General features: G+C 67.2%; 101 protein-coding genes and 2 pseudogenes (2 of these 103 cut by a window edge). 56 read left to right on the plus strand and 47 right to left on the minus strand.

Features of this window, described 5'->3' with window-relative positions; genetic code table 11:
- The 4 genes in view from L1081_RS29980 to L1081_RS29995 are tightly spaced (at most 37 nt apart) and all read left to right on the plus strand, a layout consistent with a single transcriptional unit that may run on beyond the window.
- Window positions 1–816: the 3' portion of a tripartite tricarboxylate transporter substrate-binding protein gene (locus L1081_RS29980; RefSeq protein WP_489417121.1), read on the plus strand. 183 nt of this gene lie to the left of the window's left edge; only the last 816 of its 999 coding nucleotides appear in the window; its start codon lies off the left edge, out of view; its stop codon occupies window positions 814–816.
- Between the two features lie 13 nt (window positions 817–829).
- Window positions 830–1636, plus strand: coding sequence for an enoyl-CoA hydratase-related protein (locus tag L1081_RS29985; protein WP_489417122.1), 807 nt, complete (start codon window positions 830–832; stop codon window positions 1634–1636).
- Window positions 1633–3729: an acetate--CoA ligase family protein gene (locus tag L1081_RS29990; RefSeq protein WP_489417123.1), complete on the plus strand. Its 2097-nt coding sequence runs from the start codon at window positions 1633–1635 to the stop codon at window positions 3727–3729. The genes L1081_RS29985 and L1081_RS29990 overlap by 4 nt, the downstream gene beginning before the upstream one ends.
- 37 nt (window positions 3730–3766) lie before the next feature.
- Window positions 3767–5095, plus strand: coding sequence for an MmgE/PrpD family protein (locus L1081_RS29995; RefSeq protein WP_489417124.1), 1329 nt, complete (start codon window positions 3767–3769; stop codon window positions 5093–5095).
- A gap of 39 nt (window positions 5096–5134) precedes the next feature.
- Here L1081_RS29995 and L1081_RS30000 read toward each other — a convergent pair whose 3' ends face one another.
- The 6 genes and pseudogenes from L1081_RS30000 to L1081_RS30025 all read right to left on the minus strand — a co-directional run bounded on the left by L1081_RS30000 (window position 5135) and on the right by L1081_RS30025 (window position 10471).
- Window positions 5135–6775: a tannase/feruloyl esterase family alpha/beta hydrolase gene (locus tag L1081_RS30000; RefSeq protein WP_489417125.1), complete on the minus strand. Its 1641-nt coding sequence runs from the start codon at window positions 6773–6775 to the stop codon at window positions 5135–5137.
- A 165-nt stretch (window positions 6776–6940) separates the two neighbouring features.
- The gene (locus L1081_RS30005) at window positions 6941–7621 is read right to left on the minus strand and encodes a helix-turn-helix domain-containing protein (protein WP_489417126.1); all 681 of its coding nucleotides are present in this window, start codon (window positions 7619–7621) and stop codon (window positions 6941–6943) included.
- Window positions 7622–7817: 196 nt separating this feature from the next.
- A pseudogene (locus L1081_RS30010) lies at window positions 7818–8056 on the minus strand (acyl-CoA dehydrogenase family protein); the annotation flags it as partial.
- 38 nt (window positions 8057–8094) lie between these two features.
- Window positions 8095–8175, minus strand: a pseudogene (locus L1081_RS30015) (alpha/beta fold hydrolase); the annotation flags it as partial.
- Between the two features lie 51 nt (window positions 8176–8226).
- The gene (locus tag L1081_RS30020; RefSeq protein ID WP_489417127.1) at window positions 8227–9567 is read right to left on the minus strand and encodes an alpha/beta fold hydrolase; all 1341 of its coding nucleotides are present in this window, start codon (window positions 9565–9567) and stop codon (window positions 8227–8229) included.
- A gap of 88 nt (window positions 9568–9655) precedes the next feature.
- Complete coding sequence (locus tag L1081_RS30025) at window positions 9656–10471, minus strand: alpha/beta fold hydrolase (protein WP_489417128.1); 816 nt, start codon at window positions 10469–10471, stop codon at window positions 9656–9658.
- Window positions 10472–10806: 335 nt separating this feature from the next.
- On the opposite strand from L1081_RS30025, the gene L1081_RS30030 reads away from it, so the two are divergent.
- Window positions 10807–11400, plus strand: coding sequence for a cytochrome P460 family protein (locus tag L1081_RS30030; RefSeq protein WP_489417129.1), 594 nt, complete (start codon window positions 10807–10809; stop codon window positions 11398–11400).
- Between the two features lie 24 nt (window positions 11401–11424).
- Here L1081_RS30030 and ggt read toward each other — a convergent pair whose 3' ends face one another.
- Both ggt and L1081_RS30040 read right to left on the minus strand, forming a co-directional pair.
- Complete coding sequence (ggt, locus tag L1081_RS30035; RefSeq protein WP_489417130.1) at window positions 11425–13062, minus strand: gamma-glutamyltransferase; 1638 nt, start codon at window positions 13060–13062, stop codon at window positions 11425–11427.
- A 93-nt stretch (window positions 13063–13155) separates the two neighbouring features.
- Entirely contained in the window at window positions 13156–14142 is a 987-nt protein-coding gene (locus L1081_RS30040) for a tripartite tricarboxylate transporter substrate-binding protein (protein ID WP_489417131.1), read from the minus strand.
- A gap of 102 nt (window positions 14143–14244) precedes the next feature.
- On the opposite strand from L1081_RS30040, the gene L1081_RS30045 reads away from it, so the two are divergent.
- Window positions 14245–15213, plus strand: a complete 969-nt coding sequence (locus L1081_RS30045) for a LysR substrate-binding domain-containing protein (RefSeq protein ID WP_489417132.1) — start codon at window positions 14245–14247, stop codon at window positions 15211–15213.
- Between the two features lie 19 nt (window positions 15214–15232).
- Here L1081_RS30045 and L1081_RS30050 read toward each other — a convergent pair whose 3' ends face one another.
- From L1081_RS30050 to L1081_RS30090, 9 genes are all read right to left on the minus strand, one after another.
- Entirely contained in the window at window positions 15233–16714 is a 1482-nt protein-coding gene (locus L1081_RS30050; RefSeq protein WP_489417133.1) for a catalase, read from the minus strand.
- 140 nt (window positions 16715–16854) lie between these two features.
- Window positions 16855–17232 carry a response regulator gene (locus L1081_RS30055; protein WP_489417134.1) on the minus strand — a complete coding sequence of 126 codons (378 nt, stop codon included), beginning with the start codon at window positions 17230–17232 and terminating at the stop codon, window positions 16855–16857.
- A gap of 118 nt (window positions 17233–17350) precedes the next feature.
- A complete protein-coding gene (locus tag L1081_RS30060) occupies window positions 17351–20221 on the minus strand; it encodes a winged helix-turn-helix domain-containing protein (protein ID WP_489417135.1) in 2871 nt (956 codons plus the stop codon).
- 160 nt (window positions 20222–20381) lie between these two features.
- Window positions 20382–21710, minus strand: coding sequence for an MFS transporter (locus tag L1081_RS30065; protein ID WP_489417136.1), 1329 nt, complete (start codon window positions 21708–21710; stop codon window positions 20382–20384).
- 124 nt (window positions 21711–21834) lie between these two features.
- The gene (locus L1081_RS30070; RefSeq protein WP_489417137.1) at window positions 21835–22848 is read right to left on the minus strand and encodes an ATP-binding protein; all 1014 of its coding nucleotides are present in this window, start codon (window positions 22846–22848) and stop codon (window positions 21835–21837) included.
- A 159-nt stretch (window positions 22849–23007) separates the two neighbouring features.
- Window positions 23008–23673, minus strand: coding sequence for a response regulator (locus L1081_RS30075; RefSeq protein ID WP_489417138.1), 666 nt, complete (start codon window positions 23671–23673; stop codon window positions 23008–23010).
- 20 nt (window positions 23674–23693) lie between these two features.
- Window positions 23694–28937, minus strand: coding sequence for an AAA family ATPase (locus L1081_RS30080; protein ID WP_489417139.1), 5244 nt, complete (start codon window positions 28935–28937; stop codon window positions 23694–23696).
- A 238-nt stretch (window positions 28938–29175) separates the two neighbouring features.
- Window positions 29176–29904 (minus strand): SDR family oxidoreductase, encoded by a 729-nt coding sequence (locus tag L1081_RS30085; protein ID WP_489417140.1) that lies wholly within the window; start codon window positions 29902–29904, stop codon window positions 29176–29178.
- 71 nt (window positions 29905–29975) lie between these two features.
- Window positions 29976–30509, minus strand: coding sequence for a TetR family transcriptional regulator (locus tag L1081_RS30090; RefSeq protein ID WP_489417141.1), 534 nt, complete (start codon window positions 30507–30509; stop codon window positions 29976–29978).
- A gap of 151 nt (window positions 30510–30660) precedes the next feature.
- Here L1081_RS30090 and L1081_RS30095 point away from each other — a divergent pair, with 151 nt between their 5' ends.
- The 6 genes from L1081_RS30095 to L1081_RS30120 all read left to right on the plus strand — a co-directional run bounded on the left by L1081_RS30095 (window position 30661) and on the right by L1081_RS30120 (window position 35630).
- Complete coding sequence (locus tag L1081_RS30095; RefSeq protein WP_489417142.1) at window positions 30661–31533, plus strand: LysR substrate-binding domain-containing protein; 873 nt, start codon at window positions 30661–30663, stop codon at window positions 31531–31533.
- A gap of 189 nt (window positions 31534–31722) precedes the next feature.
- The gene (locus L1081_RS30100) at window positions 31723–32502 is read left to right on the plus strand and encodes an aldolase (RefSeq protein ID WP_489417143.1); all 780 of its coding nucleotides are present in this window, start codon (window positions 31723–31725) and stop codon (window positions 32500–32502) included.
- Between the two features lie 34 nt (window positions 32503–32536).
- On the plus strand, window positions 32537–33877 hold the full coding sequence (locus L1081_RS30105) for an MFS transporter (RefSeq protein ID WP_489417144.1): 1341 nt from the start codon (window positions 32537–32539) through the stop codon (window positions 33875–33877).
- Window positions 33878–33894: 17 nt separating this feature from the next.
- Window positions 33895–34497, plus strand: coding sequence for a DsbA family protein (locus tag L1081_RS30110; protein ID WP_489417145.1), 603 nt, complete (start codon window positions 33895–33897; stop codon window positions 34495–34497).
- A 170-nt stretch (window positions 34498–34667) separates the two neighbouring features.
- Window positions 34668–35051, plus strand: a complete 384-nt coding sequence (locus L1081_RS30115) for a hypothetical protein (protein ID WP_489417146.1) — start codon at window positions 34668–34670, stop codon at window positions 35049–35051.
- A 15-nt stretch (window positions 35052–35066) separates the two neighbouring features.
- A complete protein-coding gene (locus L1081_RS30120) occupies window positions 35067–35630 on the plus strand; it encodes a thioredoxin family protein (RefSeq protein WP_489417147.1) in 564 nt (187 codons plus the stop codon).
- 98 nt (window positions 35631–35728) lie between these two features.
- Here L1081_RS30120 and L1081_RS30125 read toward each other — a convergent pair whose 3' ends face one another.
- On the minus strand, window positions 35729–36655 hold the full coding sequence (locus L1081_RS30125) for a LysR substrate-binding domain-containing protein (RefSeq protein ID WP_489417148.1): 927 nt from the start codon (window positions 36653–36655) through the stop codon (window positions 35729–35731).
- A 72-nt stretch (window positions 36656–36727) separates the two neighbouring features.
- Between L1081_RS30125 and L1081_RS30130 the strand changes: the two genes are divergently transcribed.
- From L1081_RS30130 to L1081_RS30145, 4 genes are read left to right on the plus strand one after another with little or no spacing between them, the layout of a single operon-like run.
- On the plus strand, window positions 36728–37402 hold the full coding sequence (locus L1081_RS30130) for an HAD family hydrolase (protein WP_478079318.1): 675 nt from the start codon (window positions 36728–36730) through the stop codon (window positions 37400–37402).
- Window positions 37403–37428: 26 nt separating this feature from the next.
- Window positions 37429–38415, plus strand: a complete 987-nt coding sequence (locus tag L1081_RS30135; RefSeq protein ID WP_489417149.1) for a tripartite tricarboxylate transporter substrate-binding protein — start codon at window positions 37429–37431, stop codon at window positions 38413–38415.
- 14 nt (window positions 38416–38429) lie between these two features.
- A complete protein-coding gene (locus tag L1081_RS30140) occupies window positions 38430–39575 on the plus strand; it encodes an alanine racemase (protein ID WP_489417150.1) in 1146 nt (381 codons plus the stop codon).
- On the plus strand, window positions 39565–39981 hold the full coding sequence (locus L1081_RS30145) for a Rid family hydrolase (RefSeq protein WP_489417151.1): 417 nt from the start codon (window positions 39565–39567) through the stop codon (window positions 39979–39981). The genes L1081_RS30140 and L1081_RS30145 overlap by 11 nt, the downstream gene beginning before the upstream one ends.
- A 15-nt stretch (window positions 39982–39996) precedes the next feature.
- Here the strand turns inward: L1081_RS30145 and L1081_RS30150 are convergent, their stop codons facing one another.
- The gene (locus tag L1081_RS30150) at window positions 39997–40653 is read right to left on the minus strand and encodes a dihydrofolate reductase family protein (RefSeq protein ID WP_489417152.1); all 657 of its coding nucleotides are present in this window, start codon (window positions 40651–40653) and stop codon (window positions 39997–39999) included.
- A gap of 100 nt (window positions 40654–40753) precedes the next feature.
- Between L1081_RS30150 and L1081_RS30155 the strand changes: the two genes are divergently transcribed.
- Window positions 40754–41524 (plus strand): glutathione S-transferase family protein, encoded by a 771-nt coding sequence (locus L1081_RS30155; RefSeq protein WP_489417153.1) that lies wholly within the window; start codon window positions 40754–40756, stop codon window positions 41522–41524.
- Window positions 41525–41591: 67 nt separating this feature from the next.
- Here L1081_RS30155 and L1081_RS30160 read toward each other — a convergent pair whose 3' ends face one another.
- A complete protein-coding gene (locus tag L1081_RS30160) occupies window positions 41592–42518 on the minus strand; it encodes a LysR substrate-binding domain-containing protein (RefSeq protein WP_489418010.1) in 927 nt (308 codons plus the stop codon).
- A 105-nt stretch (window positions 42519–42623) separates the two neighbouring features.
- Between L1081_RS30160 and L1081_RS30165 the strand changes: the two genes are divergently transcribed.
- Window positions 42624–44069, plus strand: a complete 1446-nt coding sequence (locus L1081_RS30165; RefSeq protein ID WP_489417154.1) for an MFS transporter — start codon at window positions 42624–42626, stop codon at window positions 44067–44069.
- 32 nt (window positions 44070–44101) lie between these two features.
- Here the strand turns inward: L1081_RS30165 and L1081_RS30170 are convergent, their stop codons facing one another.
- Window positions 44102–44980: an alpha/beta fold hydrolase gene (locus L1081_RS30170; protein ID WP_489417155.1), complete on the minus strand. Its 879-nt coding sequence runs from the start codon at window positions 44978–44980 to the stop codon at window positions 44102–44104.
- Between the two features lie 53 nt (window positions 44981–45033).
- Between L1081_RS30170 and L1081_RS30175 the strand changes: the two genes are divergently transcribed.
- The 6 genes from L1081_RS30175 to L1081_RS30200 all read left to right on the plus strand — a co-directional run bounded on the left by L1081_RS30175 (window position 45034) and on the right by L1081_RS30200 (window position 50821).
- Entirely contained in the window at window positions 45034–45747 is a 714-nt protein-coding gene (locus L1081_RS30175; protein WP_489417156.1) for a hypothetical protein, read from the plus strand.
- 107 nt (window positions 45748–45854) lie between these two features.
- Window positions 45855–46316, plus strand: a complete 462-nt coding sequence (locus L1081_RS30180) for a hypothetical protein (protein WP_489417157.1) — start codon at window positions 45855–45857, stop codon at window positions 46314–46316.
- Between the two features lie 94 nt (window positions 46317–46410).
- A complete protein-coding gene (locus L1081_RS30185) occupies window positions 46411–46833 on the plus strand; it encodes a hypothetical protein (RefSeq protein ID WP_489417158.1) in 423 nt (140 codons plus the stop codon).
- A 396-nt stretch (window positions 46834–47229) separates the two neighbouring features.
- Window positions 47230–48714: an aldehyde dehydrogenase family protein gene (locus tag L1081_RS30190; protein ID WP_489417159.1), complete on the plus strand. Its 1485-nt coding sequence runs from the start codon at window positions 47230–47232 to the stop codon at window positions 48712–48714.
- Window positions 48715–48755: 41 nt separating this feature from the next.
- A complete protein-coding gene (locus L1081_RS30195; protein ID WP_489417160.1) occupies window positions 48756–49475 on the plus strand; it encodes a cupin domain-containing protein in 720 nt (239 codons plus the stop codon).
- A 20-nt stretch (window positions 49476–49495) separates the two neighbouring features.
- Window positions 49496–50821, plus strand: coding sequence for an FAD-dependent oxidoreductase (locus L1081_RS30200; protein ID WP_489418011.1), 1326 nt, complete (start codon window positions 49496–49498; stop codon window positions 50819–50821).
- Between the two features lie 39 nt (window positions 50822–50860).
- Here L1081_RS30200 and L1081_RS30205 read toward each other — a convergent pair whose 3' ends face one another.
- The 3 genes from L1081_RS30205 to L1081_RS30215 all read right to left on the minus strand — a co-directional run bounded on the left by L1081_RS30205 (window position 50861) and on the right by L1081_RS30215 (window position 53747).
- Window positions 50861–52114, minus strand: coding sequence for a CoA transferase (locus tag L1081_RS30205; protein WP_489417161.1), 1254 nt, complete (start codon window positions 52112–52114; stop codon window positions 50861–50863).
- A gap of 74 nt (window positions 52115–52188) precedes the next feature.
- A complete protein-coding gene (locus L1081_RS30210) occupies window positions 52189–52968 on the minus strand; it encodes an IclR family transcriptional regulator domain-containing protein (RefSeq protein ID WP_489417162.1) in 780 nt (259 codons plus the stop codon).
- Window positions 52965–53747 (minus strand): IclR family transcriptional regulator domain-containing protein, encoded by a 783-nt coding sequence (locus tag L1081_RS30215; protein ID WP_489417163.1) that lies wholly within the window; start codon window positions 53745–53747, stop codon window positions 52965–52967. The genes L1081_RS30210 and L1081_RS30215 overlap by 4 nt, the downstream gene beginning before the upstream one ends.
- A 146-nt stretch (window positions 53748–53893) precedes the next feature.
- On the opposite strand from L1081_RS30215, the gene L1081_RS30220 reads away from it, so the two are divergent.
- Genes L1081_RS30220 through L1081_RS30230 form a run of 3 tightly spaced genes read left to right on the plus strand, consistent with a single transcriptional unit; the run spans window position 53894 to window position 57237 of the window.
- A complete protein-coding gene (locus L1081_RS30220) occupies window positions 53894–54862 on the plus strand; it encodes a tripartite tricarboxylate transporter substrate-binding protein (protein WP_489417164.1) in 969 nt (322 codons plus the stop codon).
- 42 nt (window positions 54863–54904) lie between these two features.
- A complete protein-coding gene (locus L1081_RS30225) occupies window positions 54905–56074 on the plus strand; it encodes an acyl-CoA dehydrogenase family protein (protein ID WP_489417165.1) in 1170 nt (389 codons plus the stop codon).
- The gene (locus L1081_RS30230; RefSeq protein WP_489417166.1) at window positions 56074–57237 is read left to right on the plus strand and encodes an acyl-CoA dehydrogenase family protein; all 1164 of its coding nucleotides are present in this window, start codon (window positions 56074–56076) and stop codon (window positions 57235–57237) included. Before L1081_RS30225 ends, L1081_RS30230 begins: the two co-directional genes overlap by 1 nt.
- 5 nt (window positions 57238–57242) lie before the next feature.
- On the opposite strand, the gene L1081_RS30235 is transcribed toward L1081_RS30230, so the two are convergent.
- The 6 genes from L1081_RS30235 to L1081_RS30260 form a co-directional block, all read right to left on the minus strand.
- Window positions 57243–57686: a MaoC/PaaZ C-terminal domain-containing protein gene (locus tag L1081_RS30235; protein WP_489417167.1), complete on the minus strand. Its 444-nt coding sequence runs from the start codon at window positions 57684–57686 to the stop codon at window positions 57243–57245.
- Window positions 57679–59331 carry an AMP-binding protein gene (locus L1081_RS30240; RefSeq protein WP_489417168.1) on the minus strand — a complete coding sequence of 551 codons (1653 nt, stop codon included), beginning with the start codon at window positions 59329–59331 and terminating at the stop codon, window positions 57679–57681. Before L1081_RS30240 ends, L1081_RS30235 begins: the two co-directional genes overlap by 8 nt.
- A complete protein-coding gene (locus tag L1081_RS30245; protein WP_489417169.1) occupies window positions 59328–60068 on the minus strand; it encodes a nitroreductase family protein in 741 nt (246 codons plus the stop codon). Before L1081_RS30245 ends, L1081_RS30240 begins: the two co-directional genes overlap by 4 nt.
- Before the next feature lie 136 nt (window positions 60069–60204).
- Entirely contained in the window at window positions 60205–61224 is a 1020-nt protein-coding gene (locus L1081_RS30250; protein WP_489417170.1) for an AraC family transcriptional regulator ligand-binding domain-containing protein, read from the minus strand.
- Window positions 61225–61293: 69 nt separating this feature from the next.
- Window positions 61294–62511, minus strand: coding sequence for a serine hydrolase (locus L1081_RS30255; RefSeq protein WP_489417171.1), 1218 nt, complete (start codon window positions 62509–62511; stop codon window positions 61294–61296).
- Between the two features lie 179 nt (window positions 62512–62690).
- Window positions 62691–63602: a LuxR C-terminal-related transcriptional regulator gene (locus tag L1081_RS30260; RefSeq protein ID WP_489417172.1), complete on the minus strand. Its 912-nt coding sequence runs from the start codon at window positions 63600–63602 to the stop codon at window positions 62691–62693.
- Window positions 63603–63861: 259 nt separating this feature from the next.
- Here L1081_RS30260 and L1081_RS30265 point away from each other — a divergent pair, with 259 nt between their 5' ends.
- Complete coding sequence (locus tag L1081_RS30265; RefSeq protein ID WP_489417173.1) at window positions 63862–64368, plus strand: GNAT family N-acetyltransferase; 507 nt, start codon at window positions 63862–63864, stop codon at window positions 64366–64368.
- Between the two features lie 145 nt (window positions 64369–64513).
- On the opposite strand, the gene kdsA is transcribed toward L1081_RS30265, so the two are convergent.
- Window positions 64514–65365 (minus strand): 3-deoxy-8-phosphooctulonate synthase, encoded by an 852-nt coding sequence (gene kdsA, locus L1081_RS30270; protein WP_489417174.1) that lies wholly within the window; start codon window positions 65363–65365, stop codon window positions 64514–64516.
- A 120-nt stretch (window positions 65366–65485) separates the two neighbouring features.
- Here kdsA and L1081_RS30275 point away from each other — a divergent pair, with 120 nt between their 5' ends.
- Window positions 65486–65890: a VOC family protein gene (locus L1081_RS30275; RefSeq protein WP_489417175.1), complete on the plus strand. Its 405-nt coding sequence runs from the start codon at window positions 65486–65488 to the stop codon at window positions 65888–65890.
- 99 nt (window positions 65891–65989) lie between these two features.
- Here L1081_RS30275 and L1081_RS30280 read toward each other — a convergent pair whose 3' ends face one another.
- The gene (locus L1081_RS30280) at window positions 65990–66874 is read right to left on the minus strand and encodes a LysR substrate-binding domain-containing protein (RefSeq protein WP_489417176.1); all 885 of its coding nucleotides are present in this window, start codon (window positions 66872–66874) and stop codon (window positions 65990–65992) included.
- 120 nt (window positions 66875–66994) lie between these two features.
- On the opposite strand from L1081_RS30280, the gene argC reads away from it, so the two are divergent.
- Window positions 66995–67972: an N-acetyl-gamma-glutamyl-phosphate reductase gene (argC, locus tag L1081_RS30285; RefSeq protein ID WP_489417177.1), complete on the plus strand. Its 978-nt coding sequence runs from the start codon at window positions 66995–66997 to the stop codon at window positions 67970–67972.
- Window positions 67973–68120: 148 nt separating this feature from the next.
- Complete coding sequence (locus tag L1081_RS30290; protein WP_489417178.1) at window positions 68121–68528, plus strand: hypothetical protein; 408 nt, start codon at window positions 68121–68123, stop codon at window positions 68526–68528.
- A gap of 188 nt (window positions 68529–68716) precedes the next feature.
- Here the strand turns inward: L1081_RS30290 and L1081_RS30295 are convergent, their stop codons facing one another.
- The 6 genes from L1081_RS30295 to L1081_RS30320 form a co-directional block, all read right to left on the minus strand.
- On the minus strand, window positions 68717–70084 hold the full coding sequence (locus tag L1081_RS30295; RefSeq protein WP_489417179.1) for a hypothetical protein: 1368 nt from the start codon (window positions 70082–70084) through the stop codon (window positions 68717–68719).
- Between the two features lie 357 nt (window positions 70085–70441).
- A complete protein-coding gene (locus L1081_RS30300) occupies window positions 70442–71305 on the minus strand; it encodes an NmrA family NAD(P)-binding protein (RefSeq protein WP_489417180.1) in 864 nt (287 codons plus the stop codon).
- A 120-nt stretch (window positions 71306–71425) separates the two neighbouring features.
- Window positions 71426–72334: a LysR substrate-binding domain-containing protein gene (locus L1081_RS30305; RefSeq protein WP_489417181.1), complete on the minus strand. Its 909-nt coding sequence runs from the start codon at window positions 72332–72334 to the stop codon at window positions 71426–71428.
- 315 nt (window positions 72335–72649) lie between these two features.
- Window positions 72650–73342, minus strand: coding sequence for an alpha/beta hydrolase (locus tag L1081_RS30310; RefSeq protein ID WP_489417182.1), 693 nt, complete (start codon window positions 73340–73342; stop codon window positions 72650–72652).
- Between the two features lie 145 nt (window positions 73343–73487).
- Window positions 73488–74198: a hypothetical protein gene (locus tag L1081_RS30315; RefSeq protein ID WP_489417183.1), complete on the minus strand. Its 711-nt coding sequence runs from the start codon at window positions 74196–74198 to the stop codon at window positions 73488–73490.
- A 209-nt stretch (window positions 74199–74407) separates the two neighbouring features.
- Window positions 74408–74716: a hypothetical protein gene (locus L1081_RS30320; RefSeq protein ID WP_489417184.1), complete on the minus strand. Its 309-nt coding sequence runs from the start codon at window positions 74714–74716 to the stop codon at window positions 74408–74410.
- A 161-nt stretch (window positions 74717–74877) separates the two neighbouring features.
- On the opposite strand from L1081_RS30320, the gene L1081_RS30325 reads away from it, so the two are divergent.
- The 7 genes from L1081_RS30325 (at window position 74878) to L1081_RS30355 (ending at window position 83194) form a co-directional block, all read left to right on the plus strand.
- A complete protein-coding gene (locus tag L1081_RS30325) occupies window positions 74878–75381 on the plus strand; it encodes a sigma-70 family RNA polymerase sigma factor (protein ID WP_489417185.1) in 504 nt (167 codons plus the stop codon).
- 13 nt (window positions 75382–75394) lie between these two features.
- A complete protein-coding gene (locus L1081_RS30330; RefSeq protein WP_489417186.1) occupies window positions 75395–76375 on the plus strand; it encodes a FecR domain-containing protein in 981 nt (326 codons plus the stop codon).
- A 125-nt stretch (window positions 76376–76500) separates the two neighbouring features.
- Window positions 76501–78960 carry a TonB-dependent siderophore receptor gene (locus tag L1081_RS30335; RefSeq protein WP_489417187.1) on the plus strand — a complete coding sequence of 820 codons (2460 nt, stop codon included), beginning with the start codon at window positions 76501–76503 and terminating at the stop codon, window positions 78958–78960.
- Complete coding sequence (locus L1081_RS30340; protein ID WP_489417188.1) at window positions 78960–79259, plus strand: DUF3649 domain-containing protein; 300 nt, start codon at window positions 78960–78962, stop codon at window positions 79257–79259. The genes L1081_RS30335 and L1081_RS30340 overlap by 1 nt, the downstream gene beginning before the upstream one ends.
- A gap of 29 nt (window positions 79260–79288) precedes the next feature.
- The gene (locus L1081_RS30345; RefSeq protein WP_489417189.1) at window positions 79289–80788 is read left to right on the plus strand and encodes a PepSY domain-containing protein; all 1500 of its coding nucleotides are present in this window, start codon (window positions 79289–79291) and stop codon (window positions 80786–80788) included.
- A 257-nt stretch (window positions 80789–81045) separates the two neighbouring features.
- Window positions 81046–82839: a PQQ-dependent dehydrogenase, methanol/ethanol family gene (locus L1081_RS30350; protein WP_489417190.1), complete on the plus strand. Its 1794-nt coding sequence runs from the start codon at window positions 81046–81048 to the stop codon at window positions 82837–82839.
- Window positions 82840–82849: 10 nt separating this feature from the next.
- Complete coding sequence (locus L1081_RS30355) at window positions 82850–83194, plus strand: high-potential iron-sulfur protein (RefSeq protein WP_489417191.1); 345 nt, start codon at window positions 82850–82852, stop codon at window positions 83192–83194.
- A 25-nt stretch (window positions 83195–83219) separates the two neighbouring features.
- On the opposite strand, the gene L1081_RS30360 is transcribed toward L1081_RS30355, so the two are convergent.
- The 4 genes from L1081_RS30360 to L1081_RS30375 all read right to left on the minus strand — a co-directional run bounded on the left by L1081_RS30360 (window position 83220) and on the right by L1081_RS30375 (window position 89578).
- On the minus strand, window positions 83220–84212 hold the full coding sequence (locus tag L1081_RS30360; protein WP_489417192.1) for an FAD:protein FMN transferase: 993 nt from the start codon (window positions 84210–84212) through the stop codon (window positions 83220–83222).
- Window positions 84209–86305, minus strand: a complete 2097-nt coding sequence (locus L1081_RS30365) for a 4Fe-4S binding protein (RefSeq protein WP_489417193.1) — start codon at window positions 86303–86305, stop codon at window positions 84209–84211. The genes L1081_RS30360 and L1081_RS30365 overlap by 4 nt, the downstream gene beginning before the upstream one ends.
- Entirely contained in the window at window positions 86305–87237 is a 933-nt protein-coding gene (gene pqqB / locus L1081_RS30370) for a pyrroloquinoline quinone biosynthesis protein PqqB (RefSeq protein WP_489417194.1), read from the minus strand. The genes L1081_RS30365 and pqqB overlap by 1 nt, the downstream gene beginning before the upstream one ends.
- Window positions 87238–87469: 232 nt before the next feature.
- Entirely contained in the window at window positions 87470–89578 is a 2109-nt protein-coding gene (locus L1081_RS30375) for a sigma 54-interacting transcriptional regulator (RefSeq protein ID WP_489417195.1), read from the minus strand.
- Between the two features lie 279 nt (window positions 89579–89857).
- Here L1081_RS30375 and pedF point away from each other — a divergent pair, with 279 nt between their 5' ends.
- The 4 genes from pedF to L1081_RS30395 all read left to right on the plus strand — a co-directional run bounded on the left by pedF (window position 89858) and on the right by L1081_RS30395 (window position 93845).
- Window positions 89858–90352 (plus strand): cytochrome c-550 PedF, encoded by a 495-nt coding sequence (gene pedF / locus L1081_RS30380; protein WP_489417196.1) that lies wholly within the window; start codon window positions 89858–89860, stop codon window positions 90350–90352.
- A gap of 10 nt (window positions 90353–90362) precedes the next feature.
- Window positions 90363–91217: a substrate-binding periplasmic protein gene (locus tag L1081_RS30385; RefSeq protein WP_489417197.1), complete on the plus strand. Its 855-nt coding sequence runs from the start codon at window positions 90363–90365 to the stop codon at window positions 91215–91217.
- Between the two features lie 91 nt (window positions 91218–91308).
- Window positions 91309–93303: an acetate--CoA ligase gene (acs, locus tag L1081_RS30390; RefSeq protein WP_489417198.1), complete on the plus strand. Its 1995-nt coding sequence runs from the start codon at window positions 91309–91311 to the stop codon at window positions 93301–93303.
- A gap of 89 nt (window positions 93304–93392) precedes the next feature.
- The gene (locus L1081_RS30395; protein WP_489417199.1) at window positions 93393–93845 is read left to right on the plus strand and encodes a hypothetical protein; all 453 of its coding nucleotides are present in this window, start codon (window positions 93393–93395) and stop codon (window positions 93843–93845) included.
- Between the two features lie 19 nt (window positions 93846–93864).
- Here the strand turns inward: L1081_RS30395 and L1081_RS30400 are convergent, their stop codons facing one another.
- Window positions 93865–94953: a helix-turn-helix transcriptional regulator gene (locus L1081_RS30400; RefSeq protein ID WP_489417200.1), complete on the minus strand. Its 1089-nt coding sequence runs from the start codon at window positions 94951–94953 to the stop codon at window positions 93865–93867.
- A gap of 245 nt (window positions 94954–95198) precedes the next feature.
- Here L1081_RS30400 and L1081_RS30405 point away from each other — a divergent pair, with 245 nt between their 5' ends.
- Window positions 95199–96035, plus strand: a complete 837-nt coding sequence (locus tag L1081_RS30405) for an alpha/beta fold hydrolase (RefSeq protein WP_489417201.1) — start codon at window positions 95199–95201, stop codon at window positions 96033–96035.
- A 12-nt stretch (window positions 96036–96047) separates the two neighbouring features.
- On the opposite strand, the gene L1081_RS30410 is transcribed toward L1081_RS30405, so the two are convergent.
- The 3 genes from L1081_RS30410 to L1081_RS30420 all read right to left on the minus strand — a co-directional run bounded on the left by L1081_RS30410 (window position 96048) and on the right by L1081_RS30420 (window position 98449).
- Window positions 96048–96323 (minus strand): hypothetical protein, encoded by a 276-nt coding sequence (locus L1081_RS30410; protein ID WP_489417202.1) that lies wholly within the window; start codon window positions 96321–96323, stop codon window positions 96048–96050.
- Between the two features lie 123 nt (window positions 96324–96446).
- Window positions 96447–97442, minus strand: a complete 996-nt coding sequence (locus L1081_RS30415; protein ID WP_489417203.1) for an NAD(P)-dependent oxidoreductase — start codon at window positions 97440–97442, stop codon at window positions 96447–96449.
- Window positions 97443–97456: 14 nt separating this feature from the next.
- Window positions 97457–98449, minus strand: a complete 993-nt coding sequence (locus L1081_RS30420) for a tripartite tricarboxylate transporter substrate-binding protein (RefSeq protein WP_489417204.1) — start codon at window positions 98447–98449, stop codon at window positions 97457–97459.
- Between the two features lie 183 nt (window positions 98450–98632).
- Between L1081_RS30420 and L1081_RS30425 the strand changes: the two genes are divergently transcribed.
- From L1081_RS30425 to L1081_RS30445, 5 genes are all read left to right on the plus strand, one after another.
- Window positions 98633–99397, plus strand: a complete 765-nt coding sequence (locus L1081_RS30425; RefSeq protein ID WP_489417205.1) for a helix-turn-helix domain-containing protein — start codon at window positions 98633–98635, stop codon at window positions 99395–99397.
- Between the two features lie 102 nt (window positions 99398–99499).
- A complete protein-coding gene (locus L1081_RS30430; protein WP_489417206.1) occupies window positions 99500–100312 on the plus strand; it encodes a methyltransferase domain-containing protein in 813 nt (270 codons plus the stop codon).
- 155 nt (window positions 100313–100467) lie between these two features.
- A complete protein-coding gene (locus L1081_RS30435) occupies window positions 100468–101466 on the plus strand; it encodes a tripartite tricarboxylate transporter substrate-binding protein (protein WP_489417207.1) in 999 nt (332 codons plus the stop codon).
- A gap of 40 nt (window positions 101467–101506) precedes the next feature.
- Window positions 101507–103261 (plus strand): dihydroxy-acid dehydratase, encoded by a 1755-nt coding sequence (locus L1081_RS30440; protein ID WP_489417208.1) that lies wholly within the window; start codon window positions 101507–101509, stop codon window positions 103259–103261.
- 1 nt (window position 103262) lies between these two features.
- Window positions 103263–104135 carry an amidohydrolase family protein gene (locus tag L1081_RS30445; protein WP_489417209.1) on the plus strand — a complete coding sequence of 291 codons (873 nt, stop codon included), beginning with the start codon at window positions 103263–103265 and terminating at the stop codon, window positions 104133–104135.
- On the opposite strand, the gene L1081_RS30450 is transcribed toward L1081_RS30445, so the two are convergent.
- Entirely contained in the window at window positions 104123–105001 is an 879-nt protein-coding gene (locus tag L1081_RS30450; RefSeq protein WP_489417210.1) for a LysR substrate-binding domain-containing protein, read from the minus strand. The two genes, L1081_RS30445 and L1081_RS30450, sit on opposite strands and share 13 nt — an antisense overlap.
- Before the next feature lie 170 nt (window positions 105002–105171).
- Here L1081_RS30450 and L1081_RS30455 point away from each other — a divergent pair, with 170 nt between their 5' ends.
- The 8 genes from L1081_RS30455 to L1081_RS30490 all read left to right on the plus strand — a co-directional run.
- The gene (locus tag L1081_RS30455; RefSeq protein ID WP_489417211.1) at window positions 105172–106092 is read left to right on the plus strand and encodes a dihydrodipicolinate synthase family protein; all 921 of its coding nucleotides are present in this window, start codon (window positions 105172–105174) and stop codon (window positions 106090–106092) included.
- A gap of 65 nt (window positions 106093–106157) precedes the next feature.
- Window positions 106158–107489, plus strand: coding sequence for an extracellular solute-binding protein (locus L1081_RS30460; protein ID WP_489417212.1), 1332 nt, complete (start codon window positions 106158–106160; stop codon window positions 107487–107489).
- Between the two features lie 25 nt (window positions 107490–107514).
- On the plus strand, window positions 107515–108477 hold the full coding sequence (locus L1081_RS30465; protein ID WP_489417213.1) for an ABC transporter permease subunit: 963 nt from the start codon (window positions 107515–107517) through the stop codon (window positions 108475–108477).
- 4 nt (window positions 108478–108481) lie between these two features.
- Entirely contained in the window at window positions 108482–109372 is an 891-nt protein-coding gene (locus L1081_RS30470; protein WP_489417214.1) for an ABC transporter permease subunit, read from the plus strand.
- Between the two features lie 49 nt (window positions 109373–109421).
- Entirely contained in the window at window positions 109422–110537 is a 1116-nt protein-coding gene (locus tag L1081_RS30475) for a sn-glycerol-3-phosphate ABC transporter ATP-binding protein UgpC (protein ID WP_489417215.1), read from the plus strand.
- Window positions 110534–111571, plus strand: a complete 1038-nt coding sequence (locus L1081_RS30480) for a Gfo/Idh/MocA family oxidoreductase (protein WP_489417216.1) — start codon at window positions 110534–110536, stop codon at window positions 111569–111571. The genes L1081_RS30475 and L1081_RS30480 overlap by 4 nt, the downstream gene beginning before the upstream one ends.
- Window positions 111572–111753: 182 nt before the next feature.
- Window positions 111754–112776 (plus strand): alpha/beta fold hydrolase, encoded by a 1023-nt coding sequence (locus tag L1081_RS30485; RefSeq protein ID WP_489417217.1) that lies wholly within the window; start codon window positions 111754–111756, stop codon window positions 112774–112776.
- A 13-nt stretch (window positions 112777–112789) separates the two neighbouring features.
- Window positions 112790–113891, plus strand: partial view of an aldehyde dehydrogenase family protein gene (locus tag L1081_RS30490; RefSeq protein ID WP_489417218.1) — the 5' portion only. The gene runs 329 nt beyond the window's last position; only the first 1102 of its 1431 coding nucleotides appear in the window; it begins with the start codon at window positions 112790–112792; its stop codon lies beyond the right edge, outside the window.

Raw genomic sequence — 113891 nt, forward strand, 5'->3', positions numbered from 1 at the left:
ATGGGGCAGGAACTGGGGCAGCCCGTGATCATCGACAACAAGCCCGGCGCGGGCACGATCATCGGCACGGACGCCGTGGCCAAGAGCGCACCCGATGGCTACACGATGGTGATGGCAACCGTGGCGCATGTCGTCAACCCGAGCCTCCAGCCCAAGCTCCCGTACAACCACGAGAAAGCCTTTGCGCCGGTCATGCTGGTGGGCATTTCGCCGAACGTGCTGGTGGTTCGCGCCGACAGCCCGCTCAAGTCGGTGAAGGACGTGATCGATGCGGCCAGGGCCCATCCGGGCAAGCTGTCCTTCGCGTCGCAGGGCGCCGGCACCTCGGCCCACCTGGCCGGCGAGCTCTTCAAGAACCTGACCAGGACCGACATCACCCACATCCCTTACCGCGGTGCCGGCCCCGCCATCACCGACCTGCTGGGTGGACAGGTCGACGTGATGTTCGCGACCGCCGCAGCGGTGGGCAGCTTCGTCGAAGGCGGCAAGCTGCGCGCGCTGGCCGTGACGACCGCCACGCGGTCCGCGGCCCATTCGCTGGCGAAGGTGCCGACGATCGCGGAGAGCGGCGTGCCGGGCTATGTCGCAGACAGCTGGTATGGCCTGTACGCGCCCGCCGGCACCCCGGCCGACGTGATCGCACGCCTGAATGCCGCGGCGAAGAAGGCGGTGCAGACGGATGCCTTCCGCAAGCGGGTGGAGTCCGAGGGCCTCGTCATCAACAGCGGCTCGCCGCAGGACTTCGACAGGTACGCCAAGGGCGAGGAAGCGCGCTGGCGCAAGGTGGTCAAGGAAAACAACATCACGGCCGAATGAACGGAGATATCGAATGAACAGCAGCAGCCTGATCGAACTGGAAGTCGCGGACGGCATCGCCACCTTGTGGCTGAACCGCCCCGAAAAGCGCAACGCGATGAGCGACGACATGCGCACTGAATTCATCGCCGCGCTGGAGCATGTGGCCAACGACAAGGCGATCCGCGCCTTGGTGCTCACCGGACGCGGCAAGGGCTTCTGCGCCGGCGGGGATGTCGCCGGCATGGAACGGCGGATGCAGGCGCCCGCGGGGGAGGTCGGCTTCAACGGCTGGAGCCGCCAGCAGCGCGTGCACCACACCCAATCGCTGCTGCACACCATGCCCAAGCCGACGATCGCTGCCGTCAACGGGGCCGCCTCGGGCCTGGGGGCCGACACGGCGCTGGCCTGCGACTTCATCATCGCTTCGGATACCGCGAGCTTCACCTGGTCCTACATCCATCGCGGCATCGTTCCCGATGGCGGCGGCATGTACTTCCTGCCGCGCCGGGTCGGGCTCTCCAGGGCCAAGGAGCTGATCTTCAGCGGCCGGAAGGTCGAGCTCGAAGAGGCCCTGCGCCTGGGCATCGCCGATCGCCAGTCGGATGCCGAGAGCCTGGTTGCCGATGCGCAGCGCTGGGCGGCCGAGATGAGCAAGGGTTCGGCCACCGCATTGGCCCTTGGCAAGACGATCCTCAACCAGAGCTTCGAGCTGTCCGCGCACCAGGTGTTTGCCCAGGGCAGCCAGGCGCAGGGCATTTGCTACACCAGCACCGAGCATCGCGAGTCGGTGATGGCCTTCCTGGCCAAGAGCAGCACGAAAAACGGGACAACGAAATGACCGAACTGAACTCCATTGGCAGGCTCCTCAAGCCGCGCAGCGTCGCAGTGATTGGCGCTTCGGCGGATGCGGCCAAGACGGCCGGCCGGCCCGTGGCCTACTTGCGCAAGCACGGATTCACGGGTGAGATCTACCCGGTCAATCCGCGTGTCGATGCCATCGGTGGCCTCGCCTGCTATCCGGACATCGCCTCGATTCCCGGCACGCCCGATGTGGGCATCGTGCTGCTGGGCGCCGAGCGCGCGCACCAGGCCGTGCGCGAACTCGCGGCCAAGGGAACCGCTGCGGCGATCGTGCTCGCCAGCGGTTACACGGAAACCGGGGAGGAGGGCGCACGCCGCCAGCAGCAGCTCGTCGAGGCGGCCGGCCGCATGCGGATCCTCGGCCCCAACACGATCGGGCTGGTCAACCTGAGCGACAACATCGTGCTCTCCGCCAGCGGCGCGCTCGAGATGGAGCACTTCCCGGTCGGCGGGATCGGCGTGGTTTCGCAGAGCGGAGGCATTCTCGGCGCGCTGCTGTCGCGCGCGGCGGCGCGCGGCATCGGCCTGTCGAAGCTGATCTCGACCAGCAACGAAGTGGACCTGGACCTGGCGGATTTTGTCGACCATCTGGCTGACGACGCCGACACCAAGGTCATTGCGCTCTATGTGGAGAGCGTCCGCAATCCCGAGAAGTTTCGTGCCGCTGCGCTGAAGGCGGCGCGCGCGGGCAAGCCGGTTGTCGCGTTCAAGATCGGCCGCTCCGAAGCGGGCGCGAAAGCCGCCGTGTCGCACACCGGTGCACTGGCGGGCGCCGACCGCATGTACGACGCGCTGTTCAGGCAGGTCGGTGTGATCCGCGCCCAGACCTTTGCCGACCTGCTCGACATTCCCGTCGCATTGGCCACGGGCCGCAAGCTCCGCGGCAAGCGCGTGGCCATCCTGACCTCGACCGGCGGCGCTGGAACGCTGGTGTCGGACGACCTGGGCATGCAAGGATTCGAGACACCGGCGCCAGATGCTGCAACGGCGCAGGCCTTGCGCGCGCTGCAGAGCGGCGATCACGCGGTGCTCGACCGCAACCCCATCGACGTGACCCTGGCCGGCCTGCAGCCGGACCTGCTGCGCGGCGCCATCGACATCCTGCTCGAGAGCCCCAGCTACGACGCGCTGGCGATCATCGTCGGCTCCTCCAGCCTGGCCATGCCGGAACTGATGGCAGGCGCCATCCAGGACTGCCTGCCGCATTCGGACAAGCCCGTGATCGCCTACGTGAGCCCGCATGCGCCCGAAGTCGCGGCCTTGCTCACGCAGCGCGGTGTGCCTGCCTTTGCCGCTGCCGAAAGCTGCACCAGCGCGCTCGGCGCCATGCTGAATGCCGGCAGCTGGCGCGAGCCGGATCCATCCCGTGCGCCTGCCACCGCGGTGCCCATCGACGACCTGCCCACCGGCTCCCTCGATGAAGCCCAGGCCAAGCAGCTGTTCACCCGCTTCGGCGTGCCGTGCGCGCGCGAGGTGGTGGTGACCACGCCGGCCGAGGCCGAAGCCGCGGCGCGCGAACTGGGCGGGCGCGTCGTGCTCAAGATCCTGTCGACCGAGATCACGCACAAGAGCGATGTCGGCGGCGTCGCGGTGAACCTGACGCCCGAGACGGTGGGCGCGCGCCTGCAGGCGATGGCCGCCGAAGTCGAGAGCAAGGCCGGCGTGCGGCCCCGGCGCTTCCTGGTGCAGGAAATGGTGGACGGCGGCACCGAGCTGATCCTGGGCATGCACCGCGACCCGCTGGGCACCGCCATCCTGCTGGGCATGGGCGGCGTCACCGCCGAACTGTTCAAGGACACCACGATGCGGCTGCTGCCGCTCCAGGGCGGCCTGAGCCGCGAGGATGCGCTCTCCATGGCGCGCGAGCTCAAGACCTGGCCACTGCTGGACGGCTTCCGTGGCCGGCCCAAGGCCGACGTCGAGGCGCTGGTCGATGCCATCGTCGCCTTCTCGGACATGGCGGCGCGACTCGGCGAGCGTTTGGTCGAAGCCGAGATCAATCCGGTTTTCGTGTTGCCGCAAGGGCAGGGCGTGCGCGCCGCCGATGGCGTGGTCGTGCTGGCCGGCTGAACGAGGCAAAGCAAGCCATCCTCAAGGAGCCATCGAGATGCACGTCACACAAGTACTCGCGCGCTACGCAACCGACTTCCGGCGGCAGGATCTGCCGGCCGAGGTCCTCCACCACACCAAGCGAGCCGTGATCGACTGGTACGCCTCGCTGTTCCCCGGCCTCGGCGCGGCGCCGGTGAGCCAACTCGAAGCCGCCCTGAACGAGGACCTGGACCGCGGACGCGCTTTTCTCGTCGGCGGTCGCCCAGCCACCGCGCGCGCCGCTGCGCTGATCAACGGCACGGCAGCCCATGCGGCGGAGGTGGACGACAGCTTTCGCGAAGCCATGTACCACCCGGGCGCAGCCACCATTGCCGCCGCGCTGGCCGCAAGCCATGACGCCGGCGCCAGCGGACTGCAATTCCTGCGCGGCGTGGTGCTGGGCTATGAGGTGTCGACGCGCATCGGCGTCGTGATGGGCCGCGCGCACTACCGGTTCTGGCACAGCACGGGCACGGTGGGCAGCTTCGGCGCCGCTGCCGCCGCAGGCATTCTCATGGACCTGGACGAAGCCGCCTTCGCGCATGCGCTGGCCACGGCCGCCACCTTCACGGCCGGCCTGCAGCAGGCCTTCCGCATGGACTCCATGTCCAAGCCGCTGCATGCGGGCCGCGCGGCCGAGGCCGGTGTGCTCGCCGCCCAGCTTGCGCGCAACGGTGTCACGGGCTCGCTCGACGTGCTCGAAGGAGAGGCGGGGCTGGGCCGGGCCATGAGCGACGGGCCGGACTGGTCTCAGATCGGTGCGACGCTGGGGCAGGACTTCCACATCACCCGCCTGAGCTTCAAGAACCACATCGGATGCGGACATGCCTTCGCGGCCATCGACGGCGCGTTGGCGCTGAAGCGGCGGCATGGCATCGAGCCCGGCGAGATCGCGCATGTGCACGTGGCAACCTACCGCCCGGCACTCGACATCGCCTGCTACACGCAGCCGGCCACCGCCAACGAAGCGCGCTTCAGCCTGGGCTACGTGGTGGCGACCGCTCTGGCGCATGGCAGCGTGCGCCTGGCGGCGTATGAACCGGCGCGGCTGCAGGATCGGGCCACGCGTTCGTTGATGGAGCGCACCAGCGTTGCGGTGGACCCCGAGCTCGATGCCGCCTTTCCGGGCCGGCGCGCCGCGCGCGTGGTGATCACGATGCACGACGGCCGCCGCTTCGAACACCTGCAGCCCAACCGCAAGGGCGATCCGGAAGAGCCGCTGAGCGATGCCGAGCTCGAGGACAAGTTCATGGAACTGTCCTCGCCCGTGATCGGCGGCGCACCTGCGCGGGCGCTCTTGGACCGGCTCTGGACGCTGGAGCGCAGCGCGGCGGCGCCGAACTGAACTTCGGCGTTCGGGGCGGCCAGCTGCCGAAGCCCCGGCTCAGGAACTGCAGCTGTAGTTCGCAGCCAGCTTCGAAGCCTCCGCATCGTTGGCCGGGCCCGTGTAGCGCGGATATTGCGGATACTGGCACAGCGGCCGGCTCAGCAGGACCGCCCCTTGTGCATCGCGCTTCTCGGCGACCAGCGTGGAGGGGGCCGCGCTCTTGGTCACCCACTGGTCCAGGGCCGTCAGCAGATCCGATGAATCGGCGCCCGGTCCTCCGGCGCAGTGGTTCACGCCCGGTGCGACATAGAAGCGTGTCGATGCGTCCGCGGTTGCGGCACCGATGGCGCTTCGCATGTTCGAGTAGTACTCGACGGTCGATCTCGCGCTGAGCGCGGAATCATTTCCGCCGTGCCACAGGATCAGCTTGCCGCCGCTGTTGATGAACGGCCGGATGTCGGCATTGGTCGCGTCATTGAGCGCGGCCATGGCATAGAGGGCATTCTGGTTCTGGTCCCAGGGCGTGTAGGCCAGCGAGTCCGCGGTCCTGTCGCGGGCCAGGTAGTTCTTGACCGTCGTGTCCTGGAACAGGAACTGCAGCGCCGTCGTGACATTGCCGTCGCCCGTGACCCAGGTCCTCCAGGCGCCGGGATCGTCCTCGTTGCCTGTCAGGTTCCAGCCCGCGTTGCGGAAGGTGGGGCTGCCCGTGAAGGCGGCCTCCGTGGTCCAGGATGCGACCACGTCGAGCTGCGCGTCTGACAGGCAGGTGTCGCCAGTGTCGGTTCCGCCGGCGCAGCGCAGCGCGGCCACATTGGCGAGCGCCGGCGTGCAGGCGGCCTGGTTCGACACCACGCTGTCGACAACGCCGTCGAGCCCGTCGCAGGCGTCTCGCACGTGCTTGCTCAGGAGGGCCGTCTTCGCGGCGCTGAAAGCACCGCCAGGCACGGCAAGCGCCCTGGAATTCCGGTTGAAGGCGCCCATGAACCCGACCCAGTTGTAGGCGGGTGCGCGCGAGATCACGCCGTCGAAGAGATTGGGTGCGCGCTGCACTGCCATCAATGCTTCGCGGCCGCCATTGGAGCAGCCTTCGAAGTACGACTTGGCCGGCAGGGCCCCATAGGCCGCCGCCAGGGTTTCGGTCGCCGTCGACATCACGGTGGGTACCGAGAGGCTGCCGAACAGCTGCGCGGCAAAGGTATCGGTCAACGCGAAGTCCGCGCTCAGGACATTGCCCTGGTGCCCCGAGTCGCTCGCGACCACGGCGTAGCCCTGGCCCAGGGCCGGCACCGAGGGCGGCGAGATCGCGCCGTTATAGCCGCCGCCGCCTTGGTAGTAGAGCTTGCCGTTCCACGCCTCCGGCAGGGATATCTGGAAGTTCAGCGCCGGCGCAATCGTGCCTGTGACCTTGCAGTAAGCGGGCACGCTTGCGGCCGCGTCCTGCATGGCGGCCGTCAGCGCAGCGCCAGCCACGGTTTTTCCGTTCAGCTCGCCGCAGGCCTTCTGGGCCGTCACGGCCGGTGCGGGTGGTGGGCTTGCGGGTTGCGCAGCAGACGGGACAGGAAACAGAACGGGGACCGCGCCGCGGTCATCGGAGCCGCCGCCGCAGGCCGCCAGCATCGCTGCGCCGGCAGCAGCCGCGGCAACGGCGTGGAGCTTCGTGCGGGCCCGTGATTCCTTGGAGGAGGAGAAGAAGTGCATGTCTCGATTCCTTTGTCGGTTGTCAGCCTCTGCACCGCAACGAGATGGAGCGATGCCTGCGTGATTCTGAAAGGCGAGACCCCCGGCAACTGTTCCGGGACGGACATTCGGGGCACTGATTTCTAAGGAGAAACCCTTCGGTTTCTTCAATGCACGGCAGGCGGGTCAGGGGTATCTGGCAAGTGCCTGCCGGTCCATCACCGTGATGTAGCCGTAGCCCCGCCGGATGAGCCCGGCGCTTTCCAGTTCGGTCAATGCGGCGTTGACGCGCTGGCGCGAGATGCCGACGAGCGAACCGATTTCCTCCTGGTTGATCCGCAGCGTGGAGTCGGTGTTCGGATAGAGCACCGGATGGAAGAGGCTGGAGATCCCCCGCGCCACGCGCGCCGTCGGTTCGAGCAGCCGGTCGAACTTCACCATTGCGATGAACTGCCCGAGGCGCTCGTTCAGATGGGAGAGCATGAAGTGGTTGAACGGAATGCTTCGATCGAGCAGCCAGGAGAACGTGGCCCTCGGCAGATGCACGGTGACGGTCGGCCGCGTCGCCATGACTTCGTACTTGCGCTGCTCCGGCTTCAGCAGCGAGCCCTCGCCGATCCATCCGCTGGACGCAACCCCGGTGAACATGATCAGGCGGCCATCTACCGTGGTGTCCTGCACGCGCAGAAAACCTTCCAGCACGCCGATCCAGCTGTCGGCGGTCTCGTCGCGCCGGCACACATAGGAGTGCGCTTCATGGTGGCGAACGTACAGCGCCTCGAACGCTTTCGTTCGCTCGGCCTGCGTCAGGGCACGCGGCCAGATGCAGCGCTCGAAGAAGGCGTTGAGATCCTTGAGAGGCAGCATGCGTTACCACCGGGCGGGGCGGGGACCCTCGGCGCGGGCGAAGAACAAACCGGATCGAGCGCGCATAGCGAATTTCCTTGGGCTGGCGAATCCTATGGCACACCGGCTTGTGGAGTTTGTAGCGCGGACGACATTTGCGTTCTTGCATCGTCGGGACAAACCCGGATTCGCAGAGCCGGAACGTCGGGGCTTGCTGGATCTTGGCGCGCGCTTCCTTGTTGCCCATGGTGTCCATCTTGTAGGCCGCATTGAGCGTGAGCAGGCGGGCCTGGTCGCGATGAGGCAGCGCGACTCGGCGATGCGCTCGTGCCAGATCGACTGCTCCGCGAGCGGGCGGCCGAAGGCCGCGCGGCTGCGGAGGCGATCGCACATGAGTTCGAGCGCGCGCTCGGCGGCACCGACGGAGCGCATGCAATGGTGGATGCGCCCCGGGCCCCACGGGATGGTCGGGCGTCTTCACGAACAGCGGCGTCGCTCAGCGGCCAGCCGTGGCTGAAGAGAATGGGCTGGCCCGAGCCCCAGTCCTTGTAGTAGAGCTCGGTGCCGTCGCGCAGTGTGAGTGTGGTCGTGGTTTGCTTTTCCTTGAAGGTTGAGGGCCGGTGCGCTCAGGCGGGCTGGCGCAGCGGCCGGAACGCTGCGCGCAGTTCCTCGCTGAACAGCTGCGGCTGTTCCCAGGCGGCAAAGTGGCCGCCCTTGCCGACTTCGTTGAAGTAGTAGAGCGTTCGATAGGCGCGCTCGGCCCAGCTTCTTGGCGCGCGGTAGATCTCGCCCGGGAACACGGTGATGGCCACCGGAATCGAGATGTCCTGCGTCTTCTGCGCCGCCGCGCTGAAGTTGTTGTTGTTGTTCTCCCAATAGAACCGCGAGGAAGAAGCGGCCGTGTCGGTGAGCCAGTAGAGGGTGATGTCGTCGAGCATCTCGTCCCGGCCGAGCACGCGCTCGGGTTCGCCGCCGCTGTCGGTCCACTGCGCGAACTTCTCGTAGATCCAACCGGCCAGGCCCGCTGGAGAGTCGGCCAACGGGTAGCCGATCGTCTGCGGGCGCGTCACCATCATGGCGCCGTAGGCAGCGCCCGTCTTGAAGAAGGCGCTGAGCGTGTTGAACGCCGCGCGCTCGGGCGCCGACAGCCCGGCCGGCGCGGGATCGCCATTGTTGATGGGCTTGACCAGTTCCGCGGGCACGGTGGCGGGCATGTTCAGGTGGATGCCCCGCAGGCCTTGCGGTGCCTGGCGTGCCATTGCATCCGAAATGACCGAACCATGGTCTCCACCTTGGGACACGTAATGCGTGTAGCCCAGCCGCTTCATCAGCGTGTCCCATGCGCGGCCCACGCGCTCGGGGCCCCAGCCCGTCTCCCTGGGCTTGCCGGAGAAGCCGTGGCCGGGGATGGACGGGATCACGACGTGGAAGGCATCGGCAGCATTGCCTGCGAAGGCGGTCGGGTCGGTCAGCGGACCGATTGTTTTCAGGAACTCCAGCATCGAGCCGGGCCAGCCATGCGTCAGGACCAACGGCAACGCGTTCGGATGGCGCGAACGTACGTGGATGAACTGGATGTCGATGCCGTCGATCGTGGTGATGAACTGCGGGAGCGCATTGAGCCTTGCCTCGACCTTGCGCCAGTCATAGCCCGTTTCCCAGTAGCGAACCAGCGCCTGCAGCCTGGCCAGCTGAACGCCTTGCGAGGTGTCGCCGACCGTCTCGCGGTCGGGCCATCGCGTGGCCCTGAGGCGCCGGCGCAGATCGGTGATCGCTTCCTCGGGAACGTCGATGCGGAAGGGCCTTATCGCGTCGCCTTGCGCTGCGGCGCTCCTGTCCGCGGGTGTGGCCGCGAAGGTCGCGGCTGCCGAACCTGCGAGAAGGCCCGCAGTTGCCACCAGCGCACCGCGGCGCGTCAGGGTGGGATGGAACGCCGCGCGGCGGCTGGATGCGTCGGAATCTGTCATGGTCATTTGCCTTGTGCTGGTGAATGGAAATCCGTGCGACGCGGCGCCTGGCCGCGTGGTGTCGAAGGACCGTGCGTGGAAGCAAGTCCTATCGGCTGGCCGCTTCGTCGATGAGCTTCGCGACCACCTCGGGCCTGGACGTCATCACGACGTGCGAGGCGCCCTTGACGACCACCGTCTTCACCGACCTGGCACGTTCTGCCATGAAGGCCTGCGCCGCGGGCGGAATGTTCTTGTCGGCGTCGCCGTAGACGAACCAGGAGGGCACCGTCTTCCAGGCGGGTGCGCCCGCGGGCTCGCCGAGCGCCGACTCGGCGATGGGGCGCTGGGTCGCGGCCATCAGGCGCGCAGCCGCGGCCGGAACGTCGGCGGCGAACTGGTCGTGGAACCTGTTCTTCAGGATGTACAGGTCCTTGCCGCCGTCGGCGAGTGCGACCGGCGGTGCCAGCGCGGGCCCGAGCGTGCTGCCGGGGAACTTGCCGGCGAGATCGGCTGCCGACTCCCCGGCTTCAGGCGCAAAGGCCGCGACGAAGACAAGCGCCTTCACGTTGCTCTTGCCAGTGGCGGCGCTGGAGATCACGGAGCCGCCATAGGAATGGCCCACCAGCACCACTGGTCCCTTGACCGCATCGACGATGCTCGCGACATCTGCCGCGTCGGACTTGACGCCGCGCAACGGGTTGGCGGCGGCGATCACCGGATAGTGCTTCGCTTCGAGCTTGCGGATGACGCCATCCCAGCTCGACGATTCTGCGAAGGCTCCGTGCACGAGCACGATGGTGGGCTTGGCTTGCTGCGCAGTGCTTGCAGATTGCGCCGAAGCATTGAACGTGAAGGCGCCAGCCAATGCCATGAGGCCCACGGCGGCCATGGTGCGGGCGAAGCGGCGGCTGAGATTTTTCATTTGGTTTTTCCTGCGGTTGAAGTGAAGGGCAATGAAGAGTGATTGCCTTCTGCAGCTCATGACGAGCGCGGCGGGGCAAGGCACGGCCGCGTTTATAGGATGCGTCTCAACGTGCACCGCAGATGTCTGTATGCCACTGTGTCGGCCGGACAGGGCGACATGAAGAATTACACGAAGGCCTCGCCGGTGAAACGTAGTGTTGGCGTCCGGCCGTGCAGATACACAGGAATACGGAACGCCGTTTGGAAGCGGCAGGGGCGCTGAACAATCCACGCGTTCAGGCGCCGCGGAGCCTTCGCGCTCGGCGGCAATTTCCAACACACAAGGTCCGTCCCATGAATCGAAACAACACACAGAAGGTTTCTGCCTCGGACGCCACAACGCGTCATGCATGCCTGGCTTCATGCCAAGGCACGCTGGCGAAGCTCACCGGCCTCGGCCTGCTTGCGCTCGCGGCGGCGGCCGGCGTCTTTGTCGCGACCTCCAGCGCCGCGGGGGATGCGAAGACTTCGGATGCCTCGCCCCTGTACGGCGTCACTATTCCCAAGGGCTATCGGCAGTGGCAGCTGATCGCGCCGGCGATCGAGGCGGAGCCGTTGAACGAACTGCGCGTGGTGCTCGGCAATGCCAAGGCGATCCAGGCCTACGACCAGGGCACGCTGCCGTTCCCGGACGGAACCATCCTCACCAAGCTGGCATGGAAACATGTGCAGTCGCCGGAATTCGCGCCCGCGTCAATCCCTGGCGCAGCGACCACCGTGCAGGTGATGGTGAAGGACTCGAAGAAATACGCGGCCACGGGCGGATGGGGATTCGGCCGCTTCGTCGATGGCAAGCCCGTCGACCTGGCGCAGCACCAGACCTGCTTTGCCTGCCACCAGGCGCTGGTGAAGAACCACGACTACGTGTTCACGCGGCTCGCGCGTTGACGCGCGAGTGCGGACAGGGCTGCCTCACGTGAGTTGAGTGCTGACGCCGAGCCGATACGTCACGCCGTCGCGGCCGGGGTCGGCGCCGCCGTGCAGGCCATCGGCCTGTACCTGCACGCCGTGCACCCAGCCGATGGTGTAGTTGTACGGGTTGCGGCCAATGGCATAGCCCTGTGCTTCCAGTGTGCGCGTGATGGAACGCGGAATGCGGTTGCACACGTCGATGGAGTTGCCGGTGGACGAGAAGCGCGGCGCCGACACGGCAGCCTGCATCTCCATGTCGTGGTCGATCACGTTGAGCAGCACCTGCAGCACGCCCATCGCGATCTGTGTGCCACCCGGGGCGCCGAGCACCACCTCTAGCTCGCCGTTCTTGAAGGTCATGGTGGGACACGACGAGGTGAAACGGCTCTTGCCAGGCTGGATGCTGCCGGCGCGGCCCGGGCGCGGGTCGAACACGCCCATGCAGCCGTTGTACATGAAGCCCATGCCCGGGGTGATGATGCCCGAGGGCATGGCCAGCGAGTGGGTGAGGGATACGGCGTTGCCGTCGGCGTCCACCACGCTCAGGTGGGTGGTGTCGCGCGGCACGGGCGCGCCGGGGTTCACGCGCTCCACGTTGAAGCGATGACCCGCGCGGATCTGTTCGGCCACTTCGCGGGCCATGTCCTTGGACAGCAACTGATCCAGCGGCACGTCGAAGAACTTCGGGTCGCCGATGCAGCGGTCCTTGTCGATCGTGGCCTTTTTCATGGCCTCGCACACCCTCTGCAGGTAGGCGGGGCTGTTGTGCTCCAGGCTCGCCAGATCGAAGTGCTCGAGGATGTTGAGCATCTCCAGCAGCATGGCGCCGCCGCCCGGAGGCTGGTTCGTCGCGATGGTGCGGTCACGGTAGCGGCCCACGAGCGGCGGGTTGCGCTGCACTTGGTACCGGGCCAGGTCGTCGAGCGTGATCAGCGCGCCCAGAGACTGCAGGTGCGCCACCATCTTTTGCGCCAGGTCGCCCTGGTAGAACGGGCGCGCGCCTTCCTCGGCAATCTGGCGCAGCACGGCGGCCATGCCTTCGTTGCGCAGCGGCGCACCGATGGGCTTGGGGCGGCCGTCGGGGCGGCAGTACAGCTGGCGGCTGTCCTCGCAGTACTGCAGGCGCTCCAGATTACCGACGCGCCCCATGCCGGGCTCGTCGATCCAGAAGGCGTGCATGCCGGGGCGCACGAAGTAGCCGTCCACCGCCCAGCGGACGGCGGGCTCCACCACCTGCTGCCACGGCAGGCGGCCGTGCGCCTGGTGCATGGCCTCCAGGCCCTTGAGCGTGGCGGGCGTACCGATGGACTGGGGGCCGATGTCGTTGACGCGGCCCTTGAGGATGAAGCCGAAGCCGTCCTTGGTCTCGCCCTCCAACAGGTGCTCCCACATGTCTTCCCTGGCCGCCAGCGGCGCGGGCGAGTGGAAGTCGAAATATTCGTGCACCTGGGCGCCGGGCAGGTACACGGCGGCGGTGCCGAAACCTGCGATGCCGCACATCAGCGGGTCGACCACCGTCTGGGCCAGCGCGGTGGCCACGGCGGCATCCACCGCGTTGCCGCCTGCGCGCAGGATGTCAATGCCGGATTCGGCGGCCTCGGGCTGCGGACAGACCACCATTGCTTCTTTTTTTTTCATGACTTGTGCTGACGAGCCCCTTGCTACCTCGGCGATACGGCAAGGAGTGGAGATGGGAGGAAAAAGAGGGCGGCGCTTGCGCGGGTCGCCGGCTTACTTGGCGCTGAGGTTCAGCGCCCCGAGCGTGGGCCCCCAGGCCTTGGCGTCACGCGCCGCCGTTTCCATGACCAGCGCGGAAGGGCCGGACATGGGAATCACGCCCATGCTCTTGAGCTTGGCCTGCACGTCGGGACTCTTGTGGAAGGCTGCCGTTGCCTTGTTGAGCTTTTCCACGATGTCGGGCGGCGTGCCGGTGCGTGCCACCACGGCACTCCAGCCCATGTTGTCAAAGCCCTTCACGCCCAGCTCGCCAAGGGTCGGCACATCGGGCAGCTCGGGGGTGCGCTGTGGCGACAGCACGGCCAGTGGATTGAGCTTGTGGTTCTTGATGTGGGGCAGGGCCGTGCCATACACCGGTGCCATCACTTCGGTCTGCCCGCCGATGGTGGCCAGAATGCCGTCGGCCTCGCCCTTGTAAGGGATGTGGGTCATCGAGATGCCCAGGGCATTGGCTACCAGTTCGACGGCCAGATGGGTGGAATTGCCCAGGCCGGCAGACGCGAAGTTCAGCTTGCCGGGCGCCGCCTTGGCTTTTTCCGTCAGATCCTTGAGCGTCTTGATGCCCGTGGCGGGGTTGGCCGACAGCACGAACGGCACCGTGGTCAGCATCGTCACGCCCACAAAATCCTTCTCGGGGTTGTAGGGCAGCGGCTTGTAGGTGAACTGGTTGAGCACCATCAGAGACACGCTGCCCAACAGCAGGGTGTAGCCGTCGGCGGGCGCATTCAGCGCGCTCTGCGCGGCAATGAGGCCGCCCGCACCGGGCTTGTTCTCCACCACGATGGTGGCGCCAATGGCCTTGCCTGCGTGTTCGGCCCACATGCGTGCGATCGTGTCGCTGCTGCCACCCGGGGCCTGCGATACGAGCAGGCGCACGGGCCGGCTGGGGTAGGAGGCTTGCGCGTACACGGTGGTGGCCGTGGCGGCCGCGACCGCGACGCCCATCAGGATCTTGTAGATGTTCGTGGTTGCTTTAGGCACAGGGATTCCTCTGAGGGTCTGACGTAAAAGATGAAGTAATTTTCATGACAACCCCGCCATCGGCCTAGTGAAAATGCAAAATGGATATATGAAGATTTACTCATGATCGAGCGTTCAGAGGGCCTCTCCTGGGCGCGGGGCATCAAGGTCCGGCATCTGGAATCCTTTCTGGTGCTGGACGAGGCGGGCACGCTGACCGGGGCTGCGGCGCGGCTGCACATGACGCAATCTGCCATGTCGCACTGGCTGGCAGAGCTGGAACGCGTGGCGGGCACGCCGCTGGTGGTGCGCGGGCGCAAGGTGCAGCTGACGCCTGCGGGGCATCTGCTCAAGCGGCTGGCCATCACCGTGCTGGGCGATATCGACCGCACCGGCCGGGAGATGCATGCGGTGGCCGCGGGACGCGTGCCGCGTCTGAACGTGGGCAGCGTCTGGGCGGGCATTGCCGGCGGTCTGCCCGAAGCGGTGACTACGTTCCAGCAGCGCCATGCCGATGTGGCCGTGTCGATTCACGACGGGCTGTTCGACGACCTGCTCAAGGGCCTGGACACGCGTGCCATGGATGCCGTGATCGGCGTTCTGGATGCAAGGGCGCACCAGCCGCAGCTGGCGCACCACGTGCTCTTCGACGACCAGGTGAGCATCGTCATCGGCCAAGGCAGCAAGCACTGGGACAGCGACCAGCCGCTGGGCTTTGCCGACGTACTGCGCGAGCAATGGGTGATGCCGCCCCTTGGTACGCTCACTCGCATCCAGATGGATGCCTATCTCATCGAGCAACAAGCATCGTGGCTGGTGCCTAAAGCAGAAACCGCCTCGCTGACCATGATGCAGGCACTGCTGCAAAAGGGCGACTATGTCGGTGTGTGTGCGGAATCCATGGCGGACTACATGGCCTCGCTGGGGCTGTTCCGGAAGGTCGCAATTGATTCGAACATCCGCTTCGGCCCCATCACCGTGGTGTGGAACCGCGAGCACGTTTCAGCCACTCTCATGGATTTCATTGCCTGCCTGAAGGCGCATGCGCGGAGCTTGCCTGCCGCGCCAGTGCAGGCGCCGCCCAGCGCTTAGCCTCCGGGCCAGCGTCCGATCAGTTGGCGTATCCCATGCCGGCCTCAAGGCGCAGCGCCTTCGCCACGCCCGCCCCGTAGGCCGGATCGGCCCGGGTGCAGTTGTCGATGTGGCGGCGCTTGATGAACTCCGGCGCATCGCCCATGGCGCGCGCCGTGTTGTCGAACAGCACCTGCTGCTGCGCGGGCTTCATCAAGCGGAACAGGTCTCCGGGTTGCTTGTAATAGTCGGCATCGTCTTCACGGAAGTTCCAGAAGTCCGCATCGCCGCGCAGTTGGAGCGGCGGCTCGCGGTAATCGGGTTGTTCCTGCCACTGGCCGAAGCTGTTGGGCTCGTAGTGCAGCGTGCCGCCGTAGTTGCCGTCCACGCGCATCGCGCCGTCGCGTTGGTTGCTGTGCACCGGGCAGCGCGCAGCGTTCACCGGGATCTGGTGATGGTTCACGCCGAGCCGGTAGCGCTGCGCATCCGAATACGCGAACAGGCGCGCCTGCAGCATCTTGTCGGGCGACACGCCGATGCCCGGCACCAGGTTGTTGGGCGCGAACGCGCTCTGCTCCACGTCGGCGAAGAAGTTCTCCGGATTGCGGTTCAGCTCCATCACGCCCACCTCGATCAGCGGGTAGTCCTTCTTGGGCCAGACCTTGGTCAGGTCGAAGGGGTGGTAGGGCACCTTCTGTGCATCGGCTTCGGGCATCACCTGCACGTACAGCGTCCACTTGGGGAAGTCGCCGCGCTCGATCGCCTCGAACAGGTCGCGCTGGTGGCTCTCGCGGTCGCCGCCCACGAGGGCCGAGGCTTCGGCATCTGTGAGGTTCCTGATGCCCTGCTGCGTCCTGAAGTGGAACTTGACCCAGAACCGTTCGTTCTGCGCGTTGATGAAGCTGTAGGTGTGCGAGCCGAAGCCGTGCATGTGGCGGTAGCTGGCCGGAATGCCGCGCTCGCTCATCACGATGGTGACCTGGTGCAGCGCCTCGGGCAGCAGCGTCCAGAAGTCCCAGTTGTTGGTGGCGCTGCGCAGGTTGGTCTTCGGGTCGCGCTTCACGGCCTTGTTCAAGTCCGGAAACTTGCGCGGATCGCGCAGGAAGAACACGGGCGTGTTGTTGCCGACCAGGTCCCAGTTGCCTTCTTCGGTATAGAACTTGAGCGCGAAGCCGCGGATGTCGCGCTCGGCATCGGCCGCACCGCGTTCGCCGGCCACCGTGGTGAAGCGCGCGAACATCTCGGTCTTCTTGCCCACGGCGCTGAAGAGCTTGGCGCGCGTGAACCTCGTGATGTCGTGCGTGACGGTAAAGGTGCCGAAGGCGCCCGAGCCCTTGGCGTGCATGCGGCGCTCGGGAATGATCTCGCGGTTGAAGTTGGCGAGCTTCTCCAGCAGCCACACGTCCTGCATCAGCAGGGGGCCGCGCGGGCCGGCCGTGAGGCTGTTCTGGTTGTCGACCACGGGGGCGCCGAAGGCGGTGGTCAGCGAGGTGTTCTTCGAAGGTTCGGGCGGTTTGCTCATGGGGTTGTCCTCTGATCGGTATTGAAAGCACGCCACTCTACGAACCATCAGCCGGCATTCCCATCAGCTGTTCGTAGGGGGGCGACACATACGAAGGAATGACGCTTGGCGCTTCGCCAAGGCCGCAACGAAGACGGTGGTCAGCCGTGCTTGAGTGCGAGGTCTATCCAGGCCTGCAGCTCGCGAGCATCGATCGGCTTCTCGATCAGGCACAGCGCCGTGCTGGCCTGCACGCGCTCGCGCACGCGGGTCGATGCGAACGCGGTGATGAACAGCGTGGGAACATGGATGCCCTGGCCCCGGACCCGGTCCAGCAACTCGATGCCGTCCATGGCCGGCATTCGCACGTCGCACACCAGGCAGCGCGTGCGGGCCGCCATGCCGGAGGCAAGGAATGCCGGGCCCGACGCGAACTCGCGCGCTTCCCATCCGAGCGAACGCACGAGGCTGCTGGTCGCGGCGCGCACGAAAGGATCGTCGTCGACGATGGACACGAGTTCGATGCTGAGGGGTTGCAAGGGAAAATTCCGGGCTCTTTGACCTGGCAGGCGGCCGGGACTATCCCGCCGCTGCCCGGTGCCCCAGATTAGCGCTGCCGGCGGGCGGCGCCCATCATATGTAGGTATGGCTGGTTGCTCATCGGACGGCCGCGTCCTTCGCCTTGCCCAGGAGCTGCTGCGCCTGTTGGAGATCCGCCGTCTCGAAGCCCTCGGTGTAGTGGGCCAGGGTGCCTTCCAGCAGGGCCCGCGCCTCGCGTTCGCGTCCGGCTGCATGCCACAGCCGTGCGAGGTCCGTTGCCGTTCGCAGCTCCCACGCACGGGCGCCTTGATGCCTGCTGCTGGCCAGCGACTCCACGAGGCATTCCTCGGCCTGCGCCGTGTCCGGGGGCGACAGGCGCGACAACGCGCGGGCCTTGACGCGAAGGAGTTCCGGAAGGTTGTACAGGTCGCCCTTGGCATGCACCAGCGCCAGGGTGTCATCCAGCAGCTTCAGCGCGACGGTTGTCTGCCCCAGGGCGGTCAGGCCCTCGGCCAGCGTCAGGTTGAATGCCGTGGTGAGCAGCTCGTAGCGGGATTCGCGAAGCTCCACCAGGCAGTCCTGGATCGCTTGGACACCGCGCTCGGCATCGCCCCGCCTGACGGCCAGTTCGCCCTTGACCCCCCGGCCCACGGCCAGGTACGGCGTGAGCGAATGCGCCTCCGCATAGGCGATGAATCGGTTGATGTCCCGTTCGGCGCGCTCCAGGTCGCCGACCCACATGTACACCGACACGGCCCAGATCAGTGCGATGCACAGCGTGACGGGATGGTCCAGCTGCCGCGCTTCGTCGACGGCGCGCTGCGCGAGCACGACGGCCTGCGACGGGTAGCCCTGAAGCCACAAGGTCCGGGCCAGCGCGATGCAGGCGCGGTTGCGCAGGTCGAATCCCGAGTAGATGCTGCTGTCCTGCAGCGAGTCGGGCGACCCGGCGAGCGCAGCTTCGAGCAGGCGCCTGGCCTCGGGCTGATCGCCCAGCAGATGGTTGCAGAGCCCGACCAGCGAGTTGGCCGCGGCCACCGCGGTCGCGTCGCCGATGGTGCTGGCCACGCGGGCGCAGCGATGCGCGTATTTCAATGATTCGACGAAGTCGCCGATGCGCTCGTGAAAGATCTGGAGCCGGCCAAGCAGCTGGACCTGGCTGGCGGCATCGTCCAGCGCCTCGGCGACCTCGAGGCTGCGCTCCAGAGCCGCCCGCACCTCGTCGCTGTTGCCGCGGGTGAACATCTGCGACACACCGATGGCCGCCTGCAGGTGCATTTCGGTCGAGCTGCCGCGCAGTGCGGGCGTGAGCTGCGCAAGCGCTCGCCTCGACCAGCTGTGGCACTCGGCCAGCAGCGACTTCGCCAGGAACGCAGGCACCGCGGCCGATGCGAGCGAAGCACCCAGGTCCGTCGCGCGGCCCCGGCCGAAACACCAGCTGAGGGCGGCCCGGATGTTGCCCAGGTCGGCCATCTCCGATGCACCACCGGGCGCATGCCCGGCACCGCGGGACGCCGCCATCTGCTGCAGCCGGTCCCGGAAGTAGCGCGCGTGGTGCAGCGACGCGTCGTCCACGGTCGCTTCGTCGGCCTTCGAAAGCGCGTACGTGCGCGTGCTTTCGAGAAGGCGGTACTGGGTGAAGGCGCCCGACTGGCGGATGGCCAGCAAGGACTTCTCCGCCAGGCTGGCGATCGCGGCGACGATCTGTTCCCTGGACAGGTTGTCCGCATCGGCCACGTGACGCGCGGCATCGAGCGAAAAGTACCCGACGAAGACGCACAGGCGGCACAGCACGCGCCGCTCGTGGACATCGAGAAGCTCGTAGCTCCAGTCCAGCGTGGCCTGCAGCGTGGCGTGCCGCGGCTGCGCACCGCGCTGGCCGAGCCATGAAAGCGCCAGCCGTTCGTCCAGCAGCGTGGCGGTCTGGTGCAGCCCATAGGTCGACACGCGGCGTGCCGCGAGCTCGATCGCCAGCGCCACGCCATCGAGCTTCCTGCAGATGTTCGCGATGATCGGGGCGTCGGTGCCGTCGAGGTCCAGCGTGCTTCCGCTGGCCTCGGCCCTGTCCACGAACAGGCGCGTGGCGGGATAGGCGAGGATCTCGCGGGCGCCGAGGCCGGGGCGGTCCGGCGGACTGGCAAACGGATCCAGCAGGTGGACATACTCGCCCTGGACCCGCAGCGCCTCCCGGCTCGTGGCCAGGATATGGATGCTGGGCGCAGCCTGAAAGATCCTCTCGGCCAGGGAAGCTGCCGCTGCGATCACGTGCTCGCAGTTGTCCAGGATGAGGAGCATCCGGCGCTCGCGCAAATACGAGATCAGGCTGGGAACCGGATCGGCGGAACGCACCGAGAGCCGCAGCATCGAGGCGATGGCGGTGGGTACCAGGGAAGGGTCGGTGAGTGTCGCCAGGTCCACGAAGACGACGGCGCCGGCGAAATCGGCCAGCAGATCGTGGCCGGTGCGAACCGCGACTGTCGTCTTGCCGACGCCCCCGGTACCCACCAGCGTGACGAAACGTCCCTTGGCAAGCTGCGCCGCGACCGCGGCCAGGTCGCCGTCACGGCCGACCAGCAAGCCCGGCGGTGCAGGCAAGCCAGGCTCGACCGGGGACTCGTCCCGGTGCGCCTGGACCTCCGGCTCGGCAAAGGTTCTGGAGATCTTGGCGACGAAGCAGTATCCGCGGCCGACGATGTTCGACACATAACGGGCGCCATCCTGCCCATCGCCGAGCGCCTGCCGCAGCATCGTGATCTGGTAGCGCAGGCTCCCGTCTGAAATGACCACGCCCGGCCAGGCCTCTGCCAGCAGCTCCTCCTTGCTCACCACGACATTCGCCTTGGCAATGAGCGCGAGGAGCACATCCATGGCCCGGCCACCCAGGTCCAGCGGCTTGCCATTGCGCGCCAGCAGCCGCTCGCTCACGCGCAGGGTGAAAGGGCCGAACGAAACGATTTCGCCTGCCTGGGCGAGCGCTTCTTTCCTCATCGAACGAGTGGGCCGCCGATCGCAGGCCTGCATCGATGGCACGCGGTCAACTTGGGCACCGGTTCTGCTCCTGAATGGGTTGAAAGTTCCTGGATGCTTCGCTCACGAATGACAGCAGATTCGTGCTTCGCCGAGGCCGCCGGAGTTTACAGCCAGACGTTCAGCGGTCCTGGTGCGAAAACGCGATCGCATTTCTGGTATTCGTCAGCGTGATGAGAGATGCCGCCAAGACGAAGAAAGTGCCGAACAGCAGAAACAAATGGCTGGGGCGCCAATTCGCACCGATCAGCACGCCCGTGAGCGTGGGGGCAAGAATTGCACCGATTCGCCCGAATCCGATCGCCCAGCCAAGCCCCGTGACGCGCTGGGTGGATGGGTAGAGCGAGGGCGTCAATGCAAAAAGACCGGCGATACAGCCATTCGAGAAAAAGCCGATCAGAAAAATGACGGCGAAGGCGAGGGCCAGATTGGCGAGCAGATGGGAATATGCCGCCATCAGCGTCGCATTGACCAGCATGCAGACCGTCAAGACTTTATCGAGCGGAAAGCGCGCCGCCAGCAGGCCCACCGATGCCGCGCCCAGGATCCCGCCCACGTTCAGCAGCACGCCGCTCGAAATTGCCTGCGAGCCCGACAGGCCAGCCGTCGCGAGCAGCCTGGGCGTCCAGCTGAAGACAAAATAAAAACCGAGAAAGGCAAGAAAAAAGGCGCCCCAGATCGACAGGGTCACTGCCTTCATGTCGCGCCCGAACAAATCCCTCAGATAGGCCTGAGCAGCTGTTTCCTTTCTGCCGGAATCGGGCAGGCTCTCGAGCTTCAGCAATCCCAATTTGGGCAGGATGCGGTTGATTCGGTGCAGCGAAGCCGCCGATTTCCGGGAGGCCAGGAAATCGATGGATTCCGGAAGCCAGGCCAGCATCACTGGCAGGGCGGCCAGAGTCATCAGGCCTCCGCACAGAAAAACCGCTCGCCAGCCCGCGTCGGGAATCAATTGCACGGCGATCAATCCACCAACGGCTGCACCCGTGGAGAATGCGGCGGACTGGAGCCCTATTGCCAGGCCCCGCCATCGCCTCGACGCAAACTCACCGGCAATGACATAGCTGCTGGCCATGATGCCGCCAATGCCGACGCCGGTGCTGAACCGCAGCCCACCCAATTCGATCGGAGAAGCCACGTAGGCCGAGCCGGTCATCGCCGCACCCACGATGGCGAGACAGCCGATGATCAATGGCCGGCGCCCCCGACGGTCGGCCCACGGCGCGAGAAAAAGCGAGCCCAATGCCATGCCGATCGGGGCCGCACTGAGCAAGTAGCCCAATTGCACGCCGCTGAGCGACCAATCGTCGGCGACGGCCGATGCGGTGAAGGCCATCACGAGGACGTCGAATCCGTCGATCATGCTGACGATGAAGCAAAGCAGGACCACGGACCATTGAAATCCATTCATGGATTTCTCGTTGATCTCCTGAATGATTGATCTTTCCATTTCTTTTTGATTGCTTGTTCTTCAATGGAAAGAACTGATTCATGGCCCGGGAGGGCCCGTAATCTAACACCGCATAACGCAGTGGGCGGCGCCTTGCCCGCCGGGGCCCGCATCCGTTTCCGCGTCATGCCACCACGAGCGGCAGCGTCAACCGTGCCTCGAACCCGCCGCTGCGGCGGTTCTCCAGATGCAGCTCACCCTGCATGGCCTGCGCCAGGCGCCGGGCGATCGCCAGGCCGAGGCCGGACCCGGGCTTGCCCTCTTGAGGCTGCTGCCCCCGCACCCAGGGCGAAAGGACGGCGTCGAGCTGCGCCGGCCGGATGCCCGGACCGGAGTCAACCACTGCCAGCACGAGGCTCTTCGTATCGACGCGGGCGCAGACACGCACGTCCGTGCCGTAGCGCAGCGCGTTGTCGATCAGGTTGGCGAGCACGCGCCGCAGCGCGAGGGGGCACGCAACCACCGGTTGGCCGATGGATCCGTCGAGCGCAATCGCACGGCCCGCGTCGCGGTAGTCGCGCACCAGGTTGCCGATCAGGCCATCGGCATCGACCCGCTGCAGCGGCTCGGCCAGGCTGTGCTGCATCCGCGCACAGGCGATGCTGCCCTCGACCAGCTCGCGCATCTCGGCGAGATCCCGCTCCATGGCCTCGCGCGCCTCGGAGTCTTCGAGCATCTCGCAGCGCAGACCCATGCGGGTGAGCGGCGTGCGCAGGTCGTGTGCATAGCCGGCCTGCACGTCCAGGTGCTGGGCCTCGCGCTCGGCCTGCCGGCGGCGCAGCGTGTCGATCGCGCGCGCCAGCCGGGCGATGCCGGCCGAACCGTTCTCGTCCAGCGCAGGCAGGCGGGCGTCGCTGCCGACGTGCTCCAGCGTGCTGGCCAGGCGCGCCGCAGCCGCATGGTGGGCCCGCAGCTTGAGCCCGAGGAACCCCGCAGCCAGCGCGAGGCCGGCGAGCAGCGACATGCACAGGAGCCACGGCGCGCTGTCGCTGATCGTGCGGGCCGTGGACGCAAGCGCCGAAGCATGCGTGTCCTGCCCCAGCGCGAGGACGGCGAGCGCGCGCGCCGCGGCCAGTGCCATGCCGCTGGCGGTGTTCGGATGGGTGGTGCCGATGGACTTCAAGGGGCTGCAGGTCATCTCGTTCTCCGTTCGCCGGCGCAACGGCCGGTACGGAAGAGATGACATCACGGGGAAGGGCGTGCGCACCATTGCACCAGCGTTCGGCCAACCCCTACGAAGGTTTGCCGTCGCCATGCGTCCGTGTGGACGGCGAGGACGCCATGCCGAGCAGCGTGCTCAGTGCGTGCCTTGCAGGAGGCCGAGCGCTTCCATCTTGCGCACGAGCTCCGCGACCGAGCGCGAGTTCATCTTGCGCATCGCCTGGCCCCGATGGATCTTGGCGGTGATCTCGGCAATGCCCATGCGGGCGGCGATCTGCTTGTTCATCAGCCCCGCGGCCACATGCTGCACCACCTCGCGCTCGCGCGGCGTGAGCGAGTCCCAGCACAGCTGCAAGGCATGCAGCGAGTGCCCGAGCGCCAGGCGCCTGGCGTCCTTGTCCAGCGCGGCGGTGACGGCATCGATCATGTCCTGGTCGCGAAAGGGCTTGCTCAGGAAGTCCATGGCGCCGGCCTTCATCGCCCGCACGGTCATGGCGATGTCGCCGTGGCCGGTCATGAAGATGATGGGGATCGGCGCGCGGCCGGACTGCAGCAGGGTTTGCTGCAGGGCAAGGCCGCTCTGGCCGCGCAGGCGCACGTCCAGCACCAGGCAGGAAGGGCCGCCGGCCCGCGGTGCGGCAAGGAATTCCTCGGTGGCAGCGAAGGTGCGGACCTCCAGGTCGATCGAGCGCAGCAGGCTGCCGAGCGCATTGCGCACGAGTTCGTCGTCGTCGACGATGTAGACCACGCGCGTGTCTTGGTCCGTCTGCAAGGGTGTGGAGATATCGATGGCAGGATGCATGGGCGTCGCTCGCATTCGGTTCAGGCCGATTTCGCCGGATCCGGGCGCGGCAGCGTGAATACGGCACGCGTACCCGCGGTCTCGCGCGGCAGCAGGGCCAGCGTCCCGTCGTGCGCATCGAGGATCGACTTGCAGATCGCCAGGCCCATGCCCATGCCGTTGGCCTTGGTGCTGAAGAGGGGCTGCAGCAGCTGGTCGGCGTCCTCGGCACCGATGCCGGTGCCGACGTCGTCCACCGCGACGCGCACGCGGCCTTCCTGGTCGCTCGCGCACGCCAGCAGCAGCCGCCGCGCGCCGTGCTCGAGCCCCGTCATCGATTCGGCGCCGTTCATCAGCAGGTTCACGGCAACCTGCTGCAGCTGGACGCGATCTCCGTAGACCGGCTCCGGCGAGTCCAGGCCCTGCAGCTCGAGCATGATGCCCAGCGATTCGAGCGGACCTGCGACCAGCGTCACCGCTTCGCGCAGTGCTTCGTTGAGGTCGAACACCGCAAACTGCGGCTCGGCCTTGCGCGCCTTGGCTCGCAGGCCCTGGATGATGGTGCGGGCCCGCAGTGCGCTCCTGCTGATGTGAACGAGCATCTCGCGCGCTTCGGAAATGTCCGGCGTGCTGCGATCGAGCCAACGCAGCGCGGCACTGGCGGAGGTGTCGACGGCCGCGATCGGTTGCCCGATCTCGTGGACGATGGACGCCACCAGCTCGCCCATGGCCTTCAGGCGGCTCGCGCGCTCGAGTTCCGCGAGCGCCCCCCGCAGTTCTTCTTCGGCAAGGGCGCGCTGGTGGTTCTGTTCGAGCAGCTCCTCGTACAGGCGGGCGTTCTCCAGCGCGAAGGCCGCATGCGAGGCGATCACTTCCAGCACCTCGGCCTTGGACTGCGTGAAGACGTGGGCTGCGAGGCTGTTCTCGAGGTACAGCACGCCGATGAGGGTCGCATGGCGCATCAACGGCACGCAAAGCACCGAGCGCGGCCGCCGGCGGCGCACGTAGTCGTCCTGGGCAAGGGACGGCTCCTCGCGCGCATCGCCCACCACGATGCGCTGCTGGGTGCGCGCGACGGACTGCACGATCGATACCGGGCAGGTATCGGTGCCGAGCGCGACCGGCTCCTGCGTCACCGAGATGGCGCCATCCAGCACCTGCGCCTGCGCGCGCACCTGCCAGGCGCCCTGGCGCAGCAGCGTCAGCGTGCCGTAACCCGCTCCGGCACTCTCGAGTGCGGTGCGCAGCAGCGTTTCCACCAGGCGTGCGGGAACGATGTCGCTCGCGAGCGCTGTCGAGATGCGCAGCACGGCCTGCGCGTCGAGCGCCTGCAGGCGGCTCGTCGCGGGCGCCCATGCGTCCTGCTCGAACACCGCGGGATGGGCGGCCTGCAGCTGCCGCACCTTGGCCGTGGCGCCCCAGCGCTGCCACGCGCCGCGTGCGTAGCGCAGGTTGCCGTGCGCGGACAGTTCATCCCCGCGGCTGGCGTGGAATGCGGCGGCCAATTCGGCGGCCAGCGCCTCGACTTGCGTGAAGCCGTTGCGGCGGGCCTGCGACACCGCGTGCGCATAGGCCTGGCTCGCTTCGAGCGGCTTGCCGGCGACCCGGGCCAGCTCGGCGCGCACCAGCTCGAAGCGGGCCGAGAAGTTGTCGGGGCAGGCCAGGGCCCAGGTGGCAAGCTGGTCCACGTCGCGCTGCAGCGCCGCCTGCTGCGCGGCATCGCGCGCGGGCAGCGCGAGCAGCGCCAGCGCGCCGTAGTACGGCAGCTCGCCGCTTTCGGCAAAGGTGCGTCCTGCCGACGCACAGGCCTCGGCGCGGCCGCGGGCCTCGAGCGCCTCCGCGAGCTCGCCGCACAGCAGTGCGCCCTCGAGCCGGTACACCCAGTATTCGAAGTCCACCAGCGTGGGCGGCGCGCTTTCCTGGGGCAGGCGCGGCTCTTCGCGGGGGTCGCCGCGGGTGCCGTCCTGCAGCCGTGCCAGCAGCAGCTTGTGGGACAGCAGCGCATCGACCACGAACTGGAAATTCGCGTCGCGCGCGATGCCGAGACCGCGCTCGACCGTGTCGCGCACCTCGCCCAGGAATTCGCCCGCGAACAACATGCCGGAGGCCTCGTTGGGGGCGCAGTAGATCGCGAAGGTATGGTCCGCGGTCTCCACCAGGACCTTGTAGGCACGGCGGATGTAGTCGCGTGCCGCGCGGGCGGGCTGCGTCCACGGCACGATCATGGTGCCGAAGGCCATGTAGACGCGGCCGCGGTAGCGGGCGAGGCCGCGCTCGTCGACCAGGTGCAGTGCCAGCGCGCCGAACTCGCGCGCGGCGGCGTAGTTGCCGTAGCGCACGCCGAAGACCTGTGTCATGCACACGTACCCGTCCGCCGAGGCATCCGTGTGGCCGTGCACGATCCCGAGATTGGTCATGCGCAGCAGGATCAGGTCGACCAGGTTCTGGTCGGTGTACAGCGCCGGCGGAATGAGGTCGGCAAAGATGTTGGTGATGGCGCGGCGCAGCGGATCGGTCGCGACCGGCAGCTGCCGCAGCGCGTCCATGCCGTGGCGGTCGAGCCAGGCCTGGAGCTGCGCGTATTCGCGATCGACCGCGGCGTCGTCGGGCTGCATCGGCACGTAGATGCCCGACTTGCGCAGGAACGCCAGCCCGACGCCCAGCGCCAGGTCGAAGCGGCCGAGCGTGGTGTAGAGCGCGGCGCGCAGGCGCGCCAGGTCTGCGCCGAAGATGCCGTCGCCGGCCACCTGCTCCAGTGCCGCCAGGCGCGCCTCGGCGGCTTCGAGCGCACCGGTCATGAATTCGGCCTCGCCGCACGATGCGCGCGCGGCCAGGCCATCCTCGCTGGCATCGTCTTCGCCGAGGAAGTCGAGCGCGGCGCGGAAGAAGCCCAGGGCCGAATGGTGCGCCGTTGCGGCCTTGGCCTGGCGTCCGGCCTCGAGGTTGAGCCTGGCGAAGCGGCGCCGCTCGTGGGGAACGTCGACCACCGGCCGCGCGAGATTGGCCTGCCCGGCAATCGCGAAGACCTGCGCGGCGGTGGCCGGGTGCGCGAGCTGGCGGCGCGCGATCTGCAGGTGCAGCGGTGCACGCCCCTCGAGCGGAATCGAGGCGTAGGCCGCTTCGCGGAAGCGATCGTGGCAGAACACCCAGTCGCCGTCCTCGCGGCAGGCGCTGCCGGCCTGCACTGCCGCCTCGAGCACCGCCTCGAGGCTGCGCAGTGCATCGGCGCCGGGAACCAGGCCCGTAGCGATGGCAAGCGCTTCGCCCGAAGCGCGGTGGCCGAGGCAGGAAAACAGCTGCAGCACGGACTGCGTCGGGCCCGGCAGTTGTTCGAAGCGGCGCGCCAGCAGGTCGACGACGTTGTCGATGCCCGGATGGGCCGCGATGCGCTCCAGGCTCCAGCGCCAGGCCGCGGCCTGCGCGTCGTAGGCGAGCAGCCCGTCATCGGCGAGCAGCCCGAGCAGGTGCTGGGTGAAGAACGGGTTGCGCCGGGTCTTGCGGCCGATCACTTCGGCGAGCGGCCCGAGGGCATCGGCGTCCTGCTGCAACGCCAGCGCAATCAGTTCGCGCAGGGCGCCCTCGTCGAGCGGGCCGAGTTCCACGGCCACCGAGTCGGGCACTTCGGCGAGCCGGCCCGCGCGCAGCGGATGATTCGCGTCCACCTCCTGGGTGCGGAACGCGCCGACCAGCAGCAGCGCCTTGTCGGGGTACTGGTGAAGCAGGCGCTCGAGAACCTGCAATGTTCCCGCATCCGCCCATTGCAGGTCGTCCAGCCACAGCAGCAGGGGGCGCGCGGTCGTTGCAAAGCAGGCCAGCAGGCGTGCCATGCCGTGGAGCACGCGTTCCCGTTCGAGTGCCGGTGCGGTGTCCGGTGCTTCAGGCGTCTCGGCCTGCGGGCCGAGCACCACGGCCAGGGAGGGAAGAAAGCCGGCCAGGGTGCGATCGACCGCAGTCGTCGCCTCGCGGATCCGGTCCTGCCAGATCGCGAATTCGTCCTCGGGGCAGCCGAGCACGAACTGCAGCAGCTGCTCGAGCGCCTGCACCAGCACCGCGTAGGGCCTGCCGAGGCTGCCTTCCTCGCTCTTGACCGCCGCCAGCAGCGGCGTGCCCGATTGCTGGATGCGCGCCACCGCCTCGCGCAGCAGTATCGATTTGCCGATGCCCGATGGGCCCGAGACCCAGGCCACGCGCGATCGCGCACTACCGGCGACTTCGCGGTAGAGCGCGTCCAGCGCCTGCAGCTCGGCATCGCGGCCCAGCAGCTGCTGCGTGCGCAGCATCCTGTGCAGCGTGGCGTGGGCGTCGAGCGCGAAAGGCGGGATGCACCCCTGCTGGCGCTGCAGCGTCTCGCAGCGGCGCAGGTCCGCGAGCACGCTCGCAGCGTTGCCATAGCGGTGGTCGGGCGCTTTCTCGAGAAGCTTCAGGACCAGCAGCGACAGTTGCGCGGGGACGCCCTCCTGCAGCTCGCTGGGCGGGCGGGGCTTCTGCGTCGCATGCGCGTGGATCCGTTCCGCAACGTCTTCGCCCTGGAAGGGGGGCCTGCCGGCCAGCAGTTCGTAGAGGATGCAGCCGAGCGAATAAAGATCGGCGCGTGCATCGACGCGAATGTTCATGCGCCCGCCGAGTTCGGGCGCCATGTAGTCGAAGCTTTCCTCGTCCCATGCCAGGCTGCCGTCGGCCGGCACGCCGTTGTGCGCATCGAGCCGCGCTGCGTAGCCGAACCCCGTCAGGTACGCATTTGCGCCGGGCGTGCACAGCAGGCGATCGGGCGTCAGCGCGCGGTGCATCACGCCTGCCGCGTGCATGGCCTGCACGGCGGCGGTGAGCTGGAGTGCCAGCGCAATGAACGCATCCGTGTCGCACACGGGGCGGGCGGTCCGGCGCAGCAGTTCGCCGCCCGGGTCCTTGAGAACCAGCAGGGCCCCTTCGCCGTGCGGCACCAGCGCCATCGGCACCGCCGCCCAGTCTTCGTGCAAGGCGCCACGGAACGCATATTCGCGCTGGAGCGTGGCCAGTGTGGCCGGGGCGACCTGGCCGCGCCCTGCAACGAGCCAGGATGCGCAGCCGTCGGCGTCGGCGCGTTCCAGCCGTGGCGTGCCCGTGCCCAGGTCGTGGAATTCCCGTGAAAACAGGCCTGCGCCGGAGAACTTCTGTTCGGCGGTCTCCCGTGCCGCAGGAAAAATCTGCGGGCTTCCGTGAGCGGGCTCGGTTTCCGCGCGATCGACGTAAAGGGTACTGTCCAGGATCTCTGCCTGGCGGCGCTCACTGAGTTCTTCTTGTCGCATGGGGGTAGCTTCCGAAGGAGGTTCGGTTCTGGACGCGCCTCTGTGCGATCCGGACGCCCCGGTCCGCTGCTCGGCATGGTCTTGAGACGGTGTCCTTTCGCTCCGTGTATCTATTGGAGCGCAAATACCCGCGTGAAGGCGGTCGGGCGCGTTGGCGTGTGTTAGGCGTTGTTAGGCATGGTGGTCGATGCGAGACCCCGATTGCCGCAGCCGGCCTCCAGCGGCGTTTCAGCCCTGGTCAGAGCGTGAGGCCTCCGTCGATGGTGATGCTGGAGCCTGTGACGTAGCGGGCCTCGTCGCGCGCCAGGTACGAGACGAGCCCCGCGATCTCCTCGGGCTCGGCGACCCGCCCGAGCGGGCTGCGTTCCACCAGCATGTCGATCGCACCCGCCGTCATGTCGGTGCGTGTGGGCCCCGGCTGGATGTTGTTGACGGTGATTCCGCGTGGGGCCAGGTCGAGCGCCACCCCCTTGACCAGCCCTGCAACGGCGGTCTTCGTGAGTTGGTAGACGCTCGTGCCGGCCATGCCGGTGCGAACGGCCACGTTGCTGCCGATCGTGACCACGCGGGCCCCATCCTGCAGATGGGGAACCGCGGCCTGGATCGCGAGGTAGACCCCGCGCACATTCACGTCCAGCATGAGGTCGAGGTCCTCCAGGCTGACCGCGTCGATGGTGCCCATGCGCAGCAACCCGGCGTTGACCACCAGGACGCCGATGCTGCCGAAGCAATCCACCGCCTGGCTCACGGCCTGGCGAATCGCTTCGGGGTTTGCGCTGTCTGCCTGGATGGCAAGTGCCTTGCCGCCGGAGGTCTCGATCGACGCCACAAGCCCATTGGCCTTGCCGGCCTGGGAGACGTAGGTGAATGCGACGGCGTAGCCGTCGGCGGCCAGCCGCTGAACCGCCGCTGCGCCAATGCCGCGGGAGCCGCCAAAGACGAGTGCAGTCTTGCCTGCGCTTTTCATGAAAGTCCTTTTATTGACTGATCGATCAATAACAAACCAAAAAAAACCGCATTCCTGCGGATCCAAAAAAACTATGCCTTCAGGCGCTCCACGGCGAAAGCTGCAAGCCGCTGCATGTCTTTCACGCCGGCCCCGGCCCTTGCCGTGACCTGCAATCCCATCATGGACATCAGCACGAATGCGGCGCCTTCTTCCGCCTCGAAACCCGGGTCGATCTCGCCCAGCGCCTGGCCTTCCCGGATGCGCTCGGCAATCCGGCCACGCAGCAGCGCGCCGGCGGCTTCGCCAAGGCGCCGCAACTCCGGGTCCGAGGTACCGAACTCGCCGATCGAACTCACGCCGAAGCAGCCCAGCGCCCGGATCTTGCGATCCTTGGCCGCGAGGCCGCTCAGGAGCTCGAGGATTCCTTCCAAAGGCGATGCCGGTTCATTGAGCCGCTTCAAGTGGCCGCCGACCGACATCTGTTGATACGAACGCAGCACCTCCAGGTACAACTGGCGCTTGTCGCCGAAGGCGTTGTAGAGGCTCTGCCGGCCGATTCCCATCTCTGCGAGAAGGCTGTCCGTCGAAGTGGCGGCGAAGCCCTTCTCCCAGAACAGCTTCATCGCCCTGTCAAGGGCCGCATCCCGGTCGAATTCGCGAGGTCTTGGCATGGCCGGAATCTAGGTGTTTTTGATGGATTGGTCAACAACTGCAGATCGCGGAACCTTCGGGTCCGGCCGCGGTGGTACTGTCGGGCTCTGCCACCGGACCCGCATGGACAGCTTCGACCGCCAACTTCGCTATTTCCTGAGGATCGCCGAGCTCGGGTCGCTCTCCCGTGCGGCGGAAGACCTCGATCAGACGCAATCCGGCCTGAGCCGGCAGCTGGCCGCGCTCGAGGCCCACCTGGGCAAGCCGCTGTTCCTGCGGACCGGACGCGGCGTCGAATTGACGCTCGCAGGCCGCAAGCTGCGCGACCTGACGCAGGGCAGCTATCGCACCATCGACGCCGCGCTCGACCTGGTGCGAACCCGCGAGGGCATCACCCAGGGCACGGTCCGGCTCGCCACGGTGCACACGCTGAGCTACTACTTCATGGGTGACGTGGTGGCGCGATTCGTGAGCCGCCACGAGGGCGCCAACCTCTCCCTCATGGGGCGCAGCTCGCCGGAAGTGGTCGAACTGGTGGAGAGCGGCAAGGCGGATGCCGGCTTTGTCTACGACACCGCCGTGGCTTCGCCGGCGTTGAGTTCCGCGGCGCTGTTCGACGACGACATGTGCCTGGTCGTGCAGGAAGCGGACGCCATCGGCAGCACCATCGACCTGACGCGCGAGCTGCCGCGGCTGGTGGGCTTCCCGGCGCATTACGTGCTGCGCCGGATGATCCACAGCAGCGGCCTCGAGCCGAGCTTCGTGGCCGAAGCGGAAACGGTCGATGCGCTCCTGGAACTCGTCGCCTCGGGTGTCGGTGCCTGCATTCTCCCGCTGCGCATTCCCGACAAGCTGCTGGGCGATCACCGCCTGCGCAAGGTGGCCATCCTGCAGCCCGTGCTGCGGCGCAGGGTGGTGGCGATCGTGCGCTGCGACAGGCCCGTGCCACCGCTGGTCCAGGAACTGATCGCCACCGCGGTGGAGATGGCTGGATAGCCACGCGCAGGCAGTGGCCGGCATGCGGCGCGCGGCGGTGCGCCCCTGCCGGTCCAGGCCGCATAGCAGCTATGCAGGCTGCTGCATGGCTTGCAGGCAACCCCCTCTCCCATACTCGCCCGCAGCGGTCGCGCAGCGGGCAAACCTGCCCTCGCCGCCGGCCGCCCGACCACCACGAAAGCACAGGACATGAGAGACGATCTGCGGACAAAGGAATACTTCGACGACCGTGCCACGCGCGAGATGGCACGACACCTCAAGGATGCGCCTCGCACGGCGAGGGAAACGCTGGCCGACGCCTGCCGCATCCTTGCCATGACCGGGCAGGAGGCCGGCCTGGCTGGCCAGATCAGCGCACGGTCGCAGCGGCCCGACGCCTACTGGACGCTGCGCTTCGGGCTGGGTTTCGATGAAGCCACGCCGGACGACTTCATCGAGGTGGACCAGGACCTGAATACGCTCACCGGCGACGGCATGGCCAACCCGGCCACGCGCTTTCATCTGTGGGTCTATCGCGCGCGGCAGGACGTGCACTCGATCGTGCACACCCACTCGCCATGGGCATCGGCGCTGGCGGCGGCGCGGCAACCGCTGGTGATCTGCCAGATGGACATGACGCCCCTGCACGACGACTGCGCATTCCTGGGCGAATGGCCGGGCGTCCCGATCGCCGACCACGAAGGCGTCCTGATCTCCGAGGCACTGGGCAGAAAGCGGGCCATCATCCTCGCGCACCATGGCTACCTCACGGCCGGCCAGACGATCGAAGAGGCGACCTACCTGTCGGTCTACCTGGAGCGCGCCGCGCGCCTGCAACTGCGCGCCCAGGCTGCATACGGTGCGCTCACGCAAGTGGACGATGCCCTGGCCCGCGAGGCGCACGACTACCTGCTCAAGCCGCCGATCGTGAACGCCACGTTCAACTACTGGTGCCGGCAGGCGAAGTCGCTGCCCCAGCCGGTGCGCTGATCGCCTTTCATCCATCTCACCCAAGGCCAGAACGATGAACACACAGCACGAGCCCGCGGGCAGCGAGACCACCGGCGCCCGCAAGGGCTACGTGACGGCCGGCCTCGCCAGCATGATGGGCACCACCATCGAGTGGTACGACTTCTTCCTCTACGGCACCGCCGCGGCGCTGATCTTCAACAGGATCTTCTTCCCGTCGTTCGATCCGATCACCGGCACCATGGCGGCGTTCGCAACCTACTCCGTCGGGTTCTTCGCGCGGCCGCTCGGCGGCATCGTCTTCGGCCATTTCGGCGACAGGGTGGGGCGCAAGTCGATGCTGCTCATCACGCTGCTGATGATGGGCATTCCGACGATCCTGATCGGGCTGATTCCCTCGTACGACCGCATCGGCTACTGGGCTGCGGTGCTGCTGGTGATCATGCGGTTCCTGCAGGGCATCGCCGTGGGCGGTGAATGGGGCGGCGCGGTGCTGATGGCGGTCGAGCACGCACCGCCGGGAAAGAAGGGCTTTTTCGGCAGCTTGCCGCAGGCCGGCGTTGCGCCGGGGCTCATCCTCTCCTCGCTCGCGATGGGCGCGGTCGCCAAGCTCCCGGAGGCCGACATGCTGTCCTGGGGCTGGCGCATTCCGTTTCTGGCCAGCGTCATCCTGCTGCTGGTGGGCTGGTTCATCCGCGTGAAGGTAGCCGAATCGCCGGACTTCGAGCGGATGGAAAACCGCGGCAGGAAGGTCGGGATTCCCGTGGTCGAGGTGCTGCGGAAATACCCTCGGGAAACGCTGGTGGTCGTCGGCGCCCGGCTGGCCGAGGTGACATGGTTCTACACCACGGTGACCTTCGCGCTCGCCTATGCCACCGGAACGCTCGGCATCCCGCGCACCGTGATGCTGGACGCCACCATATGGGGGGCGATGGCGGCACTGGTCATGATGCCCGTGTGCGGCATGCTCGGCGACAGGATCGGCCACAAGTGGGTTTTCATGATCGGAACCGCCGGCATCGTGGCATGCGCGCCGCTGTTCTTCGACTTCCTGCACACCCGTGAAGTCTTCTGGATCAACGCGGCGGCGGTGATGGCCATCGGCCTGGTCTACGCCTGCCTGTACGGGCCCGAGGGCAGCCTTTTTTCGAGCCAGTTCCCGCCGGAGGTGCGCTACACGGGCATTTCGCTGGCCGTGCAGGTTTCAGGCGCCATTGGCGGCGGGCTCGCGCCGATCGTGGCGACATGGTTGCTGTCCAAGGGCAACGGATCGCCGGCCTATGTGACGTGGTACCTGGGTGCGCTTGGCGTGGTGGCGTGCATCAGTGCATTCAAGATGCACGGCAGCGATCGCTTTGCAGGCTTTGCAAAACCGCTGGTGAAGCCCACCGTGTGATGCAGGGAAACTCCACCATGAAGAAGTCCATCGATTGCTACCTCTGGATGAACTCGGACTGGGCCTATCTGGGTGCCGACCGGCTGGCTGCCATGGCGCAGCGGCACGGCGCCACGGTCCGCTACATGCCTGTGGACCTGCCGGCGGTGTACGCGCGCACGGGTGGCGTGCTGCTGCCGCTGCGCGCACCCGAGCGGCAGGCCTACCGGGTGGCGGAACTGCGGCGCTGGTGCCGGCGCCTTGGCATTCATGTGAACCCGCATCCGAAGTTCATGTGCCCCGATGCCACGCTGGCCTCATGCATCGTCATCGCGGCAGGCGCCGCGGGCCACGACGTCGTGCCGCTCTACAAGGCCATCCTGCACGCCCAATGGTGTGCCGACCTGGACATCTCGAGTCCGCAGACACTCGCCGATATCCTGCAAGCCTGCGGCCTCGACGCCCAGGCTCTGATCAGCCAGGCGCGCACCGACGAGGTGGCCCGCTCCTACGCCGCACTGACCGACCGCGCGGTTTCCGCAGGGGTGTTCGGCTCGCCGAGCTACGTCTTCCGCGATGAGCTCTTCTGGGGACAAGACCGCCTGGACTTTCTCGAAGAAGCGTTGGCGAAGTCCGATTGAGCGCGCGTCGGCCGGCTGAATGCCCGGCCCTTTTTCGGCGACTTGGAAACGTAGTGTGTGCAATTCCAGGGCTGACACATAGGCATACGCAATGTGCGCCGGAAGGGGAGAGCGCAGCGAACAATTCATTCGCTCCCTACCCAAGCTCACTTCACTACCAAGGAATCACCATGAAGTTCTCCCGCATTGCCAGTGCTGCCTCGTTCTCGGTCCTTGCCGCTCTCGTTGGAGCGCAAGCCCATGCCGAGGAATATCAAGGCGTGTTGCAGACGCACTCGACGCTCAGCCGCAGCGACGTTCGCGCCCAGGCTGTCGCCGCTGCGCACGCCGCCGATCCCTATTCCGATGGCGCCTCCTCAGGTGTGGTTGCGGCGCTGGCCTCCCCGCTCGACCGCTCCGCAGTGCAGTCCGAAGCCCGCGCACTCGCTCACGCGCCAGGCCAGAACCTCTATGTCGAGGCCTTCGTCAACAGCCGGGTGCCTGCCCAATACGGTATCCACGGGGTGCTCCCCACGCGCCAGGCGGGCATCGCCGACGGCGTCACCTTGCGCTGAACGCCGGAGCTCACCATGACCATGAGATCCAACGTGCTCATCGGCGTGGCGGCTGTTGCGGCCTCGGTCGGCATACTCACCGCTGCGGCACCGACATCTGGAGGCGACATTCCCTCCAGCGCTGCGCAGATCGCGCCCGAGTTCCAGAACATCGACAAGTGGCTCAACTCGCAGCCCCTGAAGCTGCAAGACTTGCGCGGCAAGGTCGTGCTCGTCGACTTCTGGACCTACACCTGCATCAACTGCCTCAACCACCTGCCCTACGTCAAGGCGTGGAACGAGAAGTACAAGGACCAGGGCCTCGTTGTCGTGGGCGTGCACACGCCGGAGTTCGCGTACGAGAAGTCCACCAGGAACGTGCAGGACGCGATCAGCCGGCTGCAGATCAAGCATGCCGTCGCGCAAGACAACCACTACGCCACCTGGAAGGCCTTCAACAACCAGTACTGGCCTGCGGTCTACCTGATCGACAAGCAGGGAAAGATCGTCTATTCGCACTTTGGCGAAGGCAGCTACGGCACCACCGAGAAAAAGATCCAGTCACTGCTGGCCGAACCGGCGCCGGCAGCGGGAAGCTGAGATGAAGAAGCTCTGGTTCGCGCTCCTCTTCCTTGCGGGCGGCTTCGCGCATGAAGTGCGCAATCCGGTGAGCTGCCAATGCATCACCGCCCGCGGATTCACGGGTGCGACCCGGCGCCGCGCCCGTCCGATCGACCCGCCGCTTCCAAAAGAAAACTGACCAGCGCCTGCACCCGCGCGCTGCGTCCCTTGCGCGTGGGCACGAGCACCACCACGGGGGCGGCGCCAAATTCCCAGTCCGCCATCACGCGCTCGAGGCGGCCGGCGGCCAGCGCTTCGGCGGCATCCCATTGGGAGCGCAGCACGATGCCCAGGCCATCCTCGGCCCACTGCCGCGCCACGCTGCCGTCGTTGCTGACGAACGCCGGGTTGATGCGCAGCGTCTCGCTCTTGCGGGCGCCGCTGCCCGCGGGCCGCATGTGCCACAGCGTCACGTCCTCGTCGTTCTCGCGGATGCAGATGCAGGCGTGGTAGGCCAGGTCCGCCGGATTGCGGGGCGTGCCGTGCTCGCGCAGGTAGCCGGGGCTCGCGCACAGCCAGCGTTCGTTGGAAGCGAGCGTATGCGCCACCCAGGACGAGTCGCGCACCGCGCCCACGTGCACCACCGCGTCGGAATCGTGCTTGTCGGGCCACGGCGTTTCGCGCAGGTCCAGTTGCAGCCGCAGGGCCGGATGCAGGCGGGAGAAACGGGACAGCCATGGCGCGACATGCGTGCGGCCATAGCCGAAGGACGCGGCCACCCGCAGCGTTCCGCTCAGGCGCCGGTCGTCGCGCTGCAGGGATTCTCGCAAGCCGTCGAACTTCAGCAGGAGTTCATAGGCCTCGCGCCCGAACCGTTCGCCTTCCGAGGTCAGGTGCAGCTTGCGCGACGTGCGGTTGGCCAGCACCAGGCCCAGCGAGGCCTCGAGCTTGCGCAAGCGCATCGACAGCGCGGGCGGCGTGACACCGAGCGAGCGCGCAGCCGCGCTGAGCGAGCTCTCGCGCAGCAGCGCGGCAGCCAGGCGAAGGTCTTCGATCTGCATCATTCAGCAGAGCTTAACTATTGATGACGAAAGAGTGAAGCTCGAAGACGCCTTGGCGCACCTAAAGTGAGCGCCATGCAAAACACTTCGACCCCCAATGCCGCGGCCGGACGCTATCCCCGGGCCGTGCTGTTCGACCTGCTCACTGCGCTGCTCGACTCGTGGACCGTCTGGAACGCGGCGGCCGGCTCCGAACAGATGGGCCGCAGCTGGCGCGCCGAATACCTGCGGCTCACCTATGGCTGCGGCGCCTACGTGCCCTACGAAGACCTGGTGCGGCAGGCCGCCGCCACCGTGGGATTGCCCGCGAGCGCCCCGCAGTCGCTGGACGACCATTGGGACGAGCTGCCCGCATGGAGCGGCGCCACCGAACTGCTGCGGGCGCTCCAGCCCCACTGCAAGCTGGCCGTGGTGACCAACTGCTCGCGGCGCCTGGGCCAGCGCGCCGCCGAACGCCTGGGAATCGACTGGGACGTGGTCGTGACCTCCGAGGAGGCAGGCTTCTACAAGCCGGATCCCAGGCCCTACCGGCTGGCCCTGGAGCGGCTGGACGTGCAGCCGGCCGAGGCAGCCTTCGTTGCCGGATCAGGCTACGACATGTTCGGCACCGCCAGCGTCGGCCTGCGCACCTACTGGCACAACCGTGTCGGGCTCGCCCGGCCCGAAGGCGCGCCGTTGGCGGAAGTCGAATCGCCCACGCTCGATGGTGCGCTGCCATGGCTGCGCGGCTTTCGACCGGCCGCTTCCTGATCCAACCCACCACTCCAGGACTGCCCATGATCCGCTCTCTTCGCTTGGCCGGCAGCCTTGCTTCCCTCTGTGCCGGCTTGCTGGCCGCGTCCGGCGCCTTCGCACAGGCGTTTCCGAACCGCCCGGTCACCCTGATCGTTCCTTTCCCCGCCGGCGGCCCCAGCGATGCACTGGCCCGCGCCGTCGCGCAGAAGATGGCTGCGCCGCTGGGCCAGCCCATCGTCATCGAGAACCTCGGCGGCGCGAATGGCGTCATCGGCCTGACGAAGGCGACCAAGGCCGCCGCCGACGGCTACACCATCTCGTTCGGAGGCATTGGCACGCACGTGGCCAACCTCGCGCTGTACAAGAAACTGGCCTATGACCCCGTCGCCGATTTCGCGCCCATCGGCCCCGCAGGCGCGGCACCGATGCTGCTGCTGGCCCGGGCCGACCTGCCGGCCAACGACCTGCGCGAGTTCAGCGCCTGGCTGGCGAAGCACAAGGACAAGGCCTCCTACGGCAGCGCGGGCGTGGGGTCGATCTCGCACTATGGCTGCGTGCTGTTGCTGTCTTCCCTCGGCCACAACGCCACGCACGTGCCCTACAAGGGCGTCGCGCCGGCGGTCAACGACCTCATGGGCGGGCAGACCGATTTCATGTGCGACCAGACCACCACCGCACTGCCGCAGATCGCCGGTGGGCGCATCAAGGCCATCGCCGTGCTGTCAGGCACGCGCCTCGCGCAGCTGCCGCGAGCAGCCACCGCGGCGGAAGGCGGCCATGCGCTGGATGTGCGCTCCTGGAATGCCTTCTTCGCCCCGCGCGGCACGCCGCAGCCCGTGCTCGCCAAGCTGACCGGCGCGTTGCAGCAGGCGGTCGCCGATCCGGCGCTGCGCAAGCAGATGGAAGGACTGGGCGTCGACTTGCCCGCACCCGCCGATGCAACGCCCGCGGCCGTCACCGCGCTCATCGCGCGCGGCATCCGCGACGACGTGCCGGCCCTCAAGGCCAAGGGCCAATACCTGGACTGATCCGAAAGAACAACATGCAGAACAACCCTTCAAATCTTGCCGAGATCGACACCCCCGCCGCCATCGTGTCGCTTCCGCGCATGCAGCGGAACATCGCGCGCATGCAGCAGCAGGCCGATGCGCTGGGCGTGCGCTTTCGCCCGCACGTGAAGACCAGCAAATGCGCCGATGTGGTCGCGGCCCAGCTTGCCGCCGGCGCGGCGGGCATCACGGTGTCGACGCTGAAGGAGGCCGACCAGTTCTTCGCCCGCGGCGTGACCGACATCCTCTATGCCGTCGGCATGGCGCGGCACCGGCTCGCGCATGCGCTGGACCTGCGCCAGCGCGGCTGCGCGCTGCAGATCCTGACCGACAGCGTCGAAGGCGCGCGGGCCATCGCCGAATACGGCCGCGCGCACGGCCACGCCTTCGAGGTGCTCATCGAGATCGACACCGACGGCCACCGCTCCGGTATCAAGCCGGGCGAGGACCTCCTGCTCGAGGTCGGCCGCGTGCTGCACGAGGGCGGCATGCGCCTGGCCGGCGTGCTCACGCATGCGGGCTCCAGCTACGAACTGCACACGCCCGAGGCCCTGGCCGGCCTGGCCGAGCAGGAACGCGCCGGCTGCGTGCAGGCTGCGGAACGCCTGCGCGCCGCGGGCCTGCCGTGCCCCATCGTGTCGGTCGGCTCCACCCCAACTGCGCTGGAAGTTGCGTCGCTAGAGGGCGTGACCGAACTGCGCGCCGGGGTCTATGTCTTCTTCGACCTGGTGATGCGCAACGTGGGCGTCTGCAGCACCGAAGACATCGCGCTGAGCGTGCTCACCACCGTCATCGGGCACCAGGCCGACAAGGGCTGGGCCATCGTCGATGCCGGCTGGATGGCCATGAGCCGCGACCGGGGCACGGGCAAGCAGCAGCGCGACTACGGCTATGGCCAGGTGTGCACCGTGGACGGGATGCCGATCGAGGGCTACCTGCTGTCGGCCGCCAACCAGGAGCACGGCATCCTGTCGCGCGAGGGCGCTGCGGACCCGGACATCGTGGCGCGCTTCCCGGCCGGAACCCGGCTGCGGATCCTGCCCAACCATGCCTGTGCCACCGGCGCGCAGTTTCCCGCGTACCAGGCGCTGGCCGAGGACGGGACGGTGCAAACCTGGGAGCGTTTCCATGGCTGGTGAGAACGCCGCTGAACCCCGCAATATGTCGGGCCCGGTCTATGTCGCGGTGCCCGCACTGGCCAGGCCGGGCGGCCACTACAGCCATGCCGCCGTGGGCGGCGGCATGGTCTTCATCGCCGGGCAACTGCCGATCACGCCGGCCGGCGAGCGCCTGGCCGATGCGGCGTTCGAAGCCCAGGTGGCGCAGACGCTGGCGAACGTGCAGGCCGCTTTGCTTGCGGCCGGTTCGGGCATCGACAGGCTGCTGCATGTAAGGGTCTACCTCGACGACATCGCCAACTGGCCGGCGTTCGACAGAATCTACGCGCAGTGGGCCGGACCATCGCGCCCGGCCAGGGCTATCGTGCCGACCGGGCCGCTGCACTTCGGGTTCAAGGTCGAGGTGGAGGCGATGGCGCTTGCGTGAATGGGCGGCCTGCTCTCAAGGCGCGCTACGTCGCAGGAACACATGCGTGGCGCGCTCGCCTGCCACCTGCCGTTCGCAGCGGTAGCCCAGTGCCGGCAGGTCCAGGCCTGCGAACAGCGCCTCGCCCTTGCCCAGCAGCACCGGGCGCACGGCGAGGTGCAGTTCGTCGATCAGCCCGGCCTTCAGGTATTCGCGCACGGTCGCCACGCCGCCGCCCACGCGCACGTCGCGCGCGCCTGCAGCGGCCTGTGCCAGCGCGAGCGCTTCGTGAATGCCGCCGGTGACGAAGTGGAAGGTGGTGCCGCCGCGCATCGTCAGCGGCGCGCGGGCATGGTGGGTCAGCACGAAGACCGGCACGTGGTACGGGGGCTCGTCGCCCCACCAGCCTTTCCAGCTTTCGTCGGGCCAAGGACCGCGCACCGGCCCGAACATGTTGCGCCCGAGGATCCAGGCGCCCATCTCGGCGAAGCCCTGTTCGGCCATCTCGTTGTCGATGCCGGTTTCGCCGTTGGCCTCGCCCGTCTTTTGCATCTGCTGCCAGACGCGCGTGGGAATGAACCAGTCCATGAGTTCGGGACCGCGAACACCCAGCGGGTGCTCCAGGCTCTGGTCCGGGCCGGCGGCGAAGCCGTCGAGCGAAACGCCGAAGCTGCGCACGAGCAATCGGGCCATGAAATCGTCTCCTGCAAGAAGAAGGGGAGCTTCAGTTTAGCGCTGGCGGTGCCCCAACGAACCATCGTTCGGGGCCATGGGCGTCGCGCAGAATGCGCGCATGAGCATCGAATACATCGGCGTTGAGGAAGCCATTGCCGGCACCGGACTGCGCATGGTGGTCGTGGGCCACATTCCCAGTCCCTGGTCCGAGGCGGCCAAGGGCATCCTGCATGTGAAAGGCATGCCGTGGAAGGCGGTGCGCCTGGCCTACGACAGCCCGCAACTCAAGGACTGGGCCGGCCAGCGCAACGCGCCCGTGGCCATCTACAACAACGAGGCGCCGCGCTCGGGCTGGGAAGACATCCTGCTCCTGTGCGAGCGCCTCGCGCCGCAGCCGTCGCTCCTGCCGGCCGATGCCGCCGACCGGGCGTTGATGTTCGGCTTGGCCCACGAGATCTGCGGCGAACAGGGGCTGGCCTGGTCGCGCCGCCTGCAACTGGTGCAGGCCGGACTGGCAGGAGAGGGCGGTTTCGCTGCGCAGGCCGCCGCATACATCGGCAAGAAGTACGGCTTCAGTCCGCAGGCGGGCGCGAGTGCCCCCGAGCGCGTGGTGGCTGTGCTGAAGATGCTGGCGGCGCGCCTGAAGGCACAGCAGGCGGCCGGCAGCGATTACTACATCGGCAAAAGCCTTACCGCCGTGGACATCTACAGCGCGACCGCGCTCGCGCTGATGCGTCCGCTGCCGCACGCCATCTGCGAGATGGATCCGGCTACGCGCCAGGCTTTCGAGTTCCGCGAGCCGGTGACTGACGCGGCGCTGGACGCTGTGCTGCTGCGGCACCGGGACCTGATGTACGAGCGGCACCTGGGGCTGCCGCTGTCGCTGTGACGGTCCCGCGGAGCCCCGAATTCGGCGGCGGTGATGCCGACCTTAAAAGTCGAAGCACTGAATGCAATCATGGCGCTCTTGTCCGCTCGTTCAGCGGCCGGCAAACCTCCAGCACCATCCCGCGCAGCCACTGATGCGCAGGATCCCGATCCAGGCGCGGATGCCACATCTGCGACACGGTGATCTGCTCCGTGGGCATCGGCAGCGGGAACGAGCGCAGCGTGCCCCGTGCCCTCAGGTGTTCGAAGTAGGAGGACGGTATCAATGCAACCAGCTCGGTCGCGGCCGCTATCGACAAGGCGGTGCTGAAGCTGGGCACCACGACCGCGGTATTGCGCACCAGGCCCATCGCCGCGAGCGCATCGTCCACCGGTCCCACAGTGCGGCCGTGGCGTGAAGTCACCACGTGGCCGCAGGCCGCGTAGCGCTCGGCCGTGATCTCGGCTCCTGCGAGCAGGGGATGGCCCTCGTGCACTACTGCAATGAATCGGTCGCGATAGAGCGCCTGAACGCGGACCTCCGGGCCCGACTCGCCGAGAACACCGACATCCAGATCGAGCAATCCCTCGCGCAGAGGGCGAACGTCCTTGTCGGGCTTGGGCGCAAAGCGCAGGCGAACGCCGGGCGCCTCGTGCGCCGCGCGGGCCACCAGCTGATGTGCGAAGGCCTCGATGAAGCCGTCGTTGGCCCGTATGGTGAACAGGTGCCGGAGCGTGCGGGGGTCCATGCTCGCGCCCGCGGGCTGAAGCACCGCGCGCGACTCCTGCACCAGCTCCCTGACGCGGTCGCGCAGTGCCAGCGCATGCGGCGTGAGCACCATGGCGCGGCCCGCGCGCACGAGGAGCTGGTCCCCGGTGGATTCCCGCAACCGCGCGAGCGCCCGGCTCATCGCCGACTCGCTCAGGCCCAGGCGCTCGGCAGCTTTTGCGACGCTGCCCTCGGAGAGAAGTGCGTTCAACGCAAACAGCAGGTTCAGGTCGGCTTCTGTCGGCATGCCCGAACCCAGCACGGCCGCGAGGATTCCGGCAGGCGCCGCATGCAGGGACAAGCTGCGCGCCACGCGCTGTGCAAGCCGTGCACGCAGTCCTAAGCTGGACTCATGTCGACATCCACCCTTCAACCGAACAACTCTTCTTCCGCCGCTCCTCGCACCGTCGAGACCCGAGAGGTGAACGATGCGGACGCGGTGCATGACGCCGACGGCCTGCCACTGCCGCGGCGTTGCCTGGCCGTCGCCGCGATCCTGGGCGCGGGCGTGCTGGTGGTGCTCGATGGCGCCATCGCCAACATCGCGCTGCCAGGCATTGCCCAGCAATTAGGGGCGACACCTGCCGATGCCGTCTGGGTCATCACGGCCTACCAATTGGCCGTGGTCATGTTCCTGTTGCCGGCTTCTGCAGTCGGGGAGCGCTTCGGGTATCGGCGGGTCTTCGCGGGCGGCGTTGCGCTGTTCACCGCGGCGTCGGTGTTGTGCGCGTTGGCGCCATCGTTGCCATGGCTCGTGGCCGCAAGGTGCCTTCAGGGCCTGGGCAGCGCGGCCGTGATGCCGCTGGGGCTGGCGTTGTTGCGCTTCACCTATCCGCGTCGGCTGCTGGCGCGCTCGATCGGGTGGAATGCACTCGCGGTCGCAGCGGCTTCAGCGTCGGGACCCACCCTTGGGGCTTTCATACTTTCTGCGGCAAGTTGGCCGTGGCTCTTTGCGGTGAACCTGCCGATCGGCCTCCTGGTGCTCGCCGCCTGCGCGGGGTTGCCGAGGCCGGCGCGCTCGGTGCGCCGCATCGACGTCTGGAGCATCGTGCTCAACGCGGTCATGTTCGCGTCCTTCGTGCTGGGGAGTGACCGACTGGTGGCACAGCCGTTGCACGGCGGCGCGTTGCTCGCGCTGTCGGCCGTTTGCATGGTCCTGCTGGTGAGGCGCGAAATGCCAAAGGCGGCACCGTTGATCCCGCTCGACCTGCTGCGCGTGCATTCCTTTCGGATCTCGATCATTGCCTCCGTGTGCTGCTTCACCGGCCAGATGGCCGGCCTCGTGGCGCTGCCGTTCTACATCCAGCACGAACTCGGCCAGAGCGCGGTGACGGCCGGCCTCTTGATGACCCCCTGGCCCCTGGCGGTGATGCTGGCCGCGCCGCTGTCGGCGCGCCTGGCCCAGCGCGTGCCAAGCGCCTGGCTGTGCGCGGCCGGCAGTGCGTGTTTCGCGAGCGGTCTGGCCCTGTGTGCCCTGTGGCCGCTGCACGGCAACCCGGCCGTGCCCATCGCTGCATTCACGAGCCTCGCAGGCCTGGGCTTCGGCTTCTTCCAGACACCGAACAACCAGAACATGCTGCTCTCGGCACCCAAGGAACGCAGCGGCGCGGCCGGTGGCGCGCAAGGCACCGCCCGGCTCACGGGGTTGACGCTCGGCAGCCTGTTGATGAGCTTGATGTTCGAGCTGCTGCCGTCCCACAGCGCAGTGCACTGGGGCCTGGCAATGGCGGCTCTGGCTGCGTTGGCGGGGAGTGTGGCGAGTTTGCTCAGAAGCTCAGCGAGGGCTCGCGCCGCGTGATCGGGATCGGGAGGCGAGGGGGCTCTTGGACCTCATGCACCCGCGGCAGGCGCCTGGGCACGCCTGATGAAATCGAGCATCAGCGCAACGGCCGCATCCGCATGGGTTTCGAGCAGCAGGTGGCCTGCGTCCAGGACGTGGGCTTCCATCCTGGGCAGCACATGCATCCAGGACAGAACCTCGGCAAGGTCGAAATAGATATCATGCCTTCCCCACACCATGAGGGCAGGGGGCTGCCAACGCTCGAGATACTTGGCGATGGCGCCAAAGTGGGCGGCATAGTTCGCGTAGTCCGCGATCAACGCTCGCTGAGTGTCCATATGGCCCGGCAGGTTCATCACCCGCCAATCCTCTTCCCAGTGTTCAGCGGGGATGCGCTTCGCCACTTCCGGCGGGACGCCGGCGATGTAGGTGTCGCGTGTGCCTGCGAGGGTCAGGTGCGCGGTCGCCGCCGCCTGGTTTTCTGCGTTGGGCTGCGCCCAGTAGGCCTGCGTTGCGGCCCATCCCGGTCCCCACCCCGTTCGATGCGCGTTGGCGTTCTGCACGATGAGGCCCAGGACTTTCTCGGGCGCCTGCATCGCGATCTGCAGGCCCACGGGCGCTCCCCAGTCATGCAGGTAGATAAACCGCCGCCCGATCCTGAGCGAGTCCAGCAGTTCGGAAATCGCTTGGCCGATGGCGGGAAACGAGGGGGCCCGCAGCGGGTCGGACTCGCCGTGGCCGGGCAGATCCGGTGCGATCACGAAAGCCGCCTGCGACAACGCGGGCACGACCGCCCGGAACAGGCACGCCGAGTTCGGGGTTCCGTGCAGCAGCAGCAGGGCGGGCCTGGACGCTTCGCCTGCGGTGGTGAACGACAACTCGGTGCCGCCGGAGAGGCGAAGCCGTTCCGTCTTCATGCCATCGCCCATGCTGCTCCGAAGGGACTTTCGTTCCAAGGGGGATGACTTCCTGGTTTCCATGCATGAATTCTGGCTTGAAGAAATCCGGGTCATGTCAGCGCAGGTCGCTACCGTGTGTCCCCGAACTGCCGAGGCGTGGAATCCCTCCTGCACCGGTTCGGGAACAGCAGGCATGCCTTGACCTTGGTGTCCGCTACGGGGCACGGTGCCTGCATTCGCAAAAAGGGCCAAAGCTGTACCAGCCGATCGACGCCCTCATCGGTCAGGTCGACCCGTTCGGCTATAACCTTGATTTCCGCGGTGCCGCCCAGGCGAAGGAGTTCTTGATGAGTTTGGATTTCACTTTCGGCCGCATGGCACTCGCCCTCTGCGCCGGTTCGCTCTTCAGCGTGACTTCCGCGATCGCCGGCGAGGTCGCCAGCCACGCGGCCAACGAGAGTCTTGTCATCCAAAAAATGGCTGCTCGCACCGGACCGGAGAGCGTTGTCGTCGAGGGCGCAGGGCCCTACGGCGTCGACACGGAAAGCGTCAGGCGCCATCTTGCCAACACCTTGGCAGAGGGTTCGGCGCTGACGCCTCTACCGCGCAACAATGAGCGGTACAGCTTCGATGGAAAGCTTCGCACCTATGCCGTACCGGTGCGCCCGGCCATCGACAACCCCATCAACAGCTATTCGCCCTACGACAGCAGTTCGTTCCGCCGAGATGCCGTGGCCGCGGATGCGTCGAATCTCGGCTTGCTTCAGGCGGTGTTCAAGCGCCTCGCTGCGGATTGAACGAAGCGCCGGCAACGGCGCATCACCCACCTCACGCGGCGGCCGAGCTGATTTCTGCGCTGCACCAGCAGTTCGAAGAACCCAGCCCGGCCACTACCCTATTGACCATGCGCACTCAGCCCCTATGCGCCGCCGCGCTATTCGCTTGTCATCTGTTCCTGCTGGGTAGCGTCACACAATCCCCGGACCCGTGTGCTGCCACTCAAGACTTCGTTTATCCCCTGGCCACTCCTCTATTGATCCTGGGGTCGATCGGATGGCTGGGGGTGTCCTCTTGGTGCCTTCCCTTTTGCGGGCGCTGGCCTAGCCGCCTTGCCTACACCGTCCTGTATGCGATCACTTCGATATTGCTGGCAATCGGCCTCTTGATTGGGATGCTACGTATCGTTCTGAGATATGAACACCTGATGCCGTTTCTGCTGGAACAAGATTGCTATGGTGATGCCACGCCCTCAATGCTGAGCATGACCGTGGCGAGCGCGATCGCGATGTTTCTTGGATTGCTGAGCATCGACCGTGCGGTGTCGACTCTGCAAATCCGTCGTCGCAAGTCTGTCGGAGCGGATTGATACTACGGCGTGTCCAAGCGTCGCGACAGCCTGCAGTCGGCCAGGACCAGACCTGCTTGCAGCATCTCCCAGTTTGCTCCCAAAGCCAGCCCCTATGACCAGCTGCGTGAGTCTTAGAGACCGGAAATTCGACGTCGTATCCGCCGTCGTCCAGCATTTCGGCGGGCTATGGAGTGTGGAAATCGAGACAGCGCCGAAGGAGTTCGACGGCGAGACTTGGGCGCCCAGGCTGTATCACCAAGGCCTGCGGCTGCTGGCACATACAGGAAGCGGGCTGGAAGGCACAAGCACCTCGTGGCGGAGAAAGTCGGACGCTGCATATCCTCATCCCGAACTCGGCTTGATGTACGTGTTCGGCCACCACGACGTGTATGACACGACCCTGGCGTTCGGTCGCGTCAACGCCGGGCACATTGAACTCGTGTGGGATGGGCTTTGTGACGTATTCTGGTCTGGTGACTTCACTGAGGCAGTGCCTTTTCGGTGTCGCTGCGTTGCAGCGTTGCGCCAAGGCTGATAGCGGATGCTGCCAGAACCGGCGTTCATATGTGCGGCAGAATTCCGCCGAGAGCGAGAACGTGGTGCATGCGGCACATGACTTGCTGCAGGCCGCGTCCAAGTTCGGGTCCACCGCGAGCGTAGTCGGTTCTGGTTCCGTATCGACGGTCATGGTCAGCGTCCGCTGCACTGGGGCTTCCTAAGTGTTTGCAGGACTCTCCTGCAGACCGGCCTGAATCTCCTCGGCGTCCGCAAAAAAAACCGGGGATGAAAGGCCGGCGCGGAACTGAGGCCACGGCAGGATCTGCTGCCAGCGGCTCGTACAACCGCAGCCTGCTTTGTACGAGGCCCTCATTGCAGCACCGGCGCGGGGGGCACGCAGCCTAAACTTTTGGGCATCCAAAGGACCGACGCCGTGAACTCCTCCATCATCATCGAACCCCTCCGGAGCGCCGGCCGCCTGCACCGTGTGTTCATCGATGGCGAATGGGTGGTGCCGCAGGGCCAAGCCCGTGCCAGTGTCATCGACCCGTCGACCGAGGAACCCATCGCGGATATCGCGCTGGGCAACGCGCAAGACGTGGATGCGGCCGTGGCCGCAGCGCGCCGCGCCTTCACGACATGGTCCGTGAGTTCCGCCGAAAGCAGGGCCGTGCTTCTTGACCGAGTGCACACGCTCATCCTCGAACGCGCAGAACTGTTCGCGCAGGCGATCTCGCTGGAGATGGGCGCTGCCATCGGTTTTGCGCGCCTCACACAGTTGCCGTCCGCGGCAGAGCACATCCGCGTGGCCCGCGACAATGCGCGCAGTTATGCGTTCGTCAGCCATCGCGGGGACATGGCGATCGTGCGCGAGGCCATCGGCGTGTGCGGCCTGATCACGCCGTGGAACTGGCCGCTCTACCAGATCACCGCCAAGGTCGGAGCGGCCCTGGCAGCCGGATGCACGGTCGTCCTGAAGCCCAGCGAGCTGTCGCCCCTGAGCGCCTTGCTCTTTGCCGAGGTGATGCACGACGCCGGCATTCCGCCGGGTGTGTTCAACCTGGTGAACGGCCGCGGACCGGAGGTCGGTGCGGCCTTGGCGGAGCATCCGGACGTGGGCATGATCTCGTTCACGGGTTCGACTCGGGCCGGTGTGCTGGTGGCCCAGGCGGCGGCCCCGACAGTGAAGCGCGTGGCCCAGGAACTCGGCGGGAAATCACCCAACCTCATCCTGCCGGATGCGGACCTGGCGCGCGCCGTGCCAGGAGGCGTGGCGGCGGGCTTTCGCAACGTCGGCCAGTCCTGCAGCGCTCCGACCCGCATGATCGTGCCCCGTGCGCGCCTGCAGGAGGTCGAGCGGATCGCGCTTGAAGCGGCATCCGGCATGGTCGTGGGCGATCCGCGTTCGCAGCAGACCACGCACGGCCCGGTGGCGAACCGCGCGCAGTTCGATCGCGTGCAGGAAATGATCGGCATCGGCATTGCCGAAGGGGCGCAGCTCCTTTGTGGTGGCCCTGGACGGCCGGAGGGCTTGAGCCGCGGCTTCTATTGCCGCCCGACCATCTTCACCGCGGTGCATTCCCGGATGCAGATCGCGCAGGAGGAGATCTTCGGGCCGGTGCTCGTGCTGATCCCCTACGACAGCGTGGACGAGGCTGTGGAAATTGCCAACGACACCGTCTATGGCCTGGGTGCCCACGTGCAAGGGCAGGACCTTGCCGCGGCGCGCGCCGTCGCGGCGCGGATCCGGTCCGGGCAGGTGCACATCAACTATCCGGCCTGGAACCCGCGTGCCCCCTTCGGTGGCTACAAGCGCTCGGGAAACGGGCGCGAATACGGCATCGAAGGTCTCGAGGAGTACCTGGAAACCAAGGCCATTCTCGGTTTCCAGGATGCCTCGGCACCTGGTACCGAATGACAGATTCCAAACAAGACATTGCGCATCGCGCAGGAGCAATCATGACCGTGGCCCTCGTACTGCACCGCGCCGATGGAGCACCCCTTTCGACCGCCTTCCGCAGGGCGCCGTTCGGCAAGGACGATCCCTTTGCGCGGCATCGCGAGATCGCGTGGGAAGGACCCGGCGCGATGAGCGCGGGCCGCACCAGCTTCATCGGCGAGTTCGAAGTCGCGAGCTATCCCCACATCGAGACCATCGTCGTGGTCGAGGGCGAGCTGACCCTGACAGCCGACGGGGCGGCCCCGCTGGTGGTCGGTCCGCAGGCGGGCGCCGTCATCGGATGCGGCACCTCGCTGCATATCCAGGCCGCATCCCGCGTGCGGTTCGTGTTTTGCGCGGCGGCTTGCGAGAGACCGACGAAACGCGGCGTCTTCCCGCTGCACGCCGACGCCAACTTCAAGCCCTCCGCCACGCTGCCCGCGGAAGTGCTGCTGGGCCCCTCGCCGGAGTGCCGCAGCGACAACGTCTTCACCGACGACGGCGCGCAGTACCTCGCGGGCACCTGGGACTCGACCCCCTACCACCGGATCGTTCGCCCGCATCGCATGAACGAGTTCATGCATCTGCTGGCCGGCAGCGTGCGGTTCGCATCGCCCGATGGCAGCGTGCTTTCCACGGCGGCCGGCGACGCGCTGTTCGTGCCCCAGGGCGCACCGATCGGTTGGGAAAGCAGCGATCGCGTGGCGAAGTTCTACGTGTGCCAAAGCGTCCCGGTTTGAACGCACGGGCGAGATTCATCATGTCCCCTCCGCTGCACCACATTCAGACTTCGCCCACGCTGCCGGCTTCGGCCGACGTCGTCGTGATCGGCGGCGGCATCATCGGCGTCTTCACCGCCTACTACCTGGCCAAGCGCGGCATTTCGGTCGCCTTGGTGGAAAAGGGCCGGATCGGCGCCGAGCAATCGAGCCGCAACTGGGGCTGGTGCCGGCAGCAGAATCGCGACGCCCGCGAGCTGTCGTTGGCAAGCAAGAGCCTCGACCTGTGGGAACAATTTGCCGCCGAGAGCGGCGAAGACGCGGGCTTTCATCGCTGCGGGCTGCTCTATCTCAGCAATGACGAGGCCGAAATTTCCCGTTGGGCCAGCTGGCGAGATTTTGCGAAAACCGCAGGCGTGACGACCCTCATGCTGAGCAGCCGCGAGGCCGCCGAGCGCGGGCATGCGACCGGTCGCGCTTGGAAAGGCGGCGTCTTCTCGCCCAGCGATGGCACCGCCGATCCTGCCAAGGCCGCGCCGGCCGTGGCTGCTGCGCTCATCAAGCTCGGAGGCAGCGTCCACCAGAACTGCGCGGCCCGCGGCATCGAGATGGAAGCCGGACGGGTCAGCGGCGTGATCACGGAAGCCGGTGTCATCAAGACCCGGACAGCCGTGATGGCCGGTGGCGCCTGGGCATCCTCGTTCTGCCGGCAGCTGGGCATCCGTTTTCCGCAGGCCTCGATCCGCCAATCCATCCTGAGCGTGTCGCCTGTGCAGCAGCGCCTGCCGGATGCTGTGGTGAGCGCGGGCGTGTCCGCCACGCGCCGCAACGACGGACGCTATGCACTGGCCATCAGCGGCCGCGCGCGCGTGGATCCGACAGGCCAGTTCATGCGCTTCGCGCCGCAATTCGTGCCCATGTTCGCCAAGCGCTGGCGCAACCTTCGCCCGGGCGGCCTGGAAGGTATTCGAGGCGGCCATGAAACGCTGGCGCGCTGGCGGCTCGACGCCCCGACGCCCATGGAACGCGTGCGCATCCTCGATCCGAAGCCTGATCTGTCGGCGATCAGGGAGACCCACCGCCGCGCCATCGAACTGCTGCCCCAGCTTCGCGATGCCACGATCACGCACGCCTGGGCGGGCTACATCGACAGCACGCCGGACGGTGTTCCCGGCATCGGCGAGGTGCCGGGCATGCCGGGGTTCATCTTGGCCGCGGGATTTTCCGGACACGGCTTTGGCATCGGCCCTGGCGCCGGCCACCTGATTGCGGACCTTGCCAGCGGCGCCGAACCGATCGTCGACCCGGTGCCGTATCGGCCGGAGCGCTTCAGCAATTCGGCATGGGGGAAGGTGGCTGATTTCTAAGGTGCCGGGTTGCAATATGGCCTGCGACATGCGCCTGATTCAGATCACGCCGTCGCGCTGCAGCCTGTCCAGCGCTTCGCTGCCAAGGCCCAGCGCCCTGTAGACCTCCGTGTTGTGTTCACCGGCGGCCGGCCCGGTACGCGGCGCCGCGGGCTTGAAGCCCGAGAAGCGCGGCACGATCGCGGGGGCGGGCAGCGACCCGAGGTCCGGATCGGGCAAGCGGATGATGGCCTCGCGCGCAATGAAGTGCGGGTCGGCCATCACGTCGTCCACCGCATAGACCTTGCTGTGGGGAACACCGCCGCGGGTCAGGGCCTCGGACAGTTGCGTGAGTGTCTGGCACTCGCACCACCCGGCCACGATCGCATCGATCTCGTCGATGTTCCGCACCCGGTCCGGCGTGGTGGCAAAGCGCGGATCGTGCGCCAGCGCCGGCTGGCCCATGGCCTGGCAGATGCGCTTGAAGATCGGGTCGGACGATCCCACGATCGTGACCCAGTGGCCGTCGGCCGTGCGGTACATGTTGGACGGGGCGGTGTAGGTGGCCCGGCTGCCCGAGCGGCTGCGCGCCTGCCCCAGCACCTCGTGCTCGACCGGCAGGGCTTCGAGCAGCCGGAACATGGCCTCGGTCGCCGCGAGATCGATCTCCCGGCCCGGTGCGTCCGGGTGGCGATGGCGTTCCGCGATCGCGGTGGAGATGGCGAACGCACCGAACAGGCCCGCAATGACGTCCCCGAGCGGATAGTTCATGTGCTGCGGACTGCGGCCGCTTTCGCCGGTCAGATGGGCGAAGCCGCTCATCGCCTCGAAGATGCGCGCGAAGCCCGGGCGCTGCGCATACGGGCCGGTCTGGCCGAAGCCGGTGACGCGCAGGATGATCAGCCGCGGATTGGCCGACCACAGCGTGGGCGCGTCGAGCCCCCACTTGTCGAGCGTGCCGGTGCGGAAGTTCTCGACCAGCACATCGAAGGACTCGATCAGCCGCAGGAACAGCGCTCGGCCTTCCGGCTTGCGCACGTCGAGCGACACGCCCTTCTTGCCGCGGTTCGAGACCTTCCAGAACAGCGCGTGGTCCGGCGTGGTCGGCGAGAGCGAGCGCAGCGGGTCGTTGCCTTCGGGCAGCTCCAGCTTGACGACCTCGGCGCCCATGTCGGCGCACAGCGAGGCCGAGAAGGGCGCCGCAATCACGGTGGCCATGTCGAGGATCCGGATGCCGGCCAGCGGCCCCTGTGGCATGGCGGGTGGTGGCATGGGCTCGGTGGCGGCGGTGTGTTTGGGGGTGTCGGATGGCATGCATCGAAGTCTGTTGGTGCGCTCCATTTGCCGCAACTCATGTTTCGACATCCTGAACGCGGCGTCGACGCGCGCTATCGCAGGCCCAGCGAGAGCTCGATGCTGTGCGCCAGCGTGAGCAGCCGCGGTGTGACCTCCCGGCGCATCTGCGCAAAGCTGCCGCGCTTGGTTGCCACGGCGCAGTTCAGCACGAACTGCATGCCATCCACCAGGCCGTGCAACGGCACCGCAAAGCCATGACGGTTCGGCTGCCAGTCGGCGCGCGCACTGCAGAAGCCGTCGCGCGCCAGTTCCTCCCGCGCCAGCTCCGCCGCCGCGGCGTGGCGCTCGAACTCGGCCGGCGCGGCAACGCGGATCTGGTTCAGCACCGACAGCCGGTCTTCGGGCGCGGCGCGCGCCAGCCAGGCGCGGCCGATGGCGGTGGCCAGCATGGGAAGCGGCGCGCCGATGTCGGGCGTCAGCACGAAGTCTTCGCTGTTGCGCGCAGTCTCCACGTACACCATGTGGATGCGGTGGCGCAGCCCGAGCGAGACGGCGCCTTCGATTTCGCGCGCCAGCGTTTCCATCATCGGCCGCGCAATGGGGCGGATGCGCATGCTGGCCAGCAGCGGATGGCCGAGGCCGAGCACGGCCGCCCCCAGCCTGTAGCTGGCCGTGGTCGGGTCGCGCCGCAGATAGCCGAGCAGCGCCAGCGTGTGCGTCAGGCGCGCGACCGTGGGTTTCGAGAGCCCCGTGCGCTGCGCGAAGTCCTTGTTCGCGAGGCTCGATTCGCCGGGATGAAAGCACAGCAGCAGGTCGATGCCGCTCGCGAGCGTGGTGGCGAACTGGCGGTCCTTGGTGTCCACATCTTTCATGGCGCTGCATCCAGGTCGGCTTCCACGCTGCGCGCGAGCGCGACGAGGCGCGGACCCACGCCTTGCTCGAGCTGGCGGGGGCCGAGCCGCGACGTGAGCACGCCGCAGTTCAGGATCAGGATCTCGCCGTCCTGGGGAATGCGGATCGGCACGCCGACCGCCTGCACGTCGCTGCGCCAGGCGCCGCGCGACACGCAGAAGCCCTTGCGCTTGAGGTCGGCTTGCGCCCGCACCAGGTCGGCTTCGTACGGCCGCACCTGGCCGGGCTCCGACGCTTCGATCTGCGCGAGCACGGCGGCGCGCAGCTGCGGCGGTGCGTGTGCGAGCCAGCTGCGCCCCATCGCCGTCGGCAGCATCGGCACGGCCGCGCCGATGTCGGGCCGCCATGCGCTGAGGTCGTGGCCGCGGCAGGTTTCGACGTAGACCATCCGCGTGCGGTCGCGCATGCCCAGCGACACCGAGCCGCCGACCTCGTCGGCCAGCTGCTTCATGCGGCCCCGCGCGATCTGCCGGATGCGCAGGCTCGCCATCAGTGGATAGCCGATCGTGAGCGCCGTGGAGCCCAGGCGATAGCGCCGCAGGTGCGCATCGAAGACCACCAGGCCGCGGGCCGCCAGCGTGTAGGTCAGCCGCGAGATCGTCGCCTTCGACAGCCCGGTGCGCTCCGACAGCTCCTTGTTGCCGAGGGCGGGTTCGCCGACGGTGAAGCAGTGCAGCACCTGCAGGCCGTGCTGCAGCGTGGTTGCGAAGTCGGGGTCGGGATGGCGTGCGGCTGGCATGTGGGGGCTCGTGTTGCGCGATGAATGCTACGTCCGGCAAGGCGCGCCGGCGAGCGGTGGCATTCAAGATAGAGAAACATCGTTTTCCATATGTGATGCCGCTGCGTAGTCTCCGGGCCCTGGCAAAGAATCAACCGGAGACTCCCATGCGCAAGATGTTCATGCTCGCTGCCGCCTGCCTGCTGGCCGCGGCTTTCGCGGTGCACGCCGACCCGGCCGCCTATCCGGCCAAGCCGGTTCGCCTCATCGTGCCCTTTGCACCGGGCGGCTCCACCGACGTGCTGGCGCGGCTGCTGGCCGCGGCCCTCGTTCCCGAGCTGGGGCAGCCCGTCGTCGTCGAGAACAAGGCCGGTGCCGGCGGCAACATCGGCGGCGACTACGTCGCCAAGTCGGCGCCCGACGGCTACACGCTGCTGATCGCGGCGGCCGGCCCCACGGTGATCAACCCGAGCCTCTACACAAAGATGCCCTACGACCCGGCCAAGGACCTGCGGCCGGTGACGCTGCTGATCCAGGAGCCCAACCTGATGGCGGTTCACCCGAAGATTCCAGCGAAGACGGTGCCCGAGTTCATCGCCTACGCCAAGTCCAGGCCCAACGACGTCAGCTTCGGCTCGGCGGGCAACGGCAGCCCGTCCCACCTGGCCGGCGAATGGTTCAACCAGCTCACCGGCACCCGGATGGTCCACGTCCCGTACAAGGGCACGGGCCCTGCGATGAACGACCTGCTGGCCGGGCAGATCGCGATGATGATCGACAACATGCCCGCGCTGTGGCCGCATGTGCAGGCGGGCAAGCTCAGGGCGCTGGCGGTGTCCACCGACAAGCGGGCCACAGCCGCGCCCGAGGTGCCGACCGTCGCCGAGTCCGTCAAGGGCTTCAGCTTTGGTGCATGGAAGGGCCTGATGGTGCCCGCTGCAACGCCCACGGCCATCGTCGAGCGCCTGCACGCCGCCACCACCAAGGCGCTGGAAAAGCCCGAGCTTCGCAAACGGCTGCTGGCCCTGGGCGCCGAGCCGGTCGGCAACACCCCGGCGCAGTTTGCCGAGCTCATCAAGGCCGACACGGCTTCGTGGGCGGCGCTGGTCAAGTCCACCGGAACCAAGCTGGACTGAGGTCCGCGCGCATCCATCCCATGAAGCAAGGAGTAACACATCATGCAGCGTGATCCCGCAGCCTTCGAACAATTCCTGGTCAGCCTGCGCAGCTACGTGCGCGAGCGGCTGGTGCCGAACGAGGCACGCGTGGCCGACGCCGACGAAGTGCCCGCCGACCTGGTGGCCGACATGGCGGCGCAGGGCCTGTTCGGCTATTCGATCCCCGAGGCCTATGGCGGCGCGGGCATGACGACCGAAGAGCTGGTGCTGGCGGCGATGGAGTTGTCGCAGTGCTCGGTGGCCTTTCGGGCCCGTGTCGGCACCAACACCGGCATCGGATCCGAAGCGCTGGTGGCCGACGGCACGGAGGCGCAGAAGCGGCGCTACCTTCCGCGGCTGGCCAGCGGCGAGCTGACCGGCGCGTTCGCATTGACCGAACCCGAAGCCGGCTCGGACGCTGCATCGCTGCGCAGCTCGGCGCGGCGCGACGGCGACCATTACGTGCTCAACGGCACCAAGTGCTTCATCACCAACGCGCCGATTGCGGGCCTTTTCACGGTGATGGCCCGCACCGATCCTCACGACCTGTCGGCGCGCGGCGTCACGGCCTTCCTGGTCGAGCGCGGCATGCCCGGGCTCAGCACCGGGCCGGCCTACAAGAAGATGGGGCAGGCGGGCTCGCCTGTGTCCGAGGTCCACATGAACGACTGCATCGTGCCGGCGGAGAACGTGATCGGCGGGCGCGAAGGGCAGGGCTTCAAGACGGCGATGAAGGTGCTGAACAAGCAACGCATCCACCTGGCGGCCCTGTGCATCGGGCCGGCGATCCGCATGCTGCAGGACGCGGTGGCGTTCGTGTCCACGCGCAAGCAGTTCGGCCAGGCGCTGTCGGGCTTCCAACTGATCCAGGCGCTGATCGCCGACAGCCAGACCGAGATCCATGCGGCCCGCGCGCTGGTGCTGGACACCGCGCGCAAGCGCGACGAGGGCATCGACGTGACGATGGAAGCGTCGATCTGCAAGTATTTCGCCTCCGAGATGTGCGGCCGCGTGGCCGACCGCTGCGTGCAGATGCTGGGCGGCTACGGCTACATCGCCGACCATGGCATGGAGCGCTTCTACCGCGACGTGCGGCTGTTCCGGCTGTACGAAGGCACGAGCCAGATCCACCAGCTCAACATCGCCAGGCGCACGCTGGCCAAGGCCGGCTACGGCGGCGAAGGCGCCTGATGTTCGGCTACAGCGACCGCCTGCCAGCGCTGCGCGAGGCGGTGCGGCGCTTCGCCGAGGAAGAGGCCATTCCGCGCGAGCGCCCGGCGCTGGCCCACGACCTGGACGCGCTGGAAGCCGCGGTCGGTTCGTTGCGCGCCAGGGCCATGGAGGCCGGCATCTACGCACCGCAGCTGCCGGTGGCATGGGGCGGGCTGGGCCTGTGCTGGCGGGATCGCTCGGTGGTGCTCGAAGAAGCCGGCCGGAGCTTCCTGGCGCCATTGGCCATGAACTGCGCACCGCCGGATCAGCCCAACATGATCAACCTGCTGGCTGAAGGAACACCGGCGCAGCAGCAGCGCTACCTGGTGCCGCTCGCGCGCGGCGAGGCCCGCTCGTGCTTTGCGATGACCGAACCCGAGCCCGGCGCGGGGTCCGATCCGTCGATGCTGCAGACGGTGGCCGAGCGCCGTCCCGGCGGCTGGGTCATCAACGGCCGCAAGTGGTTCATCAGCGGGGCGGTCGGCGCCGCGTTCGCGCTGGTGCTGGCGAAGACGGGCGAGGGCGCGACGATCTTCATCGTCGATGCCGGCAACCCCGGCTACCGCGTGGTGCGCAACATCGCGAGCATCGACGGCTTCCAGATCGGCGGGCATGGCGAGATCGAACTGCAGGACTGCTTCGTCGAAGACGGCGCGGTGCTGGGCGAGGCGGGCCAGGGCTTTGCCCAGGCGCAGGCGCGGCTCGAACCGGCGCGCCTGTCGCACTGCATGCGCTTCATCGGCCGCGCTTCGCGCGCGATGGCGCTGGCGCAGGACTACGCCAACCGGCGCCACTCGTTCGGGCAGCCGCTCGCGCAGCTGCAGCAGGTGCAGGCGATGGTGGCGGACTCGCACATCGACCTGCATGCCGCACGCCTGATGACCTGGCATGCGGCCGCGAAGCTCGATGCGAAGCAAAGCATCAAGCACGAGTCGGCGATGGTCAAGGTGTTCGTGTCGGAAGCCGTGGGACGGGTGGCGGACCGCGCTGCGCAGATCATGGGCGCGCTCGGCATGTCGGAAGACTCTCCCGTGTCGATGATCCTGCGCGAGATGCGGCCCTTTCGGGTCTACGACGGCGCGTCGGAGGTGCACCGCTCGACGCTGGCACGCCGCATCCTGAAGGAATCGCTGCGTCCTTGAAGCGGTCACTCGCCGGCGGTCAGCAGGACCGTGCCATGCGCGAGAACGCGGGTCCGGTCGTCCGGCCCTTTCATGCATCCCTGTAGCTCGATGATGCTGCCACCCCTCGGACGGGCCGCGATCGATGAAACGCTCCACTCGATCAGCACCGTCTCGCTCGCCAACACGGGCCGCAGCAGATCGACCGAGAAGTTGATGCCAAGGACATTTCCTTTCTTCGCGAAATGCGTGGCGGTCAGCCCCATCAGCAGCGAGGTGGTGTGCGTGCCGCTTGCGATCATTCCGCCGAAGCGCGTGCCTCTTGCGAACTCCGCATCGTGGTGCAGCGGGTTCTCGTCTCCCGCGGCCAAGGCAAATGCCCTGACTTGCTCTTCGTCGAACGTGTGGGTTCGCGAGAAGCGGTAGCCGGGTTCGACGGGTACACCGGCGGCGGGTTCGAACTCAACCATGGCGCGCGAGGCCGGTGATGGCCTCCTGGCTTCCGGCCTGCTGGCGCAGGCGGAACTTCTGGATCTTTCCGGTGGCTGTCTTCGGCAAGCTGCCGAACATCACCCGACGCGGACACTTGAAGTGAGCCAGCCGCTCGCGGCAGAACGAGATGATCTCTTGTTCGGAAGGCGCCGAGACGCCTGCCCTGAGCTCGATGAACACGCACGGCACCTCTCCCCATTTCTCGTCAGGCTGGGCGACCACGGCGGCATGCAGGACGGCCGGGTGTCCGTGAACTACATCCTCGACCTCCACCGAAGAGATGTTCTCGCCGCCCGAAATGATCACGTCCTTCGAACGATCGGTGATCTGCACATAGCCGTTGCCATGCAGGACCGCCACGTCGCCGGTGCGGAACCAGCCGTTGGCGAGCGCCTTCCGCGTGGCCGCCTCGTTCTTGAAGTAGCCCATCATCACGGTGTTTCCGCGCAGCATGAGTTCCCCTGCGGTCTTTCCGTCGCAAGGAACCGGCTCCAGCGTGTCGGCGTCTCCGACCATGAGGCCTTCGAACATGGCGGCGCGCACGCCCTGGCGCACCCGCAGCTTGCCTTGCTCGGCGGGTTCAAGATCGTCCCAGCCGTCCTGCCACGCGCAACTCACCGGCGTGCCGCAAACCTCGGTGATGCCGAACACGTGCTCCACGTCGAAGCCCATGGCCAGGACCGCGTTCAGCACGGCCAGCGGAGGAGGAGATCCTGCGGTCAATACCCGTACGGGACGAGACAGCTTGGTGTGCCGTGCCGAATCCGCGAGCATGGCCATCACGACCGGCGCCGCGCAGAGATGATCGACCTGATGCGCGTCGATGGCCTCCAGCACCGCTTCGGCAGACACCCGGCGCAGGCAGACGTGGGTCCCGGCCGCCGCCGTCACGGCCCAGGTGAAGCACCATCCGTTCGCATGGAACATGGGCAGTGTCCACAGGTACTTCGGCGCCCGCGGCATCGCCCAGTTCGTGATCTGCAACAGGCTCATCAGGTAGGTGCCGCGGTGGCTGGCGACCACGCCCTTCGGGTCTCCCGTCGTACCGGAGGTGTAGTTCAGCGCAATGGGCTGCCACTCATCGCTCGGCCAGCGGCCGGGGAATTCCGGGTCGCCGCTCGCCAGCAGCGATTCATAGTCGGTCTCGCCGATGCGTTCGCCGGGCGGCGCGAGGTGGTCGTCGATGTCGATGACCGGGGGAGGGCTGTCCAGCAGCTTCAGGGCGGCGGCAACCGTTGCGGAGAATTCGCGGTCGACCATCAGCAATTTGCACTCGCCGTGACGCAGGATGAATGCGATCCCTTCAGGGTCCAGCCGGTGATTGATCGCATTGAGCACGGCACCTGCCAGCGGCACGCCGAAGTGCGACTCCAGCACCGCCGGCGTGTTGGGTGCCAGCACCGACACGGTGTCGCCCGGCTGGATGCCCCTGGCCGCCAGCGCCGACGCCAGGCGATGGCAGCGCTCACGCGTCTGCGCCCAGGTCCGCGTCAGATCGCCGTGCACCACCGCCAAGCGGTTCGGATGTGCCAGCGCGGCGCGGTCGAGAAAGCCGAGCGGCGTCAGCGGCACATGATTGGCCTCGCAGCGGTCGAGGCCCTTTGCATAGGATTGCGCGCTCATGTCCTTGTCTCCTTCGTGCTGTCGTGGAATGCCGTGAAGGCGGAAACCGGCTCCCGCTCGGTGACCAGCGAGTTCTCGATGGAGGACTCGTCGGCGTAGCCCAGGCTCATGCCGCAGACGAGCATCTGGCCCGCGGGGATGTCCAGGAACTCGGCGATCTGGCGATGGAACTTCAGGAACGCGGCTTGCGGACAGGTGTGAAGGTTGCGGCCGCGTGCGGCGATCATCACGCTCTGCAGGAACATGCCGCAGTCCAGCAGGCTTCCTTCCTGGAGCGCGCGGTCGATCGTGAAGAACAAGCCCACGGGCGCATCGAAGAAGCGGTAGTTGCGCCCGTGCTGCATGTGCATGCGCTGCTTGTCGCCCTTGGCGATGCCAAGCAGGCCATAGAGGTCCCAGCCCACCTTGCGGCGCCGCTCCAGGTACGGGGAGAGCCATTCGCGCGGGTAGTAGTCGTAGGGCTCGAGCAGTTCCCCCGATCTGCCGGGATCGTCGTCGAGCGCTGCGATCGCTGCGGACAGGCCGGCCTTCGCAGCCCCGGTCAGCACATGCACATGCCAGGGCTGCATGTTCATGCCGGAAGCGCTGTAGCGCGCGGTCGAGAGAATCGCTTCGATCTCTTCCTGCGGCACCGGCCTGGGCAAGTACGCCCTGATGCTGCGCCGCGTGGCAATCGCCCAATCGACGGCGCCTTGCAGCGCCTGCGCACCCAGCGGCGGCGCCATCATTCGGTTCATTGCGGGTTTCCTCGTTTCTGCGTTGCCCGAGGAGCTTAGTTCCGCAAGGATGCGATGCCCATGCCCGCAGGCCTCGATCCGGCCGGGGCCTTCGGGCATGCGGATGTCGCTTTGGCGGGCGCAGGGCGCCAGCAGCCTATTCCCGCGCGTGCGTCAAGGAGCGATAGCTTCCCGGGCTCACGCCTGTCCATTTCTTGAATGCCCGATGAAAGGCGCTGGTCTCCTGGAACCCGGTCCGGGCGGCGACTTCAGCCACCGTCAACGAGGCGCTCGACAAGAGATCGATGGCGATGTCCCGCCGCAGATCGTCCTTCACCCGCTGGTAACTCAGCCCCTCCTGCTGCAATCGGCGCTGGAGTGTGGTGTCGGAGACGCCGAGCTGCTGCGCGAGCTTCTCCAGTTCGGGCCACGCATCGGGCATCTGGCTGCGCAACCGGTGCCGCACCTGTGCGCTGGTGCTCGAGTCATTGCGGTACTTGACCAGCAGATTGGCCGGCGCTGCCCGCAGGAAGTTGTCGACGGTCTGCGGGGATTCCGCGATCTTCAGATCGAGCAGGTCGCTTGCGAAGGTGATGTGCGTGGTCTCTGCGTTGAACTTCAGGTTCTCGCAGAACCGCGTGCGGTAATGGCTGTCGTCGGCCGGAGGCGGGCATCGGAACTGCATTTCGCGCAGGGGAATTCGCCTGTGCACGAGCCAGCATGCCAGCCCATGGACGAGGATGAACCAGGTGCCGTAGCCGAACAGCCGGCGCAGCACGCCACCGTCGTGCAGGATCACGCGCGCCTCATCGGCCGATCGGACCAGTTCCCCGCGAAAGTCGTCCAAGGTGGCGTGAAGAAACCTGAGGATCCGGCGCAGGGCGTGCTCCAGGTTCTCCGAGTTGACCGCTGCACGCGTCATGAGCGCATAGCTTCCGCGGCGCAGCCCGTGGCTGTCCAGGCCGAAGAACTCGTCATCCATCAGATCGGCCAGGGCCACCCACATGCGCGAGTACGCAGCCGCCGGAATGCGTGCGCGCGGTGCGTCCAGCAGATCGCGGTCCAGTCGGGCGATTTCGAGCACGCCGCTGATGTCCATGTTCCTGAGCGCGGCGGCACGAATCGCCTCGTGCACGAGCTCAATGGAAACGGTGCCCTTCAGCCCTGCTGACTTCATGCGGCGAACTCTCTGGGGAATGGTTGATCAGGGGCGCCCCCGGCCGTGGGTTGCGCGGCCTGATCTTAGTCAACCCGGCCCATTCGGCCAGCGTGCTGGCGGGCGGGGCTTCCAGTTCGAAACGGCCTGAAGGAAGGCACGCGTTTCCGCATAGGGCTCGGTGCGAGCCGGTGGCATGTAGCTGAGTTTCACGACCACCGTGCGAGTGGCCGGGTCGACGTACGTGAACTGGCCCTGCAGACCAAGGGCATAGTACGCGCCGGTTTGCGGAAATGTCCACCATTGATAGCCATAGCCGCCGTTCGGCGAGTCGCTGCCGGGGACCGAAGCGGTCGCGGCCTTGATCCACTTCTCGGGGACGATCTGTTTCCCATTCGCGTAACCGTTGTTCAGGAATAGCAGGCCGAAGCGTGCCCAGTCCCTGGCAGTTGCGTTGAAGCCCGCCCCCGTGAACTCACGGCCTGCGCCCGGAGCGCCGTCCATGATGAAGAAGCCGTTGCTCGCCGCGCCCATGGGCTCCCACAGCTTCTCGCTCATGTAGCCCGCGAAGGTGGTGCCCGAGACGCGCTCGACCAGCCAGCCGAGCACCGCCGTGTCGATCGTCTTGTAGGCGAAGTGGCTACCGGGGGGATGCGCACGCCCTATCGTCATGGCGACATCGGCAAAACGCGAGGTGTTCCGCACCAGCGACGACATGTGGTTGCTCGCTGCAATGCCGGGATTCTGGAAGTCGTACCGCTCCTCGTAGTCCACGCCGGACCGCATCTCCAGTACCTGCCGGATCGACACGTCCTTGTAGGCACCGCGCGCGAGCTCGGGGAGGTATTTGGCGATCGGATCCTCGATTGATGCGATGCGCTTCTCGTGCACCGCGATGCCGACCAGCGTGGAAACAATGGATTTCGTCATGGACCAGCCCATGAATCGTGTGTCGCCGTCGCTCAGGTTTCGGTAGTTCTCGTAGACGATGGCGCCGTCCTTGATCACCAGCAGCGCGTTCGTATAGGTGCGATCGAGAAACTCCTCCGGGGTATAGGCGGTGCCTTCGAACTCGTATCTGAAGTCCAGGGGCGTATCGTTGCGCGGAATCGCCCATACGGCACGCCGGTGGGTGACTTCCCGGGTGTCGAAGATCCGGTCCATCGAGCGGAACGTCAGTGCATTGATGCCCGGATTCAACATCTGCCAGCGCACTTCCTGCAGCGCGATCGGAACCGAAGAAGTCGGTGCGCCTGCGGGCGCGGGCGGCATCGGTTGCGAATGAGCCGCGCAGGCAAGCAGTGCCACGCTGCATGCCACTGCGAGTCCACGGGTTCGCCGGCAATTGGCCATAGTTCGGAAGCCGAATCTCATGAGGAAATTCCTTGTGTCGTGATGCCCGCTCTCGCAGGCTGGGGCGTTGGAGCCGGCAGCGTAGCGAGCGGCCTTCGTGACCAGGCCTCTGCAAATGAGGAGGGGGCGGGAAACTACGGGGCCTCGTGGGTTCCCAGGCCCAGGGCTGACCCAAGCTGGATCTTGTTGCGCACGCCGAGGCTGGCATACACGTTGCGCAGGTAGGTCCGCACGGTCGCAGGGCTCAGATCGAGCCGCTCGGCGATCTCCTTGTAGGAGCGGCCCTGAGCGTACAAGGTGGCGGCGCGTCGTTCCCGCGGGGCGAGCGGATTCCCAGCGCTTCGATCTTCAAGCACCAGCGCGAGCAGACGACCACAGGGCGCAACCGTCAGGCGATCTGATCGGCCCACCGCGATGGAGTGCGGCGCCTGATGGACCAAGTCTGCGATGGTTGGGGGCAACATCGTTCCCTGCCAGCCAGGATTGGCCTGTTGGAGAACTTGGCCCAGCCGTGCACCCAGGTAGAGGAGACGGCCGCCTCCATCGGCGAACGCATACGTGTTCCACATGCTGCGACCTGGCAAGGCACCTTGAAGACGGTCGAGCACGTCCCGCCAGTGCTGCACGAGGTGGCGGGTGAACTCGCCGAAGATGACCGCTTCCTCATCGCGGAAGGCTGGACCGGCAGGGCGCCGATAGATCGCTACGAAGAAAAGCAAACCGCTCGACGGCAATTCGAGGGTGATCGCCATGGCGTGATGGAGGCTGTGTCGTCTGCAAAACCCGTCGACCGTGCCACCCGGCGTGTGCCTGCCGTCGCCTGCACCGCCGCGCAGTACCACGCCGCAGCGTGCAATGGATGCTCGGGCGAACTGGTCCGCATCTGCGAGCGCATTCCATTCCTCTGCAAAGCCGGTGCTCAGCCCGATACTGCCGTGCAGCCAGTTTCTCGGCGGGCTGTCGGCAGACCCGGGTGAAACTTCGCCCCACCATGCCGAGTCGAAGGAAACCAGGCCTTTCAGCAGCTGGAGCGCCTCGCGGTGCATGTCTTGCGCATTGCCTGAACGCGCGAGAGTGACCAAGGCCAAAAGGCACATCCCGAACTCCCTCAGAGTGGCGAGAGCGGATCCCGCCGGCACACTTTCAAGGAGGGCCGGCGTGGATGGAGTTTGCGCAGTCATACGGGTGGAAGCCGGGGAGCTTTCGGGCGTTCGTTCGAAAAAGTGTACCGGCAGGTACCGGTCCAAAGCCACCTAAGACAGAATCCGACGATGGCATAACCGACACCCGCATCAAAGGAGCTTAATGAGCGTCGAAATCAGGAACGAGATGCCTACCGACGTGGATGCCATTGACGCAGTGACGACCGCTGCATTTCTGGCTGCGCCCCATACAGACCATACGGAGCAGTTCATCGTCAAGGCGCTGCGCAAGGTTGGAAGGTTGACAGTATCCCTGGTCGCAGAGGTCGACGGGGAAGTAGTCGGCCACGTGGCCGTATCGCCGGTATCCATCTCGAACGGGGCTTCGAACTGGCATGGTCTCGGCCCCATTTCAGTGTTGCCGGCCTATCAAGGCCAGGGGATTGGCTCACGCCTCGTGCGCGAAGCATTGAGTGCGCTGCGCGAAAGCGGAGCCTTCGGGTGCGTCGTTCTCGGCGAGCCCGGCTTCTACGGCCGATTCGGCTTTCGGGCCGAGTCCGGCCTTGTCCTTCCGAACGTTCCGCCCGAGTACTTCCAGGCTGTGTCCTTTGGCGCAGCCATGCCATGCGGCAATGTGTCGTACGACGAGTCGTTCAACGCGCGGGCCTGATGAAGGCGGCATGCGGTCAAGAGCCGACTTTCGGCCCAGCCCTCCTATTTCAAGAGAGCGCGAACCCCCTGTCGGTTTTCGACCCACTCCGAGCTTTGTAGCCTTGTGTTGGCACCCATGCGGGTGCGCCGGGGCCGTGTCTTGTTCAGGCGCGGATGTGCAGGGGAGCGAACGACTTCACCAGGTCGTCCAACGCCTTCAGCTGCACGAGGAACGGCTCCAGCTGGTCCAGCGGCAGGGCGCTGGGACCGTCGCATTTGGCCTGCGCAGGGTCAGGATGAGCTTCGAGAAAGAGGCCCGCCAAGCCCACCGCCAGGCCCGCACGCGCCAGTTCAGCCACTTGCTCGCGCCGCCCGCCAGAGACGGCAGAGTTCGCCTCGCGTTGCTGGAGGGCATGGGTCACGTCGAAGATGACTGGCAGATTCCCGGTGGCCTTCTTCATGGCACCGAAGCCAAGCATGTCCACCACAAGGTTGTCGTAGCCGAAACAGGTGCCGCGGTCGCACAGAATGACGGGGGAGCTTCCCGCTTCCCTGATTTTCTCCACGATATTGAGCACCTGCGGTGGGCTCAGGAACTGGGGCTTCTTGACGTTGATGACCTTGCCCGTCCGGGCAAGCGCGACGACCAGGTCGGTTTGGCGGGCGAGAAACGCAGGCAGCTGTAGAACGTCCACGACCTCGGCGACAGGACTCGCCTGCCATGGTTCGTGCACGTCGGTGAGGATGGGCACACCGAACGCTGCCTTGACGGCTTCGAAGATTTTCAGGCCCTCTTCCAATCCCGGCCCCCGAAAGGAATGGATGGACGAGCGATTGGCCTTGTCGAAGCTTGCCTTGAAAACGTATGGGATGCCGAGCTTGCGAGTGACCCGGACGTACTCCTCTGCAGCACGCAGGGCCATGTCCTTCGACTCGAGTACGTTCACGCCGCCGAACAGGACAAAGCCGTCGCTGTTGCTGACGTTGATTGCGGGGTTGATGGCGACGGTCGTCAAGAAGAGTTCTCCTGTCGTGTTGTGGTCCGCATTCTCGCGCTCCGGTCGGCCAGAAAAATACGCCTTGGCCACCAGTGGGTACAGTCGGCCGACACCAGATGGTCGAATGAGGAGCCCAGCGTGTTTTCCCATGTCTTTGTGAGCGTCAACGATTTCGAGCGCGCCTTGCACTTCTACGGCGCAGTGATGGACTGCCTCGATGTAGAGCTGCGCTTCTGCGAGCGCGAGAAACCATGGGCCGGCTGGCACAGCGCAGGTGGAACGCGCCCCCTCTTCGTCATATGCAAGCCCTACGACGGACATCCGCACCATCCCGGGAACGGGCAAATGGTCGCCTTCGCCGCGGACTCCAGGGCGGTCGTCCGAGCGGCGTACCAGGCGGCCTTGGAGAACGGCGGCACCGGTGAGGGGCCGCCAGGGCTGCGCCCGCAGTACCACGACAACTACTATGGGGCGTACTTTCGCGACCCGGACGGGAACAAGCTCTGCGTTGCCTGTCACGCCCCGGCGACCGACGGTACCTGAGGCAGGGAGGACGGCAGAATGCGGCCATGAGGTGCCCTCGCGGCCAACGGGTTTCAGCCAAGTGATGCACTGGAACTCGGGGCACGTCGGCAATCCGTCTCAACGCTCCTTCATGCCCAGCAAGGCCCGGAGCGTCACTTCCGTCGCGTCGTCGTCCGGCCTGGCCCGATGTGCAATACCCAGCGCCCTCGACAGCGCCGGCCGCAGCGGTCGCATGCTGATGCGCCGATCAGGCGGCGGCGCGCCTGCTTCGTGCGGCAACAGCGCGGCGCCGTAGCCCGCGGCCACGAGGTTCTTCATCGCGTCGTTGTAGTTCAATTCGATGCGCGCCTGCGGCCGCTCGCCGGCCGCGGCAAACCATTCGGCAGTCTGGCGGGAGAGCCGGGTGCCGCGGTCATTGGCGATCAGGGGCCGGGCGGCGAGCCAGGCCGGCGTCACGTGCCGCGGCGGTTCCCAACCGGCGGGGATGAACGCCAACACCGGATCCTGGCGCCAGGCCTGCACACGCAGGCCGCGGAGCGCCGGTTGTGGCAGCGCGACGATTCCGATGTCCAGGCTGCCGGCGGCCAGCCGCGCCAGGGCTTCCTCGCTGGTCATCACCGCGACCTGCACGTCGATCTCGGGATGCCGGGCGGCCAGGGCCTCCAGCGCCTGCGGCAGCAGGTGCGCGAGCGCACCGGTGGAGGCGCCCAATCGCACGCGGCCGCCGCGCGCGGCGATCTGGTGTTGCACGGTTTGCAGCAGGTCGTCGGCTTCGGCCAGCAGCCGCCGTGCCTTGTCGATCAGCAAGCTGCCGGCGGACGTCGCGGTAACGCCGGCCGGCGCCCGGTGCAGCAGGCGGGCCCCGAGGCGGGCTTCGAGCTGCGCCACGTGCAGCGTCACCGTCGGCGGCGCCAGGTGAAGTGCCTTGGCCGCCGCGGCGAACGAACCGAGGTCGGCCACCGTCAGCAGCGTGCGCAGGCGGTCGAGGTTGATTTCACGCATCGTGCAACTTTCGTCGTTGGAAGGTGATTCAGAATTCCTGAATCCGTAGTTTGACAGATTCAACTGGTGTGCATGCGATGGGCGATGCACCATGCGGTTCGAACTCAATCGGAGCGCTTCATGACCCCTCTCGTTTTCATCGATGGCGACCAAGGCACCACCGGCCTGCAGGTGCGGCAATGGCTGGCGGGGCGGACCGACCTTCGCTTGCTGCAATTGCCGCCCGGGAATCGCAAGAACGCGGCCCATCGCGCCGAGGCGCTGAACGACTGCGACATCGCATTGCTGTGCCTGCCGGACGACGCCGCGCGCGAGGCCGTGGCGCTGGTGCGCCGTCCTGGCGTGCGGGTGATCGACGCGAGCTCGGCCCATCGCACCGCACCGGGCTGGGTCTATGGCCTGCCGGAGCTGGAGGCTGCGCAGTCCGAGCGCATCGCCAACGCCGGGCGTGTCAGCAATCCCGGCTGCTACCCGACAGGGGCGCTGGCATTGCTCAAGCCGTTGATCGACGACGGCCTGGTGCCGGCGGACTGCCCGCTGGTCATCCACGCGGTGTCCGGCTATTCAGGACGGGGCCGAGCCGGACTCGAGGATCATGAAGGCGCCGGCGCTGCCACCGCGGTGCCCTTCCAGGTCTACGGCCTGGGCCTGAACCACAAGCACGTGCCCGAGATCCAGCAGCATGCCGGCCTCGCGCATGCGCCGGTGTTCGTGCCGGCGTATGGCCACTATCGACAAGGCATCGTGTTGACGATGGCGCTGCATCTGCGGCTGCTGCCGGCCGGCGTGACGGCCGCGCGCTTGCACGCCGCGCTTCAAGCGCGCTATGCAGGGCAAGCTTTCATCGAGCTGCAACCGCTTGACAAGGACGTCGATGCGCGGCGGCTCGACCCCCGCGCACTCAACGGCAGCAACCGATTGCGACTCGCGGTTTTTGAGCAGGAGCGCACGGGCCAGGTGCTGTTGGCTGCGGTGTTCGACAACCTAGGCAAAGGCGCCGCGGGAGCGGCGGTGCAGAACCTCGACCTGATGCTCGGATTGCCGTCGGTACGGCACCAGGCGCCCGGCGACTCGTTTCCCCGCGCGCGGGCGGCATGACAGGAGCCGGTGGCAAAGATCGACCCATCGCTCGCGTTGAATGCCCGCTTTCCTGCACCGAGGCTGAAGGATCGATGGGCAGCAACGGGCCCGGTGTGCCGACTCCCGTGCGGCTACAGTCGGCTACTACGACGAATCGGGAGGCGCAATGTCTTGGGATGTTTCATTGTTCAAGTTCAGTCGACACTACAGCTCCGTGTCCGAAATTGCTTCCGATGAACAGCTTGTGAATCTGGGCTCGCTCAGTGACGTTCAGACCGCTGTGACATCAATTTTTCCCAACACCGACTGGAGCGATCCGAATTGGGGCATCTTCTCCAGCAAGATTGGTTCGATTGAGTTCAACGTGGGAAAGGCAGACCCCGTTCAGAGCGTGGGACTGCATGTGCGTGCCGGTGATGAGATTGTTCATGGCATCCTGCTGCTCTGCGAGCATTTCGAATGCCAAGCGATAGACCTGAGCGACGGTAGCTTTCTGGAGCAGTCCGATGATCCCGCGCGCAACCTGCAAAAGTGGCGCGCTTACCGGGATCAAATCGTTGGCAACTGCACGTGACCGGCGCGACATCCGCAGCCGTCGGTTGCCCTTAGGCCGAGATAGCGCGGTGCGCTCGGCTTGAGATGCTGATGGAGCTCTTGTCGAGGTCTTTGGCATTCGCGAACGCATACCCGTTAGCTTCGTGCACTGTACCGAATACGAGACCTCGAAGCTTGGCTCGCGCGGCAAAGGCAAAGGCTGCCAGCTCAATCCATCAGATTGATCTGCAGGTACCCATTGGTACCCGTGGTCGGATTGTTGGCTCCCACGATCGCGAAGATTTTCCCTCCCTGCATCGCAAAGTACGATTTCGGATCGCTGCCAGTGCCGAAAATCCCGCGCATGCCCAGCGGACCGGTGCTTCCCATCGTCGCAAACGTATTGTGGGCATTGGAGGTCGAGCCATCCGCGCTCTCCACGTTCCTGAATGACTCCGTGGCGCGCACGTCGACTTTCCCCCAGGACGCCTCCGTAGAACTGCCATGACCGAACCCTACGGGCCACTGCGTGCTCTCGGGCAGTCCGATTCGGAATACCGCTGTCTTGGAATCGCCATTCAACTTGCCGCTGATCAGGAAGATCTTCTCGCTGCCAACGCGAGCCATCGCAAACAGCGCGGCGTCAGCGGGTGCGCTGGGATCCACCATGTTCCAGGTTCCGCTTGCGTTGCCCGGAGAGATGTTCCAAGTCTTCAGCGAGGCGACCGGGCAGTCGTCGACACGGTAGATGATGTTGTGGGTGCAGCGAACCAGAATCGTGCCGCCACCCGATATCTTCATTTGCGAGATGTCGGACGCACTGGCGGTGGAGCCCACGTTGATGCCGAAGCGGTTGAACGTGCCGTCCAGACCCGCTTGATTCGTCTCGAGTGCCCGCGAGGCGACGAACGGTTGTATCGCGAAGCTCTCGGTCGCAGCCTGTGTAACGACGAACGGAAACGCCCCAACGATGATGTCCTGGCCCACGCGGAAACGCGCAGTATTCACAGCCGTGGTGATGCGGCTGGATTGGAAAAGATAGGTTCCGGCCTGAGTTGCGTCTGCCGTAAAGCTGCCCGATACCGTCGTCATGCCGCTGCCGGTCCATTCGTAGGTTCCAACATCGAAATTCAACGCGACAAGTTGGCGCGTCCCATTGGTGGCATGGGCGTTGTAACTGCCGTTGCGCGCATCGCCTCCTGCCACCTCGAACTTGATGTCCCAGGCGCTGCTGGCCGAGCGGGCTGTCAATTTGAAGGCCCTGGGCTGGCTACTGCCATTGACCAGTTGGGCTTTCCAGCTTGAAGTGCCGATCTCCGGATTGCGCAGGGTGATCTCTTCGCCAGCGCTGGTCCATTCAACGGCGGCACCAGCGTCGATCTGGACGGTATCGCCCGGCTTGATCGCGTAGATACCTGTACCTTGAACAATTGCTCCGTTCACCTGAACGGTGGGAGTCGTCGTCGTCGCCGACGGCGAGCTTGGCGGAAGCGGCCCAAATCCACCACCACCACCGCTACCACCACCTCCGCCTCCGCAAGCGACCAAAACCATGGTCAAGGACACGGCTGCCGCCGTGGCGAATTTCATTTCCATTGCTCTTCCTCCTCAGTGTTAAACGGCATCCAACTTGTTGTGGATGTCCAATAGGCGCCGAATAATGCCACCCGTGACACACCCATCGATCTGCGTGCCAACAGGAAAACTGCAAGACCATGACGAACTGCCGGTCTTGGCCGACTGTAGCCGGTCACGTAGTCGTCGCGAAGGCGCCCATACCGGCTGTATCTTTCGCTCCACATCAGACTTCCATTGGCTTTGGCTTTGGCTTTGGCTTTGGCTTTGGCTCGGCCGGTCTGGCGACCGACCACTTTTCTTTTCAGCCGAAAACCAGTCTTGTGGCCCAACGCGGCCACGCCAGCTGCGGCCCTTGGCCCCAATGTTCTACGCGGCTCAACTCGAAGAGCGGACGGCGAGTTCCCGCAGTACAGCGTCCAACGGAACCACCCCCTTGCGAACCTTGTCGGGGTTCTCGAACTCGATCCATCCTTCGTTGAAACCGTCCAGCATCTGAATGCGCGGCATCGGATTGCGCATACCTTGCGCTCTGAAAAGCGCCTCCCAGCTCGCGCGCGGCACTACCTCCATGCGCACGTCGCGGCCCAAAACGCGAGCAAACCCTAGAGCGACCTCATTGGGCGTCAAGCGCTCGCCTTCCAGTTCAACAATGCGCTTGCCTTGCCAGATTTCTTGAAGCAACTCGGCGGCAAGGTGTCCGACATCTGCGGTGGCAACCATGGGTACCGGTTTGTCCAGCGGATAGAGAAAACTCGGAATGACTCCCGTCGTGCGCGCATGCTCCACATCCCAAGCGGCGTTTTCCATGAACCAGGCGGCGCGCAGGAAGGCCACGGGCAAAGGCAGGGTGCCTAGGCTGGCCTCCTGCAACAAGTGTTGCTGCAACAGGTTGGGCCGTAGTGACTGAGCACCAATCGTTGACAGCGAGACGAGCTTGCCGGGCAAAGTGGAATCGAGCGCCTCGTGCACCGCTGCAATGACACGGCGGGCCTCGTCAAGATCGGGCGAAGGGTCGAACACCGGCGGTAAAACGAAGAACACGCCCTCAGCGCCTGCGAAAGCCTTCTTGAGTGCTTCGGCATCGTCCAACGAAGCAATGGCAACTTCGCAGCCGCGCTGCTTCCATGCGGCGCCCTTGCCGGCGTCGCGTACGACGGCACGGACATCCTTGCCCGCTTCCATGAGCGAGCGTGCAACGGCGCCGCCCACCTGACCTGTGATTCCCGTGATGGCAAACATCGAAACTCCTTGTTCTCAGCACAAATTGACTTGGTGCAAGAAGTTTGAACATCGACCATCCATTTCTCAATGACATGAATGTCATTTCACTCATGCTTGACGGTCATTGATGCTGCGCGGCTACTGCAACAGACCGACGATGAAGTCCAGGAACGCGCGCGTTTTCGCCGGCAGATGCTGCCGCGACGGATGGAACGCGTAGAGCGGGAATTGCTCGTCGCGCCATTCAGGGAAGACGTTGACCAGCCGCCCGTCGGCCAGCATCGGCTCTGCGCCGAGATCCATCACCTGGGCCATGCCATGCCCGGCAAGGCACACGCTGTAGAGCGTGCCGGCATCATTGACCGTCAGCGCTCCGTCCATGTGGAACACCAGCTTTTTGCCGCGCTTGTGAAATTCCCATGGAAATGGCCGACCCGTTGCAGAGTCCCGGAACAGGATGCATACATGGTTGCCCGTCGTCAACTCGCGCGGGTCCTTGGGGTGTCCATGGCGCTTCAAGTAGCCAGGCGATGCCACCGTCAGCATCCGCGTGTCGAGCAATTTGCGCCCGATCAGCGTTGACGGTCGCGGATGGCCAAAGCGCACTGCGAGGTCGAAACCATCGGCTACAGGGTCACCGAGCTCGTCACGGGTGATCAGTTCGAGCTTCACTTGCGGGTACGTCTCGAGAAAGGCCCCGAGGCGCGGTCCCAAGATCAATCGTGAGAAATACGGATCGATGTTGACCCGCAGAACGCCGCGAATCGCCGTCGTGCCCTGCGCTGCGGATGCCACCGCTTCTTCCAGCCCGGCGAGCAACGGCGCCACCTGCTCATAGAAGCGCCGGCCTTCGTCCGTCAGGCTGATCGATCGCGTCGTGCGTTCTAACAGTCGAATGCCCAGCCGCGCTTCCAGACGTGCGATAGCTCGGCTGACGCCCGATTGCGACATCTGCAGAATGTCGGCAGCCGCCGCAAAGGTGCCGCTGTCGATGATCGCAGCAAGGACGCGGATGCCGTTCACAATTCTTTCGTCGAAATCCGCCATCTGAGCTTTTGCTTGACCTATGAGAATCGCTGGTCGCTACGTCTCACGCATCATTCCGACCCTGTGCTCGGCGACACAAGCGGCTCTGCCGAGAGCACTGCGACAACAAACGCGGATATTGCCATGGGCTGGTGACAATCAACGGGTGGCGGTGCCGGAAGGTCCGGTTGTGGTTGCGAGTGCAGCCGGTTGCGACGGCCAGAGCTTCGGGCCCATCACCGTCTTTCGAGTCAGCCAAGGCACCAATGCGACTCTTGTGCTCGACGGAGGGCGCAGGCCGCAGAGACACACACGCCACTGCTGCTAGTTCGCGCTCTAGGCGGCCCCCACGAACTTGCAGATCTCATGCGAATACTCTCGCAGAAACGCTTGCTTGTTGGGAAGTGGCTCCGTACTGTGCGGCGGTGGGACGTCCATGAACGAGAAATGGCCAGCCCCTTCGGTGATGCGGACATCCACGATGTTCCAATCGTGCATGGCACTTGCAAGCCATTCTGTTTGCATTGGCGGCGTGATGCTGTCTGCCGACCCCACCCACGCCAAAACTGGAATTCGCACGGCATCAAGTGCGGCCGGAGCTTGAAAGAAACCGGTTGGCGGCGCCAAAAGGGCCAGGCGAGCCAAGCGACGGTCCGGTGCGATGCCGACGCGCCGACCTGGTCCTAACCACAGTTGAGCGCCGGCCATTGCAACGAGGATGGCAGCACCGATCGAATGCCCCACGCCTATCGCTCTTGCGGAGGGCTCAACGAATGCGTCCAGTGCAACGGCGAGGCGTCTTGCCCGGAGGGCCAGTTCCTTCTCTGTTGGGGTCGTCGAAGCAAGTCGCTCGAAATGTGGGGCAACAACCGTGCAACCAGATTCAGTCAAGGCGTCCAGGAGCGTAGAGAGCCGTTCCGGCTGACCGCCCGATCCGACTGAGAAAAGAACGACTGGCGAACCTGTGGCAGCTTTGCGAACTGATACCTCAAATGAATCACCGTTGTCTTGCAGTGTCTGCGTCAGCACTAGAAATGGCTCCTCGGAGCAAAATGGATTCGATAGGGATCTGTGGGATCGATTGGACGCCACGAACAAAATAACCAATGTCCCAGCATCTGCCTTCCAGCGCCGCATCCAGTTTTTCGGCCGTTGGGATTTATGTAGATTAAATTCACCTCTGGTAGTAGATCTTGATCGGGTAGCCGTACCGGCGCCCCCGCTTTGCGCACCACTCCGGAAAGGTACCGGCAAGATCCTCTGAATAGGCTTTCCAATCTGCCAAGAGCTCATCGAAGTAGTTAACTTCGGCGGCCAGGTACACGACTTGCTCGGGATCAGGCGCGTTGGAAATCAAATCCTTGGCACATTTCAGGGCGACGGTGGCATCGTCGACAGAGCCAATAAAATAACTCTCATCGAGATGATGTGTCGCGTGCTCGGCGTGCGAGATATTGCGCTCGATGAGTAGCTTCCGCACTGGAAGATCCTCCGGGCACATCACGAGGGCCTTGGTGAGCAAATCGGAATCGCGAAAGAGCATGCCGAGCCAACGGATCGGCACGCTGGCTTTCGGCTCATCGTCCGACCAGGCCTGCAAAGTTGGGACCAGAAAGCGCGAGATCAAAGGTTGCGTCAGGAACTGATGTGCCTCTCTGGTTTGCTCGTTCAATTCCAAAATTTGAACGGCGGAAGAACGAGCAGTCGCTTTGTCAAACGACTGCGAAGCGGTCAGAAAGAGTTCAAGTGTGGCCATCGCCTCCCGGCGCAGTCCTTTTTCGCGCAGGCGGCAATAGCTCGCAAGGGACCGCAGGTTCGGATAGACCTCAAGTTCCTTCGAAAGCCGGGCGAGCCCGTCAAAGTTGGCCTTGTTCCAGTAGTGCATGTTCAAATTCGTCAGGAAAAAGCTGCGTCTTCGGCGAAGTGTTCAACGTGTCGCAGCGGTGGACCTAAGCTCCGGCTCACTGCCGCGTCAGTTCTGCTTGAACAGTCCTCGCGAATGTCCTTCTGGCCGTCATCTGGCTTTGGCCGCTCCACGACGGGCCTTAGGCCGCGATGAGTTGATATCTAACGAATGAAGATTTCCACCTGAGACTAAGCATCGTTCGTCGTTCCATCCGTGTTGGCTTCTAGCGGGTCGAACTGATGATGCGCTTTGACCTGGTCGTAGCAGTGCGAGCAGAGGATGGAATGTTGAGTAAAAGCGCGGAAGCGCTCGGTCTTGTCTTCTTCCTGCAGATATACCAGTTCACAGGCATAGCACCACCCCTGCTTGTCCTCAGGGTCATCGTTGTTCTCAACGAAGCCCAGCGGAGCGCCTTGGTTCTGGACCAGATGTCCGCAGACCGAAGCAAGTGCCGCTCGTCCGTGGTGCGGGCAGGTGAAATCCATCTTCTCGTTCATTTCTCGAAAGCATGAGGTACAGGGATGGCAAAACTGCCAAAGCTCGCGGCACGCTTCACGGGCGCCGGGTGATCGCCGCCGCCCGTTCCAGGGTCGCTTGGCAATATACTTGTAAACGATTCTCATCCACCTTCTTCCGATCCGCTTGCCGGAACCGTTCCATGCCCGCGGCCACCCGTTCTCCCGAGCCCATCGAAGTTCTCTACAGCGACCACCACGGCTGGCTGCTGGGATGGCTGCGCCGCCGGCTGGGCGACGCCTGCGATGCGGCCGACCTGGCGCATGACACCTTCGTGCGGCTGATGGCGTCCTCGCGCACGGCCAACCTCGGGCACGAGCCGCGCGCCTTCCTGACCCATGTCGCCAAAGGGCTGGTGGCGGACCATTGGCGCCGGCGCGAGGTGGAGCGGGCCTACCTGGAAGCGATTGCGCATCTGCCCGAGCCCGAGGCGCCGTCGCCCGAGGCCCGGATGCTCATCATCGAATCGCTGCTGCGCATCGAGGCCATGCTGGCCGGCCTTCCGGGCCACACGCGGCAGGTCTTCCTGCTGGCGCAGTTCGACGAGCTGACGCTGCAGCAGATCGCCGAGCGCATGGCCATGCCGGTGATCACGGTGCGCCGCCACATCCACAAGGCGCTGGTCGCCTGCATGTCCGTCGCGTGAGCGAAGCGGTGCGATGAGCAGCCAGCCGCCGACCGGGGCGCAGACCCGCCCCGACCCCGCGCTCCTGAGCGAGGCGGCCGACTGGATGATGACCCTGCGCTACGGCGGCGACGCCCGGAAGGCGCAGGCGAACTTCGAGCGCTGGCGCGAGCAGAGTCCCGCGCACCGCGAGGCCTGGGCGCGGGCGGAGGCCCTGCTGGGGGTGTTCGCACAAGTGCCGGCGGGCATCGGCAAGGAGGCCTTCCAGGCCTTGCAGCAGCAACCCAGCCGCCGCCGCGGCATGGGCATGCTGGGCGCGCTGCTGATCGCCGCGCCGGCCGGCTGGCTCGCCTGGCGGCACATGCCCTGGCGCGAGTGGGCCGCCGATGTCGCCACGGCCACCGGCGAGCGTAAGTCGATGACGCTGGCCGACGGCTCGCGCCTGGTGCTCAACACCGCGAGCGCGGCGGACATCGTGTTCACCGCCGCCGAGCGGCGCATCCGGCTGCAGGCGGGCGAGATCCTCGTCACCACGCACGCCGATCCGTCGCCCACCTATCGGCCGTTCCTGGTGCAGACGCCGCAGGGCACCGTGCGGGCGCTGGGCACGCGCTTCAGCGTGCGCCGGCTCGACGACCGCACCACGCGCGTCGCCGTGTTCGAAGAGGCCGTCGAAATCCGGCCCGTGGACGGCGCCTCGCGCATGCTGCGCGCCGGCGGGCAGGTCGATTTCGAGACCGGGCGCATCGGTGCCGAGGCCGCTGTCGAGAACAGCGCCGCGCTCTGGGAGCAAGGCATGCTGCTCGCGAGAAGCATGCGCCTGGCCGATGTGGTCGCCGAGATGAGCCGCTACCGCAGCGGTGTGTTGCGCTGCCACCCCGCGGTGGCCGAGCTGCGCGTATCCGGCGCGGTGTCCCTGGCCGACACCGACGGCGGGCTCGCGCTGCTGGCGCGCTCGCTGCCGCTGCGCATCGAGCAGACGACCCGCTACTGGGTCACGGTGGCGCCGCGCTAGCCTGGCCCGAGCAAAAAAATCCACCCGGGAGTGATCACTTTTTCTGTTTCGTCCGGTGTGAGAGGGAATGACGCATCGATGCCGATGCGCCGACCGCCATCACAGACATCACAGGACGCAGACACATGGGATCGCAGCGCAATGCAGGCCGGCACCGGCACACCGGAAAAATCACAGCCGCCATCACCACGGCCGCCATGCGCGCGGCATGGGGCGGGGCCGGCGTCCTGGCGCTGGGGGCCGCGCCCGTGTTCGCGGCCGAGCCGGCGGGGGCCAGCGCGCGCCAGTACGCCATTGCGGGCGGCACGCTCGCCGACGTGCTGGCGCAATTCGCAGCTGCCACAGGCGTCCAGCTGATCTTCGAGCCCGGCATGCTCGCCGGGCTGCGAAGCGGCGGGCTGCGGGGGCGCTACACGGCGCAGGAAGGCTTCGAGCAGGTGCTGCGCGGCAGCGGCTACGAAGTGACGGGGCAGGGCAGCGGTGCCTACTCGCTGCGCAAGGCGGTGCCGCCCGTGCGCAGCGGCGCGGGCGACACCGCCACGCTGGCACCCGTCACGGTGACCGCCGCGACCGAGCGCGAAACGCCCACGGGCCGCGTCAACGGCTATGTCGCCAGGCGCAGCGCCACGGCCACCAAGACCGACACGGCGCTGATCGAGAACCCGCAGTCCGTCTCCGTGATCACGGCCGACGAAATCGGCGATCGCAAGGCGGAGTCGCTCGACGAGGCGCTGCGCTACACCGCCGGCGTCACGCCCAACCTCAAGCCCTGGGCGGTCGACGAGTTCTCGCTGCTGCGCGGCTTCGAGCTCGGCACTGCCGGCGTCTTCATGGACGGCCTGCTGACCTCCGGGCGCTCCTATGCCGCGCCCATCGAGCCCTACGGCCTCGAGCGGCTGGAAGTGCTGCGCGGGCCGGCATCCGTGCTGTACGGCAAGATGCCGCCGGGCGGCATGGTCAATGCCGTGAGCAAGCGGCCGACGGCGGAGACCGTGCGCGAGATCGGCATCGAGTACGGCACCTACAACCGCAAGCAGCTGAAGGCCGACATCGGTGGCGCACTCGACAGCCGCAACGAATGGACCTACCGCCTCACGGTGCTGGGGCGCGACTCGAACACCCGCCTGGACCATGACCGCGACAACCGGCTCTACATTGCGCCCGCCCTCACATGGCAGCCCAGCGCCAGCACCAGGCTGACGCTGCTCGGGCGCTACCAGAAGGACAACCAGGCCTACGCCTGGCAGAACCAGCTGGAGCAGCCCGGCGTGTTCGGCCAGCCGAGCCCGCGCGTGAACATCGGCGGCTACGACAACCGCTGGCGGCGCGACAACAAGATGCTCGGCTACGAGTTCGAGCACAGCTTCAACGACACCTGGTCGATGCAGCAGAGCATGCGCTACAGCGAGCTCGACCGCTCGGAGACCAATGTGTTTCCGCGCGGCTTGCGCGCCGATGGCTACACGATGAACCGCAGCTTCTCGCCGCGCGATACGCACTGGAAGGGGCTGTTGCTCGATACGCGCGTGCAGGCGCGCTTCGGCAGCGGCCCCCTGGCGCACACGCTGCTGGCGGGCGTGGACTATGCCAGGTCGCGCACCACCGACGAGTTTCCGTACGACCGTCCCCTGCTGGCGCCGATGAACCTGTTTGCGCCCGTGTACACGCACCAGCCGCTCGCCCCGGCTGCCGATCCGTATGTCGACCGGGTGCCGTCGAAGCAGGTCGGCCTCTACCTGCAGGACCAGATCAAATGGGACCGCTGGGTTCTCACGGCGGGCTTGCGGCATGACAAGGCGGACGCCTCGGGCACCCGCACCTTCGGCAGGACCGGCGACAGCAGCGAGATCTACGACACCTCGGCCAGCGCCACCACCGGACGCGTCGGTGTCGTGTACCTGTTCGAGTCCGGATGGGCGCCCTATGCGAACTACGCCACCTCTTTCTCGCCGGAGATCGGCAAGGACCTGAACGGCAACCTGCTGAAGCCTTCGAAGGGCCGGCAGATCGAGGCCGGCGTGCGCTACCAGCCGACCGGAAAGAACGCCAGCTACACGGCCTCGGTGTTCGACATCGTGCGCAGCAACGTGACCACGGCCGCGCCGCAGGCGCCCGGCGAAGTCATCCAGACCGGCGAGGTCAGGTCGCGCGGGCTCGAGCTCGAAGCCCGCGCCGATGTGACGAACAACATCAGCCTGATCGCGCAGTACACCTATCTGGACACGCGCATCACGCGCAGCAACGACGGCGACCTGGGCCTGCCGCAGATGAGCGCGCCGAAGCACAGCGCATCGGTGTGGGGCAAGTACTCGTTCCCGCTGGGTGACTCGACCCGCGCGTTCGCCGCCCTCGGCGTGCGCTACCTCGGCAAGTCGCGTTCGGCCTGGGACACCGGCAACGCCAACATCACGAACCCGAGCATCGCGATGGTCGACCTGGCGCTCGGCTTCGACCGCGGCCCCTGGCGCGTCTCGCTCAACCTCAACAACCTGTTGAACAAGCAGTCGCTGATGGATTGCAATGGCAGCATCTGCTACCGCAGTGCGGAGCGCACCGCCAACCTGAGCGCGCTCTACCGCTTCTGATGCCGGCGACGCGTGGCGCCGTGCGGCGTGCCCGAGGCCCGCTTCTGTCGCGGATCGCGGCCGCGCTGTTCGGCGGCTATGCGCTCGCGGTGCTGACCAGCGTCGCGGTGCTGGCGCTGCCCATGGCCACCGTCGAGGCGGTGCTCACAGGCATGCAGGCCAGCTTCGTGGTGTATGCGGCCGCGGTCATCTGGGTGTTTGCGGCACGCAGCGCGCGCAGGGCATGGCTGGGCCTGGCGCTGGCCGCGCTGCCGCTGCTGGCGGCGGCATGCTGGGTCTGGAGGGTGCCGGGGGCATGACGACCGCGGCAAGGAGCCTGCGCCAGTCCATGGCCCGCCTTCACACCTGGACCGGCCTCGTGTTCGGCTGGCTCCTCTACGCGATGTTCCTCACCGGCGCGGTGAGCTATTTTCGGGAGGAGATCTCCCAGTGGATGCGGCCCGAAGTGCCGGCGCTCGCGCAGTTGCCCGACGCGGCCGGGAGCGCCGCCCTGGCCATCGCAAGCCTGCAGGGGCTCGCACCGGGCGCATCCCAATGGGTGATCGACCTGGCGGACGAACGCAGGAACGTCATCTCTGCATCGTGGCGCGCCGGCGGCGGCGCCAGCGACGGCAGGGCCATGCTCGACCCCCTGAGCGGCAAGCCGCTGCATGCGCGCGAGACCACTGGCGGAGAGTTCTTCTACTACTTTCATTTTTCGCTGCACTACCTGCCGCGCGTCGCGGCGCGCTGGCTGGTGGGGCTGGCCACCATGTTCATGCTGGTTGCGATCGTCAGCGGCGTGATCACGCACAAGAAGATCTTCACCAACTTCTTCACCTTCCGTCCTGGCAAGGGCGCGCGCTCCTGGCTGGATGCACACAACATGCTGTCGGTGTGGGCGTTGCCCTTTCACCTGCTGATCACCTACACCGGCCTGATCACGCTGATGACGCTGTACATGCCCTGGGGCCTGGACAGCGCGCCCGATGCGGCGCAGGCGCGCCAATCGCTGCGCGCCGAAATGACGGCGCTCATGCCGCCGGCCACGCCGCGCGGCACGGCGGCGCCGCTGCCCGATGTGGGCGCGATGGTGCGCGAGGCCGAGCGGCGCTGGGGCATCGGCAGCGTGGCGCGCCTGGTCGTCGACCACCCGGGCGATGCCGCATCGCGCCTGAAGATCGTGCGCAGCGAGGCATCGCGCGTGTCCGTCAGCCCGCGCTATCTGGCGTTCGAAGGTCCGCAGGGATCGTTGCGGCAGGTCAAGGACCACTCGGGCCCCGCAGCAGAAACGCGCGGCGTGCTGTACGGCCTGCACATGGCGCGCTTTGCCGGCACCACGGTGCGCTGGCTGTACTTCGTCGCGAGCCTGGCCGGTGCGGCCATGGTGGCGACGGGGCTCGTGCTGTGGACCGTCAAGCGGCGCGCCAAGTGGGGCGATCCCGAACGCGCGCCGGCCGGTCGCCGGTTGGTGGAGCGGCTCAACGTCACGGCCATCGCGGGGCTTCCCGTGGCGATGGCGGCGTTTCTCTGGGGCAACCGGCTGCTGCCGGTGGAGCTCGCGGATCGCCGCGAGTGGGAAATCCACCTGTTCTTCGCCATGTGGGCGCTGATGCTCTTCCATGCGGGCGCAAGGCCGGTCCAACGCGCGTGGACAGAACAGTTCGGCGCCGCTGCCGTGCTGTGCGCGGCGCTGCCGCTGTGGAACATGTGCGTCGGCAGCCGCCACCTGTTCACCAGCATTCGCGCGGCGGACTGGGTGTACGCGGGAATCGAACTTGCGCTGCTGGCAACGGCCGCGCTGCTTGCCGCGATGGCGATGAAGACCGCGCGCAGGGCCGGCATCTAGCGTCCGGCCGCAGCCACCCGTTGCACGGCCGGAGCCTTCCGGCGGTCATTGCGCCGGGATGCAACGGTGGCGGCCCGCGCGCTGTTCGACCTTGTAGCAATGCAGCGGGAAAACCCGTGGCCGCCGGCCGCTGCGATGCGCGAAAGAGCGCCTGCAAGGCCGCATCGCGCGTGGCATGGAGATTGCCCTTGACTCCCGTGAAGGCATGCCCGCGTGGCACGCCCGAGCCGCTATCCACACCCACGAGGAGACACCACATGCAATTGAAGCTCTTGAACGCGCTCATGGCCATCGGCCTGGCCGCAGCCGGCAGCGCCAGCGCGCAAGTCACCGACAAGATGATCCAGTCCGAAGCCACGGCGAACGGCAGCGTGCTGACCTGGGGGGTCAATACCCAGGGCCAGCGCTACTCGCCGCTGAAGCAGGTCAACACCGGCACCGTGTCCCGGCTCGCGCCGGCATGGGCTTTCTCCTTCGGCGGGGAGAAGCAGCGCGGCCAGGAGGCGCAGCCCGTGATCCACAAGGGCAAGATGTTCGTCACCGCCTCGTATTCGCGCATCTACGCCCTCGACGCCACCACCGGCAAGAAGCTGTGGAAGTACGAGCACCGCCTGCCCGAGGGCATCATGCCCTGCTGCGACGTGGTCAACCGCGGCGCGGCGCTGTACGACAACCTGGTCATCTTCGCCACGCTCGACGCGCAGCTGGTGGCGCTCGACCAGAACACCGGCGACGTGGTCTGGAAGGAGAAGATCGACGACTACGCGGCCGGCTACTCGGCCACCGCGGCGCCGATCATCGCCAACGGCCTGATCCTCACCGGGGTGTCGGGCGGCGAGTTCGGCGTCGTCGGCCGGGTCGAGGCGCGCGACGCCCGCACGGGCAGCATGGTGTGGTCGCGCCCCACGGTGGAAGGCCACATGGGCTACACCTACGACAACGACGGCAACAAGAAGGAGGCGGGCATCTCGGGCACCGTCAACAAGAGCTGGCCGGGCGACCTCTGGAAGACCGGCGGCGCCGCCACCTGGCTGGGCGGCACCTTCGATCCCAAGACCGGCCTGGCCTACTTCGGCACCGGCAACCCGGCGCCGTGGAACAGCCACCTGCGCAAGGGCGACAACCTGTTCTCGTGCTCGACCGTGGCCATCGACGTGAAGACCGGCCAGATCAAGTGGCACTACCAGAACACGCCCAGCGACAGCTGGGACTTCGACGGCGTGAACGAGTTCGTCACCTTCGACATGGACGGCCGGCGCGTGGGCGGCAAGGCCGACCGCAACGGCTACTTCTATGTGAACGATGCCGCCACCGGCCAGCTGCTCAACGCCTTCCCGTTCGTGAGGAAGACGACCTGGGCCGACGGCATCGACCTGAAGACCGGCCGCCCGAACTTCGTGCCCGAGAACCGCCCGGGCGATCCGGTCGCGGGCGGCGACGGCAAGAAGGGCAACTCGGTCTTCGCGGCGCCGGGCTTCCTGGGCGGCAAGAACCAGATGCCGATGGCCTACAGCCCCGACACGAAGATGTTCTACGTGCCCGCGAACGAATGGGGCATGGACATCTGGAACGAACCCGTGGCCTACAAGAAGGGCGCGGCCTACCTCGGCTCGGGCTTCACCATCAAGCCGCTCAACGAGGACTACATCGGCGCGCTGCGCGCGATCGATCCCAAGTCCGGCAAGATCGCCTGGGAGATCAAGAACGGCGCGCCGCTGTGGGGCGGCGTGCTCACCACCGGCGGCAACCTGGTGTTCTGGGGCACGCCCGAGGGCTACCTGAAGGCGGCCGACGCCAAGACCGGCAAGGTGCTGTGGGAGTTCCAGACCGGCTCGGGCGTGGTCGCGCCGCCGGTCACCTGGCAGCAGGGCGGCGAGCAGTACGTGGCCGTGGTCTCGGGCTGGGGCGGCGCGGTGCCGCTGTGGGGCGGCGAGGTGGCCAAGAAGGTCAACCTGCTGGAGCAGGGCGGCATGGTGTGGGTCTTCAAGATCCCTTCCACCGGCAGCGCGCGCACCGCCCGGGCGGGCGAGGCCCGCGTGGCGTCCAACTGAAGGAGGCGGCATGACGGATCGCAAGAGCGAGGGAGGCCGCGGCGCCTCCCGCCGGGACTTCGTCGGCCGCGCGGCCGGTGGCGCCTGCCTGCTGGCGGCGCTGCCGGTGCGCGTGCTGGCCGCGCCGCCGCGCGCCGAGGAAGGCGACGAGACTTCGGTGCAGCTGGGCTACAGGCACGACACGAAGAGCGTCGACAAGAAGAAGTACCCGCGCCACGCGGCCACGCAGGAGTGCGTGAACTGCGCGATGTGGCAGGGCACGCCCACCGATGCCTGGGCGGGCTGCGCGATGTTCGGCCGCAAGCAGATCGCGGCCAAGGGCTGGTGCATGGCGTGGGCGCCCAAGCCTGCCTGAGTGGTCCGCGCTAGGGCACAGGCGGCTACCCGGCCTGCGCGATCCGCAGGCCGGGCGTGGCCTCCCAGCGCCCGGCCTTGTCGACCCACAGCGCATCGACCTGCCACTGGCGTGCGACCTGCCGCGCCTGCGCGGGGCCGGCGACGAAGAACACCTTGGTGAGCGCATCGGCCAGCGCGCCGCTGGCGGCCACGACCGTCACGGCCGACAGCGCCGGCGGCGAGTAGCCGGTGTGCGGATCGACGATGTGGTGGTGCCGGCGGTCGGCGCTGAAGAAGGCCTGGCTGTCGGCCGAGGTGGCCACGCAGCGCCCGTCGGCCAGCAGCCGCGCGATCAGCGCGGATTCGGCATGCGGGTCGGCGATGCCGAACGACCAGGCTTGCGTGCCGCCGCGCAGCCCGAGCGGCGCGAACTCGCCGGCGTTGACCAGCGCGTGGCGGATGCCGCACGCCGCCAGCACCTCGCGCACGCGGTCCGCCGCATAGCCCTGTGCGATGCCGTTGAGCGTGGCGGCCATGCCCGGCGCGTCGAAGCGCACCAGCCGGTGCCGCACGTCCAGCGCGCGCCAGTCGACCCGCGCGCGCGCGGCCGCCACTTCCTGCGCGTCCGGCAGGCGGCCTTCGCGCTGCGCGGCGGCGAACGCCTCCCACAGCGGCTGCACCGTCACGTCGAAGGCGCCGCGGCTCTCGCGCGACACCTCGTGCGCGATGCGCAGCACCGCCAGCAGCTCCTGCGGCGGCGAGGCCAGCCGGCCGTCGCGGTTCAGCCGCGACAGCGCGCTGGCGGGATCGAACAGGTTCATCTGCGCCTCGATGCGGCGCAGCAGGGCGACGCCGTCGTCCAGCGCGCGTTCCACCACCGCCTGGCGCTCGTGCCCGGCCTGCAGGCTCAGCGCGGTACCGAAGCCCAGCAGGTCGCGCCGGCTCCAGTGCAGCGCGGTGACGGCCGGCGCCAGGGCGCCGCTGCCGGCCAGCGCACCCAGGCCGAGCGACAGGCGCAGCAGCTGGCGCCGCCTCATGCCGTGCTCCCCGCTGCGCGCACCGGGATCACCCGCTGCCGCCCGCGCGCGATCAGCGGCGCGCAGCGCTGCGGGCTGTCATGGATGGCCACGCAGTCCAGGCACTGGAAGCACTCGCCGTAGACGATCGCGCCGTCGGGCTTGATCGCCTGGTACTCGCAGCGGTGCCGGCAGGTCTGGCAGGGCGTGCCGCATTCGGCGCGGCGCGGAATCCACTTCAGCAGCCGCGCATGCCCGAGCAGCCTGAGCCCCGCGCCTAGCGGGCACAGGTAGCGGCAGAAGCCCTTGTAGAGCACCAGGTTCAGCAGCACCAGGCCGCCCGCCCAGGCCACGAAGGGCCAGGCGCGCACGAAGTTCAGCGTGATCGCGGTCTTGAAGGGCTCGATCTCCACCGCCCGGTCGGTCCAGGCCGGCGAGACCGCCGACAGCGCGAGGATGGCCGCCAGCACCGCGTACTTGAGCCGCTTGAGCCGCGCATCGACGTCGCGGTGCGGCCGCAGGCGCTTGCTCAGGCCGGCGCGCCGCGCGAGCTGCGCCGCCAGCTCCTGCAGCGCGCCGAAGGGGCAGAGCCAGCCGCAGAAGGTGCCGCGTCCCCAAACCGCCAGCGTGAGCGCGACGAAGGCCCACAGCGCCACGCTCATCGGGTCGTACAGCAGGAAGGCCAGCGAGCGGCCGGCCGCCAGCGCCTGGATCGCCGCGGTGACGTGGACGATCGAGAGCTGGCCCTGCGCGAACCAGCCGATGAAGACCAGCGTGAAGACCAGGTAGCCGGTGCGAAAGCGCGCCAGCCGCGCGGGCGTGGCGACGATCCAGCGCGGCCGCGCCAGCACCACCGCCAGCAGCGCCAGCGCGCCCGCGAGCACCGCCAGCTCCCAGGCGCGCGCATGCCACACCGCCAGCCAGCCCCGGGCCTCGATCTGTGGCGCGATCACCTGGTCGGGCGGCAGCCTGTAGGGCAGGGCGAAGTCGCGGCTCACCCGCTCGCCGTAGAGCATGCCCTTCTGGCGCGTCACACGCAGTGCAAAGTCCAGCGGCCTGGCCGGGTCCAGGCCCGCCGGCCCGATGACGCGGAAGACCTTGGCATCGGCATGCCGCAGCGCGGCCGGCAGTCGCAGCGGATCGTCCAGGTCGAGGTCGCGCAGCTCCAGCGGCAGGTCGCCCTGCCTGAGCGTCAGGCGGTCCGGCACCGCGCCGCGCACGAAGCCGTCGCCCACGAAGGTGTAGCGGCCGGTGGCGATCGCCAGCAGCGCATGGTCGCCCTCGTCGATGCGGCCGATCAGGTGCTGCCAGCCCGCTTCCGACAACAGGTTGCGGCCCACGGCCGGGACGTTCAGGTAGGCCAGGTACAGCTCGCTGAACGTCTCTCCGGAAGCCTCGCCGGTGCCCTCCGCCTCCTCCAGGCCGGTGTCCGCGAAGGCCCGTTCCACCTGGCCGCGCGAGAGCCGCACGCGCTGCACCAGCCCGGCCTGCAACAGCGCGTCCCAGTCCATCGGCCGGAAGCCGTCGCGCCGCACGCGCGCCAGCAGGGCCGGGTCGCTGCCGGCGGCAAAGCCGAGCCGCGCGCGCGCCACCCGCAGCGCGGACGCCAGCAGGCTCTGGTGGAGGATGCGCACCGATGCGGTGGCCTTCGCGACCCCGTCGATGTAGGCGTTGGCGCTGCCGTGCTGCTCGCCGCGGTTGGCGTTGGAGCCGATCTTGAGGTTCTGCCGCAGCGACAGGCCCTTGTACTGCTCGGCGAAGCGCAGCAGCGGCCCCTCGCCCAGCCCCTCGAGGAACACCGGCTCGTGGTGCGACAGCACGCGCACGTCGAGGAACGTGCCCTTGGCATCCAGCGCCACCAGCAGGTTGATCGGCGTGCCCGAGAAGCCGGGGATCGGCGCCAGGTCGATCGACTCGAAGACGTAGCCTGCCAGCACCGGGCTGGTCATGTCCTGCTTGAAGATCGGCCAGACCGGCAGTTGTGCGTCCTTCTCGCCCACCGTCCACGGCGGCGGGAAATGCTGCTGCAGCGCGGCGCGCGTCATCACGCCCGCCTGCGCCGCCAGCGCCAGGCCCGCCAGCAGCAGCGCCGGCAGCAGGCGCTGCCACCGCATCACAGCGAGATCTCCATGCCGTCGTAGGCCACCTCGATGCCATGGCGCTCAAGCTCCTGGCGCTGTGCGCTCGCGGCGTCGAGGATCGGGTTGCTGTTGTTGATGTGGATCAGCACCTTGCGCTGCGCGGGCGTGGCCAGCAGCGCGTCCATCATGCCGGCGCGCGGGCCGGTGCCGGTTTGCGGCAGGTGGCCCATGTCGCTGGCGGTCCTGCTGCCCAGGCCGGCGTGGCGCATCTCGTCCTCGGTCCAGAAGGTGCCGTCGAGCAGCAGGCAGTCGGCATCGTGCATCCAGCGCAGTTCCTCGGCACCGACCTCGGCCAGGCCGGGCGCATAGAAGAGGCGCTGGCCGCCCTGCAGGTCCTCGATCAGCAGCGCGATGTTGTCGCCCACCGCCTGTCCGCGGCGGTGCGGCGAATAGGGCGGCGCCTTGCCGGGAATGGCCACCGCGGTGAAGCGCAGCGAGGGAAAGCCGGCGACGCCGAAGTCGACGCGGGTCTGGGTGCCGGCCACCGCCAGCATGTGCCAGCGCGTGCCGCAGTAGTGCTCCAGCACGCCGAGCACGGGGAAGGAGGTGGTCAGGTCCTCGAACACGCAGGGCGTGGCATAGAGGTCGATGCGGGGCCCTTCGCGCAGGCCGAGCAGCCCGGCGACGTGGTCGATCTGCGCGTCCATCAGCACCACCGCCTTGATCGGCGTGTCGCGCACGCCGTGGCGCGGATGCAGCTGGGGGTGGCTGCGGATCTGCTGGCCGATGTCGGGCGAGGCGTTGAGCAGCACCCACGATTCGCCGTCGGCGGAGACGGCGATCGAGCTTTGCGTGCGCGCGCAGGCATCGAGCACGCCATGGCGCTGGCCCGCGCACAGCCGGCAGTTGCAGTTCCATTGAGGAAAACCACCGCCCGCGCCGGAGCCGAGGACCAGGACTTTCATGAATCCTCGAACACGGGGGCCGGCCGTTGCATGAAGTCTCCTTGTGTGGGCTGTACGGCGGCATTGCGCAAGTCGCATGCCCGGCCGGCGCGCTGCGCGCAGCGTGCCGGAAGTTCGGGATTGCCCTCGGAAGACGGCTCGAAAAAAGCGGCGCCCGCCCGAACTGTTCCAGGTTGGTACAGCGCCGTGCGGCGCTGGCACAGGGTTTCCCCCGGCCCTCACATGGCCTGTGTCAGTCGGCCTTGTTCCAGCGCAACTTGCGATAGATGGTGTTGCGGCTGATGCCCAGGCGCTTGGAGGCGACGGAGATGTTGCCGTCGGCCGCCGCGAGGGCACTGCGGATCATGTCGATCTCGGCTTCCCCGAGCGTGCGCGGGGCGCACGGGGCGGCAGCGGGCGATGGCTCGGCGTCTTGCGTGGATAAGGGCGCGGGCGCGAGCGCAGCGGCGGCGTACGCCGTCGGCGCCGCAGCGGGGGCCTGGGCGATGGGAGGGGGCGCCGACGCTTGCGCGGCGGGCGCAGCCGGGGAACGCACGCGCCGCACGTCCTCCAGGAAGTCGTCCGACAAGTGATGCTCGCAGATGTGGCTTTCGCCCGCGCCCATCACGGCGGCGGTGCGCAGCACATTGGCGAGCTGGCGCAGGTTGCCCGGCCACGCATAGGCCTTGAAAAGAGCCAGCACCGAGGCCTCGATCCCGGGCGTGTCCTGCGGGCATTCGGCCAGCAGGATGCGCCGCGCCACCACGTCGAGGTCGCTGCGCTCGCGCAGAGCCGGCAGCCGCACCACCAGGCCGTTGAGGCGGTAGTACAGGTCTTCGCGGAAGGTGCCCGCCTCGATCATCTCGCGCAGGTTGCGGTGCGTGGCGCCGATGACGGCGATGTCCACCGGGATCGACTTGAGGCTGCCCAGCGGCGTGACGTTGCGTTCCTGCAGCACCCGCAGCAGCCGCGCCTGCAGCGGCAGCGGCATGTCGCCGATCTCGTCCAGGAACAGCGTGCCGCCGTTGGCCTGCACGATGCGCCCGACCGCGCCCTTGCGGCGCGCGCCGGTGAAGGCGCCTTCCTCGTGGCCGAACAGCTCGGCCTCGATCAGCGATTCGGGAATGGAGGCGCAATTGACCGCCACGAAGGGCTGCCGGGCGCGGTTCGAGTCCTGGTGCACAGCGCGCGCGAGCAGTTCCTTGCCCGTGCCGGTCTCACCGAGGATGAGCAGCGGAATGTCGCGGTTGATGACGCGCCGCACCTTCTGCAGCGTGGCGGCAATCTGCGCGTCGCCGGTGTCGAGGTAGCGCAGGCCGGAGAAGGGGGCCTGCGCCGAAGGACAGGGCGGCCGCGCGGCGGCGGCATCGTGGGCGGGCGCGGGCATGCGCGCTTCCACCGAGGTCACGGGCATGTCCAGCACCACCGCGCGCTGCGGCCCGTTGAAGCGGGCGCTGACATGGAACTGCTGCCCGCTGGCCGCGTGCAGCATCATCGGCGCGGGCAGCGGCGTGCGGAAATGGTCGAACACGGCCGAGGCCGTGATGCCGAACAGGCTCGGCAGGCTCTGCATGCGCAGCGCGGCGATGCTCATGTCGAGCTGGTCCAGCGCGCTGCGGTTGGCGCCCAGGATCTTGCCGTCGACGCCCACCACGATGATCCCTTCGAGCAGCGTGCCGATGAACTCCGCGCGGCCGTGGAAGTGCAGCCGCAGGCGGTTGCCGTAGTCGTCCGACAACCACTGGTTCTCGATCATGCGCGCCGACATGCGCACCAGGCCCATGGTGTGCTGGTGATAGGAGCGCTGGTCGCCGGTGACGTCGAGCACGCCCAGCATCTCGCCGCGGGGGTCGAAGATCGGCGCGGCCGAGCAGGTGAGGAAGTTGTTGGCGTGGATGAAGTGCTCGCCGCCATGCACGACTGTCGGCGTCTCCTCGACCAGCGTGGTGCCGATGGCGTTCGTGCCCTTGGAATGCTCGGCCCAGCTCACCCCTGGCGTGAGCGCCACCTTGTTGGCGCGCTGCAGGAACCGGTCGTCGCCCACGGAGTGCAGGATGGTGCCGGTGGTGTCGGCCAGCACGATCATGCTGTCGGTGTCGACGATCTGCTCGAGCAGCATCTCCATCACCGGCGCCGCATGCGTGAACAGCCGCTGGTTGCGCTCGCGCGCCACCGCGAGGTCGCTGCGCCGCAGCGGATCGAAGTCCGGCCGCTCCACGCGCGACAGGCCCAGTGCGGCGCAGCGCTCGTGCCACTGCTGGATCAGCTCGCTGCGGCCGGCCCGGGGGGGCGAGACGGCCAGCGCCGACGGCGGGGTCCAGCCATGGGGAGGGCTGGCGAGGGCATGAAAGGCATCAACCATCTGCTGTCTCCTGTCCCGCTTTTCTTTGCGGGCGACTTGTCTCTGGCCAGTTCGAATGCTGTTCACTGGTCGCTTCATTTTGGAACACCCGTCGTGGGCCAGGTGTTCCGTCCCGGCGCTGCGGCGGCAAGGATGCCACAGCAACGGCCCTTGTGGGCACTGTTCAAGGGCCGGGCCGATACAGGGAAGGCAATTTGTGTTCCCGCTTGCAGCAATGGCCCTTGGCACAGCGATTGCAAATTTGTGCGGGTTCCCCCATCACCACAACGGAGACCCGACATGATGAATCCCGATCCACGAACCCCGCGGCCGCTGGCCCGCGCCGCGCTGGCCGCGGCGATGCTGGGCATGGCCCTTTCCGGCGCTGCCCGGGCCCACGGCGACGTCACGCCGCAGGCCGTGGACACGTCCTCGCTGCCGAAGCTGGGCGAGCAGTGGCGCGCCGAGAACCCGTTCCGCGGCAACGGCGGGGCCGTCACGATCGGCGCATCGGCCTACAACCAGAACTGCGCGCGCTGCCATGGCATCGACGCCATCTCCGGCGGCATCGCGCCCGACCTGCGCAAGCTCGACAACGATTGCGCCTCCGTCAAGGACGCGGCGCGCAAGGCGGCCTGCGTGAAGGAGATCGACGACTTCTATCTCACCACCGTGCGGCGCGGCCGCACGCGCAACGGTGCCGTCTACATGCCGCCGTTCGAAGGAACGATGAACCAGGAGGCGATCTGGGCGATCAAGTCCTACCTGGAAACGCGGCGCGACAAGCCGATGTGAGACGGCTGCCATGCACACCCTTCCTTCTTCCTCGCGGCTGTCGCGCCGCGCCTGCCTGCAGTGGGCCGCGGCCGCCGGCGTGGCCGCGCTTGCGGGCAAGGCGCATGCGGGCGCGCTCGACCGGATCCGCGCACGCGGCACGCTGAGCGTGGCGATCTACCAGGACATGCCGCCGTTCCACCTGGCCGGCGAGGGCATCGACGTCGAGCTGGCGCGCGCGCTGGCCGGCGCGCTGGACCTGAAGCTCTCGCTGCTGCCGTTCCAGGCCGACGAGAACATGGGCGACGACCTGCGCCACATGGTGTGGCGCGGCCACTACCTGGGCTTCGGCCCGGCCGACGTGCTGCTGCACGTTCCGGTCGACCGCCCGCTGATGGACGAGACGCCGCAGGCCCTGATCTTCGCGCCGTACTACCGGGAGCGCGTGGTGCTCGCGCGGCGGCTCGACCGCCTGCCGCAGCTGGACACGCTCTCGGCGCTCGGCGATGCGAAGGTGGCCGTGTCCGGCAAGACGCTCGCGGGCTGGCTCATGATCGGCGCCGACAACGGCGCCTACCGCAACCAGCTCGACACCCAGCCGAAGGACGGCACCGAGGCTGCGCGCGCGCTGCAGCGCGGCGAGGTGGCCGCCGCCGCGGGGCTCGCATCCGAGATCGAGTCGGTGCTGCGCGGCGACGCGCGCTTTGCCATCGCGCCGCTGCCCTCGCCGCGCATCCAGCGCAACGGCTGGGCCGTGGGCATGGCGGTCAGGAAGGACGCGACCGACCTGGCCCAGGCGCTGCAGGCCGGTGTCAATGCCCTTGTCCAGGGCGGTCGGCTGCGCACGATGTTCGAGGGCGGGAACGTCGCCTGGCAGGCGCCGTGAACCGGCGCGCACTGGCAGCGATCCGGCGCATTCCGGTGCACATCCACAACCACACCAACGATCCACGGCGGACCGCGCGTCCGAAGACCCCATGAACATGCCCCCTTCCATCGAATCCGTCCTGGTCGAGAACCGCGTGTTCCCCCCCGACGCCCGCGCCAGCGCCGGCGCCCGCATTGCCGGCATGGCCGCCTACGAGGCCCTGTGCCAGGAGGCCGAACAGGACTTCGAAGGTTTCTGGAGCCGCCTGGCGCGCGAGAACCTGAGCTGGACCAAGCCCTTCAGCCGCACCCTCGACGAATCCAACGCCCCCTTCTACCAATGGTTCGGCGACGGCGAGCTCAACGCCAGCGCCAACTGCCTGGACCGCCACATCGGCACCCCCGTCGAACACAAGACCGCCATCGTCTTCGAGGCCGACGACGGCGCCGTCACCCGCGTCAGCTACAAGGAGCTGCTCGCCCGCGTGAGCCAGTTCGCCAACGCCCTGAAGGCCGCTGGCATCGAGAAGGGCGACCGCGTCATCATCTACATGCCCATGACCATCGAGGGCGTGGTCGCCATGCAGGCGTGCGCGCGCATCGGCGCCACCCACAGCGTGGTGTTCGGCGGCTTCTCCGCCAAGGCCCTGCAGGAGCGCATCATCGACGCCGGCGCCGTGGCCGTCATCACCGCCAACTACCAGCTGCGCGGCGGCAAGGAGCTGCCGCTCAAGGCCATCGTCGACGACGGCATCGCGCTCGGCGGCTGCGAATCGATCCAGACCGTCTTCGTCTACGAGCGCACCCCCAGCGCCTGGAGCCGCGTCGAAGGCCGCGACAAGACCTTCGCCGAGGCGCTGGCCGGCCAGAGCACCGAGTGTCCGCCCGTGCCCGTCAACGCCGAGCACCCCCTCTTCATCCTCTACACCTCCGGCTCCACCGGCAAGCCCAAGGGCGTGCAGCACGCCACCGGCGGCTACCTGCTGTGGGCCCGGCTCACCATGGACTGGACCTTCGACATCCGGCCCGAGGACGTCTTCTGGTGCACCGCCGACATCGGCTGGATCACCGGCCACACCTACGTGGCCTACGGGCCGCTGGCCGCCGGCGCCACCCAGGTCGTGTTCGAGGGCATCCCCACCTTCCCGCACGCCGGGCGCTTCTGGCAGATGATCGAGCGCCACCAGGTCAGCGTCTTCTACACCGCCCCCACCGCCATCCGCTCGCTCATCAAGGCCGCCGAATCGGACGAGAAAGTGCACCCGAAGAACTGGAACCTGGACAGCCTGCGCATCCTCGGCTCGGTCGGCGAGCCCATCAACCCCGAAGCGTGGATGTGGTACCACCGCAATATCGGCCATGAGAAATGTCCGATCGTCGACACCTTCTGGCAGACCGAGACCGGCGGCCACGTGATCACGCCGCTGCCGGGCGCCACGCCGCTGGTGCCGGGCTCGTGCACGCTGGCGCTGCCGGGCATCGCGGCGGCCATCGTGGACGAGACCGGCAAGGACCTGCCCAACGGCGCGGGCGGCATGCTGGTCATCAAGCGGCCCTGGCCCTCGATGATCCGCACCATCTGGAACGACCCCGAGCGCTTCAGGAAGAGCTACTTCCCCGAGGAGATGGGCGGCACCATCTACCTGGCCGGCGACGGCGCGGTGCGCAGCGAAGACCGCGGCTACTTCCGCATCACCGGGCGCATCGACGACGTGCTCAACGTCTCGGGCCACCGGCTGGGGACGATGGAGATCGAATCGGCGCTGGTGTCCAAGACCGACCTGGTGGCCGAGGCGGCGGTGGTGGGGCGGCCGGACGACGTGACGGGCGAGGCGGTGTGCGCCTTCGTGGTGCTCAAGCGCTCGCGCCCGAGCGGCGAGGAGGCCAGGCAGATCGCCAACGAGCTGCGCGCCTGGGTGGCCAAGGAGATCGGCCCGATCGCCAAGCCCAAGGACATCCGCTTCGGCGACAACCTGCCCAAGACGCGCAGCGGCAAGATCATGCGGCGCCTGCTGCGCAGCATCGCCAAGGGCGAGGCCATCACGCAGGACATCTCCACGCTGGAAAATCCGGCGATTCTGGAACAGCTGGCGCAGAGGAACTGAGCCGAGGCATCGGCCGGCATCACTCAAACTGGTGATGCGGCAGCATCTGCAGGCGCCGAGAATGGCCGTCAGCAACGAAAGGATCGGCCGTGCAACACCTCTTCACGTTCGCGCTGGCGCTCGCGTTCCTGGCGGGATGCGCCGCCACTTCCACTTCATCTTCTTCGGTGCCGCTGCCGCCCGACGTGGCCGTCACGCCGCCCGACAGCGCACTGGCGCAGCAGCATCGCGCGTTCTCCGGCAAATGGTTCGGCAAGTGGCGCGGCCTGGCGGGCGGGCAGCAGCAGGAAACGGTGCTCGTGGTGGAAAGCGTGACGGCCGACGGCGCAACGGTCGTCTATGCGCAGGGCGACCACAGCCGCTTTCCCGCCTTCCATCGGCGCACCACGGCGCGTATCGCGGATGGCAAGCTGAGCTTCAGCTTCGATCTGCGCTCGCCGATCACGTTCACCTACCAGCTGCAGCCCGATGGCACCCTCAAGGCGGAGTCGCTGTCCAGGGGATTCACGGCCGTCGCGACATTGACCCGCGCGAGCTCCTAGCGCAACGGCCGCCTGCCGGTCACGGCCCGACGCGCAGGGCGGCCCGCACCAGGTCCACCTGCCTCGTGCAGTCCATCTTCACCATCATCGTTGCCACCTGCTTGCGCACGGTGTGGATGGACACGCCGCGGTCCCGCGCAAAGTCGTTCAACGAAACGCCGGTGGCCAGCGCATGCAGCACGCGCGCTTCGGCCAGCGTGATGTCGAGCGCCTGCGACAGCAGGTCGGGGCTTGCCGGCAGGCTCGCGGCTGCGCGCCGCAACCGGATGAAGACCATCGGTTCCCTGCCGAAGCGCAGCGCGGGGTTGGCGCACGTCAGCTCGACATGCAGCGGACCGCCGCAGCGGCTGTCCTTGAAGGCGAGCCGCTCGACCCGGCCGGCCTTTGCGGCGCGCAGCACCGCCGCCAGCAACCGTTCGCGCTCCCTGGCATTCGGATGCGAGAGCCGCGCGCCTTGGACGACGACACTTCCGCGCGTGTCGAAGATGGCTTTTGCGGCTGGAGAGGCGTGCACCACATGGCCCGTGCCATGGACCAGGCAGCTGGCCTCGCCCAATGCGTCGAAGGCGCTGTCGGTGGCTGCGAGCCACGAAGCCGCCTGCGCCCGGCGCCGTTGCGCCGCCAGCTGGACCGCCTGGCTGTAGGCGCGGATCCGCTCGCTCGCGAGAAAGGCAGACAGCCCGTCCCACGCCGATGCGCGCTGGAATCCGAAGCTCGTTCTCCTGTCCGGACCGTTCTCGACGATGAAGGAGTACAGCTGCCTCATGCGGTGCCTGCACATGAAGTCGACGTAGTAGGCATTGCGCTCGCGCAGCGGCTTCGGAAGCAGCGCCTGCGTGTCCAGCCACGCGCCCTCGGGCTTCGCCACGTTCGGCTGGGTCATGACGTCTTCCGTATGGAAGTGCGCCGCGTAGTCGCGCACCGCGCCGGCATCGGCGCCCGACTGCTGAACGTCGACCACGCTGGAGCCCTCGAAGACGATCAGCACGGCCGCGTCGCTTCCCACCAGCCGGTTCGCCGTGGAAAGGATGGCGGACCACGGGGGTTCGGGGTCCGAGAGGTGGCGAACCGCCTCGAGCGCGCTGCGCAATTCGGGGTCAGGCTGCATGGGCTTTCCTCCTGAAGGAAAGATTGCCTCGACCCGCGCGCCCGCGCCGCCAAGGCAACCCGCACCTGGAAATGTCGTGGAAACGGTCTCGAATGGATATCGCTCATTTGAGTGATGACGCAGTTCCCCGAACCCCTCTCATTGCCAGGGCCATCCAGCCGTTCCCGTCCGCTGCGGTTCATCTCATGACAATCTCGTTCGCAGGATGATTCGACCTGTCGAGATCTGCCGAGGAAGAGCAAGTGATGCCCAGCAATGAACTGAATCTGCCCGAACGCTTCGACTTCCAGGGACATGCCGTGGCCTGGGGCTCCATCGGGGAGGGACCTCCGGCCGTGGTTCTTCATGGCACGCCGTTTTCCTCGGCCGAGTGGCGGCGGATTGCGCCATGCCTTGCCCGCGAGCGGCGCGTCTTCTACTTCGACATGCTGGGCTATGGCCTCTCCGACAAGCCGGATGCAGACGTCTCGCGCGGCGTGCAGAGTGAACTCTTCGCTGCCCTGTATCGGCACTGGGGCCTCAGCAGTCCCGACGTGGTGGCGCACGACTTCGGCGGATCGAACGCCTTGCGCGGCCATCTGCTGAATGGCCTGGACTATCGCTCGCTCGTCCTGATCGATCCGGTGGCGATCAGCCCGCAGGGCTCGCCGCTGGTGCAGGCCGCCAGGAAGCACGAAGAGGTGTTCGCGAGCCTGCCGGCCTACATCCACGAGGCGATGCTGCGGGCGTACATCGGCACCGCCGCCGGGAACGCGCTGCGCGAGGACGAGATGCAGCGCTACCTCGCACCCTGGCTCGGCGAGGAGGGGCAGAAGGCGTTCTGGCGGCAGGTTGCACAGATGGACGACAAATACACCGAGGAAGTCGAGTGGCGGTATGGCGAGATGCGCTGCCCCGTCACCATTCTTTGGGGGCAGGAAGACGAGTGGATCCCGATTGCCGACGGGCGCGAGTTGGCAAGGCGCATGAGCGCTGCGTCCTTCACGCCGGTGCCCAATGCCAAACACCTGATGCAGGAAGATGCCCCCGAGGCCATCGTGGCTGCGACCTTGCGGTTGTGGACGACCATCGGCAACCGCTGAGTGCCGATCAGGTCACAGCAGTCGCAATCCCCTGGGAAATCGAATGAAGGTCTGTGCCGGTTCGGACACCTTGCCCGCCCTGGCGATCTCGGCGAAGCCCTCTTCCGTGATGCGGGTCACCGTTGCCACCTGCCATACGGCTTGCCGCGCCCGCGACTTGATGGCTGCGAACTCGGCCTCGATCAGGCCGGTGGCCAAAAGCATCGAGACCTGCCGGACTTCTTCCGGATCGGTGACGCGGACAGGCAGCTGCACCCGTTGCAGCCTCAACAGAAGAAAGAGCGGCATTTGGTTCTCCGATGGCCGGCTCGAGGGAATGCCTCGAATACCGTCCGCTTGGAATAGTTGAATGTGAATTTGTCACATTCAACGCCGCCACCAGAGTCAGAATAAGTCGATCGGCCGTGTCCGTCACCGCCGCTTCGCAGACGAGTCCTGGCCCGGGCGCAGGACCGAGGGGTTGAGCGCGTCCTTCAAGCGCCCTGCGGCAAACTCGTTGACATGGTCGAAGGCGATGCCGAAGTAGCGCTCGTAGTTGTCGCGCTCGACATAGCCGATGTGCGGCGTGCACAGCGCGTTGGGCAGATGCAGGAGCGGATGTTCGCCTGCGCGCACGGGCTCTTCCTCGAACACGTCCACGGCCGCGAAGCCGGGCCGGCCCGCCAGCAGCGCGCGCTCCAGCGCACCGGGTGCGACCAGTTCGGCGCGGCTGGTGTTCACCAGCAGGGCGCTGGCCTTCATGCGGGCCAGGTCTTCGTCCGAAACCATGCCCCGGGTGTGTTCGTTGAGCCTCACATGCAGGCTGATCACGTCGCTCTGTGCGAAGAAGGCCTCGCGCGAGGGCGCCACGTCGAAGCCGTCCGCGCGCGCCGCCGAAGTCGAGCCTTCGCGCCCCCACACCCAGACCTTCATGCCGAACGCGCGCCCGTAGGCGGCCACCTGGCGGCCGATGCGTCCATAGCTCCACACGCCCAGACGCTGGCCGCCGAGCTGCTGGCCCAGGCGGCCCTGCCACCGGCCCTGGCGCAGGCGCGTGGCTTCCTCGACCAGGTGCCGGCGGCTTGCCAGCGTCAGTGCCCAGGTCAGTTCCGCGGTGGCCGAACCCGCGCCGCTGCCTTCGGCCACCGCCACGCCGCGGGCCGTGCAGGCCGCGAGATCGACGTGGCCCGCCAGCTTGCCGGTCTGGCTGATGAGACGCAACCGGGGCAGCCGCTCGAGCAGCGCCGCATCGATGCGCGTGCGCTCGCGGGTGAGCACGATGGCCTCGGCGTCCGCGAAACGCGCCGCGAGTTCATCGGTGCTCTTCACCGTGTCGTTGAAGATGCGGACCTCGTGCCCGTCGAGCTTGCCGAAGCAGTCGAGCGTGCGGACGCAGTCCTGGTAGTCGTCGGGGATGACGATGCGCATGGGGCGGCGCTCCTTCATTGCAAGGTGATGTTCAACTGCTCGACCGTGCGCTTCCATAGCGCGAGGTCGTCGCGTATGAGCGCCGTGAATTCGGCCGGCGGCATGCCGCCGGGCTCGATGCCCTGGGCCTGGAAGATCTCGCGCACTTCCTGCGTATCGAGCGAGCGCTTGACCTCGGCATACAGCCGCTGAACGACCGGCGCGGGCGTGCCGGCCTTCAGCAGCAGCCCGTACCAGCCATGCACGTCGAAGCCGGGATAGCCCTGCTCGGCGACGGTCGGCACATCGGGCAGGCCGGCGAAGCGCGACTTGGGTGCGACGGCGAGTGCGCGCAGCTTGCCCGCCTTGATCTGCGCCAGCGCCGAACTCATGTCGAGAAACATGAACTGGATCTGGCCGCCCAGCAGGTCCTGCACCGCCGGACCAGCGCCTCGGTAGGGCACATGGACCGCGCGGATGCCGGCGCGTTGCACGAACAATGCCGCGCCCAGGTGCGCAGAGGTGCCGTTGCCCGAGGAGCCGTAGGAGAGGCTGCCGGGGCTGGCCTTGGCCATCGCGACCAGTTCCTGCAGATTCCTGGCCGGGAAGTCCGGCTTCACCACCACCGCATGCGGAATGAAGCCAACCACCGTGAGCGGCGCAAAGTCGCGCAGCGTGTCGAACGGATAGTTCGGCATCAGCGCCGGATTGGTGACCGCGAGGATCGAGGGAAAGACCATCGTGTAGCCGTCGGCCGGGCCGCGCGCGATCTCGCTCATGCCGATCACGCCGCCGCCGCCGGGCTTGTTGTCGACGATCACCGGCTGGCCGAGGCTGGGGGCCATGTTCTTGGCGATGGCGCGCGCCATCAGGTCGGTCGGGCCGCCGGCTGCAAAGGGCACGACGATGCGGATCGGCTTCGACGGAAAGGCGGATTGTGCGTTCGCGAGCGGACTCAAGACCGCGAGGGCGATGCCGGCGCCCGCAGCGGCGTGGAAGCCTCGACGCGAAATGCGATTCGGGTTCATGGTGTCTCCATTTTTTGTCATGCATCGGATCAAGGGGCGAGCACGGCCACGCCGTCGGCGTCGCGCGCGGATGTCTCTCTCTCCCGCTTGTCGGTGTGTCCCAAGCTTAGGACGCATACTCCGCCAGCGCACCTGCCTCCTTCCACTGTGTGGAATTGGTGGGCTGCCGCGAGGAGACATCGAATGCCCACCCCATCCAACCGCTCGCTCGAACGTGGAATCGAGATCCTGCGTGCCTTCCGGCCCGGCTCCACGCTGCTGGGCAACGGCGAGCTCGCGGAGCGCACCGGCCTGGCGCCGGCCACCGTGAGCCGCCTGACGCAGACGCTGGTCGGCGCGGGCCTGCTCGAGCACGACCGCCCCGCGCGCGCCTACCGGCTCGCTGCGCCGGTGCTGAGCTTCGCGCACGCCATGCGCACCGGCTCCACCGTGCTGCAGGTAGCCGCCCCGCGGATGCGGGCGCTGGCCGAGAAGCTGCGCATCAACGTCGGGCTCGCGGTCGCCGATCGTTCCGAGATGCTGTACCTCGAATCGATCCGCTACAACAAGAAGGCGTCGCTGCGCAGCGTGGTGAGCGGACAGCGCGTGCCGATCGAGCTCACCTCGCTCGGCCGTGCCTGGCTGGCAACGGCGCCGCCGGCGCGGCGCGCAGAGCTAACGAAGGAGTTCGAGGCGCGCCGCAGCAATTGGCCGCGGCTTCGCAGGGAAATCGACAAGGCCATCGAGAGCGTGCGCCGCCGCGGCTGGTGCGTGGCCTCGTGGCAGCCCGAGATCGTTGCGTTGGCCACGCCGCTGGTCCTTCCGAACGAGCGCGTGCATGTGCTCAATGCAAGCCTCTCCACCAGCGAGCCGGCGAACGAGGTGGCGCAGGAGATGAGTGCGCCGCTGCTGGCGCTCGGCGAGCAGATCGCCCGTGAATTCAGTGCACGCGGCGGCGGCCTGGCGTAGGCCGTTCGCCGGAGGGTGGCGCAGCCCGAAGGACGGCGTTGACGAGCGCGGCGTGCAGGGCCACCATGGCAAGGCCGCCGTTCGGAACTTCAAGGAGATCTCATGGCTGAAAGCGACAAGGTGTTCGCGGGCTCGATCCCGAAGTTCTACGACACGCTGATGGTCCCCCTGATCTTCGAGGCCTATGCCGCGGACATGGCGGAGCGTGTCGCGGCCTCCTCGCCCGGCGCGGTGCTCGAGACGGCGGCCGGCAGCGGCGTGGTCACGCGGGCGCTGGCGCCCCGGCTCGGCGCCGGCGTGCGCTACGTGGTGACCGATCTCAACCAGCCCATGCTCGATTACGCTGCCAGCCGGCAGGGCCCCGACAGCCGCATCGAGTGGCGGCAGGCGGACGCACTCGACCTGCCGTTCGAAGATGCCTCGTTCGACGTCGTTTGCTGCCAGTTCGGCGCGATGTTCTTTCCCGACCGGACCGCCGGCTACGCCGAGGCGCGCCGCGTGCTGAGGCCGGGCGGACGATTCGTCTTCAATGTCTGGGACCGCATCGAGGAGAACGCCTTTGCCGACGAGGTCACCCACGCCGTCGCCGCGGTGTTTCCGCACGACCCTCCGCAGTTCCTCGCCCGCACGCCGCACGGCTATCACGACACCGCACGGATCCGCGAGGATCTGAGCCGCGCAGGATTCACCGACATCGAGATCCAGACGCGCGAGGAGCTGAGCCGCTCGCCCTCGGCGCGCGAGGCCGCCACCGCCTACTGCCAGGGGACGCCGCTGCGCAACGAGATCGAGGCGCGCGACGCCAGCCTGCTTCAGCGCGCGACGGACCGCGCGGCGGAGGCGATTGCCAGCCGCCATGGCGAAGGGCCGGTGGAAGGCAAGATCCAGGCGCATGTGATCGTGGCGGCGAGATAGCGCGGGCCTGCGGACAAAAATCTTTTTATGGTCTGTCCATGCGCGCAGCGCTTCAACGCGGCGAGGGCGTTGGCAACACTAGCGGCAACAAAAACGCGTCCGGACATCGCCGGCTCGCACCGGCGATCCGTTCGCCCCTTGCCCGGAGACAGACCATGCCCCACACAACTTCGCGACTGCGCCGCCTGATCTTCAAGGCCGGTGTCTCGGCCGTCCTGTCCATCAGTGCCGCGAGTGCCTTTGCGGCATACCCCGACAAGCCCATCAAACTGATCGTGCCCTACCCGCCGGGCGGCGCGACCGACGTGATCGGCCGGATCATCGCGCTCAAGCTGGGCGAGCAACTGGGACAGCAGGTGGTCGTCGACAACCGGGGCGGTGCCGGCGGCAACGTGGGTGCCGAAGCCGCTGCCAGGTCTGCGCCGGACGGCTACACCTTGCTGATGGGCGCGCTCACCTCCCATGCAACCATGGCCACTCTGGAGAAGGGGAAGATCCGCTACAGCATCACCAAGGACTTCGCGCCCGTCATGGTGGTGGGGTCGGTGCCGCTGGTGGTGGTCGTGAACCCCAGGCTTCCGGTGAAAGACCTCAAGGAGCTGGTCGCCTATGGCAAGGCCAACCCCGAAAAGCTGAACTACGCGTCGTCGGGCGCGGGCGCGCCGCAGCGCCTGGCCGCCGAGATCATCCGCAGCGATGCCAAGATCAACATGACGCACATCGCCTACAAGGGCAGCGGTCCCGCGATGACGGATCTGGTGGGTGGGCAAGTGAACATGATGGTCGAGACGGTGCCCGCGGCGCTGCCGTTCATCGTCTCGGGAAAGCTGCGTGCGCTGGCGGTGACGACGCCCGAGCGCATCTCGATGCTGCCGGAGGTGCCGTCCGCGGTCGAGGCGGAAATGCCGGCGCTGGACATTGCATCGACTTTCGGCGTGCTCGCCCCTGCCGGCACGCCCGAGATCGTCGTTGCGCGGCTGAACGAAGCACTGGGCAGGCTGGTTCGATCGCCCGAGGTCAAGGACATGCTGCTGAAGCAGGGCGTCTATGTGGCGGAGCCGACGACGCCGGCGCAAACGGCGAAGCGCATCGAGCTCGAGGTTGCCCGCTGGGAGAAACTGATCGCCACGGCACACATCAAGGCGGACGAATGAGGCCAGGAGTTCCGATGCACGAAACAAGGGCAATGCAAACATGACCGACGAGAAATCTCCTTTCGAGCCCGACCATGCAGCCGACGGTTCCGGCATGCGCAAGGGCCTCACCAGCTACGGCGACCAGGGCTTCTCGCTCTTCCTGCGCAAGGCCTTCATCAAGGGCGCGGGCTTCACCGACGCGGCGCTCGACCGGCCGGTGATCGGCATCTCGAACACGGGGAGTGCCTACAACCCGTGCCATGGCAACGCACCGCAGCTGGTCGAGGCCGTCAAGCGCGGCGTGATGCTGGCCGGGGGCCTGCCGATGGACTTCCCGACGATCTCGATCCACGAGAGCTTTGCCGCGCCGACCAGCATGTACCTGCGCAATCTCATGTCGATGGACACCGAGGAGATGGTGCGCGCCCAGCCCATGGACGCCGTCGTGCTGATCGGCGGCTGCGACAAGACCGTGCCGGCCCAGCTGATGGGCGCGGCCTCGGCCGGCATTCCCTCGATCCAGCTGATCACTGGCTCGATGCTCACGGGCGGCCATCGCGGCGAACGGGTGGGCGCCTGCACCGACTGCCGGCGCTATTGGGGCAAGTACCGCGCCGCCGAGATCGACGCGCAGGAAATCGCCGACGTGAACAACCAGCTGGTTGCGAGCGTGGGCACCTGTTCGGTGATGGGAACGGCCAGCACCATGGCGTGCATTGCCGAGGCGCTGGGGATGACCGTGCCGGGCGGTGCATCGCCGCCCGCCGTGACGGCGGACCGCATCCGCATTGCCGAGCAGACCGGCGCCCAGGCGGTGCAGATGGCGCGCGCCGGCCTGACGATCGACAAGGTGTTGACACCCGAGGCCTTCGAGAACGCGATGCGGGTGCTGCTGGCGATCGGGGGCTCGACCAACGGCATCGTGCATCTCGCGGCGATTGCCGGGCGCATGGGCCTGGAGATCGATCTGGCCGCGCTCGACCGCATGGGGCGGGAAACGCCGGTGCTGCTCGACCTGAAGCCATCGGGCCAGTGGTACATGGAGGATTTCCATCATGCGGGCGGGATGGCCACCCTGCTGCGCGAACTGAAGCCGCTGCTGCACCTTGGCGCCATGACCGTCACCGGCCGCACGCTCGGCGAGGAAATGGAGCGGGCGGGCCCGGGCTTCCAGCAGACGGTGGTGCGGTCGATCGGCAACCCGATCTATCCTCAGGGCGGCATTGCCGTGCTGCGAGGCAATCTCGCTCCAGGCGGCGCCATCATCAAGCAGTCTGCCGCGGACCCGAAGCTCATGGAGCACGAGGGGCGGGCCGTGGTGTTCGAGAACATCGAGGATCTGGTCCGCCGCATCGACAGCGAGGAGCTCGACGTCACGCCGCAGGACGTGCTCGTGCTCAAGAACATCGGCCCCAAGGGCGCGCCGGGCATGCCCGAGGCCGGCTACATTCCGATCCCGCGCAAGCTGGCTCGCACCGGCGTCAAGGACATCGTGCGGATTTCCGACGGCCGCATGAGCGGTACGGCGTTCGGCACTATCGTGCTTCACGTCACGCCCGAATCTGCCGCCGGCGGCCCGCTGGCCCATGTTCGCAACGGCGACCGCATCCGGCTGAGCGTGGAGCGCCGGGAGATCGCATTGCTGGTGTCCGTGGAAGAACTCGCCCGGCGCGCGCAGGAGTCGCCGGTCACCGCACCGACGGCCGAGCGCGGCTACCGCAAGCTGTTCCTGCAGACGGTGACCCAGGCCGACCTGGGCGTGGACTTCGATTTTCTGCGAGCGGCCCGGATGGTCGGCAAGGTGCCGCGCTAGCATGGACCGCCGGCCTGCCCAGGCGGTGAAGTGGTCCGAAGGCGCAGAGCCGCCGAGCACGTGCGTTCCAGCCGATGCCTGCGATTGCCATCACCACATCTACGATGCGCGCTACCCGTTCGCCAGGGGAGCGGCGCTGCAGCCTGGCGATGCACTGATCGCCGACTATCGGGCATTGCAGAAGCGCATCGGCACGACGCGCAATGTGATCGTCCAGCCGTCGAGCTACGGGACCGACAACCGCCTGCTGCTCGAGTCGATCGCGCAGTTCGGCGGAAAAGCGCGTGGCGTGGCTGTGGTGGACACCGAAGTGACGGATGCCCAGCTGCGCGAACTGCACAGCGCGGGCGTTCGCGGCATCCGGTTCAATCTTGCGCCGCCGGGTGCGACCACGCTGGCCATGGTCAGGCCGCTGGCCGTGCGGATCGCGCCCATGGGTTGGCATGTCCAGGTCAATGCGCCCGCGGCCTTTCTGCTGGAGGCGCGTGCGATCTGGGCGGACCTGCCGGTCCCCGTGGTGTTCGACCACCTGGCGCGCGTGCCTCAACCGAACGCGACGCAGCACCCGGCCTTTCTGATGGTTCGCGGCCTGCTCCAGCAAGGCAGGGCCTACGTCAAGCTGTCCGGGTTCTACAACGAATCGGCCGTTGGCGCTCCGGGCTATGCGGATGCCGTGGCGGTGGCAGCCGCATACGCGCGCGAGGCGCCGGAGCGTGTGCTCTGGGGAAGCGATTGGCCGCATCCGACGGAGCAGCCGCACAAGATCCCGGACGATGCAGCCTTGCTCGAAGCTTTCGCGGATGCGGTGCCGAGCGAGGCCGCGCGCAAGTCGATCCTGGTCGACAACCCGGCCAGGCTGTATCAGTTTTCCTGACCGTACATGGCCTGCGCTTCGTGCAGCAGCGCCTGCGACAAGGCGGCGCGCGGGCCATGCGTCGCCCATACCAGGCCGACGCGCCGCACGGGCGCGCGCGAGGGCAGCGGGACCGGCACGATGCCGTAGCCGACGTGCCACATGGGCGACCAGTCCGGCAGGAGCGCCACACCCAGGCCCTGCCCGACGAGGGCGGCAATCGCCATCAGGTTGTCGATCTCGAGCCGTTGCTTCACGACCAGGTCGTTGTCGCGAAGATAGCGATCGGCAAGCTGGCCACCCAGCACGGAGCGGTCGTAGCGAATGAAGGGTTCCGTCTCCAGCAACTGGTGGGCAGTGCGGTCCGCCAGGCCTGCAGGCGCCACCACCACGAGCCCTTCCTCCAGGAGCGCGTGCCATGCGCAGCCTTTCCCGACGGCGAACTGGGGTTCGACCACGATGGCGGCATCCAGGGCGCCGATGGTCACCTGGCGGCAGAGCTCGACGGAATTCCCAGGGGCGACGAACACGGACAGGTCCGGGTAGCGATCGTAGAGGCGCTTGAGCAGGGGCGGCAGCACGCCCGTCAGCGCCGAGCCGAACACGCCGAGCTTCAATTCGCCGAGCGCGAATCCGTCGCCGGCGGCGGCCCGCAGGTCGCGGATTTCCCTCAGCACGGTGCGCGCCCGATCGAGCATCTTCAGGCCGGCTGCGGTGGGGCGAACGGAGCGACCCGCCCGCTGCACCAGGGCCAGTCCCATCTCTTCCTCCAGCGCCTTGACGCGCGCCGCAATGGCAGCGGGCGTCAGATCCAGATGGCGTGCCGCTTCGGCCATTGATCCCAGCTCGACGACGGCAACAAAGCTCTGAAGGTAGCGGGTATCCATGCGGGGGAATGTAACTTCGCGGATGAACCGGAACAAAAAATTATTTTGCTCTGACGGTGCCGCCATCGCTTCTTCCGAAGGGCCTGCGCTTTCAAACTCGGCCCGCACAAGCAACAGAGAGGCCCGCATCGAATCCGTCGATCGGTTCCACCTTCGGAAGACACCACAGCATGACCACCAGACTACGCGGCGTTATTGCGCCCGTCCTGACGCCCTTCACCGACAGCCTGGAGCCCGATGTCCAACGCTTCATCGCGCACTGTGAATGGCTCGTCGGCAACAACGCGGGCCTGGCCATCTTCGGCACCAACTCGGAGGCCGCGTCGATCAGCGTTGCCGAGCGCAAGTCGTTGACCGAAGCGCTGGTGGAAGCGGGCATTCCCGCGGCGAAGCTGATGCCGGGGACCGGCGCTTGCGCGCTTCCGGACGCGGTCGAACTCTCGCGGCATGCGTCCGGGCTCGGCGCGGCCGGCCTGCTGACGCTGCCGCCGTTCTTCTTCAAGGGCGTGTCCGACGACGGCGTGTTCGCCTACTACGCCGAGATCATCGAACGGGTGGGGCCGGACTGTGCGCCAATCTACCTGTATCACATCCCTCAGTTCACCCATGTTCCGATCACGCTGGGCCTGATCGAGCGGCTTCGCAAACGCTACCCGACGGTGATTGCCGGCGCCAAGGACTCCTCGGGGGACTGGGCGAACACCAAGGCCATGATCGACAACTTCGCAGCCGATGGCTTCGACGTGTTTCCCGCCAGCGAATCGCTCCTCTCGATGGCGATGCCCCTCGGCGGCGCCGGCTGCATCAGCGCGACGGTGAACATGAATCCCGCGGGAATCCACCGGGTCTATGCGGGATGGCAGGGTGCGGACGCCCCCGAACTGCAGGCCAGGGCCGATGCGGTCCGCAAGGTGTTCCAGGGCGGCTACATGATCCCGGCCATGAAGCATGCGCTGGCCACGTACGCCAACGATGCGCCATGGCGCACGGTGCGCCCGCCGCTGGCACCCCTGGACAGCTCGACGCGCGAAGCAATCGACGCGCAGCTCCAGTCCATCGACTTCAGCATGCCGGGCTATCCGCGCTCCTGAGTCCACTGCGGCGGCGAAGACCGCCTCGATGCCCGATTCGGATTCATACAAAAAAGGAGACTCACATGACGCTTTTTTCTCTTTCCGCGGCCTGGCCAGGCCTTTGCAGCGCCCGCCGAAGCGCGGCGGCAATGGCGCTGGCCGGCACCGTGCTCGCATTGATCGGCGCGCCTGCCATCGCGCAGCAACAGCAGACGCTCACGATGTGGAGCCACTGGCCCGACGAGGCCTCCAAGCGCAGCTTCATCGAAGAGCGGGTGAAGCAGTTCGAGGCCGCCACGCCGCAGTGCAAGGTCAATCTGCAGTTCGTTCAAAAGGCGGACCTCTACACCTCCGTGAAGACCTCCGTGCGCACCGGCCAGGCACCGGACATCTTCTGGCTGGAGCCCGACGAGATCGCATTCGCCAAGAGCGGCTACCTCGAACCGCTCGACAAGTACATCGACCTGGCCAACCTCGAGGACTGGGCCAAGCGCGCGTGGACGTGGAACGGCAAGGTCTACGCCATGCCGCAGGAGGCCTACTCGGTCGAGCTCTACTACAACCGCGACCTGATGAAGAAGATCGGCGTGACACCGCCGGCCGGCATGCAGATGACGCAGGCCCAGTTCGCCGACATGGTCAAGCGCTCGGTCGCCGCCGGCATCACGCCGACAGCCACGGGCGTGGGCGACCGGCCTTACCCGGGTGCCTACTTCCTGCAGGAGATCCTGTTGCGCAAGCTGGGCACCGAAGACTACGAGAAGCTCCTGACCGGCAAGCTGCCGTTCCAGGATCCGCGCGTGATCGAGGCCATGACCTGGGTCAAACAGCTGGTCGATGCCGGCATGTTCCCCAGGAGCATGGCCACGATGAAGCTGGGCGAGTCGCACTACTACTTCCACACCAATCCGGGCGCGCTGATGTTCCCGATCGCAAGCTGGTACACCGGGCGCGCCTTCGTGGCACCGGAGAAGGGCGGGCAGCCCAAGGACTTTGCGCTCGGTCTGATGAAGTACCCGGCGATGGACGGCAGCAAGTGCCCCGAATGCAAGACGCTGGCGGTCGGCGGCAGCTACGTGATGTACGCGCGAAGCAAGAACAAGGAATGCGCGGGCAAGATGCTCTCGTCGCTCGCCACCGTGGAGAACGGCAACAAGTGGATGGAGAGCGTGCTCCTGCAGACGGGCGTCAGGACCGATCCGTCCCGCATCACCAGCATCTACGCACCGTACTTCAAGGAACTGCAGGAACGCGGAGCCGGCGCCAGGTACTTCATCGGGACGCCGCTGCACTACATGAGCGGCAAATGCGGCGACACCTTCGCGCAGGTGCTCAACCGGGCCTTCCCCGGTGGCTTGGTGAGCGTGAACGACGCAGCGGCGCAGATGGATGCGGCATGCAAGGCCTCGGGCTGATTTCGGCAAGCTCGGAGCCATCGACATGAGTGATCCTTCTTCCGGCGTCGCGGTGGCGGTGCGCCGCACGCTCGCCTCCTGGCTTTCGGCGCCGGAGGCCGACTCCCGGCGCGCTTCGCTGCCCACGGTGATGCTGTTCCTCGCGCCGGCATTGATCGTGTATGCGGCCCTGACGGCCTATCCGGTGCTGCGCACCTTCTACAACAGCTTCTTCAACGTGGCCGACCTGGCCTCGTCGGAGTTCGTCGGCTGGGCCCACTATGCCGAGGTGTTCAAGGACAGGACTTTCTGGGCGGCCGTGCGCAACACTGCCATCTGGTCGGTCATCGGACCCATCCTCGACGTGGTGGTCGGGCTGCTCCTGGCGCTGTGCCTGTACGCCGGCGTGCCGTTCTCGCGCTTCCTGCGCGTTGCGTGGTTCACGCCCGTGCTGCTGTCCTATGTGGTCGTGGGAATCATGTGGGTCTGGATCTACAACTACGACTGGGGTGTCGTGAACGGCCTCCTGCGCGCCATGGGACTCGAGAGCTGGGCGCAGGCCTGGCTGGGCGACCCGCGGTTTGCGCTGGGCTCGCTGATCGTGACCCACGCCTGGAAGTGGGCGGGCTTCAACATGGTCGTTTGCCTGGCCGCGCTGCATTCGCTGCCCTCCGAGGTGCTCGAGGCCGCCGAGCTCGACAACTGCGGCTGGTGGAACAAGCTCACCGACATCATCGTGCCCATGCTCTGGCCGACCTTGCTCAACCTCTACATCCTCGCCTTCATCGGGAAGATGAAAGTTTTCGACCTGGTCTGGATCATGACCGAGGGCGGCCCGGTGTGGTCGACCGAAACGGTGTCGACCTATGTGTACAAGCGGGCCTTCAACTGGAACACCTTCGACCTCGGCTATCCCTCGGCGATTGCGGTGGTGTGGTTCTTCGTGGTGGTCGGCTTCGTCGTCTTCTTCAACCTGCTGTTCCGTCGCCGTGAGCGCATGGAGTACTGATTTCATGAGCTCGGCTTCCACCACCCTGAAACCACCCGTCGCGGCGGATCATCGCGAACCGCTGTCGGCCGCGCTTTCGCGCATGCTGCGCAACGGCGGGCTCATGGCCGCCGTGGTGCTGTACACGCTCTACTCCGCGCTGCCTTTTCTTTGGATCGGAACGATGTCGGTGCGCACGACGTCCGAGATCAGCGCCAACCACTTCGCATGGCCCGAGACCTTTCATTGGGAGAAGTTCCGCATCGCATGGGTGGACTCGAACTTTGCGCAGTACTTCTGGAACAGCACGCTCATCGTCGTTTCCGCGGTAGCCATCGTCACGCTGCTGGGCGCGGCGGCCGCCCATTGCCTGGCGCGCTACAACTTCCGCGGCAACCGGCTGGTCTATTTCATCCTGTTCAGCTCGATCGTCTTCCCGCCGCAGATCATCCTGATCTCGCTATTCCAGGTGCTGGTGGAGTACGAGCTCTACAACTCGCGGCTCGGCCTGATGATCGTGTACGTGAGCCTGCAGTTGCCGCTGACGGTGTACCTGCTCGAAGGCTTCTTCGCCCGCATCCCGCAGGACCTGTTCGACGCTGCCAAGATGGACGGCTATTCCGATTTCGAGATCTTCTGGCGCATCGTGCTGCCGGTGGGCATGCCGGCCATCGCGACCACCATCATCCTGAACTTCATCCAGCTCTGGAACGAGTTCCTGTTCGCGGTGGTGCTGCTGAGCGACCAGGGCTCGCGCACGCTCCCCATCGGCATTCGTGCATACATGGGGGACTACTTCCAGGACATCGGGATGATCGCCACCGGCATGATGATCGCGGTCATTCCGGTCGTGGTGCTGTACGCCTTCTTCTCCGAGAAGCTCATCCAGGGCATGACGGCCGGTGCCGTCAAGTGAGCGCCGGGCATTCCTTCTCCTTCCAACTCCAACGACCGGGGCACAAACCGTGGCAGCAGTCCATCTCGAAAACATCTTCAAGCGCTACAAGGGCACGGCACAGCCCGCCGTCGACGACGTGTCGCTGTCCGTCCAGGACGGCGAATTCATGGTCCTGCTCGGACCCTCGGGCTGCGGGAAGTCGACCACACTGCGCATGATCGCGGGGCTGGAGGCGATCAGCGAAGGCTCGCTGGCCATCGACACGCGCAAGGTCAACGAGGTGCCCGCCAAGGACCGCGACATTGCCATGGTGTTCCAGTCCTATGCGCTCTATCCGCACATGACGGTGGCCGACAACCTGTCGTTCGGACTTCGAAGGCGCAGGGTCGACAGCCAGCAGATCGCCGCACGCGTGAAGTCTGCCGCCGACATCCTGGGCCTGAACGAGCTGCTGGCGCGCAAGCCCGCGGCGCTGTCGGGCGGGCAGCGGCAGCGCGTGGCGCTGGGGCGTGCGATCGTGCGCGAACCCAAGGTCTTCCTGTTCGACGAGCCGCTGTCGAACCTCGATGCAGCGCTGCGGGTGAACACCCGCAACGAGCTGGTGCGGCTGCACCGCCGGCTGGGCGCGACCATGATCTACGTGACGCATGACCAGGTCGAGGCCATGACCATGGGCCAGCGGATCTGCGTCATGAACAAGGGCAAGGTCGCTCAGGTCGGCAAGCCGCTGGACGTCTACCGCGCCCCGGCCGATGCCTTCGTCGCCCGTTTTCTCGGCAACCCGCCGATGAACATCCTCAAGGCGCGCATCGTGCAGGGCCCGTCCTCTGCTGTTGCGGCACTGGGCGGGAGCGAACTGCCGCTCGCCCGCTGGGCCCGCGCCGCGCTGCCTCCGGCGGGTGAACTGCTGGTGGGCGTGCGGCCCGAAGAACTGCAGTTGCACGAAGCCCGCGGGGACGTCGGCACACTGCGGGGCGTGGTCTCGGCCATCGAGCCGCTGGGTGCGGAGACGCTCCTCATGGTCTCGCTGGGCGATGCCGGCGATGTCATGGCGCGCCTGCACCGCGACGTGAGAAGCAGCATCGGCGATAGCGTGGGCCTGACCATTCCGGACGAAGCGCTCTATCTGTTCGACGCCTTCACAGAGAAGGCGATCCCCGCCGCCGACATGGGCGCGCCATGAGGAAGCCCTTGCGCGTGGGCCTGGTCGGGGCGGGCTGGGTCACCTCGCACCATCTCGCAGGCTGGCGAGCCCTCGAGGGGCAAGCCGCGGTCGTGGCCATTGCCGATCCGAACACCGCGAACGCCGAGGCGCGTGCACGCGAGTTCGGCATCGCCCGGGTGTTTGCGAGCGCGCAGGACATGCTCGATGCGATGCCGCTCGATGCGGTCGACGTGGCGGCGCCGCGCGAATTCCATGCGGCCATCGTGCGCGCCGCGGCAGAGCGCGGCCTGGCCGTGCTGTGCCAGAAGCCCCTGGCTCCCACGCTCGCCGAAGCCCGTGCACTGGCCGACGAAGTGGCGCCCCGGTGCCGGCTCATGGTCCACGAGAACTGGCGCTTCCGCCCCTGCTACCGCGACCTCGCGGCATGGCTGGCGGAGGGTCGCATCGGCGACGTGGTCCAGGCGAGCATGACCTTGATGACCTCCGGCCTGCTGCCCGACGAGGCAGGCAGGCTGCCCGCGCTCGAGCGCCAGCCCTTCATCGCGGGTCTCGAGCGCGCACTGGTGATGGAGATACTGATCCACCACATCGACACGCTGCGCTTTCTGCTGGGCGAACTGACGCTGGTGCATGTGCGGCTCGGGCGCGCGAGCCCGGCGATGCGCGGCGAAGACCGGGCCTTCCTGTCCTTCGAAACCACGTCGCAGGCCCCGGTGGCGTTGCTGGCCAACCTGTCGGTGCACGGCCGCGCGCCGGCCCAGGCCGACCGGCTGACCCTGGTCGGCACCAAGGGGACCATCGAGCTCGAAAACGACACGCTGCGCTGCCTGGGTGTGCAGCCTGCTGAACTGCGCTACGACCTGCCCGCCTGCTACCTCGCCTCCTATGCGGCAACGATCGCGCATTTTGTCGAAAGCGTACGCAATGGCCGCTCCTTCGAGACCGAACCGGCCGACAACCTGAGCACGCTGGCCCTGGTCGAGGCGGCGTATCGGCAAGGAGAAACCGCGAGCGAAGCCACCCTGGACCGGACGCCGCGGATCGGGGCCTGAATCAGCGACCGATATTGCGAGGTATCGCGCAGCCGGCGCGTTCCTGCTCACCGGCCGCGCGCCTGCAATTGAAATTTATTGTTGGCGCAGCCGGCCCAGATACAGAGGGATACGCAAGCCGGCCGCCGGGCCGCCCGTGCGCCGAACAATGGCTCCATCACTTCGCAATCATGGAGCCCCCGATGACCGCTTTTTCCCTGCTGCCCCGCCGTTCCTTCCTCGCCAAGGCGGCGCTCGGCGTCGCCGCCGCCCAGTTGACCTCGATCGTTCCCGCCTTCGCCCAGTCCGCGGGCACGCCAAGCCTCCGGCGCCTCGAGCCGCTCAAGAACATTGACGCGGGCTCGCTCAACATCGGCTACTACGAAGCCGGCCCGGCCGACGGCGCCCCCGTGATTCTTCTTCACGGCTGGCCCTACGACATCCACATGTTCGTCGACGTCGCGCCGCAGCTTGCGGCCGCGGGCTTCCGCGTGATCGTGCCGTATCTGCGCGGCTACGGCACCACCCGCTTCCTGTCGGCCCACACGCCGCGCAACGGGCAGCAGTCGGTGGTCGCCGTGGACATCATCGCGCTGATGGATGCGCTGAAGATCAAGACCGCCACCGTGGCCGGCTGCGACTGGGGCGCACGCACGGCCTGCATCATGGCCGCGCTGTGGCCCGAGCGCGTGAAGGCGCTGGTGTCGGTCAGCGGCTACCTGATCGGCAGCCAGCAGGCCGGCAAGAACCCGCTGCCGCCTGCGGCTGAGCTGCAGTGGTGGTACCAGTACTACTTCGCAACCGAGCGCGGCCGCGCGGGCTACGAGAAGAACCGCCACGACTTCGCCAAGCTCATCTGGCAGCTCGCGTCGCCGAAGTGGAACTTCGATGCGGCCACGTTCGAGCGCAGCGCCGTGGCCTTCGAGAACCCCGACCACGTGGCCATCACGGTCCATAACTACCGCTGGCGCCTGGGCCTGGCCGACGGCGAGGCCAAGTACCAGGCACTCGAGGACCGGCTGGCCAAGGCGCCGGTGATCGCCGTGCCGACTATCACGCTCGAAGGCGACGCGAACGGCGCGCCGCATCCGGAGCCCAGCACCTACGCGAAGAAGTTCTCGGGGCGCTACGAGCATCGGCTGGTCAGCGGCGGCATCGGCCACAACCTGCCGCAGGAAGCGCCCGAGGCCTTCGCGAAGGCGGTGGTCGACGTGGCGCGCGGGTGAGGCGGCGGACCCCATGTGGAGCATCGACCGGGCCTACATCGATGGCGCCTTCGTGCCTGTGCAGGGCAGCGAGCGGCTGGAGATCTGCAACCCCGCGACCGAACGGGCCATCGGCACGGTGACGCTGGCGAACCGCGAGGATGCGAAGCGCGCCATTGCCGCGGCGAACCGCGCCCAGCCGGCGCTCGCGCGAAGCACCAGGCCGCAGCGCATCGACATGCTCCGACGCCTCGAGGCCGCGGTGCTGGCGCGCACCGACCAGATCCGCGAGGCCACCATCGAGGAGTACGGCGGCCCGCTGGCCCGCTCGCAGTGGGTCAGCAACTACGCCTCGCAATGCTTCGCGACCACGGCGCAGGCGCTGCGGGACTATGCCTTCGAGCGCCGCCTGGGCGAGGCCACCGTGGTGATGGAACCGGTCGGCGTCGCCGGCCTCATTGCGCCCTGGAACGCCGCCGCCGGAAGCATCTGCAGCAAGCTGGCTTCGGCCATCGCCGCAGGCTGCGCCTCGGTCATCAAGCCGAGCGAGCTGGGCCCGCTGCAGGCGCAGGCCGTGGCCGAGGCGCTGCACGACGCAGGCCTGCCGCCCGGCGTCTTCAATGTGCTGCTCGGGCGCGGCAGCGATGTGGGCGACGAGATCGCCACCAGCGCGGGTATCGCGAAGATCTCGTTCACCGGTTCCACGCAGACCGGAAAGCTCATTGCGCGCGCGGGCGTCGAAACCATGAAGCGCGTGAGCCTCGCGCTCTCGGGCAAGTCGGCGACCCTGGTGCTGGACGACGCCGACCTGGCCACCACGCTGCCCCTGGCACTGAATGCCGCCTTCATGAACAACGGCCAGGCCTGCGTAGCGGGCACGCGCCTGCTGATTCCGCGCGCGCAGATGAAGGCCGCCGTTGAACTGGTGCGAGTGGCGGTGGCCGCCCTGCGCGTGGGCGATCCGCGCGACCCTGCCACCGCGGTCGGACCGCTCGCGAGCCAGGCGCAGTTCGATCGCGTGCAGCACTTCATCCGCCGCGGTCTGGCGCAGGGCGCAACCCTCGTGGCCGGCGGCGAGGGTCGGCCGGCCGGTTTCGAGCGAGGCTGGTTCGTGCGGCCCACCGTGTTTGCCGAAG

Origin of the sequence: Variovorax sp. MSC1_012 (genome assembly GCF_023667525.1) — a bacterium.
Taxonomy (GTDB): Bacteria; Pseudomonadota; Gammaproteobacteria; order Burkholderiales; family Burkholderiaceae_C; genus Variovorax; species Variovorax beijingensis_B.

Bases quoted from the DNA above. Each gene is read 5' to 3' on its own strand.
- L1081_RS30365 (WP_489417193.1), bottom strand. From the start codon at position 86,305: ATGCGGTGGCAGCGCCTGCTGCCGGCGCTGCTGCTGGCGGGCCTGGCG.
- L1081_RS30320 (WP_489417184.1), bottom strand. From the start codon at position 74,716: ATGAACGAGAAGATGGATTTCACCTGCCCGCACCACGGACGAGCGGCA.
- L1081_RS30240 (WP_489417168.1), bottom strand. From the start codon at position 59,331: ATGAGCGCGCAATCCTATGCAAAGGGCCTCGACCGCTGCGAGGCCAAT.
- L1081_RS30345 (WP_489417189.1), top strand. From the start codon at position 79,289: ATGGCCCGCCTTCACACCTGGACCGGCCTCGTGTTCGGCTGGCTCCTC.
- L1081_RS30215 (WP_489417163.1), bottom strand. From the start codon at position 53,747: ATGCCAGCCGCACGCCATCCCGACCCCGACTTCGCAACCACGCTGCAG.
- L1081_RS30480 (WP_489417216.1), top strand. From the start codon at position 110,534: ATGAGGAAGCCCTTGCGCGTGGGCCTGGTCGGGGCGGGCTGGGTCACC.
- L1081_RS30200 (WP_489418011.1), top strand. From the start codon at position 49,496: ATGTCCCCTCCGCTGCACCACATTCAGACTTCGCCCACGCTGCCGGCT.
- L1081_RS30440 (WP_489417208.1), top strand. From the start codon at position 101,507: ATGACCGACGAGAAATCTCCTTTCGAGCCCGACCATGCAGCCGACGGT.
- L1081_RS30090 (WP_489417141.1), bottom strand. From the start codon at position 30,509: ATGAAGCTGTTCTGGGAGAAGGGCTTCGCCGCCACTTCGACGGACAGC.
- L1081_RS30030 (WP_489417129.1), top strand. From the start codon at position 10,807: ATGAATCGAAACAACACACAGAAGGTTTCTGCCTCGGACGCCACAACG.
- L1081_RS30005 (WP_489417126.1), bottom strand. From the start codon at position 7,621: ATGCTGCCTCTCAAGGATCTCAACGCCTTCTTCGAGCGCTGCATCTGG.
- L1081_RS30160 (WP_489418010.1), bottom strand. From the start codon at position 42,518: ATGCCGACAGAAGCCGACCTGAACCTGCTGTTTGCGTTGAACGCACTT.
- L1081_RS30045 (WP_489417132.1), top strand. From the start codon at position 14,245: ATGATCGAGCGTTCAGAGGGCCTCTCCTGGGCGCGGGGCATCAAGGTC.
- L1081_RS30165 (WP_489417154.1), top strand. From the start codon at position 42,624: ATGTCGACATCCACCCTTCAACCGAACAACTCTTCTTCCGCCGCTCCT.
- L1081_RS30110 (WP_489417145.1), top strand. From the start codon at position 33,895: ATGAAGAAGTCCATCGATTGCTACCTCTGGATGAACTCGGACTGGGCC.
- L1081_RS30100 (WP_489417143.1), top strand. From the start codon at position 31,723: ATGAGAGACGATCTGCGGACAAAGGAATACTTCGACGACCGTGCCACG.
- L1081_RS30325 (WP_489417185.1), top strand. From the start codon at position 74,878: ATGCCCGCGGCCACCCGTTCTCCCGAGCCCATCGAAGTTCTCTACAGC.
- L1081_RS30300 (WP_489417180.1), bottom strand. From the start codon at position 71,305: ATGTTTGCCATCACGGGAATCACAGGTCAGGTGGGCGGCGCCGTTGCA.
- L1081_RS30080 (WP_489417139.1), bottom strand. From the start codon at position 28,937: ATGCGACAAGAAGAACTCAGTGAGCGCCGCCAGGCAGAGATCCTGGAC.
- L1081_RS30385 (WP_489417197.1), top strand. From the start codon at position 90,363: ATGCACACCCTTCCTTCTTCCTCGCGGCTGTCGCGCCGCGCCTGCCTG.
- ggt (WP_489417130.1), bottom strand. From the start codon at position 13,062: ATGAAAAAAAAAGAAGCAATGGTGGTCTGTCCGCAGCCCGAGGCCGCC.
- L1081_RS30305 (WP_489417181.1), bottom strand. From the start codon at position 72,334: ATGGCGGATTTCGACGAAAGAATTGTGAACGGCATCCGCGTCCTTGCT.
- L1081_RS30250 (WP_489417170.1), bottom strand. From the start codon at position 61,224: ATGAAGTCAGCAGGGCTGAAGGGCACCGTTTCCATTGAGCTCGTGCAC.
- L1081_RS30060 (WP_489417135.1), bottom strand. From the start codon at position 20,221: ATGAGGAAAGAAGCGCTCGCCCAGGCAGGCGAAATCGTTTCGTTCGGC.
- L1081_RS30485 (WP_489417217.1), top strand. From the start codon at position 111,754: ATGACCGCTTTTTCCCTGCTGCCCCGCCGTTCCTTCCTCGCCAAGGCG.
- L1081_RS30185 (WP_489417158.1), top strand. From the start codon at position 46,411: ATGACCAGCTGCGTGAGTCTTAGAGACCGGAAATTCGACGTCGTATCC.
- L1081_RS30315 (WP_489417183.1), bottom strand. From the start codon at position 74,198: ATGCACTACTGGAACAAGGCCAACTTTGACGGGCTCGCCCGGCTTTCG.
- L1081_RS30195 (WP_489417160.1), top strand. From the start codon at position 48,756: ATGACCGTGGCCCTCGTACTGCACCGCGCCGATGGAGCACCCCTTTCG.
- L1081_RS30465 (WP_489417213.1), top strand. From the start codon at position 107,515: ATGAGTGATCCTTCTTCCGGCGTCGCGGTGGCGGTGCGCCGCACGCTC.
- L1081_RS29990 (WP_489417123.1), top strand. From the start codon at position 1,633: ATGACCGAACTGAACTCCATTGGCAGGCTCCTCAAGCCGCGCAGCGTC.
- L1081_RS30290 (WP_489417178.1), top strand. From the start codon at position 68,121: ATGTCTTGGGATGTTTCATTGTTCAAGTTCAGTCGACACTACAGCTCC.
- L1081_RS30070 (WP_489417137.1), bottom strand. From the start codon at position 22,848: ATGACCTGCAGCCCCTTGAAGTCCATCGGCACCACCCATCCGAACACC.
- L1081_RS30205 (WP_489417161.1), bottom strand. From the start codon at position 52,114: ATGCCATCCGACACCCCCAAACACACCGCCGCCACCGAGCCCATGCCA.
- L1081_RS30135 (WP_489417149.1), top strand. From the start codon at position 37,429: ATGATCCGCTCTCTTCGCTTGGCCGGCAGCCTTGCTTCCCTCTGTGCC.
- L1081_RS30085 (WP_489417140.1), bottom strand. From the start codon at position 29,904: ATGAAAAGCGCAGGCAAGACTGCACTCGTCTTTGGCGGCTCCCGCGGC.
- pqqB (WP_489417194.1), bottom strand. From the start codon at position 87,237: ATGAAAGTCCTGGTCCTCGGCTCCGGCGCGGGCGGTGGTTTTCCTCAA.
- L1081_RS30405 (WP_489417201.1), top strand. From the start codon at position 95,199: ATGCCCAGCAATGAACTGAATCTGCCCGAACGCTTCGACTTCCAGGGA.
- L1081_RS30280 (WP_489417176.1), bottom strand. From the start codon at position 66,874: ATGCGTGAAATCAACCTCGACCGCCTGCGCACGCTGCTGACGGTGGCC.
- L1081_RS30120 (WP_489417147.1), top strand. From the start codon at position 35,067: ATGACCATGAGATCCAACGTGCTCATCGGCGTGGCGGCTGTTGCGGCC.
- acs (WP_489417198.1), top strand. From the start codon at position 91,309: ATGAACATGCCCCCTTCCATCGAATCCGTCCTGGTCGAGAACCGCGTG.
- L1081_RS30115 (WP_489417146.1), top strand. From the start codon at position 34,668: ATGAAGTTCTCCCGCATTGCCAGTGCTGCCTCGTTCTCGGTCCTTGCC.
- L1081_RS30210 (WP_489417162.1), bottom strand. From the start codon at position 52,968: ATGAAAGATGTGGACACCAAGGACCGCCAGTTCGCCACCACGCTCGCG.
- L1081_RS30425 (WP_489417205.1), top strand. From the start codon at position 98,633: ATGCCCACCCCATCCAACCGCTCGCTCGAACGTGGAATCGAGATCCTG.
- L1081_RS30125 (WP_489417148.1), bottom strand. From the start codon at position 36,655: ATGATGCAGATCGAAGACCTTCGCCTGGCTGCCGCGCTGCTGCGCGAG.
- L1081_RS30155 (WP_489417153.1), top strand. From the start codon at position 40,754: ATGAGCATCGAATACATCGGCGTTGAGGAAGCCATTGCCGGCACCGGA.
- L1081_RS30245 (WP_489417169.1), bottom strand. From the start codon at position 60,068: ATGAACCGAATGATGGCGCCGCCGCTGGGTGCGCAGGCGCTGCAAGGC.
- L1081_RS30180 (WP_489417157.1), top strand. From the start codon at position 45,855: ATGCGCACTCAGCCCCTATGCGCCGCCGCGCTATTCGCTTGTCATCTG.
- L1081_RS30065 (WP_489417136.1), bottom strand. From the start codon at position 21,710: ATGGAAAGATCAATCATTCAGGAGATCAACGAGAAATCCATGAATGGA.
- L1081_RS30430 (WP_489417206.1), top strand. From the start codon at position 99,500: ATGGCTGAAAGCGACAAGGTGTTCGCGGGCTCGATCCCGAAGTTCTAC.
- L1081_RS30260 (WP_489417172.1), bottom strand. From the start codon at position 63,602: ATGCACCGCGAGGCGCTCCAGCTGCTGAAAGGCCTGGTTTCCTTCGAC.
- L1081_RS30400 (WP_489417200.1), bottom strand. From the start codon at position 94,953: ATGCAGCCTGACCCCGAATTGCGCAGCGCGCTCGAGGCGGTTCGCCAC.
- L1081_RS30265 (WP_489417173.1), top strand. From the start codon at position 63,862: ATGAGCGTCGAAATCAGGAACGAGATGCCTACCGACGTGGATGCCATT.
- L1081_RS30330 (WP_489417186.1), top strand. From the start codon at position 75,395: ATGAGCAGCCAGCCGCCGACCGGGGCGCAGACCCGCCCCGACCCCGCG.
- L1081_RS30435 (WP_489417207.1), top strand. From the start codon at position 100,468: ATGCCCCACACAACTTCGCGACTGCGCCGCCTGATCTTCAAGGCCGGT.
- L1081_RS30455 (WP_489417211.1), top strand. From the start codon at position 105,172: ATGACCACCAGACTACGCGGCGTTATTGCGCCCGTCCTGACGCCCTTC.
- L1081_RS30150 (WP_489417152.1), bottom strand. From the start codon at position 40,653: ATGGCCCGATTGCTCGTGCGCAGCTTCGGCGTTTCGCTCGACGGCTTC.
- L1081_RS29985 (WP_489417122.1), top strand. From the start codon at position 830: ATGAACAGCAGCAGCCTGATCGAACTGGAAGTCGCGGACGGCATCGCC.
- L1081_RS29995 (WP_489417124.1), top strand. From the start codon at position 3,767: ATGCACGTCACACAAGTACTCGCGCGCTACGCAACCGACTTCCGGCGG.
- L1081_RS30420 (WP_489417204.1), bottom strand. From the start codon at position 98,449: ATGAACCCGAATCGCATTTCGCGTCGAGGCTTCCACGCCGCTGCGGGC.
- L1081_RS30175 (WP_489417156.1), top strand. From the start codon at position 45,034: ATGAATTCTGGCTTGAAGAAATCCGGGTCATGTCAGCGCAGGTCGCTA.
- L1081_RS30460 (WP_489417212.1), top strand. From the start codon at position 106,158: ATGACGCTTTTTTCTCTTTCCGCGGCCTGGCCAGGCCTTTGCAGCGCC.
- L1081_RS30020 (WP_489417127.1), bottom strand. From the start codon at position 9,567: ATGACAGATTCCGACGCATCCAGCCGCCGCGCGGCGTTCCATCCCACC.
- L1081_RS30360 (WP_489417192.1), bottom strand. From the start codon at position 84,212: ATGAGGCGGCGCCAGCTGCTGCGCCTGTCGCTCGGCCTGGGTGCGCTG.
- L1081_RS30075 (WP_489417138.1), bottom strand. From the start codon at position 23,673: ATGCATCCTGCCATCGATATCTCCACACCCTTGCAGACGGACCAAGAC.
- L1081_RS30220 (WP_489417164.1), top strand. From the start codon at position 53,894: ATGCGCAAGATGTTCATGCTCGCTGCCGCCTGCCTGCTGGCCGCGGCT.
- L1081_RS30355 (WP_489417191.1), top strand. From the start codon at position 82,850: ATGACGGATCGCAAGAGCGAGGGAGGCCGCGGCGCCTCCCGCCGGGAC.
- L1081_RS30130 (WP_478079318.1), top strand. From the start codon at position 36,728: ATGCAAAACACTTCGACCCCCAATGCCGCGGCCGGACGCTATCCCCGG.
- L1081_RS30140 (WP_489417150.1), top strand. From the start codon at position 38,430: ATGCAGAACAACCCTTCAAATCTTGCCGAGATCGACACCCCCGCCGCC.
- L1081_RS30235 (WP_489417167.1), bottom strand. From the start codon at position 57,686: ATGGTTGAGTTCGAACCCGCCGCCGGTGTACCCGTCGAACCCGGCTAC.
- L1081_RS30230 (WP_489417166.1), top strand. From the start codon at position 56,074: ATGTTCGGCTACAGCGACCGCCTGCCAGCGCTGCGCGAGGCGGTGCGG.
- L1081_RS30445 (WP_489417209.1), top strand. From the start codon at position 103,263: ATGGACCGCCGGCCTGCCCAGGCGGTGAAGTGGTCCGAAGGCGCAGAG.
- L1081_RS30225 (WP_489417165.1), top strand. From the start codon at position 54,905: ATGCAGCGTGATCCCGCAGCCTTCGAACAATTCCTGGTCAGCCTGCGC.
- L1081_RS30415 (WP_489417203.1), bottom strand. From the start codon at position 97,442: ATGCGCATCGTCATCCCCGACGACTACCAGGACTGCGTCCGCACGCTC.
- L1081_RS30375 (WP_489417195.1), bottom strand. From the start codon at position 89,578: ATGGTTGATGCCTTTCATGCCCTCGCCAGCCCTCCCCATGGCTGGACC.
- L1081_RS30000 (WP_489417125.1), bottom strand. From the start codon at position 6,775: ATGCACTTCTTCTCCTCCTCCAAGGAATCACGGGCCCGCACGAAGCTC.
- L1081_RS30170 (WP_489417155.1), bottom strand. From the start codon at position 44,980: ATGGGCGATGGCATGAAGACGGAACGGCTTCGCCTCTCCGGCGGCACC.
- argC (WP_489417177.1), top strand. From the start codon at position 66,995: ATGACCCCTCTCGTTTTCATCGATGGCGACCAAGGCACCACCGGCCTG.
- L1081_RS30145 (WP_489417151.1), top strand. From the start codon at position 39,565: ATGGCTGGTGAGAACGCCGCTGAACCCCGCAATATGTCGGGCCCGGTC.
- L1081_RS30025 (WP_489417128.1), bottom strand. From the start codon at position 10,471: ATGAAAAATCTCAGCCGCCGCTTCGCCCGCACCATGGCCGCCGTGGGC.
- L1081_RS30050 (WP_489417133.1), bottom strand. From the start codon at position 16,714: ATGAGCAAACCGCCCGAACCTTCGAAGAACACCTCGCTGACCACCGCC.
- L1081_RS30350 (WP_489417190.1), top strand. From the start codon at position 81,046: ATGCAATTGAAGCTCTTGAACGCGCTCATGGCCATCGGCCTGGCCGCA.
- L1081_RS30470 (WP_489417214.1), top strand. From the start codon at position 108,482: ATGAGCTCGGCTTCCACCACCCTGAAACCACCCGTCGCGGCGGATCAT.
- L1081_RS30410 (WP_489417202.1), bottom strand. From the start codon at position 96,323: ATGCCGCTCTTTCTTCTGTTGAGGCTGCAACGGGTGCAGCTGCCTGTC.
- L1081_RS30335 (WP_489417187.1), top strand. From the start codon at position 76,501: ATGGGATCGCAGCGCAATGCAGGCCGGCACCGGCACACCGGAAAAATC.
- L1081_RS30295 (WP_489417179.1), bottom strand. From the start codon at position 70,084: ATGGAAATGAAATTCGCCACGGCGGCAGCCGTGTCCTTGACCATGGTT.
- L1081_RS30340 (WP_489417188.1), top strand. From the start codon at position 78,960: ATGCCGGCGACGCGTGGCGCCGTGCGGCGTGCCCGAGGCCCGCTTCTG.
- L1081_RS30450 (WP_489417210.1), bottom strand. From the start codon at position 105,001: ATGGATACCCGCTACCTTCAGAGCTTTGTTGCCGTCGTCGAGCTGGGA.
- L1081_RS30095 (WP_489417142.1), top strand. From the start codon at position 30,661: ATGGACAGCTTCGACCGCCAACTTCGCTATTTCCTGAGGATCGCCGAG.
- pedF (WP_489417196.1), top strand. From the start codon at position 89,858: ATGATGAATCCCGATCCACGAACCCCGCGGCCGCTGGCCCGCGCCGCG.
- L1081_RS30105 (WP_489417144.1), top strand. From the start codon at position 32,537: ATGAACACACAGCACGAGCCCGCGGGCAGCGAGACCACCGGCGCCCGC.